Here is a 113,124-nt window from a genome sequence, read left to right as displayed (position 1 = left end):
TGGCCCAGTCGAAGAAGAACCATCCCCAGATGCGTCTGCGCGATACCCGTGCCATGCCGTCCCCCAAATGCCGCGCGGCGATAGAACAGCCCGGGCGGCGACCCGGCAAGGCCGGAACGTCGGAAATGCGGCAGGGTGGGCAATATTGCCCACCCTGCGTCACATCTGCGGCGGCCAGGGGCGGGCGTCCTCGGCTTCGAGCCAGAGGCGCACCCATTCCGGCAACTCGGGCGAGGTCGCCTCGTGGCCCATCGCGGCCATGATCCGGTCGGTGGTGACGATGCCGTTCCGGTCGGTCACCGCGCCGCGGTAGACCGCCTGGTTGGCGCACTCCCCGCCGGCCTTCCACATCGACTGTTCGATATAGAGGAAGCGGCGGTCCCAGCCGATCAGGCGCGACCGCATCTCCACCCGTTCCATCAGCCTCACCCGCCGCCGGTAGCGCACGCAGACGCCGGCCATCGTCAGCCCCCAGCGCTCGCGCTTCAGCACGTCTATGAGCCCCGAGCGCTGCGCCAGCGGCAGCCGCCCGAGATCGTAGAGCGTGAGCGTGCGCCCGTTGTTGAGCTCCTTCCAGAGATCGAGATCCCACGGCCAGCAGACGTGATGCGACACATGCGTCTCGCCGAGGGCGAGGCGCGGCTGGCTGCGCGCGCGCCAGAGTTCCTTGGTCATGCGGATGAACGGATACATGGGGCCTCCAGGTTTGCGCTTACGAGCCAACTCCGCGCCGCAACGTCAACCACGACCTCACGGCACTCTTGTGCCCGGGCGCGGGGATGCCTACCTGTAGGCGCGGTTATATGGAAGGAAAGACCGGCACATGATGGCAATCTACGGACCGCTGAAGCTGATCCTCGACGTGATCTTCTTCATCATGATCGTGCACATCATCATGAGCTGGCTCATCAGCTTCAACGTGCTGAACCTGCGGCAGCCGCTGGTGGCGCAGATCTGGTCGGGCCTCAACCGCCTGCTCGAGCCGATTTACACCCCGATCCGCCGCATCCTGCCCGACACGCACCCGCTGGACCTTGCGCCGCTGGTGGTGTTCATCATCGTGATTTCGCTGCGCGACTATATCCTGCCGACGCTTCTGTTCGGCTGACGGACGGGCTCCGCACCGGCACGAGATGTGGGTGAGATTCCGCCACGGGCGGACTTGTTCACCAATTCTTAGTATGAGACTGTGCGGAATAGAGCAGATCTAGCGATAATCCGCAGGAAATCCCATGCCCCGCGATCATGTGCCCGGTGAGGCGCTGCTGAGAGAGGTTTTCGGCTTCGACGCCTTCCGCCCCGGCCAGGGCGAGATCGTCGAGGCCGTGGCGCAGGGCGAGAATGTCCTCGCGATCATGCCCACCGGCGGCGGCAAGTCGCTGTGCTACCAGCTGCCGGCGCTGATGCGCGGCGGCGTGACGGTGGTGATCTCGCCGCTCATCGCACTCATGCGTGACCAGGTCCGCGCGCTGCGCGAAGCCGGGGTCGCGGCCGGGGCGCTGACCTCGGGCAACACCCAGGAAGAGACCGACGCGGTCTGGGACATGCTCTCGGAGGGCACGCTCAAGCTGCTCTACCTCGCGCCGGAACGGTTGGCCTCGGGCGGGGCGCAGCGGATGTTGAGCCAGGCGGGGGTCGGCCTCATCGCCGTCGACGAGGCGCATTGCGTCAGCCAGTGGGGGCATGATTTCCGCCCCGACTACCTGCGCATCGGCGAGCTGCGCCGCAGTCTCGGGGTGCCGCTTGCGGCCTTCACCGCCACCGCCGACCAGGAAACGCAGGACGAGATCGTCCAGCGCCTGTTCGACGGCGAGACGCCGCAGAGCTTCCTGCGCGGCTTCGACCGGCCGAACATCCATTTCGCCTTTCGTCCCAAGGACAGCCCGCGCGCGCAGATCCTGCGCTTCGCTGCCGCCCGCAAGGGCCGGTCGGGCATCGTCTACTGCGGCACCCGGGCCAAGACCGAGAGCCTTGCCCGCGCCCTGCGCGAGGACGGGCACAGCGCCTGTTTCTACCATGGCGGCATGGACCCGGACGACCGCCGCCACGTCGAGGAGCGCTTCGCCACCGAGGACGGGCTGATCGTGGTGGCCACCGTTGCCTTCGGGATGGGGGTCGACAAGCCCGACATCCGCTGGGTCGCCCACGCCGACCTGCCCAAGTCGATCGAGGCCTATTACCAGGAGATCGGCCGCGCCGGCCGCGACGGCGCGCCGGCCGAAACGCTCACGCTTTACGGCGCCGATGACATCCGCCTGCGCCGCGCCCAGATCGACGAGGGGATGGCGCCGCCCGAACGCCGCGCCGCCGACCACGGCCGGCTCAACGCGCTGCTCGGTCTTGCCGAGGCGCTGGGATGTCGGCGCCAGCAGCTCCTGCGCTACTTCGGCGAAGAGGCGGAGCCCTGCGGCAACTGCGATCTCTGCGACAGCCCGCCCGAGGTCTTCGACGGCACCGAGGCGGTGCGCAAGGCGCTGTCGGCGGCGCTGCGCACGGGCGAGAACTTCGGCATGGGCCACCTGATCGACATTCTCACCGGCAACGAGACCGACAAGGTGCGCCAGCGCGGCCACGACAGGTTGCCCACCTTCGGTGTCGGCCGCGACCTCAAGAAGGGCCAGTGGCAGGCGGTGTTCCGGCAAATGATGGGGCACGACCTCGTGCGGCCCGACCCCGAGCGCCACGGCGCGCTGGTGATGACCGACCGCGCGTTGCCGATCCTCAAGGGCGAGGACAGCATCCGCCTGCGCCGCGACGTGATCGACCGCGCCGCCGAGCGCCGCCCGGCGGTCAAGACGCTGGTCAACGAGGAAGACGCGCCGCTGATGTCCGCGCTCAAGGCCAAGCGCCGGGCGCTGGCCGAGACGGCCTCGCTGCCCGCCTACATGATCTTTCCCGACCGCACGCTGATCGAGATGGCCGAGACCCGTCCCGATAGCCTCGACGCCATGGCCCGCATCAGCGGTGTCGGAGCGAAGAAGCTCGAACGCTATGGCGCCGAGTTCCTTTCGGTCATCACCGGCGCCACCGAAGAGATGCACCCCTCGCGGCGCAGGCTCGCCGGGCGCGGCGCGGGCGATGTCTACGACCGGCTGATGGCGGTGCAGGCGGATCTTGCGCGGGGCGTTGACGGTACCGAGAAGCCGCTGTCCTGCTCGGCCTCGCAGCTTGCCAAGGTGGCACAGATCTCGCCCGACCGGCCACAGGATCTCGAGCGGCTGCTCGACGAGCGCCGTTTCGAGCGGTTCGGCCGCGCCTTTCTGGACGTTCTCGGACAGGCGGACTAGATCGGGCATGGGTGTTCGCACGGTCGAATGCCTGAGAGTTTTTCGGAGCGTGTGACAGGTGAACCGGGCCGGGGCCCGGGCGAAGGAGACGGGTGATGCTGGTAGTTGTTTCTCCGGCGAAGAAGCTGGACTGGACGGAACGCGACGTGACGATGACCGAGCCGCGTTTCAGCGAGGCGGCGCAGGAACTGGCCGGGGTGGCGCGCGCGCTCTCCGTCGACGACCTGAAGAAGCTCATGAAGATCTCCGACGACCTTGCGAAGCTCAACCGAGACCGCTTCCGCGACTTCGACGCCGATCCCGCGCAGGACGACCTGCGCCCCGCCGCGCTGGGCTTTGCCGGCGACACCTACCAGGGGCTCGAGGCGGCCTCGCTCGATGATGACGAGATGGCCTTTGCGCAGGACCACCTGCGCATCCTGTCGGGGCTTTACGGCGTGCTGCGGCCGCTCGACGGCATCCAGCCCTACCGGCTCGAGATGGGCTCGCGGCTGAAGACCGAACGCGGCAAGTCGCTCTACGACTACTGGGGGGACCGCATCGCCCGGGCGCTCAACGAAGACGCCGAGGCGACCGGGGCAAATGCGCTGGTGAACTGCGCGAGCCAGGAATATTTCGGCGCGGTCGATACCGACGCACTGAAGCTGCCGGTGATCACGCCGCAGTTCATGGAGGACAAGGGCGGCGCGCCGAAGATCGTGAGCTTCTACGCCAAGAAGGCGCGCGGCGCGATGGCCCGCTACATCGTGCAGCACCGGCTGACCGAGCCCGAGAGCCTGCGCGATTTCGACAGCGGCGGCTACGCGTGGTCCGAAGAGCTGTCGACGCCGGAAAAGCCGGTCTTCGTGCGCCCATACGGCAACTGATCGGCAGAGCGCGCGGGCGCCCATTTCCCGACCAGTGCCGCCAGTTCGGCCTTGCGCAGCGGCTTGGTGAGGTAATCGTCGAGCCCGGCCTCGAGGATGCCATCACGGTCGCTCGCCATGGCGTGCGCGGTGACCGCGATGATCGGGGTGCGGGGGCCGTCCGTCTCGAGCGCGCGGATGCGGCGGGTGGCTTCCTTGCCGTCCATCTTCGGCATCGAGATGTCCATGAACATCAGGTCGGGGCGTTTGCCCTGCCACGCCTCCACCGCTTCGATCCCGTCACGCGCGATGCGCAGCGCGAGCGGCTGCCCGAGCGTTTCGGCCATTTTCCGGAAGACCAGTTGATTGGTGCGGTTGTCCTCGGCCAGAAGCACGTCGAGCGGGGCATTGTCGGCGGCAACGTCTTCCGGACGGTGCGACGCGCATGAAGGTGCAGCCCGATGGCGGAAGGTTGCGGGGGTCGGGTGCGGGTCTGGCGGTGCCGAAGGCTCGGGGGAGGCCGCGGCCCCGATCGCCTCGACGAGCGCACGCCCCTGCACGGGCTTCTGCAGCACCGCGTGCAGGCTGGTGTCACCGGCTGCCGTCGCCGGCTGCGCCGCGAGAAGGATCACCGGCAGCCCCGGTTGCAGGCGCCGGAGCTGACCTGCGAGGTCGCGCCCCGACAGGCCGGGCAGTTCCTCTTCGGTGATGACGAGATCGGGCGGCTCGGCCATGCGGTCGAGCGCGTCGTCCGCTGTCTTGCAGAGCGTGACCCGAAGCCCGAGCCGGCCCAGGCGCCGCGCAAGGATTTCGCCGTTGAGGGGGTGGTCGTCGACCAGCAGGCAATGCGTCACCCCCTCGGGCAGCGCCGGTGTGGGCTCGATCGCGCCCCCGGCGGTGCCAAGCTGCACGCGCAGCCCGAAACAGGCGCCTTTTCCGGGGATCGAGTCGACCCAGATCTCGCCGCCCATAAGCCCCACGAGCCGCCGCGTGATGGCGAGGCCCAGGCCGGTGCCTTCGAAGGGGCGGTCGCGGTCGTCCTCGGCCTGATTGAACTCGCCGAAGATGTGCTCGACCTTCTCGGGGAAGATGCCGATCCCGGTATCCTCGACGGTGATGTGGATGGTGGCCGTGTCGTCGTCGCAGCGCCCGGTGACGCGCACCAGCACGTGCCCCTCGTTGGTGAACTTGACCGCGTTGCCCACGAGGTTGGTCAGGATCTGCCGCATCCGGCCCGGATCTCCGACCAGCGTCTGTGGCAGGAACAGGTCGTAGTCGACCAGCAGGTCGATCCCCTTTTCCCGTGCCGTGGGCTGGAGCAGCAGCAGGACCTCCTGCACGGCCCGTTCGAGATCGAAGGGCTCGGGCTTCAGCTCCAGCTTCCCGGCCTCGATCTTCGAATAGTCGAGGATGTCGTTGATGATCACCAGCAGCGCCTCGCCCGAGCTCCGGATGGTGTCGGCGTAGAGCCGTTGCTCCGCGTCGAGCGGCGTTTCGCGCAGCAGGTCCGCCATGCCCACGACCCCGTTCATCGGCGTGCGGATCTCGTGACTCATGTTGGCGAGGAAGGCCGATTTCGCCCGGCTGGCGCTTTCCGCCCGGCGCGTTGCCTCGACCAGCTCCTGCTGGGTGCGCTTGATGTCGGTAATGTCGATGCGCAGCCCGACCCGGCCACCATCCGACAGCCGACGCTCGTAGATGCGCAACCAGCGCCCGTCGTCGAGCTGCTGTTCGAGCTCCTGCGTGGCGTCGCGATGCGCGGCGAGCCGGTCGTCGAGCCAGGCCTCCTCACGGCCCGCGGCCTCGGGATACTGTCCCTGCGACAGCCCGTAGCGCAGGATGTCCTCGAAGCTGGCGCCGGGGCGGATCGCGGGCGCGCTTTTCTCGTAGATCCGGCGATAGGGCGCGTTGCACATCAGCAGCCGGTCGTCGGCGTCGTAGATGACGAAGCCGTCGGGCAGCTCTTCGACGGCGGACCACATGCGCATCAGGTCGGTGATGTTGACGCTGAGCGAGACGATGCCGCCGTCGGGCATGTGCCGGTCGTGCAGCTTGAGGAACTGCCCCGACCAGAGGCGGATCGTCTCGGGCGGGATCGGGTCCTGCTCCCACCGGGCGCGCATCCGGCCGTGCCAGTCGCGCGGGTCTTCGCCCTGCAAATCGACGATGCCTTCCTCGATCATCATGTCGAGCACATGCCCGTAGCTCGCGCCCGGCCCGATGGTGTCCAGATCCTCGAACACCGCGAGATAGGCGGGATTTGCGAGTTCCATCAGCCGGTCGGGGCTGAACATGGCGAAACCGTCGCGCATGGTCTGCAGCGCCTTCCACAGTTGCCCCTCGACCAGTTCGATCTTCTGGTGGGCAAGACCGAGCTGCGATTTCACCAGCTGGTTCTCCGAGCGTACGTGCGAGATCTCGGCCCGGGTCTCGTGAATCTCGCTGCTGAGCGCGCGGGCGTGCTTGTCGAGCTTGCGGTTGGCGGCGAAGAGCTCGGCCTGCTTGAGCTCGAGCAGACGTTCCGCCGCCAGCCGCGCGCGCCGCTCCTCGGCCAGCCGTGCCGTCAGGTTCATGCCCCATGTGCCTCCTTGGTCCGGCGCAGGATGCGGCGCGCTTGGTGAACATCGGATTAAGGACGACTTGGGGAATCGTTGCCTTGGCGTCGCCCCGGGGGCACCATGACCTGATTGCAGGGAGGAGTTTTCAGGATGCGCCGTATTCTCATGGCCCTGGCCGCCGCGTTGTGCCTCGTCACGCAGGCCGCCGCACAGGAGGCAATGCCCGACCGCAGGCTCGTGGTCACCCGCGACATGGATTTCTACGGCGGCGACCTGCAACCGCTCTTCGATACCACGCTCGAGGCCTGCGAGACGCTGTGCCTGAACGACCCGGACTGCGGTGCCTTCACCTTCAACAGCCGCTCGCGGGCCTGCTTCCCCAAGACCGGCGTCAGCGACCGCCAGCCCTACGATGGCGCGGTCTCGGCGGAGGTCGTCGCGGCGGACCCCGCCCGCGTGGCCGAAGCGCGGGCCCGGCTGTCGAACCTGGACTTTCTCGAAGAGACCGAGCTGCGGGCGGCGCACGACGAGGCCGCGGCACTGGGTGCCCGCCATGGGGGCGGCGAATGGTCGGTCGGCGCGCTTCTGGACGCCGCCCGCGCCGCCGAGGACCGGGGCGATACCGTCGATGCATTGCAATGGACGGGCGCGGCGCTGGCGCAGGACGATGGCGCGGATCTCTGGCTCGACTACGGGCGGCTGGCGCTGGCGTTGTCGCGGACGCGCGGCACCGTCGACCCGCAGGGCTATGCGCGTCGCGCGGTACTGGCGGCGGTAAATGGCTACCTGCGCGCCGGCCCCGCGCCGCAGCAGGCGACGGCGCTTCTCGACCTGTCCGAGGCGCTCGAAGCCACGGGGCAGGGGCGGCAGATGATCCCGGCGCTGCGGCTCGCCGACGAGATTGCGCCCCGGGCCGAGATCGACCGGGCCCTCGACGCGGCCGTCGCGAAATACGGCTTCCGGATCGTCGAGCATACCGTCGACGCGGACAGTGCCGCGCCGCGCATCTGCGCCGAGTTCTCCGAACCGCTGGCGCGGGCCGGGCAGGATTACGCGTCTTTCGTGCGGCTGCCGGACCCGAAGCTCGCGGTGACCTCGGACGAAAGCCGGCTCTGCGTCGCCGGCGTGGAGCACGGCGAGCGCTACACGCTGACCTTCCGCGCCGGGCTGCCCTCGGCCGATGGCGAGGCACTGGTGCGTGACGTCTCCGTCACCGCCTACGTGCGCGATCGAAGCCCGGCAGTGCGGTTTCCCGGGCGCGCCTACGTGCTACCCCGGACGGCGGATGCCGGCGTTCCGGTCGAGACGGTGAACCTCTCCGAGGTCGGGCTGAAGCTGCGCCGCGTGTCCGACCGCAACCTCATCCGCATCATGCAGGAGGGCTATTTCGGGCGGCCGCTCTCGGGCTGGCAGGACCGCCAGTTCGCCGGCGATCTTGCCGAGGAGGTCTGGACCGGCACGGCAGAGGTCGAGAACCGGCTCAACGCCGACGTGACCACGCGACTGCCCATGGGCGAGGTGGTGGCGGACCTGCCCGCCGGCATCTACGCGCTCACTGCCACGGTGCCGGGGGCCGATCCCTACGACGATCCGGGCGGCACCCAGTGGTTCGTGCTCTCCGACATCGGGCTGACGATGCTCGCGGGCAGCGACGGGCTCACGGTGTTTGCCCGCGGGCTGTCGGATGCGGTGCCGCTCGAGGGGCTCGAGGTGACGCTGCTGTCGCGCGCCAACCGGCCGCTCGGCACGCTCAGCACCGATGCGCAGGGCGTCGCGCGTTTCGGGGGCGGCCTCATGCGTGGCACCGGCGGCACCGCGCCGGCGCTCGTCACCGCGCGGCGCGGCGAGGCGGACATCGCCTTTCTGTCGCTGACCGATCCGGCCTTCGACCTGTCGGACCGCGGCGTCGCGGGCCGCGAGTCGGGCGGACCGCTCGATGCCTTCCTTGCCACCGACCGGGGGGCCTATCGCGCCGGCGAGACGATCCATGCCACGGCGCTGCTGCGCGACCGCAAGGTCGCGGCGGTGGAGGGCGTGCCGCTGACCGCCATCCTGACGCGCCCCGACGGGGTGGAGCACGCGCGGATCGTCTCCGGCGACGGCGTGGCCGGCGGGCGTGTCTTCACGCTTCCGCTCACGCCGTCGGTGCCGCGCGGCACGTGGAGACTGGCGCTCTACGCCGATCCCGAGGCCGAGGCGCTGGCCACGCGAACCGTGCTGGTCGAGGATTTCGTGCCCGAGCGCATCGACGTCACGCTTGCCTTGCCCGAGGGGCCGATCTCGCGCGCCACACCACCCCGGCTGGACATCGAGGCCCGCTACCTGTTCGGCGCCGTGGGGGCCGATCTGCCGGTCGAGGGCGAACTGACGCTCACGCCGCGCGACCGGCTCGAGGCGCTTCCGGGCTACCGGTTCGGACGGCATGACGAAGCGGCCAACCCGCAGACGCGCGCCTTACCGGCGGAACTGCGCACCGACGCCGAGGGGCGGGCGTCGCTGGTGCTGCCGCTACCCGAGGCAGCGGGCGGGCGTCCGCAGGAGGCGCGCGCGACGATCCGCGTGGCCGAAGGGTCGGGGCGTCCGGTGGAGCGTTCCATCACGCGCATGGTCGCCCCCGCCGGGCCGATGATCGGCATCCGGCCGGAGTTCGACGACACCCTGCCCGAAGGGGCCGAGGCGGGCTTCCTGTTGCAGACGGTGGGGTCCGACCTGTCGCCCGTGCCGATGGCGGTGGACTGGCACGTCAATCGCGTGACCACGCGCTACCAGTGGTACGAGCTCTACGGCAACTGGAACTGGGAGCCGGTCACCACGCGTGAGACCGTCGCCAGCGGCAGCGCCAAGCTGGGCGACGCGCCGCTGCGCGTGACTGCCGATGTCGACTGGGGCGCCTACGAGCTGGTCGTCGAGCGCAGCGACGGGGCCTACGTGACCTCCTCGGTGGGCTTCGATGCGGGTTGGTATGCGCCTGTTGGTGCGCAGGCCACGCCCGACACGCTGGAGCTCTCGCTCGACCGCGACGCCTACCGCCCCGGCGACACCGCCGAGCTGCGGCTGGTGCCGCGCTACGCGGGCAAGGCGCTGATCACGGTGCTGTCCGATCACATCATCTCCATGCGGGCGGTCGAGGTCGCGGAGGGCGAGACCACCGTTTCGCTGCCGGTGACCGAAGAGTGGGGCGCCGGCGCCTATGTCACCGCACAGGTGATCCGGCCGATGGAAGTCGCGGCCGGGCAGAACCCGGCGCGCAGCCTCGGGCTCGCCCATGCCGCCATCGACCCCGGCGCGCGGCAGTTGCAGGTCTCCTTCGATGCGCCGGAGCAAAGCGCGCCGCGCGGCCCGCTGAATGCCGCCGTCACGGTCGCGGGCGTGGCCGAGGGCGAGAACGCCCATGTCACCGTCGCCGCCGTCGACGTGGGCATCCTGAACCTCACCGGCTTCGACAGCCCCGATCCGTCGGCGCATTACTTCGGGCAGCGCCGGCTGGGCGTCGAGATCCGCGACGTCTACGGGCGGCTCATCGACGGCATGAACGGACGGATGGGGCGCTTGCGGTCGGGCGGCGATGCGGGATCCATGATGCGGATGCAGTCGCCGCCGCCGACCGAGGAACTGGTGGCCTTCTTCTCGGGCCCGGTGACAGTCGGGCCCGACGGGCGCGCCGAGGTTCGCTTCGAGATGCCCGATTTCAACGGCACGGTGCGGCTCATGGCCATCGCCTGGACCGACAGCGCCGTGGGGCAGGCGGAGACAGACGTGCTGGTGCGCGATCCCGTGGTGATCTCGGCCTCGATGCCGCGCTTCCTTGCGCCGGGCGACAGTACGCGGCTGCTGCTGGAACTGACCCATGCGAGCGGCGCAGGCGGCGCCATGCCGCTCGAGGTCTCGGCCGATGGTCTGACCCTTGGCGCCGCGCCCGCAGAGGTCACGCTTGCCGAGGGCGGCACCGCGCGGCTGAGCCTGCCGCTTACGGGCGACGAGGTCGGCGACCACGCGATCACCATCGCGCTCACCACGCCCGAGGGGCAGCGGCTCGAGAAGACGCTGACGCTGGGCATCCGGGCCAACGATCCGGCCGTGGGACGAACCCGTCGCTTCACGCTTGATCCGGGCCAGACCTTCACGCTCGACGGGGCGGCGCTGGCCGGGCTGCGGCGCGATGGCTCCGAGGTCATGGTCTCGGCCGGGCCGCTGGCGCGTTTCGACGTGCCGGGGATGCTGGCCTCGCTCGACCGCTATCCCTACGGCTGCACCGAGCAGGTAACCTCGCAGGCGCTGCCGCAGCTCTACATGAGCGCGCTGACCGAGCCGCTGGGGCTTGGCGGCAAGGGGCAGATCGACCGGCGCGTCGCGCAGGCGATCGAGCAGGTGCTAACCCGGCAGGCGGCGAACGGGGCCTTCGGGCTCTGGCAGGCGGGGTCGGGCGATTTCTGGCTCGACGCCTACGTCACCGATTTCCTGAGCCGCGCCCGGGCGGCGGGCCACGCGGTGCCCGGGCAGGCGATGACCGCCGCGCTCGACAACCTGCGCAACCGCATCGCCTATGCCCCCGACTTCGACGAGGGCGGCGAGGACATCGCCTATGCGCTCATGGTGCTTGCGCGCGAGGGCGAGGCGGCCATCGGCGACCTGCGCTATTACGCGGACCAGCGCGCCGATGCGATCGGGACGCCGCTGGCGCAGGCGCAGCTCGGCGCCGCGCTTGCAAGCTACGGCGACCAGACCCGCGCCGACCGGCTGTTCGCCAAGGCCGCGGCCCGGTTGGCGGCGACGCCGGTGCGTGACCCGTCGCGATGGCGGGCCGACTACGGATCGACCCTGCGCGATACCGCGGGCGTGCTGACGCTCGCCGTTGCCGCCCGCAGCGAGGCGTTGGACCGCGCGGCCCTTGTCTCGCGCATCGCCGATGCGTCGCGGCCGCTGTCTACGCAGGAGCAGGCCTGGGCGCTGCTGGCGGCGCATGCGCTGGTGCAGGACCCGACCGCCTCGGGCATCGCGGTCGACGGCACGCCGGTTGCGGGGCCGTTCCTGCGGCGCATCCCCGGCGACGCGCTCGATCCCACCGCGATCACCAACACCGGGGCGGGTCCGGTGCCGATCACCCTCACGGCGCTGGGCGTGCCCGAGAGCGGGACCGAGGCGGGCGGCTACGGCTACGCGCTGACGCGCGCCTACTTCACGATGGAGGGCGCGCCGGTCGCGGGCCCGGTGACGCAGGGCGACCGCATGGTCGCCGTGCTGACGATCCGTCCGGCCGAGGCCGGGGCGGCGCGGCTCATCGTCGACGATCCGCTGCCGGCGGGGCTCGAGATCGACAACCCGAGCCTGCTGCGGGCGGGGGATATCCGGGGTCTCGACTGGCTCGATCCGGCCGAGACCGAACATGCCGAGTTCCGCAGCGACCGCTTCCTTGCCGCGGTGAAGCAGTCTGGCGACGGGCCGATCCGTCTGGCCTATGTCGTGCGCGCGGTTTCGCCGGGGGCGTTCCATCACCCGGCAGCCCTTGTCGAAGACATGTATCGTCCCGAGTATCGTGCCACGACAGACTCCGGAAGAATGGTGATCGAATGACCGAGACAATCGCAACGATGCGCTGGCGGGCCCTCGACCGCGACGGCGAGGACAAGTGCCGGCTGGCGCATCTGAACGGCGGCTACATGCTGGTGGGCCACGCCCGGTTCCGTGACGGCGCGGGCTGGGCGGCGCTCGACTACGTGGTGCGCGTCGGCGCCGACTGGAAGACGCTCAGCGCCGATGTCACCGGCACCCATGGCGGCGAGGATGTCGCGATCAAGCTGGACCGCGATGGCGAGGGCTGGACATTGAACGGCACGCCGCAGCCGGATCTCGCGGGGTGCGATCATGTCGATTTCTCGTTCACGCCGGCCACCAACCTGATGCCGCTGCGCTGCCTGCCGGATGTCGGGCGGCTGACCACCCGCGCTGCCTGGCTGCGGCTGCCGGGGCCGGTCGTCTCGCCGCTCGACCAGAGCTACATCCGCGAACGCGGCCAGCTGGTGTCCTACAGCGCCGAGCAGACCGGCAGCGCCACCCAACTGGTGGTCGATGCCAACGGCTTCGTCACCCATTACCCCGGGCTGTGGGAGGCCGATGTCTAGGCTTCTCCTCCTCGTGCTCCTGCTCTGGAGCACGGCGCTGGGGCGTGACGCGGCGGACCGCTGGATCGACGCCACCACGTTGCCGGGGCTGGTGCAGGCCACGGCGACCGAGGTGCGCGACCGCGACGGCGCGCTTTTGCGGGCATACACGGTCGGTGACGGTATCTGGCGCATGAGCGTGACGCCCGACCGGGTCGATCCGCTGTTCCTGCGCATGCTGGTGGCCTACGAGGACCGTCGCTTCCACGCGCACGCCGGGGTCGACCCGGTGGCGACGCTGCGCGCGGCGGGGCAGGGGCTGCGGGCCGGGCGCATCGTGTCGGGGGCATCGACCCTGACGATGCAGGTGGCCCGGCTTCTCGAAGGGGGCGGCACCGGGGCCTGGGCCGGAAAGCTGCGGCAGATGCGGGTGGCTCTGGCGCTGGAGCGGCGGCTGTCGAAACCCGAGATCCTGCGGCTCTACCTCGAACGCGCGCCCTATGGCGGCAATCTCGAAGGGCTGCGCGCCGCGACGCTCGCGTGGTTCGGCAAGGAGCCCGCCCGGCTGACGCCTGCCGAGGCGGCGTTGCTCGTGGCCCTGCCGCAGGCGCCCGAGGCACGCCGCCCGGACCGCCACCCGCAGGCCGCCCGCGCGGCCCGCGACCGGGTGCTCGCCCGCATGGTGCGCGCCGGGGTGATGGCCGAGGACAGCGCGCAGGCGGCCCTGCGCGAGCCCGTGCCGCGCGTGCGGCGGGCGTTTCCCGCGCTTGCGCCGCATCTCGCCGACCGTGCGGCGGCGCTGGGACCGGACCGGCACGATCTCACGCTCGACCGGCAGATGCAGGAGGGGCTCGAGACGTTGGCGGCGGATTACATGTCAGGCCGCGATCCACGCCTGTCGCTGGCGCTGATCGTCGCCGACCACCAAACGGGGGAGGTGCTGGCGAGCATCGGCTCGCCCGCCTACGACGACACGCGCGGGCAGGGGTTCGTCGACATGACACAAGCGCTGCGCTCGCCCGGCTCGACGCTGAAGCCGCTGGTCTACGGGCTTGCCTTCGATCGTGGGCTGGCACACCCCGAGACGCTGATCTCCGACACGCCGGTGCAGTTCGGCTCCTATGCGCCGCAGAATTTCGACGGGCAGTTCAGGGGCGAGATCCGGGTGGCACGCGCGCTGCAGCTGTCGCTGAACATCCCCGTGGTCCGGCTGACCGAGGCGATGGGGCCGGCGCATCTCATGGCGGCGCTCGAGACAGCCGGTCTGCGGCCGCAGCTTCCCGGCGGGCAGGCCGGGCTCGCGGTGAGCCTTGGCGGGGTCGGGCTGACGCTCGAGGACATGGTGATGCTCTACGCGGGGCTCGCGAACGGCGGCGCGGTGCGCGAGCTGCGCTGGCAAAGGGGCACCGAACCGGGCGCGCCGGTGCGCATCATGGGCACGCGGGCCGCGTGGCAGGTGGGGCATGTGCTCGCGGGGCTTGCGCCGCCGCCAAGCGCAGGACCGCCGGGGCGGGTGGCCTACAAGACCGGCACCTCCTACGGCCATCGCGACGCCTGGGCGCTGGGCTTCGACGGGCGCTACGTGGCGGGCGTTTGGATCGGGCGGCCCGACGGCACACCGGTGCCGGGGGCCTTCGGCGGCGAGATCGCCGCGCCGCTGCTGTTCGAGGCGCTGGGCCGGGTGCGCGCCGAGCCGGTGCAGCTTCCGGCGCCGCCGCCCGATGCGCTGCTCGTCGGCAACGGCGCGTTGCCGCCGCATCTGCAACGGTTCGGGGACGGCCCGGCAGAGGCACCCGCCCTGCAGGTGACCTTTCCGCCGGACGGCGCCACGCTGGCCGCTGACGGGCAGGGCCTGCCGGTGAAGCTGCGGGGCGGCACGCCGCCCTACACGCTTCTTGCCGATGGCGCGGTGGTGGCGGTGCGGCAGCACCGGTCCGAGATGCTCGCCCCGGTGACGGGGCCGGGCTTCACCACACTGTCGGTGATCGACGCCGAGGGCCGGGCCGGCCGCGTCTCGGTCGAGCTGCGCTAGCAAGGCGGGTGCAAACCCACCCTACGGCGCCGCGCTTTCGCTCAGAGGGCCTCGAGCGCGAGGGCGATGCCCTGACCGCCGCCGATGCACATGGTCACCAGCGCCTTCGATCCGCCGGTGCGCTCGAGCTCGTAGAGCGCCTTGACCGCGAGGATCGCGCCGGTTGCGCCCACCGGGTGACCAAGCGCGATGGCGCCGCCGTTGGAGTTCACCTTGGCCGGGTCGAGCCCGAGCCCTGCGTTCACCGCCAGCGCCTGCGCCGCGAAGGCCTCGTTCGACTCGATGACGTCGAAGTCGCCGACGCTCAGGCCGGTGCGGGCCAGCAGCGCCTCGACCGCCGGGATCGGGCCGACGCCCATGACCTCGGGGCGGACACCCGCGTGGGCATAGCCGAGGATCCGGGCGCGCGGGGCAAGCCCCGCCGTCTCGGCGGCTCCGGCGCGTGCCAGCACCAGCGCCGCGGCGCCGTCGTTGATGCCGCTGGCGTTGCCCGCGGTGACCGTGCCGTCCTTCTGGAAGGCCGGGCGCAGGCCGGCGAGGCCCTCGGCGGTGGTCGGCTTCGGGTGCTCGTCGGTGTCGAAGACCTGGGTGCCGCGGCGCGAGGCGATCTCGACCGGCACGATCTGGTCGCGGAAATGCCCGGCCTCGATGGCGCGGGCGGCGCGGGCCTGGCTTTCGGCGGCAAAGGCATCCTGCGCCTCGCGCGTGATGCCGTGCTCGGCGGCAACGTTCTCGGCAGTGACGCCCATGTGACCGGTGCCGAAGGGGCAGCTGAGCGCGCCGACCATCATGTCGACAGTGCGGATGTCGCCCATCTTCTTGCCCCAGCGCTGGTCGGGCACGATGAAGGGCGCCCGCGACATGCATTCGGCGCCGCCGGCGAGCGCGAAATCGGCATCGCCCAGCATCAGCGATTGCGCCGCCGAGACGATGGCCTGCACGCCCGAGCCGCAGAGCCGGTTGACGTTCATCGCCGGGGTGCTGTCGGGCACGCCGGCCTGCATCGCGGCCACCCGGCTGAGATACATGTCGCGCGGCTCGGTGTTGATGATGTGGCCGAAGACCGCGTGGCCGATCCGCTCGCCCTCGACGCCCGCCCGCTCGAGCGCCGCCTTGGCGGCAATGGTGCCGAGTTCGATGGGCGGCATCGCGGCGAGCGCGCCCCCGAATGTGCCGATGGCGGTGCGGGCTCCGCTCAGGATCACGATGTCTTCGGGCATGCTGACCTCCGTCGTCTTGTGTCGCGCGCACCATGGCCGGCGGGGACCGGAATGTCAGCCGCAACGTCCCGTCACGCCTCCACGCGCCGGGTGTCGCGAGGGATGGCGTCAGGCCTCGGAGACCGGCGGCAGCGTCTCGTTCAGCAGGCGCACCTCGCGCTGCGGGAAGGGAATGTGGATGTCGTGTTCCTTGAACGCGTCCCAGAGCGCCAGGTAGACATTGCCCCGGATGTTGGTCAGCCCGCCCGAGGGATCGGTGATCCAGAACCGCAGGATGTAGTCGACCGAGCTGTCGCCGAAGCCGACGATATGGCACACCGGCGGCCGGTCGCTCAGCACGCGCGGCACGCTTCCGGCGGCGGCGATGGCGACGCGGCGGACCTCGTGGGGGTCGTTTTCGTAGGCGGTGCCGAAGTAGATGTCGAGCCGCACGAAGTCGTTTGAATGCGACCAGTTCACCACCTGCCCGGTGATGAGATCCTCGTTCGGGATGAGGAACTCCTTGCCGTCTCGCGTGGTGATCGAGACGTAGCGGGCCCCCAGCGCGTTGATCCAGCCGAAGGTCTCGCCGATCGAGATCACGTCGCCGGGCTTGATCGACTTGTCGAGCAGGATGATCACCCCGCTCACGAGGTTCGACACGACCTTCTGCAGGCCGAAGCCGAGACCCACGCCGATCGCGCCCGACAGCACCGCGAGCCCCGTCAGGTCCACGCCGACCAGCTTGAGGGCAAGGAAGAACGCGGCGCCGTAGAGCAGCACCTGCAGGAACTTCACCGCGAGCACCTGCATTGAGGGGCTCATGGTCTCGTTGCGGCGAATGCTCGCCGCGCCCGCACCGGCAAGGAACCGCGCCAGCGCCACCAGCGCCACCAGCAGCACGATGGCCTGCAGCAGCAGCCAGACCGACAGGTATGTGCCGCCCAGCTCGAACCCCATGCTCTCGAGCAGCCCGCGCGCCTGTTCGGTCAGTCCGACGATCGAGACGGTGACCCAGGCCCAGGCACCGTAGCGCACGAAGATCCGCAGCGTCGGGTTGCCGATGAGCCGCGTGACCAGCGCGATCACGAGCCATGCCGTGGCAAGCTGGGCAATGATCCCCAGAAGGTACGAGCGTGACGGCCAGGTGACCTGCCGCATGACCGCGACCACCAGCAGGATCAGCGCGACGAAGAAGATCATCCGCAGTCGCCGGTGTATCACGATGAGGATGCGCATCCGCCATGTCGGCCAGCCGTCGCGGGCTCGCATCCAGTCGCGCATCCGCGGTGCCAGCGCCATCTTGAGTAGATGCGCAAGCAGGAAGAGACCCAGCGCAATGCCGATCTGGTAGAAGTTCCACGGGCGCAGGAAAGTGGCCAGGAAACTCTCGGCCTGGGCCAGCAGCAACAGGACGGTGGCCTGAAGGGCCTCCAATGGGGTCTGCCCGACCTCGGTCGGGTTCATGTCGGCGGTGCCTCTGTCATGTCGGTCAGATTTGCACCGGCGACCGGGTGGGGCAAGCCCTCAGCGTTGCGCCGCCAGCACCGGGGCGGCGACCGGGCTGTCATCGGGCAGGGACAGGAGGGCGACCATCGCGAGGGCGGTGACAAGCGTCAGCAGCAGGGCGTTCATCGGGTCCATCATCGGTCTCTCCTCTTCCGGTTCCAACCTTACGCCGGGAGAGATGCTTTGGTTCCTCGCCGCATGGTTGCACGGCGCCTGCGCCGCCCGTGCCCTTTCTCTTGATCGGCGTCGGGAGTCCCTATATGTCCGCCCCATGACTCGGGTTCTTGACCTTGGCGACCGCGCGCGACTGCGTGAACGGTTCTACGGCGCCACCTTCTCGGTGCTCGCGCGGCTATAAGCCTGTCCATGCCCGCCCCGGCGCGGGACAATGACGCCTCGCGCCCAGCCAAAGCTTTCTCATTTCCGGAGAGGACCCCATGTCCGGCAAGACACTCTACGACAAGATCTGGGATGCCCACGTCGTCCAGCAGGACGAAGACGGCACCTGCCTTCTCTACATCGACCGTCACCTCGTGCACGAGGTCACCAGCCCGCAGGCCTTCGAGGGGCTGCGCATGACCGGCCGCAAGGTCCGCGCGCCGCAGCGCACCATTGCGGTGCCCGACCACAACGTGCCGACCACGCCCGACCGGACCAACGGCATCACCAACGAGGAAAGCCGCATCCAGGTCGATGCGCTCGACAGGAACGCCAAGGACTTCGGCGTGAACTATTATCCGGTGAGCGACGTCCGCCAGGGCATCGTGCACATCGTCGGCCCCGAGCAGGGCTGGACGCTGCCGGGCATGACCGTGGTCTGCGGTGACAGCCACACCGCGACCCACGGCGCCTTCGGCGCGCTGGCGCATGGCATCGGCACCTCCGAGGTCGAGCACGTTCTCGCCACGCAGACGCTGATCCAGTCGAAGTCGAAGAACATGAAGGTCGAGATCACCGGCCAGCTGCGTCCGGGCGTCACCGCCAAGGACATCACGCTGTCGGTCATCGGCCACACCGGCACAGGCGGCGGCACCGGCTACGTGATCGAATACTGCGGCGAGGCGATCCGCTCGCTGTCGATGGAAGGCCGGATGACCGTCTGCAACATGGCGATCGAAGGCGGCGCCCGCGCCGGCCTCATCGCGCCGGACGAGACCACCTTCGAATACGTCAAGGGCCGCCCCCACGCCCCGAAGGGCGCCCAGTTCGAGGCCGCGCTGGCCTGGTGGAAGACGCTCTACTCCGACGATGACGCGCATTGGGACAAGGTCGTCACCATCAAGGGCGAGGACATCGCACCCGTGGTGACCTGGGGCACCTCGCCCGAGGACGTGCTTCCGATCGATGCCTCCGTTCCCGCCCCCGAGGACTTCCAGGGCGGCAAGGTCGAGGCGGCGAAACGCGCGCTGCAGTACATGGGGCTCGAGGCCGGGCAGAAGCTCACCGACGTCAAGATCGACACGGTCTTCATCGGCTCCTGCACCAACGGCCGGATCGAGGACCTGCGCGCTGCGGCCGAGATCCTCAAGGGCAAGAAGGTCAAGGACGGCATGCGCGCCATGGTCGTGCCGGGCTCGGGCCTCGTCCGGGCGCAGGCCGAGGAAGAGGGCCTCGCGCAGATCTTCATCGACGCCGGTTTCGAATGGCGGATGGCAGGCTGCTCCATGTGCCTTGCCATGAACCCCGACCAGCTGGCCCCGGGCGAGCGCTGTGCGGCCACCTCGAACCGCAACTTCGAGGGCCGGCAGGGCAAGGGCGGACGCACGCATCTCATGTCGCCGGCCATGGCCGCGGCGGCGGCGCTCACCGGCCACCTGACCGACGTGCGCGAACTGATGGAAGACCCGGTGACGGCATAAGGCGTCGGGACCGGGCGCGGTCAGGCGGACCGGCTCACGAGGCCTTGCGAAGCTCGCTTTCGGACTTCAGCACCTCGTCGCCGTCCGCCTGCTCGATCCGGTAGGCCGGCGCCTCCTCCGAGGCGTCGCGCGTGACCTCGCTGCCCTTGATCTTCAGGGTGGTTTTGCGCGTGTACTTCTTGACGACCTTGCCGGTTCCGGTGCCGTTGCCCCAGTCCCATTCGACCTTCGTGCCTTCGCTGTAGGACATAGCTGATCTCCTGATATACTCGCGGCCAACGCGCGCTTCGCCGCCGCGGTTCCGCCCTCCGAAAGGACCAGACAGATGGAAAAATTCGAAAAACTCACCGGGGTCGCGGCACCGATGCCGCTGGTGAACATCGACACCGACATGATCATCCCCAAGCAGTTCCTGAAGACGATCAAGCGCTCCGGCCTCGGCGTGCACGCCTTCGACGAGATGCGCTACCTCGACGACGGCTCGGAAAACCCCGACTTCGTGCTCAACAAGCCCGCCTACCGCGAGGCCGAGATCCTCGTCACCGGCGACAACTTCGGCTGCGGCTCCTCGCGCGAGCACGCGCCCTGGGCGCTGGCGGATTTCGGCATCAAGGCGATCGTCTCGACCTCCTTCGCCGACATCTTCTACAACAACTGCTTCAAGAACGGCATGCTGCCCATCGCGCTGCCGCAGGAGGCCGTCGACGTGCTGATGAAGGACGCCGAGAAGGGCTCCAATGCGCGCATGACGATCGACCTCGAGAACCAGGTCGTGACCACGTCGGACGGCGAGGAATTCCGCTTCGAGATCGACCCCTTCCGCAAGCACTGCCTGCTCGAGGGGCTCGACGACATCGGCCTCACGATGGAGAAGGTCGGCGCGATCGACAGCTTCGAGTCCGAGGCCGCCCAGAGCCGTCCCTGGGTCTGAGCCGCCGCTCGGCCAACCGAAGGCAATCAAAGGCGGGGCCGTCGTGCCCCGCCTTTTTCACGCCGCCCTCCGTCTGTCCGAGAGCGCGCGACCGTGGCAGCCTCATGCCGGCCTCCGGCGGGGATATTTTATGCCAGAAGAAACCCGGGAGGCCGCGCCCGGCTTTTCTCCGGTTTCCCAAATACCCTCGGGGGAGTCTCCCGGAACGGGAGACGGGGGCAGAGCCCCCACCGGTCGGGCCGCCGAGAGGCGGCCCGAAACCGCTCAGGCCGTGCGCGACAGGTCCATCTCGGGAATGTCGCCGGCGATCACCAGCTCGGCGTCGGTATGTGCGACGACCTCCTCGACGCTCACGCCGGGGCCCGTCTCCAGCAGGTGCAGCCCGTCGGCGCGCGGCTCCATCACGGCAAGTTCGGTGACGATCAGGTCGACGCAACGCTGCGAGGTGAGGGGCAGGGTGCATTCGGGGACGATCTTCGACTGGCCCTTGGCGCTGTGGATCATCGCCACGATCACCTTCTTCGCGCCGGTCACGAGATCCATCGCGCCGCCCATGCCGGGCACGAACTTGCCGGGGATCATCCAGTTGGCCAGGTGCCCCTTCGCATCCACCTGCAGCCCGCCCAGCACCGTCAGGTCGAGGTGGCCGCCGCGGATCAGCCCGAAGGAAAACGCCGAGTCGATGATCGACGCCCCTGGCACCGCCGAGGTGAAGGTACCGCCGGCGTCGGTCAGGTGCCGGTCGGTCATGCCCTCGGGCGGGCGGTGGCCGAGGCCCACCACGCCGTTCTCGGACTGGAAGAACACGCCCATGCCCTCGTCGAGGTGTTCCGACACCAGCGTCGGAATGCCGATCCCGAGGTTCACGAGCGATTTCGGACGGATCTCGAGCGACACCCGCCGCGCGATGATCTCCTTCGGGTCCATCACGGAAAAATCCTTCATCACGCAGCCCTCTTGATAACATGGTCGACAAGCACGCCGGGGGTCTTGACCGCATCCGGCGGGATCACTCCCACTGGCACGATCTCCTCGGGTTCGGCGATGACCGTGGTCGCGGCCAGCGCCATGATCGGATTGAAGTTGGTCGCGGACAGCATGTAGGCGAGGTTGCCCACGTAGTCGCAGCTGCGCGCGGCGATCAGCGCGAAATCCGCATGAAGCGGCTTTTCGAGCAGGAAGGGCTTGCCATCGACCTCGACGATTTCCTTGCCCTCGGCCACCAGCGTGCCGATCCCGGTGGGCGTGAGGATGCCCCCGAGCCCCATGCCGGCGGCGCGGATGCGCTCGACGAAGGTGCCCTGCGGCACGAGCTCGACCTCGAGCTCGCCGGCACGCATCTTCTCCTGGACGTCGGGGTTCACACCGATATGGCTGCCGATGAACTTCTTCACGCAGCCCGCCTTGACCAGCGGGCCCACTCCTGTGTGCGGACGCGCGGCGTCGTTCACGATCATGGTCAGGTCCTTCTTGCCGGCGGCCGCGAGCGCGTGCACGAGCCCGTCCGGCGTCCCTACTCCCATGAAGCCCGACAGCATCACCCGAGCGCCGTCGGGGATCATGTCGACGGCGTCTTCCATCGATATGGCCATGTGCATTTGCGTATTCCTCCTGAGCCGGTCACTACGTCCCGTGCGTATCAAGATCCTTTTGTGCGGTCGGGCCATGCGCTAGGTCAAATGTCAGCGCAAAATTCGTCAAAGCGCGAAGACTGGCCATTTCAATATCTTGTGGCTCCCAGATCGAAACGCGCAAGGCTGCCCATGCAATGATGCAAAATGGCACCGTTTTACTCACGAAACTGCCGGACTTTCGGCGCCAGACTTAACAGAACCTTGCTGGGTGTAGCGAAAGTAGGCAGAATTTGGGCAATAATGAGGCAGTCCGCCACAATGGCGGGGTCGGGTTGAAACAGGCGCGCGGCATTGAACCGCGTGCGGCCGGACCGGAAGGGTAGCGATTTTGATAAAGCGGATGGGAAAGGCCGGGGTGCGAGCCGTTCTGATGGCATCGCTGATCGCGATGCCGGCGCTGCTCCTGCCGGGCAGCTCGGCGGGCACCACCCAGATCATCGCGCTTCTCGCCCTGCTCGCCGCGGCCCTGACCTTTGTTGAATACACCGGCGACTATCCCTCGATCGTCGAGTTTCGTGACGCGCCGCCCTATAACCGCCTGCGGTTCGCGGCGCTGTTCCTGACCGTGCTGCTTCTCACGCTGATCTGCCGGGGAGAGACGCACCCGACCGCAGCCAGCGACGCGCTGAACGCGGTGGGGATGCGGGTCGGCGGTCTGCTCGACTTTCCCTATTCGCCGGTGCGGTTGATGGTGCTGGGCGCGAACGCTGACATGACCGCCGCCCAGATCGACCGGATGCGGACCTTTGCCGGGCTGGCCTATCTCGTGTCGATCTCGGTCACCGCCTGTTTCATCCTGCTGGTGCGGCTGCTGAACTGGCCGGTCCGGCGCGGAGCGTTCAATTTCTGGGTGAACCTGCCGCTGTTCGATCCGACGGCGGGCGGAGATATCCTCTACCGGCTCAAGCGCGACGCCCATGTTAACATCGCCTTAGGGTTTCTTCTGTCATTCCTGATCCCGGCAGGTCTGCAAATTGCCTCGGCGGCGATCGATCCGGTTTCGCTTGGTGACGCGCAGACCCTGATCTGGACGATGAGCGCATGGGCCTTTCTTCCCGCAAGCCTGATCATGCGTGGCGTGGCGCTGATGCGCATCGCCGCGCTGATCGAGGAAAAGCGCCGCCGCGCCTACGCGCAGGCGAATCTGCAGGCGGCCTGACGCGGCGGCTCTCGCGGCTTCTGTGCCTGTGGCTGGTCGTTGCCGCGCCGGCCTCTGCCGAACGCCTCACGTTGGCCACCTGGAATGTCGACCTGTCCCGCGACGGGCCAGGCCTGCTGCTGCGCGACATCCGCGCCGGGAAAACCGATGCGGTCATCGCCGAGATCGCCGCCGCCGCGCCCGATGTGCTCGTGCTCACCGACATCGACTTCGACCACGGCGGTGCCGCGCTCGCGGCGCTGGACGAGCGGTTGCAGGCGGTCGGGACGGGCTATCCGCACCGGGTCGCGCGGCGGCCCAACGCCGGCTGGCCGACCGGGCGGGATCTTGACGGCGACGGGCTGCTTGGCGGCCCGCGCGACGCGCAGGGCTACGGCGAATTCTCGGGGCAGGGCGGCATGGCGGTGCTGTCGCGCCGGCCGGTCACGCTGGCGCGGGATTTCAGTGACCTGCTCTGGCGCGACAGCCCAGGGACCCGGCAGACGGAGGACGATCCGGCGCGCGACCTGCAGCGGCTGTCGTCCTCCGGGCACTGGATGCTGGAGGTCGAGACCGGCGGCGCGCCGCTGACGCTGCTGGCGTGGCATGCAACGCCCCCGGTCTTCGACGGCCCCGAGGATCGCAACGGCCGCCGTAACGCCGACGAGCTTGCGCTCTGGATGGCCGTGCTCGACGGCGCTTTCGGGCCGCCTCCGGCATGGCCGGTGCTGATCGGCGACGCCAACCTCGACCCCGAGCGGGGCGACGGGCTGGGCGCGGCGATGCGCGAGGTTCTCGCCGACGAGCGGCTTCAGGATCCGCTGCCGGGACAGGCGACGGTGACCTGGCCGCAGACCGGGCCGATGCGGGTCAGCTACATCCTTCCGGCTGCAGGCCTTCCGGTCGCTGCCGCCGATGTGCGAGACGCGATCTCCGGCGAGGCGCACCGCCTTGTCACGGTATCGCTCGACCTGCCCTGAGCGGCAGGCGCGGCCGCGATATCGCCGTGCTTTCTTGACCACGCGTCGGCCAGCGGCTAGGCGATGCAGGACTTTTCGAGGAGAGGACATTCCCATGAGCAACCCTTCGCTTCTCATCCTGCCGGGTGACGGCATCGGCCCCGAGGTGATGGCCGAGGTGCGCCGGATCATCGACTGGTTCGGCGACAAGCGCGGCCTGGCCTTCGATGTGAGCGAGGACCTCGTGGGGGGCGCGGCCTACGACAAGCATGGCACCCCGCTGCACGATGACACCATGGCCCGCGCGCAAGAGGTCGATGCCGTCCTGCTCGGTGCCGTGGGCGGCCCGAAATACGACGTTCTCGACTTCAGCGTGAAGCCCGAGCGCGGCCTGCTGCGCCTGCGCAAGGAGATGGACCTCTACGCCAACCTGCGCCCGGCGCAGTGTTTCGACGCGCTGGCCGACTTCTCGTCGCTGAAGCGCGACGTGGTGGCCGGGCTCGACATCATGATCGTGCGCGAACTGACCTCGGGCATCTACTTCGGCGAGCCGCGCGGCATCATCGAAGAGGGCAACGAGCGCGTCGGCATCAACACCCAGCGCTACACCGAGTCCGAGATCGACCGCGTGGCGCGCTCGGCCTTCGAACTGGCGATGAAACGCGGCAAGAAGCTCTGCTCGATGGAAAAGGCCAACGTGATGGAGTCGGGCATCCTCTGGCGCGAGGTCGTGACCGAGGTCGGCAAGGACTACCCCGAGGTCGAGCTCTCGCACATGTACGCAGATGCCGGCGCAATGCAGCTCTGCCGCTGGCCCAAGCAGTTCGACGTCATCGTGACCGACAACCTCTTCGGCGACCTGCTGTCCGACGCCGCCGCGATGCTGACCGGCTCGCTCGGGATGCTGCCCTCGGCCTCGCTGGGCGCCCCGATGGCCAATGGCCGCCCCAAGGCGCTCTACGAGCCGGTGCACGGCTCGGCGCCCGACATCGCGGGGCAGGGCAAGGCGAACCCCATCGCCTGCGTGCTGAGCTTCGCCATGGCGCTGCGCTACAGCTTCGACCAGGGCGCCGAGGCCGAGCGTCTCGAAGCGGCGGTGAACAAGGTGCTGGCCGACGGCGTGCGCACCGCCGACCTGCTCGGCGAGGAGGGCGTGCAGCCGGTCTCGACCTCGGGCATGGGCGACGCGATCCTCGGCGCGCTCGACGCGAGCCTCTAAGGCCCGGCGGGCGTCGTCTCCAGCCGGTCCGAGACCGGCGGTGCCGGCGCCTCGCTGAGCGCAAGCTCGCCGTAATGAACACAGCGCGCGGCGTTATGCGCCGCCCGCTCCAGCCAGCGCATCGCGTCGGTCACCTCGAAGACCTCCTGCACGCTGACAAGACCCACGTGCTCGCGCAGCAGCGCCGAGCGCCGCAGCCGGTGGGTCCGCCCTGAAATCAGCCGTTCCAGCCGCTCGAGCGCTGCAGCCTGGACCCCTCGGTCGGGGTCGGACGCGCGGCGCAGCGCCGCCCCGAAGGCCATTGCCGGGCGCCGCAGCCCGGGGTCGACGCGCAGCGGGCGCATCTGGTCCTCGCGGGTCATGCGATGGGCAAGGCGGGTCAGGTGGTCATACTGGTGCAGCAGCGCCGAGTAGCGGTTCATCGCGTCGGTCGCATCGGCGGGCACGCGAATGCGGGCAAGGTAGGCGTGCAGGTCGTCGAGGGCCGGTTCCAGCCGCAGCGCGTCCTCCGAGGGCAGGGGGCCGCCGCCGGGGCTCAGGCAGCGGCCCAGCGAGGCGAACATCGCGCGCATGATCCGCGCCGCACAGCCGCCTGCGCCATCCATCGCGGCGTTCGGGTCCGACAGCAGCGACCGGTCGAGCCCTTCGGTCAGCGCGGCCTCGCGCCCGGGCACGAGCTGCTCGATGAGCCGGGCGAAGGGCGCGGTGACCGGCAGCATGATGACCACGCCCAGGACGTTGAACAGCGTGTGGAAGCTCACCAGTGCCGCGGGTTCCCGTGGTCCGAAGACGGCCGCGAGCGGCGGCACGACGAGCCCGAGCAGCGCGAAGGCCACCGCACCGGTGACGACGTTGTAGGCCATGTGCGCGATGGCGGTGCGCCGCATGTCGCGCGAGCCGCCCACGGTGGCGAGAATCGCGGTGAAGGTGGTGCCCACGTCCATGCCGATCACCAGCGCCGCGCCCTGTCCCAACGTGATGGCGCCGGTGCCCAGCAGCACCAGTGTCGTCGCGACCCCGGCGCTCGAGGACTGGATCACCACGGTGATCGCGGCGCCGAGCAGCAGCAGCAGCCCCCGTCCTGCGAAGGTGTCTGCGGGCATGATCTCGGGCGAGAGCCAGCCCTCGAAGCCCGCGGCGCCCTCCTGCATCAGGTCAAGACCGATGAACACGAGGCAGAACCCGGCGAGCAGCCGGCCGATCCGCACCATGCGCCCGTGTGCCATGGTGGCGATCAGCGCCCCCAGCAACAGGCCGGGCAGGGCGATGGTGCCGAGTTTCAGCTTCAGACCCAGCAGCGCGACGATCCAGCCGGTCATCGTGGTGCCGATATTGGCGCCGTAGATCACACCGATCGCCTGCGGAAAGGTCATGAGCCCGGCACCCACGAAGCCGATCACGGTGACCATCGTGGCGCTCGAGGACTGGATGACCGCGGTGGTCGCGGCGCCGGTCAGTGCGCCGGAATATGGCGAGGTGGTGAAGCTCGACAGGAAGGCGCGCATCTGCCGACTCGCGAGCTGCCGCAGCGCGCCGGTCATGGACTGCATCCCGAAGAGGAACAGGCCGATGCCGCCGAGAATGGACAGGATATCCAGTTGCATGATGCGCTCTCCTGCCCGGAAACATGGCAGCGGCGAAGATGCGCCGCAAGCGCGTCGGCGCGCGCGCGTTGCGGCTTGTTGGCGCGTCGGAACGGTGCCAAGGTCGCAGCCGTTTTCCGGCAAAACATGCAGGCCAGACGGATATCACCCAGATGGGACAGAATGCCAAAGGCGCGCTTTTCGCGCTGCTCTCCTTTTCGCTCTTCGCCAGCCACGACGTCATCGTGAAGCTGCTCGGCGCAGATTATGCGCCGTTCCAGATCGTGTTCTTCTCGGTGCTGCTGAGCTTCCCGATCGTGAGCCTCATGCTGATCCGCGACACGACCCCCGGCCACCTGCGCCCGATCCACCCGTGGTGGACCGCGCTGCGCACGGTGGCGGCGGTGATCACCGGGCTCTGCGCCTTCTATGCCTTCTCGGTGTTGCCGCTGGCCCAGACCTACGCGATTCTCTTCGCCCAGCCGCTCGTCATCACGGTGCTGGCGATCCCGATCCTGGGCGAGCACGTTCGACTGCGGCGCTGGCTTGCGGTGCTGGTCGGGCTCGCCGGGGTGATGGTCGTCCTGCGCCCCGGCGCGACCGAGCTCACGCTGGGCCATGCGGCGGCGCTTGTCGCGGCCTGCACCGGGGCGCTGGCCTCGGTGGTGGTGCGCAAGATCGGCCACGAGGAACGCTCGGTCGTGCTGCTGCTCTACCCGATGATGGCCAACTTCGTGCTGATGGCCTGCGCGCTGCCCTTTGTCTACCGCCCCATGCCGATCGAGCACCTGGGCGGCGTCGGCGTCATGGCGGTGCTGGCGCTCTGCGGCTCGCTGGTGCTGATCCGGGCCTACAAGGCGGGCGAGGCGGTGATCGTGGCGCCGATGCAGTATTCGCAGCTGCTCTGGGCGACATTCTATGGCGCGGCGGTTTTCGGCGAATGGCCCGACGGGATGACCTTTGCGGGCGCGCTTCTCATCATCGGATCGGGGGTCTACATCGTCCTGCGCGAGGGGCGCAGCAGGGCCTCCGAGAACACGCCTGTCCTGCGCACCCGCACGCGGCTCGAGACCGGCACCAGCCTGCGCATCGGCCCGCTGCTGCGGTCGATGCGGCGGCGCGAGAAAACTCTGCAAAAGTAGGGCGGAGGCTCTTGCCAAAGCCCGCGGGCTGGGGTATTCGCCGCGCCACGGTCGGAGTGTAGCTCAGCCTGGTAGAGCACTGTCTTCGGGAGGCAGGGGCCGTGAGTTCGAATCTCGCCACTCCGACCAATGAACAAAGGCGCCCTCGGGCGCCTTTTTCGTGTTCAGGGCTTGCGGATGGGCCGATCTGCCTGCCCCGGCCGTCCCGTTGTCTTCATGGGTGACCGGAGCCGGCAGGAAGGGCACGACGGTCAGCCGTTGTAGTCTTCGTCCGAGACCTTCTCCATCCACGTGACGGGGGTGCCGTCGATGCTCTCCTGCACCGCGATGTGGCTCATCGCGGTCTCGGGCGAGGCGCCGTGCCAGTGCTTCTCGCCTGCGGGGAACCAGACGACATCGCCTTGCGAGATCTCCTCGATCGGGCCGCCCTCGCGCTGGACGCGGCCACGCCCGAAGGTGACGATCAGGGTCTGACCCGCCGGATGGGTGTGCCAGGCGGTGCGGGCACCGGGCTCGAAGGTGACATGCGCGCCGCTGGTGCGGCCGGGTTCCTCGGCCTGGAACATCGGGTCGATCCGCACGGTGCCGGTGAAATAGTCTTCCGGGCCGGGGTTCGAGGGCGTGGTGCCGGATTTGATGATCTTCATGGTTTGCGCCTTTCCCTGCGCGCTCAGCGCAGCTTGTTGAAACGGTAGGTGAGGGCCGGGCCGCCCGGCTGGACGTATGCCAGCTCAACGGTCGCCATGGCGAAAGGTTCGATGAACCGGGCGTTGCGCAATGGCCCGCAGGCGAGAGGCTCGAAGCCGATGTCGCGAATGAGGTCGCCGGCGAGGGCCCTTGCGTCCTCGTGGTCGGTGCAGGTCAGCACCTGCGGCGGCTGATCCTCGCCCTTCCGGCGGAACACCGGCTCGAAGCTCTCGGAGGGGTTGGCCGAGAAACAGCTGACCCAGCGGGCGCCGGGCCGCATGCGGGCCAGCTCCTCGGCGCCCGAGGACGTCGTGCTCACGACGAGCGACTCGTTCGCCTCGTCCAGTGGCACGCAGCAGGTCAGGACGGTGCGACTCGCGAGGTCGCCAGCCAGGTCCAGAACCTCGGCGGTGCGGGACCAGTGAACCGCCAGCATGAGCGCGTCGGCCCCTGCCACCGCTTCGGCCACGGTGCCGCTGGCGGCGCCGTGGCGCTCGGCCATGGCGGCGCGGCGCGCGTCATCTCGGGAATAGGCGAAGGTGACCTGATGTCCGCTGGCCGCCCACAGGCGTCCGAGCGTGCCGCCCATCAGCCCACTGCCCAGGATGCCGATCTTCATGTCGCGTTCTCCTTGCGTGTGCCCGGCGCAGCCAGTCCGCGCCGGGCGCTTTGTCCGTTTAGCCGCGCTCTTCGAAGACCTGCTTGGCCACCGGAAGCGCCGAGAAGACGCGCGGCCAGCCGGCGTAGAACGCGAGGTGCGACAGCATGGCGCCCGCTTCTTCCTGGGTCAGGCCGTTGTCCATCGCGCGGTTCAGGTGAAAGGTCATCTGCTCGGGCTGACCCGCCGCGATGAGGCCCGCGACGGTCACGAGGCTACGGTCGCGCGGCTCGAGCGCCGGGCGCAGCCAGAGGTCGAGGAAGAGAATTTCCTCGGTGGTGTCGACCACGCCCTGGCTGACATCGCCGTAGTTGCTTTGAACCGTTTCCTGGCGCGCGGCTTCGGCCTCCTCGTCCAGCGGCAGCAGCTCTGCATCCACTGCGGGAAGGTCCTCGACGGCGATCCCGCGCTCTTCGAAGATCGGGGCCATCGCCTCGGTGGCGGCGGTCGCGTTGCCCCAGCCGGTGTAGAAGGCCAGGTGGGTCACGGTCTCGGAGAGCTCCGACGGGGTTACGCCTGCATCCAGCGCGACTTCGGTGATGGCGGCCAGGTTGCCGGTCTCGTGCCGGGTCATGAGCGCCGCGAAGGTGACGAGTGCGCGATCCCGCATCGAGAGGTTCTCGCCGTTCCAGACCGAGCCGAAGAGGTCGTTGGTCGCGTAGGATTCGAGCGCGGGTGCAACGCGGGCGACGCTGTCGGGAAGCGTGCGCGCGACATCCTGCGCGAAGGCACCGGTGCTGGCGAGGACGAGGGCGGAAGAGGCGAAAAGGGTCTTCATCGTAATCTCCTTGGAGCTCTTGGTTGCCCTTCGCCATGTGGGGCAGACCGCGCAGCGCTCAATGCAGGTGAACCGCAATCCACTCATGACGGTCTTTCATCAATGAAGCCTATTCACGCAGAGCGTCCAGGACCACCTGGAAGGCCGACGAGGGCCTCTGGCGACTGGGGTAGTAGAGGTGGAACCCGGGGAAGTAGGGGCTGAAGTCCTCGAGGCAGGGGCGAAGCACGCCGTCCTTCAGCATCGGCTGGGCCAGCCGTTCCGGCACCAGCGCCAGGCCATGTCCGTCCTTTGCCGCCCGCATCACGGGGTTGATGGTGTTGAAGCAGGCCTGGCCCTGCACCTTGACCCTGATCTCGTTGCCGTCGGCGTCCTCGAACTCCCAGGCATAGAGTGCGCCGTGGGTCGACAGCCGCAGGTTGATGCAGCGGTGTTCGGACAGATCCTGCGGCACCTGCGGTGTGCCGGCCGTGTCGAGGTATTCGGGGGAGCCGACGCAGAGCATGCGTTCTTCCGGCCCGATGCGCATCGCGATCATGCCGTCGCTGACCTGCTCGCCGTAGCGCACGCCCGCATCACACTGGGATTCGGCAAGATCGGTGTAGCCGTAGTCCATGACCAGCTCGACGTTCACCGCGGGATGCGCCTTCAGCACCGGTGAGAGCTTGGGCCAGAGGATGGTCTCGATCGCGTATTCCACCGCGACGATGCGGACCGTCCCGGTCGGCTGATCGCGCGAGTCGTTAAGGGCCTGAAGCCGTGCCTCGATCTTGTCGAAACACGGGTTCAGGGTGGCCAGAAGGTCTTCGCCCTCCAGCGTGGGCGCCACGCTGCGCGTCGTCCGTGTCAGGAGCCGCAGGCCGAGGCGGCGTTCAAGCCCCTTGATCGTGTGGCTCAGCGCCGACTGCGACACGTTGAGGCGCGCGGCGGCTCGGGTGAAACTGCGCTCTTCCGCAACGGCGGCAAGCGCGATCAGGTCGTTGATATTCTCGCGTAACATGAGGAAGGCCTTGAGCTGGGGATCCAGGATCATTGGTCTTCCTCATGATATATGCGACGCGCTCATGAAATCTAGCGATTATCCAGAGCGATCACCCGTGTTTTACTCGGCGTATTCCTCGTCGGTGACGTGCTCGCCCCAGGTCACGGCCGAGCCGTCGACGTTCGCCTGGATCGCGTAGTGCGTGACCGAGGTCGAGTCGGTAGCGCCGTGCCAGTGTTCGATCTCCGGCGGGCACCAGACGACGTCGCCTGCCTGCATCACCTGTTTCGGCTCACCGCGTTCCTGCACCCAACCGGTGCCGTGCGTGACGACGAGCATCTGGCCCGCCGGGTGAGTGTGCCACGCCGACCGGGCGCCGGGCAGGAAGGTGACTTCCCCGGCGCTCACGTCGTTCATTTCCGGGGGGAAGACCGGGGCAACGTAGGCCGTGCCGGTGAAGCTATCGGAGCTGCCGACCTGACCGGCGCGATCTTCGGCCTGGGTCAGGGTCATGGATTGTGCGAAGGCCGCGGGGGCGGCGAGCGTGAGGCCGAGCGTAGCGGCAAGAAGGGATTTCATCTGTGGTCGTCTCCGTTTTCGGTGGCGGCCAGATGGCCGGGATCAGGCCGATTGCCTGTGACGATCAGGTAGGTCGCTTCGAAGGTGGGATAATGTGCCCGGATCAGATGCCATCCATGAGGAGGTCTCATCAGTGGCGTGTGCAAAGCCTCCTTCACTTCAGGCCGATTTTGTCCGATCCTTCGACTGAGCAGGGGGGCCATTCCGGCCGCCTGCGACGCCGGATGGAGATCACCATGCAAGCAGCCGCAATCCGTTCCCGCAGGGTGATCGCGGCGTGCGCGGTCGCACTGCTCGCTCTGCCGGGGCAAGCTTCGGAGCCGGACAAGGAGACCGACATGACACGTATCACTTTCATCGTGGGCGACGAGGAACTGGCGGCCAGGCTCGACGACACCCCGGCCGCGCGGGACTTCGCGTCGATGCTGCCGCTCACGATCACGCTGTCGGATTTTCACGGCATCGAAAAGGTGGGAGACCTCGGGCGCAAGCTGGACAGCGGCGGCATGCCCGGGAGCTACGAGCCGAAAGCCGGGGACATCACGCAGTATGCGCCATGGAAGAACCTGGCGATTTTCGTCGCGCCCTTTTCCGACTCGCGCGGGCTTGTGCGGCTGGGGGAATTCGAGGGTGACTTTTCGGCCCTGAAGCAGGCCGGGGAGATCGAGGTCAGGATCGAGGCCGTGGACTAGGCGGGGCGAACTCCCGGAAAGGCTGACCCGGCCCGTGCAGGGCCCGCGCTTCGGCTACTCGAAACAGTCGGCCCGTCCGTCCCTTGCGATGGTCGCCGCACCGTCGCGGATCTGCGAGGCCCGGCGGGTCACGAAGCCCGAGGGTTGCGAGGCAGAGCGGTCCTTGGGGTCGGGCAGGATGGCTGCGAGCCGCGCGGCCTGAGTGCCGCTCAGCGAGGCAGCTCCGGTGCCGAAGTAGTGGCGCGAGGCAGCCTCGATCCCGAAGACGCCCTCGTCGAACTCGGCGACATTCAGGTAGATCTCGAGAATGCGGCGCTTTGACCAGAAGGCCTCGACCAGCGGGGTCAGCGCGGCCTCGAGCGCCTTGCGCAGCCAGTTGCGTCCCTGCCAGAGGTAGACGTTCTTCACGACCTGCTGGCTGATCGTCGACGCACCGCGATTGCCGCCCTCGGCTATGGCGGCGCGAATCGCCCGCATGTCGAACCCCCAGTGCGTGCAGAAGTTCGCATCCTCGGCGGCCACGACCGACCGCAGCATGACCGGGGCAATGTCCTCGGCGGAGACCCAGGTCTGCTCGACGGGCGTTCCGAGACGCCGGCCCTCGGACAGCATCGTCCAGGTCGTCGGCGGGTTCACGGCCTTGTAGAGCAGCACGAGGCAGACGGCGACCACCACCAGAACGACGGCGAGGCGCAGCAGCAGTCGGGTCGCCCAGCGGAGGGGTTGGCGCGGAGCACGCGACGACTCGGCCTCGCGCGATTGCTTCGAGCGGGAGGCTTTCTTCTTCTGCGAAGCGGTCTTTTTCTCTGCGCGCGCCATCCTGCGAGATTTACATGCTGCCGCATCCCGGTGGAAGCGCGTTCCGCGCAACATCGCCCGATGCGAGGCCTTGGTGCATCGCGACGAAGGCGAGGGACAGGCCCACGCGGGAGGCGGTCACTCGATCAGGATGTGCGGAGGCTTGATCCCGGAGCGTTCCATCGCCTTCTCGGCCTTGCCCTGCATGTAGCGGGTCGTCTGCCGTGCGAGATATCCGAGAATATGCTTGTCGCGCTCTTCCCAGACGCGCGGCGCGGTGTCGGCCACGCTGAGCGCCGCGAAGGGCATGTCGAAGGGGCCGAACACGGGGAATCCCATGTAGGACCGCAAGCCGAAGGTCTCGACCGCGGGATGGTCGCGATACTTCGGGTCCGCCGCCGTGTCGTCGATGGACAGCGGCTCGCCATTCGCGATCACGTCCTTGCAGAGGCAAAGGTCGAGCGAACTCTCTTCGGTGCTGTCATAGGGTGCGCTGAGGCCGCGATGGGCGAGGAAGATCTGCCGATCATTGTGGGTCTCGACAACGCTGATCAAGGCCATCGGAACCCGAAGCAGCTGGACGGCGACATCCACTGTCGACTGAAGCGAATAGCGATCTTCAGAAGCCAGAAGCGCCAGATCGCTGAGGCGTATGATCTGCATCGAGTGTTTAGATCCTTGAAGATGATCCGGCGCCAACCCAGCCGAAGAAAACAATCTTAACTCACCCTAGAAAACACTACTTATAAGTGTGCGCCAATTCGTCAATACATGGAAGTGGTGAGAATGCATACCCGACCTTGCACTGATCACATTTCAGTGGCCGATCTTTGCCGTCTGCTCGAAATTCATGCGCGCATGTTTGCCGAAACGCCCAGCAAAGTCGCCCGTTAAAATGAAAAGCGCCCGGGGAGTGACCCGGGCGCCATAGTCTCGACCTGTCCTGCGCAGGTTATTCCGCGGGAACGGCCACCTCGTTCTCGATGCCGAGCGGATGCGGGATCTTGTCGAGCATTTCCTTGGGACAGATCTGCAGGAAGTTGCCCTTTTCGAGATCCCAGTGCTGCAGGATATCCTGCGCCTTGCGGCTCTTGGTCTCGGTCAGGTGGCGTTCCACGAGACCCTTGAGCTCTGCTTCCCACGCGTCCACCGTGACCGGGCAGGAGACGATGCTCTCCATGTTCAGCATGTCCGCCGCAAGACCCTCGGGGTCGTAGAGATACGCCATGCCGCCGGTCATGCCGGCACCGAAGTTGGCGCCGACGGGTCCGAGGATCACCGCGATGCCACCGGTCATGTATTCGCAGCCGTTCGAGCCGCAGCCCTCGACCACGACGCGCGCACCCGAGTTCCGCACCGCGAAGCGCTCGCCTGCGCGTCCGGCGGCGAAGAGGTAGCCGTCGGTCGCACCGTAGAGCACGGTGTTGCCGATGATCGTGTTGTCCTCGGCCCGGAGCGGCGACATCATCGGCGGCCGCACCACGATGGTGCCGCCCGACAGGCCCTTGCCGACGTAGTCGTTGGCATCGCCCGAGACCTCGAGCTTCAGGCCCGGTGCCGCGAAGGCGCCCAGCGACTGGCCGGCCGACCCCGTCAGCTTGACGTGCAGGTGATCCGGCTGCAGCGCGTTGCGCATCCCGAACTTCGACTCAATGTGCGACGAGGTCCGCGTGCCCACCGTGCGGTGCGTGTTCTGCACCGCGTAGGACAGCTGCATCTTCTCGCCATCCTCGAGGAAGCGGTGCGCGTCGCGGACGATCTCTGCGTCGAGCGTGTCGAGCACCGCGTTGCGCTCCTTGTAGCGGTCGTAGACGATGTCGTCTGCGCCATCCACGCGGATCAGCAGCGGGTTGAGGTCGAGATCGTCGAGATGCTCGGCCCCGCGCGACACCTGCCGGAGAAGGTCGGCACGGCCGATCACTTCGTTCAGGCTGCGCGCACCGATCGACGCGAGGATCTCGCGCACCTCGGTGGCGTAGAAGGTGATGAGGTTCACCACCTTGTCGGCGTTGCCGGTGAACTTGTCGCGCAGCTCGGGGTCCTGGGTGCAGACGCCCACCGGGCAGGTGTTCGACTGGCACTGGCGGACCATGATGCAGCCCATGGCGATCAGGGCGGCGGTGCCGATGCCGTACTCCTCGGCGCCCATCATCGCGGCCATGACGATGTCACGACCGGTGCGCAGGCCACCGTCGGTGCGCAGCGTCACGCGGTCGCGCAGCTTGTTCATCGCGAGCACCTGATGCGCCTCGGTGAGGCCCATCTCCCACGGCAGGCCGGCATACTTGATCGAGGTCGCAGGCGACGCCCCGGTGCCGCCGTTGTGGCCCGAGATCAGGATGACGTCGGCCTTGGCCTTCGCGACGCCGGCAGCGATCGTGCCGACACCCGAGGAGGCCACCAGCTTCACCGTCACCTTGCAGCGCGGGTTGATCTGCTTGAGATCGTAGATCAGCTGGGCAAGGTCCTCGATCGAGTAGATGTCGTGGTGCGGCGGCGGCGAGATCAGCGTCACGCCCTTGGTGGAATGGCGCAGGCGGGCGATCAGGTCGGTGACCTTCATGCCCGGAAGCTGGCCACCCTCGCCGGGCTTGGCACCCTGCGCGACCTTGATTTCAAGCTCTTCGCAGTGGTTGAGGTATTCCGCCGTGACGCCGAAACGCCCCGAGGCCACCTGCTTGATCTTCGCCGACGGGTTGTCGCCGTTGGGCTCGGGCACGAAGTGTGCCGGATCCTCGCCACCCTCGCCGCTGTCGGACTTGGCGCCGATGCGGTTCATCGCGACGTTCAGGGTCTTGTGCGCCTCGGGCGAGAGCGCACCAAGGGACATGCCCGGCGTCACGAAACGCTTGCGGATCGAGGTGATGCTCTCGACTTCCTCGATCGGGATCGGCTTGCCGATGGGCTTCACGTCCAGCAGGTCGCGCAGGTGGATCGGCGGGTTGGCCCGCATCGCCTTGGAGTAGGTCTTCCACAGCTCGTAGGAGGCCTTGTTGCAGGCGGCCTGCATGAGGTGCATCGTCTGCGCGCCCCATGCGTGGGTCTCGCCCGACTTGCGCATCTTGTAGAAGCCGCCGATCGGCAGCACGTCGCGCCCGCCCTTGAAGCCGAGGGCATGGATTTCCTCGGCCTTCTGCTGGATGCCATGCACCCCGATGCCGGAGATGCGCGACAGCATGCCGGGGAAATACTCGGCACACATGGCGCGGCTCAGGCCCACGGCCTCGAAGTTGAGTCCGCCACGGTAGGACGAGATCACCGAGATGCCCATCTTCGCCATGATCTTCAGCAGACCCTGGTCGATGGCCTCGCGGTAGCGCGCGACGTTCTCGGTCAGCGTGCCCTCGAGCAGGCCGCGCTCGATGCGGTCGGCGATGCTGTCCTCGGCAAGGTAGGGGTTCACGATGGTCGCACCCGAGGCGATCAGCACGGCGAAGTAATGCGGATCGACGCATTCCGCCGAGCGCACGCCGAGCGAGCAGAACGTCCGCAGGCCCTTCTTGGTGAGCCACGAATGCACCGCGCTCGTGGCGAGGATCATCGGCATCGCGACCTTGTCCTCGGACTGGTGCTGGTCGGTGAGCACGATGTGCCCGCCGCCCGAGCGCACGGCGTCCTCGGCCTCGGCACGGATGCGCGACAGCGCGTCACGCAGCGCGCCCTCGCCGGCTCCGGCGGGGAAGGTGCAGTCGATCTCGACCAGCCCGGCGTTGAAGTGACGGGTCAGCTCCTCGAACTGGGTGTTGCCGACGAACGGGCTGTCGAGCACGAGGATCTCGGTCTGCGCGCTCGACTCGTCGAGCACGTTCTTCAGGTTGCCGAACCGCGTCTTGAGGCTCATCACCCGGAATTCACGCAGGCTGTCGATCGGCGGGTTGGTCACCTGGCTGAAGTTCTGACGGAAGAAGTGCGACAGCGGACGGTATTTCTTCGACAGCACCGCCGAGGGGGTGTCGTCGCCCATCGACGCCAGCGATTCCTTACCGTCCTCGGCCATCGGCGACAGGATCTGCTCGAGCTCCTCGATGGAGTAGCCTGCCGCGATCTGGCGCTTGCGCAGGTCGCCGGCGGTGAACAGCGGCTTCTCGGTCACCTTGTCGAGATGCTCGTCGAGATCGGCGATCTTGCCGACCCATTCGCCGAACGGCTGCGAGGCGGCGAGCCGGTCCTTGATCTCCACGTCGTGGTAGAGCTTGCCCTCTTCCATGTCGACGGCGATCAGCTGGCCCGGGCCGAGCGCGCCCTTCTCGCGGACGGTGGATTCATCCACCGGCACCATGCCCGCCTCGGAGCCGGCGATCAGCAGGTCGTCGCCGGTGACGACGTAGCGCATCGGGCGCAGGCCGTTGCGGTCGAGACCACCACAGACCCAGCGGCCGTCGGTCATCGCAAGCGCGGCGGGGCCGTCCCACGGCTCCATCACCGAGTTCACGTAGGAATACATGTCGCGCCACGCCTGCGGCAGCTCGACCGCCTGCTTGGACCACGACTCGGGGATCAGCATGGTCTTGGCCATCGGCGCGTTGCGGCCGGCGCGGACCAGCACCTCGAACACCGCGTCGAGCGCGGCGGAGTCCGACGCGCCGTTGGCGATGATCGGCTTGATGTCCTCGGCCATGTCGCCAAAGGTCGAAGAGGCCATGCGGATCTCGTGGCTCTTCATCCAGTTGGTGTTGCCCTTGATGGTGTTGATCTCGCCGTTGTGGGCGAGCATCCGGAAGGGCTGGGCCAGCCACCACTGCGGGAAGGTGTTGGTCGAATAGCGCTGGTGGTAGATCGCGAAGGCGGACTCGAAGCGCTCGTCCTGCAGGTCGGGGTAGAACTCCGACACCTGCTCGGCCAGCATCATGCCCTTGTAGATGATCGAGCGGCAGCTGAGCGAGGCGATGTAGAGCTCGTTGATGCCCGCGGCCATCGCGGCCTTCTCGATGCGGCGACGGATGACGTAGAGCTCGCGCTCGAAGGTCTCTTCGTCCACGCCCTTGGCGTTCGAGATCAGGATCTGCTCGATCTCGGGGCGGGTCGCGTTGGCCTTCTCGCCAAGGCAGTCGACGCTCACCGGAACGTGGCGCCAGCCGTAGATGTAGTGGCCCATGCGCAGGACCTCGGTCTCGACGATGGTCCGGCAGGTTTCCTGCGCGCCGAAGTTGGTGCGGGGCAGGAAGACCTGGCCCACGGCCATCAGCTCGTCCTTGCGCGGCGCGTGGCCGGTGCGGTCGATCTGGTCGTAGAAGAACGCCACGGGGATCTGCACGTGAATGCCGGCGCCGTCGCCGGTCTTGCCGTCGGCGTCGACCGCGCCGCGGTGCCAGATCGCCTTGAGCGCGGTGATGCCGGATTCGACGACCTTGCGCGACGGCTTGCCGTCGATGGAGACCACGAGGCCGACACCGCAGGAAGAGTGTTCATGCTCCTCGCGGAACATGCCGTTGTCTTCCATCCACTTGCGCTTGGCGACTTCGGCCGCGGCCCAGTTCTCATCATACGTGGTCATGGCATTGCACCTCCATGCAGAGCCGCGCGTCGCGGCCGGGTTGTTCATGTCCGGCGCGGGGCCGGGGGAGTGGCAGGCAGCGGCTCAGGCGCCGTCGACGTGCACACCGTATTTCGTCAGGGTCTCTGCGCGGGTCATCCGCGCGTGGTCGCCCGCAAGCGCCCAGCAGTCGGGTTTCTCGTCCGAGAAGATCTCGCGCTCGAGCACCAGGCCATCGGCATCGTCCAGCAGGCCGATCGCGACCTCATACTCTCCGGCACCGTCCACGCCCTTGTCGTAACGATACCAGAGCGTCGCGCCGCAGGTGCCGCAGAATTCGCGGCTGGCCCAGTCGGACGACCGGAAGGCGCGGATATGCTCTGCGCCCTCGAGCACCATGTCGGCCACGGGCACCGTGGCCGCGAAGAGCGCCGAGCCGGTCCAGCGGCGGCACTGCTCGCAATGGCAGACGCCGAAGCCGCCGAGCGACTTCGCCGTGAAGCGCACCGCGCCGCACATGCATGCGCCTGTCCGTCCCGCCATGGCTCTCTGCCCTTTCCGGATTGCTCTGGCGTGGCGCCGCACCGGTCCGGTGCCGCGCCCCTGATGGTCATTCGAACGGGTGCGGACCGGCGTCTGCCGCCCGTCCGCGAGGCCGGCTCATTCCGCCGCGACGGCAGCCGGCTTGTTGAAGTCCTGCAGCACGTGCTCGGCACAGTCGCGGCCGTCACGGATCGCCCAGACCACGAGGCTGGCGCCGCGCACGATGTCGCCCACGGCGTAGACGCCGGGCAGGGCGGTGCGGCCGCTGGTGAACTCGGCCTTGACGGTGCCCCAGCGGGTCACCTCCAGCTCGGGTGCACCCCACAGCGTCGGCAGCTCTTCCGGCTCGAAGCCGAGCGCCTTTATGACGAGGTCGGCAGGCTCTTCGTAGTCCGAACCCTCGATGATCTCGGGCGACTGGCGGCCGGTGGCGTCGGGCAGGCCAAGACGCATCTTCTGCACCATCACGCCGGTGACCGGATCGCCCGAGAAGCCCTTGGGCGCGGTCAGCCATTCGAACTGCACGCCCTCTTCCTCGGCATTGGCGACCTCGCGCTGCGAGCCGGGCATGTTGGTGCGGTCACGGCGGTAGAGACATTTCACGCTCTCGGCGCCCTGGCGGATCGCGGTGCGGACGCAGTCCATCGCGGTATCGCCGCCGCCGATGACGACCACGCGCTTGCCGTTGGCGTTCAGCTCGCCGGACTCGTATTCCGGAACGCTGTCGCCGAAGTTGGCGGCGCGGTTCGAGGCGGTCAGGTAATCGATGGCGCGGACGATGCCCTTGGCACCGGAGCCGGGACCGCGCAGGTCACGCGACTTGTAGACGCCCGTGGCGATGATGACGGCATCATGCTGGTCGCGGATGTCCTCGAAGGACATGTCCTCGCCGACGTTGCAGTTGTAGACGAAGCGCACGCCGCCGTCCTCGAGCTGCTTCATGCGACGCATGACGACTTCCTTCTCGAGCTTGAAGCCCGGGATGCCGTAGGTCATCAGGCCGCCGCCGCGATCGTAGCGGTCGTAGACCGTCACCTGCACGCCGGCGCGGCGCAGAAGGTCGGCTGCGGCAAGACCGCCCGGGCCCGCACCGATGATGCCGACGCTCTCCTGCCGCTCCTGTGCGGGGGCGGCGGGCTTCACCCAGCCCTGCTCCCACGCGGTGTCGGTGATGTATTTCTCGACCGAGCCGATGGTCACGGTGCCGTGGCCCGACTGCTCGATCACGCAGTTGCCTTCGCACAGCCGGTCCTGCGGGCAGATGCGGCCGCAGATCTCGGGGAAGGTGTTCGTGGCCTGGCTGAGCTCGTAGGCCTCTTCCAGCCGTCCGGTCGCGGTCAGGCGCAGCCAGTCGGGGATGTTGTTGTGCAGGGGGCAGTGGCTCTGGCAGTAGGGCACGCCGCACTGGCTGCACCGCGCCGCCTGCTCCTCGGCCTTGGCGTCGGCGAACTCTGCATAGATCTCGTGGAAATCCTTGTTGCGGACGGACGCGTCACGCTTCTCGGGCATGGCCCGCTCGATCTTCACGAATTTGAGCATCGGCTGCTTCGCCATGTTCCTGGGTCTCCGAACAAGTCCTTGGGTTGGGCCTCAATAAACAAAGCCGATTTGAAAGAAAAGTCAGAAAGGCTGACCTACATTCGTATTATTTCCGCACGGAACGGGCCGGCGGAGTGATTTTTGCCTAAAATTAGGTATCGAACCGGACCTTTAGGGGGCTTTCTCCCTGTGAGGCATGGAGTTATAGAGTCGTGGAAACCCTAGTCGGAGGTCCGCGCCCATGCCAATGCTGCAACTCATTCTGCTGGCGCTGATACAGGGGATCACCGAATTTCTGCCCATATCTTCGTCGGGGCACCTGATTCTCCTGCCGAATCTCACCGGCATGGCGGACCAGGGTCAGGCCATCGACGTGGCGGTGCACGTGGGAACGCTGGCGGCAGTGGTGCTCTACTTCTGGGCGGACGTGCGGGTCGCGCTTGCCGGCACCGTCGATCTGGTCCGGGGGCGGTGTGACACGCCGGGCGCTCGGCTGGCGCTCGGTCTTGTCATCGCGACGATCCCGGTCGTCATCATCGGCCTGCTGCTGAAGATCAGCGGCATCGACGAGGCCTTGCGCTCGGTCGCGGTGATCGGCTGGACCATGCTCGGCTTCGGCATCGTGCTGTGGTGGGCCGACCAGAGGGGCGCGGTCGACAAGGACGAAAGCGACTGGGGGCCGATGGATGCGCTGAAGATGGGGCTTTGGCAGGCGGTCGCGCTGATCCCCGGCACCTCGCGCTCGGGTATCTGCATCACCGGCGCGCGCTTCATGGGCTATAACCGGCACGATGCCGCCAAGATCTCGATGCTGATGTCTATCCCGACGATCCTGGCCTCGGGCGTGCTGCTGGGGGCCGAGGTCGCCGCCGATGCGAACGCGCAGGTCGCCATCGACGGCATGATCGGGGCGGTCTTCGCCTTCGCGGCGGCGCTGCTGGCCCTGACGCTGATGATGCGGCTGCTGCGATCGGTGAGCTTCACACCTTACGTGATCTACCGCGTCGTGCTCGGCGCCGGCCTGCTGTGGTATGCCTACGCCTGACGCCTCGAAGGGGCTGGAAAGAGAATTGGCCCCGGAGTTAGGGGCTCCGGGGCCATGAGACACGCCAGGTCATTTTGCGGCCGGGAATCGGGCCGCCTGGGGACAGGTTGACCGGCATATCCACGCGACTGCGTCAGGCAGCGCCACATCGCGCAAGAGTGTCGCTAATTCAACGAGATGTGAGTTGGCAACGCGAGTTCCCGCGCTAAGGCGGATTCCCGCTGCAGGTTGAATCCCGTTCAGCGGTTTCCCGCCTAGGCTCCTGCCTGCCGTGAGGTCAGTCGGGAATCAGGCGCGGTGGTAGGGGCTTCCGGCGAGAATCGCCGCGGCACGATAGAGCTGCTCGCAGAGCATCACCCGCACGAGCATGTGCGGCCAGACCATCTGGCCAAAGGACAACGCCATGTCGGCCTCGGCACGCAGGGCCGGGTCGATCCCGTCGGCGCCACCGATGACAAAGGCCATGTCCTGCGCGCCGTCGTCGCGGAGCCGGGCCAGCCGGTCGGAGAAATCGGGAGAGGTCATCAGGGTGCCGCGCTCGTCGAGCACGCAGAGCCGGGCGCCCGAGGGCAGGGCACGGCGCAGCAGGTCGGCCTCGGCGCTCATGCCGCCGCCCTTGCGGTCGTCGACCTCCTGCACGCGCACCGGACCAAGACCGAGCGCGCGCCCGGTCCGTTCGAAGCGTTTCAGGTAATCGTCGACAAGATCGCGTTCGGGGCCGGCCCGAAGGCGGCCCACGACGCATAGGTGAATGCGCATGAAGGCGTCAGGACGCGGATTGCACGGCCTTGCCGAGCGGCAGCCACATCTTCTCGAGCTGGTAGAAGTCGCGCACCTCGGGGCGGAAGACGTGAACGATCACGTCGCCCGTGTCGACCAGCACCCAGTCGCCGGTATCCTGGCCCTCGGTCTTGGGCAGGATGCCAAGCGTGTGCTTGAGGTCTTCGGCGAGCTTCTCGGCGATCGAGACCACCTGGCGCGACGACCGGCCCGAGGCGATGACCATCTGGTCACAGACGGCTGTCTTGCCGCGCAGGTCGATCTGCACGACATCCTCTGCCTTGTTGTCGTCAAGGGATTTGAGGACAGCGGCGAGGATCTGCTCGCTCGTGACCTCGGAGTGGGGCAGGCCGTTCATGGGCACCCCCGGCTCAGCGGCACCGGCCGCGTTCGCAGTAAACGACAGGACATCGTCCTCCTTTTTTGCAAGCGCCAAAAGCCACCCCGGCGCTGGGCGTAGAAACAATATAGCAGCGGGGCGGTGAAATCTCAATGATAGCGGGCCCGCCGTCGCGCCATGACGCGACGGCGACTGCCCTATCGACGATTTTCAGAGCGGCGGCATGGGGCGCGGGCGGTCACGCGCCCCAGGGAATCCAGACCGTCTTGACCTCGGTCGCGGCCTCGAGGAATGCGCGGCCCTCGCCCTCGGGGCCCATCCAGTCACGGGCGCGGCCATCGTTCACCCAGGTCCGCTTGAGCGTGCCGGCGGCGCCGCGCTCGATGGTGGCGGACAGCTCGGCGCCCGAGAAGCTCCAGACTGCGTCCACATCCATGTGGCTCGCGAGCGTCGGGGCGAGTTCGGCATGCGGGCCGGCCAGGATGTTGACCACGCCGCCCGGCACGTCCGAGGTCTCGAGAACCTGGTAAAATGCGGTCGCCGCAAGCGGGAAGGGCTCGGAGGCCACCAGAACCACGCGGTTGCCCATGGCGATGGCGGGCGCCATGATCGAGACCAGCCCCAGCAGCGGCAGCTCGTCGGGGCAGAAGGCGCCGATGACGCCGCAGGGCTGGCGCATGGCCAGTGCCGCGCCGCGCATCGGCACGTTGGCGATGCGGCCGTCGAACTTGTCGGCCCAGGCGCCGTAGGTGAAGAGCCGGTTGACGGCGGCCTCGACCTCGGCGGCGCCCGAGCGTCCGCCGGTCAGCCGGTCGATGGATTGCGCGAACTCGCCGGCGCGCGCCGAGAGGTTCTCGCCGATGTAATAGAGCACCTGCGCGCGGTTGTGGGCGGTTGCGGCGGACCAGCCGGCGGCGCCGCGCGCGGCCTCGACCGCGTTGCGGATGTCCTTGCGGTTGGCGATGGGGGCCTGCCCGATCAGCTTGCCGCGCTTGTCGAAGACCTCGCGGGCGTGGCCGCCGTCGGGCCGGGCCTGCTTGCCGCCGATGTAGAGCTTCGCGGTCTGGTCGACCGGCTGCGGCTCGGCTTCGTCGCCGCCAAAGGGCGCGACGGGCTTCAGCGCCTTGGCCTTCTCGGTGCCGGCGGGGCGGGTGTAGGCCATCAGGCCCTCGGGGCCACCCTCGCGGCCAAAGCCGCTTTCACGCACGCCGCCGAACGGCGCGGCTGCGTCGAACATGTTGCTGCCGTTGATCCAGACGACGCCGGCGGCGAGCTTCGGCGCGATGTCGAGCGCGGTGTTGATGTTCTCGGACCAGACGCTCGCCGCGAGCCCGTAGCGGGTATCGTTGGCGAGCTGCACCGCTTCCGAGGGTGTGCGGAAGGTCGTCGAGACCAGCACCGGCCCGAAGATCTCGTCCTGCATGAGCGGCGCGGCGGGCGACAGCCCTGTGATGAGCGTCGGCGGGAAGTAGCAGCCGGAGGGGCAGGGCGCGGGCTGGAAGACCTCGCCCTCGGTGTTGGCGCCGACCATCGCGGCGATGCGGTCACGCTGCACCGGGTCCACGATGGCACCCACGTCGATGCATTTGTCGAGCGGGTTGCCGACGCGCAGCTTCTCCATCCGCGTGCGCAGCCGCGCGTGGAAGGTTTCGGCGATGCCCTCCTGCACCAGCAGCCGCGAACCGGCGCAGCAGACCTGCCCGCCGTTCAGCCAGATGGCGTCGACCAGCCCCTCGACCGCGCTGTCGATGTCGGCGTCCTCGAAGACGATGTAGGGCGACTTGCCGCCCAGCTCGAGCGTGAGCGCCTTGCCGCTGCCCGCGGTGGCCTCGCGGATCCTGCGTCCGACCTCGGTCGAGCCGGTAAAGGCGATCTTGTCGACATCGGCGGCCACGATCATCTCGCCGACCGCGCCGTCGCCGGTAACGATGTTCACCACGCCCTTCGGCAGTCCGGCCTGCCGGCAGATGTCGGCGAAGAGCAGCGCGGTGAGCGAGGTCCACTCGGCGGGCTTCAGAACCACGGTGTTGCCGGTGGCGAGCGCCGGGGCGATCTTCCATGCCAGCATCAGCAGCGGGAAGTTCCACGGCACGATCTGGCCGCAGACGCCAAGCGGCGCGCGGCCGGGAAGCTCGCTCTCCATGAGCTGCGCCCAGCCGGCGTGGTGGTAGAAGTGCCGCGCCGCGAGCGGCAGGTCGATGTCGCGGCTCTCCCGGATCGGCTTGCCGTTGTCGAGCGTCTCGAGCACCGCGAAGAGCCGCGCGTGCTTCTGCAAAAGCCGCGCCAGCGCGTAGAGGTGACGGGCGCGGCCGGGCCCGCCGAGCTTCGCCCAGCCGGGCTGCGCCTTGCGGGCCGCGGAGACGGCCGCGTCCACGTCATCCTGCGTGGCCTGCGTGAGTGTGGCGAGCACCTCGCCGGTGGCCGGGTTGCGGCTCTCGAAGCCAGCACCGGGGGCGGTGAATGTGCCGTCGATGAAATGGCCGAACCGGTCGCCCTGATCGACGAGCCAGGCAAGCGCCTCGGCGGCGCTTTCAGGGGCGGGGCCGTACTCCATGCTCTCGAAGATCTCTTTCACGCTCATGCTGGCTCTCCTTCGTCGCGGCGGCTCCAGTTAGACCCTGACGCGCCTCCGGGGAAAGCGAAAACCCGCGCCGGGGTGCGGCGCGGGCGGGCGTCGTCGCGTCAGCCACCGCCCAGCAGGTCGTTGATGATCTGCCGGATGATGTTGTCGCGTTCCTGTCGTTGCGGTTGCCGCTGCGGCTGTTGTTGCTGCTGCGGCTGCTGCTCGACCACCTGCGGCGCGGGCTCTGCCGGCGGCGTCGCGGGCAGGGGCCTCTGCTCGAGGCCCTCGCTCACGCGCACCATGGTCTCGCGCCAGATGTCGGCGGGCAGGCCGCCACCGGTCACGCCCGACAGCGGCGAGTTGTCGTCGTTGCCCATCCAGACGCCGACGACGTAATCCGCCGTGAAGCCGATGAACCAAGCGTCGCGCGCGTCGTTCGAGGTGCCGGTCTTGCCCGCGGCCTCGCGACCGTCGGGCAGCTGTGCCCGGCGCCCGGTGCCCTCCGAGACGACATGCTGCAGCATCCAGACGAGCTGGCCCGCGGCCTCCTGCTGGATCACCCGCTCCTGGATGCCGGTGTTCTGGGTCACAAGCGGTTCGTCCTCGCCCTTCACCCTGAGCTCGACCTGGCCGTAGGGCACCACGCGCGACCCGCCGTTGAGGAAGCCGGCATAGGCGGCAGTCATCTCCAGCAGCGTCGCCTCGGAGGTGCCGAGCGCCATGGCCGGCGTGTCGTAGAGGTCGGAGTGGATGCCGAAGCCCGTCGCGACCTTCTGGACGAGATCGCGGCCCACGTTCTCGGAGATCTTCACCGCCGGGATGTTCAGCGAGTTCGCGAGCGCCTGCGTCAGCGTCACGCGCCCCTTGTAGTTGCGGGTGTAGTTTTCGGGGCACCATTGGCCCGAGCCGGGGATGTTCATGCAGAACGGCTCGTCGACCACCGTGTCATAGGGCGAGTAGCCCAGTTCGAGCGCCGTGGCGTAGACGAAGGGCTTGAAGGACGAGCCCGTCTGCCGCTTGGCCTGCGTGGCCCGGTTGAACACGCCCGAGACTCCGGTCTTCTTGCCGCCCACCATGGCGCGCACCGCGCCATCCGACGACATGACGACGATCGCGGCTTCCACCACCGAACCGGGCTTCGTGACCTTTTCCGAGTAGACCTTGTTCATCGCCGCCTCGGCCGCGCGTTGCAGGCGCGGGTCGAGCGTGGTGCGCAGGACGAGGTCGTCCGAGGTGTTCTGGGTGAACGCGTTGTCCTCGAGCACCGACATTGCCCAGTCGGCGAAATAGCCGCCGGTCCTGCGTTCGGCCTCTTCCGAGAGCGTCGCCGGGTTGGCCTGCGCCTCTTCCTCCTGCGCGGCGGTCAGGTAGCCCTGTTCCCGCATCAGCCGCAGCACCGTCGAGGCGCGCGATTGCGAGCGTTCGAGGTTGTTCGTGGGCGACAGCGTCGACGGCGCGGTGAGCAGGCCGGCGAGCATGGCCGCCTGCTGCGGGTTCAGTTCTCCGGCATGCTTGCTGAAGTAGCGCTCGGCAGCGGCCTCGGCCCCGTAGGCGCCGGCCCCGAGATAGGCGCGGTTCAGGTAGATCGAGAGGATCTCGTCCTTGGTGTACTTGGCCTCCAATGCCATCGCGTAGAGCGCTTCGCGCCCCTTGCGGACAAGCGAGGTCTCGCGGCAGTCGGCCACGTATTCCGCTTCGCTCTTCCACTCGTCCGGATCGAAGGGCACGCCGAGACAGAGCAGCTTCGCGGTCTGCTGGGTGATCGTCGAGCCGCCGTGACCGGAGAGCGGCCCGCGCCCTTCGGCAAGGTTGATGCGAATGGCGCTGGCGATGCCGCGCGGCGAGACGCCGAAGTGCTGGTAGAAGCGCTTGTCCTCGGTGGCGAGCACCGCGTGCTTGAGGTGCGGGCTGACGCTGTCGGCGGTCACGGCGCCGCCGAACTGGTCGCCGCGCCACGCGAAGATGTCGCCGTCGCGATCGAGCAGGGTCACCGAGCCGCGGGCGCGGCCGTCGAGCAGTTCCTGCACCGGCGGCAGGGTCGTGTAGAAATAGCCCACCCCGAGCGCGAGCAGGAACACGGCGATGGCGGTCACCCGCCACACGACCCGCCAGATGAGGCCGAAGAACCAGCGGAAGATGCCGATGAAGAACCGCGCCACCGGATTGCGGCGCGGAGGAGGCGCCTTCCGGCGAGGGGGCTTGCCCCGGGTGGTCTTTTGTTTGGTCTTTCGGGGCTTCTGGGCGCTTTTTCCCGCGTAGCGGCGCTCCGCCACGAGCCGGCCCTTGCCACGGCCTGAATCACTCATTTCACTCTGCCCGGCGTTTTTCTCTTTCGGCGCAGATTAACGGCTTTGGCGCGGGATGTAGACCGCGAAACTGTTACGCAAATGACTTTTTGATTTGCATTAATATTAGGCGTTCAGACATTTTTGGATTATTTTTTGACCACCGATGGGGGCTCGCAGGCCAGTTGCAATAGCGCTCGCCTTTCATTGAGGCGCCATGAGCGTCTTCCTGCCCCTGCAGAACGCAGGCAGAGGTCTGCCAAATCGAAAGGGACCAAGGTGAAACTGATCATTGCGACGATCAAGCCGTTCAAGCTCGAGGAGGTGCGCGAGGCGCTCACCGGAATCGGCGTGCGCGGTATGATGGTGACCGAAATCAAGGGCTTCGGCTCTCAGTCCGGCCACACCGAAATCTATCGCGGCGCAGAATACGCGGTGAATTTCGTGCCCAAGATCAAGCTCGAGATCGTGGTTGCCTCGTCGATGGCCGACCAGGTTGTCGAGACGATCACCAAGACCGCTCAGACCGGCAAGATCGGCGACGGCAAGATCTTCGTGCTCGACGTGAGCCAGGCGGTGCGCGTGCGTACCGGTGAAACCGACGCGGACGCGATCTGATCGCGGTTTGATCGCAAGATTACTAAGGGACAACGGAACATGAAACTTCTCAACACACTTGCCCCGGCTGCCGCGCTGATCGCGCTGCCGACGCTGGGCCTGGCGCAGGATGACGGCCCGGCCCCGGGCGTGAACGCGTCGACCGACACCGTCTTCATCTTCAACTCGCTGCTCTTCCTCATCGGTGGCTTCCTCGTGATGTGGATGGCCGCGGGCTTCGCGATGCTCGAGGCCGGCCTCGTGCGCTCGAAGAACGTCGCGATGCAGTGCATGAAGAACGTCGTGCTGTTCTCGCTTGCCGCGATCTTCTATTACCTGATCGGCTACAACCTGATGTATCCGCTCGGCACCTGGGCGACCGAAGGCGTCATCTCCGGTGTGTGGGGCCCGGCCGTCCTCGAGGCCGTTGGCGTGACCGCCGATGCAGCCGACGATTACGGCTACGCCTCCACCGGTTCGGACTTCTTCTTCCAGCTGATGTTCTGTGCAACCACCGCTTCGATCGTGTCCGGCACGCTGGCCGAGCGCATCAAGCTGTGGCCCTTCCTGATCTTCACCATCGTCCTCACCGCCATCATCTACCCGCTGCAGGCGTCGTGGAAATGGGGCGGCGGCTTCCTGGACGCGGCTGGCTTCCTCGATTTCGCCGGCTCGACCGTCGTGCACTCCGTCGGTGGCTGGGCGGCCCTGACCGGCGCGCTGATCCTCGGTCCGCGTATCGGCAAGTTCCGCAACGGCACCGTGGTTCCGATCCCGGGCTCGAACCTGACCCTCGCCACGCTCGGCACGTTCATCCTGTGGCTCGGCTGGTTCGGCTTCAACGGCGCATCGCAGCTGGCCATGGGCACCGTGGGTGACGTCGCCGACGTGTCGCGCATCTTCGCCAACACCAACACCGCAGCTGCGGGTGGTGCGGTCGCAGCGCTCATCATGACCCAGATCATGTACAAGAAGCCCGACCTCACCATGGTGCTGAACGGCGCGCTGGCCGGCCTCGTGTCGATCACCGCGGAACCGCTGACCCCGACGCTCGGCGCGGCCACCATCATCGGTGCCATCGGCGGCATCATCGTGGTCTTCACCGTGCCGATGCTCGACAAGATCAAGATCGACGACGTCGTCGGTGCGATCCCGGTCCACCTGATCTGCGGCATCTGGGGCACCATCGCCGTGGTCTTCACCAACGGTGATGCGACCTTCGCCACGCAGCTCTACGGAATCGTCGTGGTCGGTATCTTCACCATCGTCGCCTCGGCGGTCGTCTGGTTCATCCTGAAGCTGGTCATGGGCATCCGCGTCAGCGAAGAGGAGGAAGTGGCCGGTCTCGACATGGGCGAGCTGGGCATGGAGGCCTACCCCGAATTCTCCAAAGGCTGATCTCCTCCTTCCTATCAGCCTTTCGTGACCAACTGCCCGGGCGTTCGCGCCCGGGTTTTTTTATGCGATCAGGTTCAATTTTCTGCGCCTCGCCAGTTTCGATATTCAAACAAAACAATGCGTTGCGGAATTTTTTCTCGGTAAGCGGGAACTTTCCGAAAGGCGCTCACCTTAGTTTTTCAAGAGGTGGGTTAAATTCATTGCGATTGCCAGGACCTCTTTGAACGAAATGATTTTGAGGGGGAGGTCTTCATGGCCACCACAACTTACGACGCGCGCGGCGCCGCCGCGACCGGCGACGAGGTGCGCACTCGTCCCGGGTGGGGCGTCCGCCTGCTTGGCTGGGTCTGCGTTCTTTTCGGGCTGGTCATCTGCGGTGGGGGCATCTGGCTCATCGCACTTGGCGGCAGCTGGTATTACGGGCTTGCCGGCGCGGGACTGATCGCCACCGGCATCCTGCTGAACCACGGGTCGATGACCGCCGTCTGGCTCTATCTTGTCGTCTGGGTCGGAACGCTGGTCTGGGCCTGGTGGGAGGTCGGCGCCGACTGGTGGGACCAGGTTCCGCGCATGGTCGCCCCGACGGTGATCCTCGTGCTGATCCTGATCTGCATCCCGAACCTGCGCCGCGTCCAGCGACACGCCGCCACCTGATACCCCTGACAGTCTGGCCCGACCGTCGGGCCGAGGAGACCTCATGAAACAGATTCAGACACGTGGCATTTCCGTGCTGGCCTTGAGCGCGGCGCTTGCCGTCTCGCCGCTCGCGCCCGCATTCGCCCAGGATACCGGCGGCAGCGATGCGCCGGCGGCCGAAGCACCCGATACCGGTGGCGCCGTGGACCCCGACGGTGTGACCGCCTCGCCGGAAGAACCGGTTATTTCGCCGGACGATTCCGAGTCCGAGGCTGCCGGCGACGCGCAGGAAGCTGCCACCGCTAGCGAGACGGAAGACGACGCTCCCGAGACGGCCAGCGAAGACCAGTCCTCCGACACCTCCGACCAGGCACAGAGCGATCCGGCCGCGTCGACGGACGGCAGCACGGAGGCCGAGGAGCGGGCTTCCGAGGAGGCCGCGCCGCAGGACGACACCGCCGAGGCCGAGCCCGACGCCGAGGAGGCGCAGCAGGAGGACCAGTTCGCGGCCGCACCCTATCCGGCCGCCGAGCCGCCGGAATCCGGCGCCGACTGGCCGTTCTGGGGCGGTAACGAGGACGCCTCGCGCTACTCGCCGCTGGACCAGATCACCCCCGAGAACGTCGCGAACCTCGAACGCGCCTGGGTCTTCGAGACCGGAGACCTGCCCAGCGGCGATTCCGAGGGCACCTATTCGCCCGAGAACACGCCGCTCAAGGTCGGGGATGACCTGCTGATGTGCTCGGCGATGAACATCCTCATCTCGGTCGACGCGAAGACCGGTGAGCAAAACTGGCGCTACGATCCCGAGGTGCCCGCCGAGGCCATCCCCTACGGTGCAAGCTGCCGCGGCGTCGCGATCTGGACCGACCCGGCCAAGGCCGATGACGAGGCCTGCAAGACGCGGGTGATCGAAGGCACGCTGGATGCGCGACTGATCGCGGTCGACACCGAGACCGGTGAACCCTGCGAGGATTTCGGAGAGGGCGGCAACGTCGATCTCTGGGAAGGTATCGGCGAAAAGGTCCCCGGCTGGTATGCCGTGACCGCGCCGCCGGCGATCGTGCGCGGCGTCGTCGTCACCGGCGCGCAGGTCAAGGACGGCCAGGCCGAGGACGCCCCGTCCGGCGTGATCCGCGGCTACGACGCCCGCTCGGGCGAAATGGTCTGGGCCTGGGATCTCGCGGCGCCCGAAGAGATGCGCGACGGCCCGCCCGAGGGCGAGACCTACACCCGCGGCACGCCCAACATGTGGACCACCGCCACGGCGGATGAAGAACTCGGGTACGTCTACCTGCCGCTCGGCAACTCCTCGGTCGACTACTACGGCTCCAACCGCTCCGAGGCCGAGAACGAGTTCGCCACCTCGCTGGTCGCCCTCGACGCCACCACGGGCGAGGAGGCCTGGCACTTCCAGACCGTCCGCAACGACGTCTGGGATTACGACCTCGGCAGCCAGGCGACGCTGCTCGACTACCAGGGAACGCCGGCGATCCTGCTCGCATCGAAGCAGGGCGACGTCTACATTCTCGACCGCGAGACCGGCGAGCCGCTGACCCCCGTGGGCGAGCTGACCGATCTCCCGCAGGGCGACATCGAGCCGGACTACATCGCCGACAGCCAGCCGATCTCCGAGTTCTTCGATATCCGCAAGCCTGAGCTCACCGAGCGGGACATGTGGGGCTTCACCCCGATCGACCAGCTGTGGTGCCGCATCCGGTTCCGGATGGCGAACTACGATGGGTACCTCACGCCCCCGTCCACCGATTGGTACATCCAGTATCCCGGCTACAACGGCGGCAACGACTGGGGCTCGGTGGCCGTGGATCCTCAGCGCAACCTGATGATCATGAACTACAACGATGTGCCCAACTACAACCGGCTGGTCCCGCGCGAGGAGACCGAGGGCTGGCAGGCCATCTACGAGGAAGGCAGCGGCGGCGGCGGCGCCGAGGGTGCCGGCGACCCCCAGCTGGGCTCGCCCTACGGCATCCAGGTGAACGCGGGCTGGCAGTCCGAGCTGACCGGCATGCCCTGCACCTCGCCGCAGTATGGCGGCATCACCGCCGTCGATCTCGAGACCGGTGAACAGGTGTGGGACACCCCGATCGGCACCGCCCGCCGGAACGGTCCCTTCGGCATCCCGTCGATGCTGCCCATCAAGATCGGCACGCCGAACAATGGCGGCCCGGTCATCACCGCGGGCGGCCTGATCTTCATCGGCGCGGCGACCGACAACCTGATCCGCGCGATCGACATGGAAACCGGCGAGACCCTCTGGTCCGACGCGCTCGGACAGGGCGGCCAGGCCAACCCGATCACCTACGAGGTGGACGGCGAGCAATATGTCGTCATCGGCCCGGGCGGGCACCACTTCATGCGCACCCCGGTCGGCGACAAGATGATCGCCTACAAGCTGCCGTCCGGCAACTGACCGGCGCTCCAGCTCGGAACGACGGGAAGGGGAGGGCACCACGCCTTCCCCTTCTTCTCTTTGAAAATACCGCGGGGGAGCCGAAGGCGGGGGCAGAGCCCCCATGCGCCCATGCGGCCTGGTGCGACAGCACGGGCGGAGCGTCTCCGATCAAGGCAAAGAAGGGCAGGCTTCAGCCCCGGGTGCGCACCCGCTCGTACCGCTGTCGCGCGATGTCCTCGTCGCGTTCGGCCTTGCGATCCGCCGACAGCGCCGCCTCGACGTAATCGAGATGCGCTTCCACGGCGGCCCGGGCGCCGGCGGGATCGCGCGCCTGCAGCGCATCGTTCACCGCCCGGTGCTGGTCGAGCAGCGCCTCGCGCGTGGTGCGCTGCTTGAACATGACCGAGCGGTTGTAGAACACGCCCTCGCGCAGCAACTGGTACATCGACCGCATCATGTGCAGCATGATGACGTTGTGGCTGGCCTCGATGATGGCAAGGTGGAAGTCCGCGTCGAGCCGGGCCTCTTCCGCCGGATTGCGCTTGCCGTGGGCCGCCTCCATCTGCGCGAAGAGCGCATCGATGACCTTGAGGTCTGTCTCGGTGCCGTGGATCGCGGCCCGCTCGGCGGCAAGCCCCTCCATGTCGCGGCGGAAGTCGAGATAGTCGAAGACGGCCTCGTCGTGCCGCGAGAAGAGCTGCACCAGCGTGTCGGAAAAGGCGGAGCCGAGCGCCTCGGTCACGAAGATCCCGGCCCCCGCGCGCGAGGTCAGCAGCCCGCGCGCCTGCATGTCGGCCACCGCCTCGCGCAGCGACGGGCGCGACACGCCCAGCCGCTCGGAAAGCTCGCGCTCGGCCGGAAGCCGTTCGCCGGGGCGCAGGATGCCGCGCAGGATGAGCTCCTCGATCTGCCGCACGACGGCAGAGGCAAGCTTTTCGGACTGAACGGGGCGGAAGGGCATGGCGATGATCCGGTGGGAATTGGTCAGATCATATGACCGCAGATTGCGCGAGAGCAAGTAGCGTGGGCAATATTGCCCACGCTACCAGCGGTTCAGCGCGTCCTCGTCTTCGTCCTTCGCGGCAACCCAGCTGTCGGAGCCGCCGGCGCTTTCCTTCTTCCAGAAGGGGGCACGGGACTTCAGGTAGTCCATCAGGAACTCGGCCGCCTCGAAGGCGTCCTTGCGGTGTGGCGCGGCGGTGGCGACCATCATGATGCGCTCGCCCGCGTCCATCCGGCCGTAGCGGTGGATCACCAGGACCTCGCCAAGCGACCAGCGCGCCTGCGCGTCGCGGGCGATCTTGTCGAGCGCCTTCTCGGTCATGCCGGGATAGTGCTCGATCTCCATGCCCTGAAGGTCGCCCGCCACGTCGCGCACCACGCCGGTGAAGGTCACCACGGCCCCCATGTCGGTGCGGGCGGCGGCGAAGCGCTCGGCCTCGGCGCCGAAGTCGAAGGGCGCCTCCTGCACGACGACCCGGATGGACGAGGCGTCGCTCATGTCAGCCCCCGGTCATCGGCGGGAAGAAGGCCACCTCGCGTGCGCCGGCAAGCGGGGCGTCGAACTCGGTGAGCTCCTGGTCCACGGCCACCCGCAGCGCCGAGAGGTCCGAGAACGCCATGGCATAGCGTTCTTCGCGCGCGGAAAGCTCGGCCACGAGTTCGGACACCGTGGTGGCCGAGGTCTCGACCTTTTCCTTCGGCAGGCCGATGCGCTCGCGGACCCAGGCGAAATAGAGAACGTCGATCATGCTTCCTCCTTCAGGAGCGGAAGCGCCTTCACGAAGTAGTCCCAGCCGGTGATGAGCGTCAGCGTCGCTGCGATCCAGAGCAGGGTAAGGCCGATGTACCCGGCCCAGAGCATGCCCTGTTCCTTCCAGATCAGACCGTGTGTATCGGCGACATCGCCGTTCAGGATGGCGCTCACGTTCTGCGGGTCGAGACCCTCGATGCTGACGGCCAGGTAGTGCTCGAAGACGCCCTGTGCGAAGAGCACGGCGATGGCGACCATCTGGAAAGTGGTCTTCCATTTGGCGAGCTTGGTGACCTTGAGCGTGCCGGCGACGTCGCCGAGATACTCGCGCAGCCCCGAGACGAAGACCTCGCGGAAGAGGATCATCGTGGCAGGCAGCACCAGCCACGGCGACATCGAGGAATAGCCCACGATGACCATGAGCGCGATCACCACCATCGCCTTGTCGGCAATGGGGTCGAGCATCGCGCCCATCTTGGATTCCAGCGCCCAGTTGCGGGCGATGTAGCCGTCGAACCAGTCGGTGACCGCGGCGCCCACGAAGAGCACAAGGGCGAACCAGTCGGCAAGCGGACGGGAGAAATAGAGGAACATCACCGCCAAGCCGGGAGCGGCGAGCAGGCGAAGGGCGGTGAGTGTATTCGGAAAGGTCCAGCGCATGAGGGTTAGTTAGCGCTCTTTGGGGGGCGAGGAAAGGGAGCGCGCGCGTCTCATCCGGTTCGACGCGCGAGACGGTCGAGAAACAGCGCCCGTGCGGGGGGCAGGGGGCGGTCGCGGAGGCCGTTGGCGATGCGGGTCTCGAGGAAGTGACCGGTGGTCCGCAGGCCGCCGAGGATTTCGCTGTCGGGGGCCGGACCCCGGCCCAGCAGCACCGGCGGCAGCGGCAGCAGCCGCGCCGCCCAGTCGCCCGCGCCCACCGCCGAGACCGCCCGGCCGGTGCGCGGCGAGACGAAATCGAGCGGCTCGTTGATGCCGGTCACCGCGCAGGCAGAGAGGTCGAGCCCGAAGCCCATGGCATCGAGCAGCGCCATCTCCCAGTTCAGGTAGGCGAGCGGCCAGACGTCGGCCTCCCCCATCAGGTCGAGAAGCTGCTCGGTCCGGGTGTAGAGCGCGGCGTGGGTCTCGCGCTCGGGCAGGCAGAACGACAGCAGCGAGACTACCGCGTTGAGCCCCGCGAGCGTCAGCCGGTCGGACATGGCGGTCGCGGCGCGCGAGCGCTGCGGCTCGACCGTCCATGCGCCCATGTGGTCCTCGAGCCGTGCCCGCCACGCCACGTCGAGCTGCGCGCCGGGTTGCAGCGAGGGCGCGATCTTCCGCGAGGCGCCGCCGCGCAGCACGCCCATGTGCCGCCCGTGCCCGGGGGTGAAGATCTCGAGGATGGCCGAGGTTTCGCCATGCCTGCGGGATGAGAGGAGTATGCCGGTGTCGCGCCAGTCCATGCGGCGACTATCGGACGGCTTGCCGGCCGCGGCAAGTTGCGACACGATCACGGACATGACAGCCCGCACGCGCCTCTTCGCCGCTCTCGTCGCGCTTCTGACCCTGGCGGCACTGGGGCTGCAGTTCGTCGTGACGGCGCAGGAGAATCCCACCTACACGCCGCCCGAGACGCTGTGGCGGCTGGCGCGCTACTTCACGATCCTGACCAATGCACTCGTCGCCGGCACCTTCCTGTGGATGGCGGTGCGGGGGCGCATGGCCGGGCCTGCATGGCTTGGCGGGCTGACGCTCTGGATTGCCATCGTCGGCGTGGTCTACCACCTGTTGCTCGCCAAACCGCTCGCCGGGCTCGACGCCATCGCGGATTTCGGGCTGCATACGCTGACCCCGGTGCTGGTGGTGCTGTTCTGGCTGCTCGCGGCACCGAAGCACGGCCTGCGCTTCCGCACCGCGCTGGCGTGGATGCTCTGGCCGCTGGCCTATGTCGGCTACGCGCTGCTGCGCGGCCAACTCGAGGGGATCTACCCGTATTTCTTCGTCGATCCGACCGAGATCGGCTGGATCGGCGTGGCGCGCTGGTCGGGGATCCTCTGCGTCGGGTTCGTGACCGCAGGCAGCATGCAGGTCGGCGTGGCGCGGCTGTTGCGATAGGCGAGGGCGGTCACGGCCAGAGGGAGCTTCCGGGCGGGCAGGTGCCTCAGTCGCGCAGCCCGTCCTCGTCGAGCAGATGGCGACCGTCCCGGTCCTCGACCTCGATCACCCAGAGGTCCGGGTCGAAGCCGCGCTGCTTGGCGATGGAGGCGTCGACTTCGGGTTCGGCACCCGAGGCGAGCTCGGTCCATTTCCGTTCGCCCGACATCAGGTCGAAGCCCCGTGTGAAAGCCTGCGCACGCCCGTCGAGCGTGGCGAGCTTCACCAGCACCGCGCCTGCGGTGTCGTCGCCATGTGCGACGACGTAGGCGGGAATGTTCGCGAAGGAGAGCCGCGCAAGGTAGGCATCGACCCAGAACCGCGTGGTGAGCCGGGCCATGGGCTCAGTTGCCGTCCTTGAAGTCGAGCCCCATCTCGGAATAGCGCTCGGCCTCTTCGAGCCAGTTCTCGCGCACCTTCACCTGCAGGAAGAGATGCACCTTGCGGCCGAGGAATTCCTCGATCTCGGCGCGGGCCGCCTGGCTCACCGCCTTGATCGTCTCGCCGCCCTTGCCGAGCACGATGCCCTTGTGACCGTCGCGGGTGACGTAGATCATCTGGTCGATGCGGGCCGAGCCGTCCTTGCGCTCTTCCCAGTTCTCGGTCTCGACCGTGAGCTGGTAGGGCAGTTCCTGATGCAGTCGCAGGGTCAGCTTCTCGCGCGTCATCTCGGCGGCGATCATCCGCATCGGCAGGTCGGCGATCTGGTCCTCGGGGTAAAGCCAGGGGCTTTCGGGCAGCTCGGCGGCCAGCCACTTGCGCAGGTCCTCGACACCATGGCCCTTCTCGGCAGAGATCATGAAGGTGTCGGCAAAGGCATAGCGCTCGTTCAGCTCGCGGGTGAGCGCCAGCAGTCTCGGCGCCTCGACCCGGTCGATCTTGTTGATCGCAAGCGCGACCTTCTTGCCCTTGGGCAGCTCCTGCAGACCCTCGAGAATCGCCTCGACGCCCTCGGTGATGCCGCGATGGGCCTCGACCAGCAGCACCGTCACGTCGGCATCGGCGGCCCCGCTCCATGCCGCGGCGACCATTGCCCGGTCGAGCCGGCGACGCGGCTTGAACAGGCCCGGCGTGTCGACGAAGACAAGCTGGCTGTCGCCCTCTGTGGCGACGCCGCGAATGCGGGCACGGGTGGTCTGCACCTTGTGGGTGACGATCGACACCTTCGCGCCCACCATGCGGTTGGTGAGGGTGGATTTGCCCGCGTTGGGCTCTCCGATGAGGGCGACGAATCCGGCGCGTGTGGTCATGGGGCGGTCCGCTGTTGAATGATCCGACAGCACATAGCGGTTTTTTGAACGAAGGGCCATAGAATGCGCGCGCCGTTGCGTGGACAACTTGGGCCTGCGCGGTGACGCTTCCGTGACACCCTGCTTGCAAACCGAACAGCCGGACGGACAATGCGACCTGCCCTCTCCATCGCCCTTGCTTTCGCTCCGGTCTGGCTGGCCGGCCCGTCGCTCGCGGAAACGCTCTACGTGCCGACCCTCGAGGTATTCCAGACCGACGGCGGCCTCCTGAGGGTGCCGATCGAAGGAGCGGAGAACGGGTTGCCGCTTGCCGCCTGCGAGGAGCGCGTGGCGCGCTGGACCGAGGAGAACGCCGAAAAGGTCGAGGCGGCGGTGGCCGATCTGCAGGCGAAGGGGCAGAGCGGCGCCGTCACCGCCGTCTGCGCGCTCAGGTAGCGGTTGCGCGGCGGTTGCTGCGCAGCAGGGTGAAAATGCCGGTGGCGACGATCAGCGCGCCACCGAGCAGGGTCCAGAGGTCTGGCCGCTCGCCGAAGAACACGAAGGCGAAGAGCAGGGCCACCAGGAGACGCGAATAGCGGAAGGGCGCCACGACCGAGACCTCGCCCGTGCGCATGGCGCGGGTGAGCGCCGTATAGGCCGAGACGCCCACCACTCCGGTCAGCAGCAGCCGGCCAAGCTCGCCCGCGAGCGGCAGGCGCGGCGGCGCGGGGTCGAAGGGCAGGAGCAGCAGGCCCGCCACGATGATCACCGCGAAGCCGAGAACGCCAAGCTGGTTCGTCGATACCGCGGGCGGGCTCGCACGGGTGAAGAGGTCGCGCATGGCGAACCCGATCATGCCCGCCACTGCCAGCAGCGCGTCGGGGCGGAACGCCTCGGGGGTCGGTCGCAGGATCATCAGCACGCCGGCGAAGCCCACGGCCATCGCGATCCAGCGCGCCGGCCCCACGCGCTCCTTCAGCAGTAGCGCCGCGCCGGCGGTGACCACCAGCGGCGCGGCCTGCAGGATCGAGGATGTGACCGACAGCGGCGTGTAGGCCAGCGACAGGGCGAAGAACAGCCGTCCGATGATCTCGAACATCGTGCGCAACATCAGCGAGGGCTGCAGGATCGCCGGATGCAGCACCGGCTCGCCCGCCCGCAGCGTCAGGAGGATGTAGATGGTGGTGCCGGTCAGGCCGAAGATCAGCGTCGCCTCGCCCGGCGGCAGGCCGGGTGCGACGGATTTGAAGAGCGCGTCCTCCACCGCGAAGAGCGTCATGGCGACGACCATGAACAGCGCTCCCAGCGCGTTGGCCGAGACCCGGGGCGCGCTGTCAGTCACCGCTGATCTTGTCGAGCAGCGCCGCCGCCGCCTGCTGCTCGGCCTTGCGTTTCGACCCCGCGGTCGCCTCGGCGGTCGCGCCGTTGTCGAGCCGGGCCTCGATGGTGAAGACCGGCGCGTGATCGGGGCCGGTGCGGGCGGTCTCGACGTATGCGGGGGGCGCCATGCCACGCGCCTGCGCCCATTCCTGAAGCGACGTCTTGGGGTCGCGGGCGTCGTCGTCGACCCGCGCGATGCGCTCGCCCCAGAGCCGCAGGATCATCTCTTTCGCCGCGTCGAAGCCGGCATCGAGGTAGACCGCGGCGATCACCGCTTCCATCGCGTCCCCGAGCAGCGCCAGCTTGCGGCGTCCGCCCGACATCATCTCGGAGCGGCCGAGCTTGAGCGCGGCGCCGACATCGACCTGGCGGGCGACCTCGGCGCAGGTCTCCTTGCGCACCAGCGCATTGTAGCGCGGCGCAAGCTGCCCCTCGCGGGCCTTGCGGTCCTCGGCAAGCAGGGCCTCGGACATGACGAGCCCCAGCACCCGGTCGCCGAGGAACTCGAGCCGCTGGTTGTCCTCGCGGCCCGGCGCCGACATCGACGAATGGGTCAGCGCCTGGCGCAGCAACTCGGGGCGGGTGAAGCGGTGCCCAAGGCGCGCCTCGAGCGCGGATATCTCTGCGGAGCGTCTCATCACTGCAGCTTGTGGAAGAAGCGGTCCGCGCGCCAGGTCCAGAAGTACAGCATCGAGCGGCCGGCCGAGGAGAAGATCACCCAGTTGGCCTTGCCGATGAAGTTCTCGTAGGGGACGAAACCGACGCCGCCCGCGGCATTCGGCACGCGGCTGTCGGACGAGTTGTCGCGGTTGTCGCCCATCATGAAGTAGTTGCCCTCGGGCACGGTGTAGACGCGGGTGTTGTCCGAGCCCTGCATCGCGATGTTGAGGATGTCGTGCACCTTGCCGTTGGGCAGCGTCTCGGACCAGCGCGATTTCTCGCAGGTGCCGCCGGTGCCCACCGGGCCGTTCTCGCAGCGCGGGCGCAGCTGCTGCGGGCCCTGCGGCTCGGCGGTCTCGGTGAAGGTGCCGTTGCGCTCAACCTCGACCGGCTCGTCGTTGATGTAGAGCAGACCGTTCGTCACCTGGATGCGGTCGCCGGGCAGGCCGATGACGCGCTTGATGTAGTCGGTGCCATGCACCGGGTGGCGGAAGACCGCGATGTCGCCGCGCTCGGGCTCGGAGCCGAAGAGCCGCTCGTTGTCGCCGCCGAGCCAGCCGCAGATGTCCTCGGCGTCGATGTCGATGCCGATCTGGGGCAGGCGGATCGAGGGGCAGGAGGCGTAGGAATAGCCGTAGCTCATCTTGTTGACGAACAGGAAGTCGCCGATCAGCAGCGTGTCCTTCATCGAGCCGGACGGGATCCAGAAGGGCTGGAAGAACAGCGTCCGGAAGACCCCCGCGATGAGCAGCGCGTAGACCACCGTCTTGACGGTTTCCATGATGCCGCCCGATTTTTCCTCTTTCGCCATGAACCCTGCCTTTGTGCCACCGTATCGCCCGGGCTTCATGGGCGCGAGACCCCTTGCTGTCAAGGCGATGGCCTGTCGCGCAGCCGCCCGCTTGCCGGGATCGTGAAACACCGGGACCTCGCGATTTCCCGCCGCCGGGCGCTCGAATGCGTCGCGGGGCGCGCTATGTCGCGCCGCAGGGCGCCGGTTTCGGCGTCATCCCGCGGCAGGATCGCGGAAATTCCGGGCCCGCGCGTTGTGACGCGGGCGAGGCGTTGCCATAAACGGGACAACGCAGAGGCGACTGACAGGAGGACACGCGTGACAGATCCGACCGCGACGGAAGCGACCGACCTTTTCATCATCGGTGGTGGCATCAACGGCTGCGGCATCGCGCGCGACGCGACGGGGCGGGGCTACTCGGTGGCCCTGGCCGAGATGGGCGACCTGGCCTCGGCCACGTCCTCGGCCTCGACGAAGCTGTTTCACGGTGGCCTGAGATACCTCGAGTACTTCGAGTTCCGGCTGGTGCGCGAGGCGCTCATCGAACGCGAGACGCTGCTGCGGGCGATGCCGCATATCTCGTGGCCCATGCGTTTCGTGCTGCCCTACCACCCGTCGATGCGCTTCGAGAGCGACACGCCGACCTCGAAGCTGCTGACCAGGGTGATGCCGTGGATGAAGGGGCGCCGCCCGAAGTGGCTGATCCGGCTGGGGCTGTTCATGTATGACAACCTTGGCGGTCGCCAGATCCTGCCCGGCACGTCCTCGGTGGACCTGCGCGGCGGCCCCGAGGGCGCGCCGCTCGACGACCGGTTCGAGCAGGCCTACGAGTATTCCGACTGCTGGGTGCAGGATTCGCGGCTGGTGGTGCTCAACGCCCGCGATGCCGAGGCCCGCGGCGCCCGCATCATGACGCGCACCAAGGTCCTGTCGGCGGAGCGCGAAACCAACCTCTGGCGCATCGAGGTCGAGGACACCGAGACCGGCGAACGCACGGTGCACCGCGCGCGCATGCTGGTGAACGCCGGCGGGCCGTGGGTGGGCGACATCATCCACCAGAAGGTGCACCTGAACGTGAAGGAGGGGGTCCGCCTCGTGCGCGGCTCGCACATCGTGGTCAAGCGGCTCTATGATCACGACAAGTGCTATTTCTTCCAGGGCACCGACGGGCGGATCATCTTCTCGATTCCCTACGAGGAGGATTTCACCCTCATCGGCACCACCGACGCCGAGCACCACGACCCCGACGCGCGGCCCGAGTGCACGCCCGAGGAAAAGCAGTATTTGATCGACTTCGCGAACCGCTACTTCAAGCGCAACATCACGCCGTCCGACGTGGTCTGGACCTACTCGGGCGTGCGGCCGCTCTACGATGACGGCGCGAGCAGCGCCACGGCCGCGACGCGGGATTACACGCTGAAGGTCGAGGGCGCGGGCGGTGCGCCGATGCTGAACGTCTTCGGCGGCAAGATCACCACCTATCGCCGGCTGGCCGAAAGCGCGCTTGCCAAGATCAACGACGCGCTCGGCCGTTCGGGCGAGGCATGGACCGCGGGCGTGCCGCTGCCCGGCGGCGCGTTCCCCGTCGACGGCGCCCCGGCGCTGGCGGAGAAGCTGCGCGAGGCGCATCCCTTCCTGTCCGAACGCTGGGCGCGGCGGCTGGTGCGCACCTACGGCACCGACGCCGAGGAGATCCTCGGCGACGCCACCACCGCCGAGGCGCTCGGCCCGGACTTCGGCGGCACGCTGACCGGCGCCGAGGTGAACTGGCTGATGACGCGCGAATATGCCCGCACGGCGCCCGACGTGCTCTGGCGCCGCACCAAGCTGGGGCTTCAGCTCGAAGAGCCGCAGGTGGCCGCCCTCGAGGACTACATGGCCGCCCGCCGTCGCGACGCGGCCCCAGCGCCCGCCAGCTGAGCACCACGTGACCGGGCATCGCCCCGGACCAGGCGCGGGCCGGCCCAGGGGACGGCGGCCCGCCATGAACGACCCCACGGGAGGAGAGACATGAGCTACATTCTCGCGATCGACCAGGGCACCACGTCCAGCCGGGCGATCCTGTTCGACAAGGATCTGAAGATCGATTCCGTCGCGCAGGAGGAATTCACCCAGCATTACCCCGACTCGGGCTGGGTCGAGCACGATTGCATGGACCTCTGGACCACGACCGCCGCGACCTGCCGGGGCGTGATGGAAAAGGCGGGCGTGCGCGCCGCCGATATCGCGGGCATCGGCATCACCAACCAGCGCGAAACCACGCTGGTCTGGGACCGCAAGACCGGAAAGCCGATCCACAACGCCATCGTCTGGCAGGACCGGCGCACCTCGGAGTTCTGCAAGAAGCTCAAGGCCGAGGGCCACGAGGAGACGGTCACCCGCAAGACCGGGCTGCTGCTCGATCCCTATTTCTCGGCCACCAAGGTCGCCTGGATCCTCGACAACGTCGAGGGCGCCCGCGCCCGGGCCGAGGCCGGAGAGCTGGCCTTCGGCACCGTTGACAGCTGGCTGATCTGGAACATGACGGCGGGCCACGTGCATGTGACCGACGCCACCAACGCCGCGCGGACGATGCTCTACGACATCCGGCACGGGCGCTGGTCCTCGACCATGTGCGAAATGCTGGGCATTCCGATGTCGATGCTGCCCGAGGTCAAGGACTGCGCCGCCGACTTCGGCATGGCCCGGTCCGACCTGTTCGGGGCCGAGATCCCGATCCTCGGGGTGGCGGGCGACCAGCAGGCGGCGACCATCGGGCAGGCGTGCTTCCGTCCGGGGATGCTGAAATCGACCTACGGCACCGGTTGCTTCGCGCTGCTGAACACCGGCGAAGAGCTGGTGACCTCGCAGAACCGGCTGCTCTCGACCATCGCCTACCAGCTCGACGGCAAGCGGACCTATGCGCTCGAAGGGTCGATCTTCATCGCCGGCGCGGTGATCCAGTGGCTGCGCGACGGGCTGAAGATCATCCGGTCGGCCAGCGAGAGTCAGCCCATGGCCGAAGCCGCCGACCCGACGCAGTCGCTGGTGCTTGTGCCCGCCTTCACCGGCCTCGGGGCGCCCTACTGGAACGCCGAGTGCCGGGGCGCGGTGTTCGGCCTTACCCGCAACAGCGGCCCCGAGGAATTCGCCCGTGCCGCGCTCGAAAGCGTGGGCTACCAGACCCGCGACCTGCTCGAGGCGATGCACGCGGACTGGTCCGGCGCCGAGGAGGCGGCGCTGAGGGTCGACGGCGGCATGAGCGCCTCGGATTTCGCGATGCAGTTCCTGGCCGACATCACCGGCGCCCCGGTCGACCGGCCGCGCGTGCTCGAGACCACGGCGATGGGCGCGGCGTGGCTCGCCGGCCAGCGGGCGGGGATCTATCCCGACATGGAGGGCTTCGGCGACCTGTGGGAGCTCGAGCGCAAGTTCGATCCGGCGATGGACGACACGAAGCGCGAGGAAAAATACGCCGCCTGGAAGCGGGCGGTCGAGGCCGCTCAGGCCTACTAGGCCGACCCGGCTTGACAATCGCCGCCCGCGGGCGCGAGTTGCGAAGGGCCGTGCCGCGGGGCGCGGCCCGATGCGTTTGAGAGGACAGGTGGAATGCAGACCGAGCATGGCGGCAAGACCGTATTCGGGGCCAGTCTCGGGATCCTGATGCTGGAAACGCGCTTTCCACGCATCCCGGGCGATATTGGCAACGCGCGCACATGGCCGTTCCCGGTGCAGTTTCGCATCGTGCGCAACGCCACCCCCGACAAGGTCGTGCGGCAGGACGCGCGGGTGCTCGTCGATCTCTTCATCGCGGCGGCGCAGGATCTCGTGGCGCATGGCTGCGATGGCATCACCACCAACTGCGGTTTCCTGTCGATCGTGCAGGACCAGATCGCCAGCGCGGTGCCGGTGCCGGTTGCGACCTCGTCGCTGATGCAGGTGCCGATGGTGCAGGCGATGCTGCCCACCGGCAAGCGGGTCGGCATCCTGACGATCTCGCCCGGCACGCTCACCGACGCGCATCTCTCGGCGGCCGGCGTCCCGCTCGACACGCCGGTGATGGGCACTTCGCCCGACGGCGAGTTTACCCGCAAGATCCTCGGCAACGCGTCCGAGATCGACTTCGCCGCCTGCCGCACCGAGATGCTGGCCGCCGGCCGTGCGCTGATCGAGGAGCACCCGGACGTCGGCGCCATCGTGCTCGAATGCACCAACATGACGCCCTACGCCGCCGACCTGCGGCGGGCGACCGGGCTGCCGGTGTTCTCGATCTACACCTTCCTGCAGTGGTTCCAGCAGTCGCTGATGCCCGACCGCTTCGCAGGCGGGGTCGACGACCCGCTGTTTTGAGGCGCGCGGTGGGTTGAAAACCCACCCTAGGCTGGCGCGCCGATCAGCGCTGGCGCTCAGTCGGGTACGTAGAGTTCCGAGTAGGCAAGCCGGACAAGCGCGCGGGTTTCCTCGCTACGGCGTTCGATGTGACCGCGCAGCGCCGCGACGGCGGCCTCGGTGTCGCGCGCCCGGACCGCCTCGGCGATGCGCCGGTGGGCGCCGAGATCCTCGCCGCCGCCGGGCGACAGGCGAAGCTGCCGCAGGTTGACGAGGCGCACGTAGCGAATGCGCTCGTAGACATTGCGCAGCATCCGGCACAGTTCGGCGTTGCCCGACAGCCCCGCGAGCTGCATGTGAAAGGCCTCGTCCATGCGGAGCAGCTCGGGCAGGTCGGTGCAGGCGGCGTACCGCGCTTCGGTGGCGTCGAGATGGTTGCAGAGCGCCGCGATGGCGTCGTCCTCGGCCGTCTCGATCCCGCGCCGCAGCGCCTCGGTCTCAAGCGCTGCGCGAACCTGGTAGAGGTCCTGCACCTGTTCCGGCGACAGCGTGCGGCAGAAGAAGCCCTGTCCGCTGACCACCGTCAGGAAGCCTTCGGCCACCAGCCGGTTCAGCGCCTCGCGCAGCGGCGTGCGGCTGACCGACAGCCGCCGCGTGAGCGCGGTTTCGTTCAGCCGGGCTCCGGGTTTGAAGTCGAAGCCGATCGCCATGTCGCGCAGCGTCTCGTAGGCGCGGTCGGCGCTGCTTTTGCCCTCTGTCATCGTCCCTCCGCCCATTCCCCTCCGGTGCCGGGCTTGCGCCGCGCGGCAAATCGGTGTTCGGTGCTGTATACAGCTTCGAATGCGATTCCGGAAGGAGACACCGATGGCCGCCACCCGCGAGCTCGGAAGCAACGAGATGAGCGGCGCCGAGGCGATGGTGCGCGCGCTCGAGGCCCATGGCGTCACCCATATCTTCGGGCTCTGCGGCGACACCACGCTGCCGTTCTACGACGCGATGCTGCGGCTCGATCACGGCATCACCCACGTGCTCACCCGCGACGAACGCTCGGCCTGCTACATGGCCGACGGCTTCAGCCGCGTGACCGGGCGCGTCGGCGTCTGCGAGGGGCCGTCCGGGGGCGGGGCGACCTACATACTGCCGGGGCTGATCGAGGCGAATGAATCCTCCTACGCGGTGCTCGCCATCACCACCGACATCTCGGTCGCCTCATACGGGAAATACCCGCTGACACAGGTCGACCAGGAGGCGCTGATGCGCCCGCTCACCAAGTGGAATACCGTGATCAGCCGCGCCGACCACATCCCGCGCATGGTGCGGCAGGCCTTCCGCGCCATGACGACCGGGCGCTCGGGGGCGGCGCACCTCGGGCTGCCCTACGACATCCAGTATGACCCGGTGCCCTCCGACGACATCTGGGCCGACCCGAAGCACGGCAGCTACCCGGCCTACCGCGCGGCCCCCGAGCCCGGCGCGGCCGAGGCGGCGGTCGCGGCGATCCTGTCGGCGGAGCGGCCGCTGGTGGTCTGCGGCGGCGGCGTGGTCATCGCCGACGCGATGGACGAGCTTGCGCGCTTTGCCGAGCGGCTCGACCTGGCGGTCGCGACCTCGATCTCGGGGCAGGGGGCGCTGGCCGACACGCATCCGCTGAGCCTCGGGGTGGTCGGCTCGAACGGCGGCACCGACGAGACCTGGGAGATGATGGAGGCCGCCGATCTCGTGGTCTTCATGGGCTGCCGCGCGGGTTCGACCACCACGGCGCGCTGGGAGCAGCCGAAGCCGGGCCAGCGCATCGTGCACATCGACAGCGACCCGATGGTGATCGGCGCCAACTACCCGACCGAGGTCGGCGTCGTCGCGGACCTTCAGCTGGCGCTTGCCGGGATGAACGCGGCGCTCGATGGACAGGACGGTCTGCCGGCCTTCGGCGGCGCGGCGGCGGTGGCCGACATCAAGGCGCGCAAGTTCGCCCGCTTCGATGCGCTCGCCAAGGCAGGCGAGGCGCCGATCCGGCCCGAGCAGGTCATCGACACGCTCAACCGCCTGCTGCCCGATGACGCCACGGTGGTCTCGGACCCGGGCACCTCCTGTCCCTACTGGAGCGCTTACGGCCAGCAGTCCCGGCCCGGGCGCCGCTTCATCACCAACCGCGCCCACGGAGCGCTGGGTTATGCGTTGAGCGCGGCGCTCGGGGCATGGTTCGGGCGGCCCGACGGCAAGGTGGTCGGGCTGATGGGCGACGGCTCCTTCGCCTTTGCCTGCGGCGAGCTCGAGACGGTGGCGCGAGTCGGTGCGCCGGTGACCTACGTGGTGTTCTCGAACGCCTCGTTCGGCTGGATCAAGGCCAGCCAGCGCGACGACTGCGACCGGCGCTACTACAACGTCGACTTCAACCGCACCGACCAGGCCGCGGTGGCGGCGGGCTTCGGCCTGAAGACATGGTCGGTGTCCGACCCCGCCGAGCTGGAGCCGGCGCTGGCCGAAGCACTGGCGCACGACGGGCCGACCCTGGTCGACGTGCGCTGCCAGCCACTCGAGGAAGCCGCCGCCCCGGTGCGGCGCTGGATGGGATAAGACAGATGAGCGACCACAGGATCGAGCAACTCCGGGTGCACCGGATCAACATCCCCGGCAAGGCGGTGCATTCCCACGGCATCGGCGACGTCGCGGGCATCCACACGGTGATTCTCGAGCTGATCACCGATACCGGGCTCACGGGCTGGGGAGAGGCGGCGACCTGGCCCGCCTTCACCGGCACCGCCGAGGCGGCGCTTGCCGCGCTGCATGTCTACCTGCGGCCGCACATCGTCGGCGCCGACCCGGTGCAGGTCGAGCCGCTGATGAAGACCGCCGAGACCGCCGTCGTCGGCCACCCCGAGGCCAAGGCCGCGCTCGAGATGGCCCTGCTGGATCTGGCGGGCAAGATCTCGGGCCTGTCGGTGAGCGAGCTGGTGGGCGGCCGGATGCGCGAGGACATGGGCCTGAGCTTTTCCGTCGCCAACCCGGATTTCGGCAAGGATCTCGAGGACGTGGCCGAGATGTGGGCCGACGGTGTGCGGATCTTCAAGATCAAGACGGGCTTTCGCGGGCATGACTTCGACCTGATGCGGCTGGAGCGGCTGCGCGCCGATTACGGCGCCGAGGCCGACCTGCGCATCGACTACAACCAGGGGCTCACCGCCTTTGACGCGGTGCGTCATATCCGCGATCTCGAGGCGTTCCGTCCGACCTTTGTCGAGCAGCCGGTGAAGATGCACGAGCGCGAGACGCTGGCGCATATCGCCCATGTGATCGACACGCCGATCATGGCGGACGAGTCGGTCTTCGGCGTGCGCGAGGCGCTCTACGGTGTGCAAATTCGCATGGCCGACATCTTCTCGCTGAAGGTGTTCAAGGCCGGCGGCATCCGCCGCGCGCTCGAGGTGGCGGCCATCGCCCGTGCCGCCGGGATCGAGGTCTACGGCGGCTGCATGTTCGAGACCGGGCTTGCGCATGCGGCGGGGGCACATCTCATGGCGGCACTGCCCGAGCTGCGGCTCGACTGCGAGTTCTACATGTCGCGCTACTATGCCGCCGAAGACATCCTCACCGCGCCCTTTCCGGTCGAGGCGGGGCGCGTGCATGTTCCGAAGGGGCCGGGTCTTGGCGTCGAGGTCGATCCCGCGCAGCTTGCGAAATACGCGGTGGAGCCGGCGCTCGGCTGAGCGGGCTCAGCCCATCAGCGCCCGGCGCAGCAGGTTCAGCCCGGCAATGAGCAGCACCCAGAGGGTGATCTTGCGGAACATCGCCTGGTCAATGCGGTCGTGCACCTTGAGCCCGATCCACATGCCCGCCAGCGCGGGGGCCAGCAGCAGCGCCGAGAACTGCACCGTCTGGGCGTTCAGCACGCCCGACACAACATGCGCTCCGGTCAGCGCCACGGCGCCCAGCCCGTAGGCGACGCCCTGGATGCGGATCTGCTCGCGCTTCTCGGTGTCGATGGCGGTGAGATAGGCCACCAGCGGCGGCCCCCAGACCCCGGACATGCCGCCGAGGAACCCCGCGACCGAGCCGACCGCAGCTTCGAGCCCGCGGTTTGCGCCGCCTGCCAGGTGCGGCCGCCAGCCGGCGATCTGCATCACGCAGAACAGCGCCACCGGCCCGCCGATCAGCGCCAGCATCACCGGCACCGAGAGCACGGTGACAAGCTGCGACGACAGGAGCAGGAACGCCAGGCCGATGCCGAGGAACACCCGGAAGCGGCGCACCGAGTGCAGCGCCGCGCGCGGGCCCTGCCGCAGTGCCTGGATGGCGTTGGTCGCGAGGGTCGGCAGGATGAGCCCGGCAAGCGCGATCTCGGGCGGCAGGAAGCTGCTGAGCCCCGAGATCAGGATCATCGGCATCGCGAATCCGACCATTCCCTTGATCAGGCCTGCCAGGATCGCGATACTGCAGGCAAGTGCCAGCCCGGCCGGCGACACGAGGGAAAAGATCACGTCCATTTCCCGCGCTTATCACGGCTTTCAACCCCCTGCATCAAGGAATTAGCGGGTAACAATAGAACCTATAGGTGCTATAATATGTATTTTTCTTGCGCTGCACCTGCAAAGTGGTTATTTGCGTGTGGACCCAGGAAAAGGAAATGATTCATGGCACATGACGGAGCGGACGTGACGCTTGGCCAGGGCATCCTGCTCGACGACCTGATGAGCCTCACCGGGGCGGCGATCGCGCCGGCGGAAGAGGTCCTCGAAAAGGCGAAACAGGCGGTGCGCGCAACGGTCGTGGAAGATGGCCGCGTTTCCGGAAAGCTGATCGAGGCGAACCAGTTCGCCGCCCACGGGCTGGCGTGGCTCGCGACCTATGTCGAGAGCCTGCGGCAGATGCAGTACTGGGCCGACAAGCTCACGGGCGAGGGCAGCTTCACCGAGGTCGAGCAGCTGATCCACCAGATCGCCTTCGGTGAATACCTCAGCCAGATCGCCGGCGGCATCCAGATGAACCAGGGCGAGATGGTGCGCCTGTCCGATCTGGGTCTCGACGCAGGCGCGCTCTCGGCGTTCCGTACCGACGCGGTCGAGACGCTGATGGCGCGCGGCAACACGCAGGGCGCCCGCACGCGTCTTGTCGAGCTGATGCAGGAACGCTCTGCCGAGATTACCGTTGGCAAGACCGGTCTCGACGACGAGCTCGAGATGATCCGCGAGCAGTTCCGCCGCTATGCCGTCGACAAGGTCGAACCCAACGCCCACGAATGGCACCTCAAGGACGAGCTGATCCCGATGGAGATCATCGAGGAGCTGGCCGAGATGGGCGTCTTCGGTCTCACCATCCCCGAGCAGTATGGCGGCCTGGGGCTCAGCAAGGCGTCGATGTGCGTGGTCTCCGAGGAGCTGTCGCGCGGCTATATCGGCGTGGGTTCGCTGGGCACGCGCTCCGAAATCGCGGCCGAGCTGATCCTCGCCGGCGGCACCGACGCGCAGAAGGAGAAGTGGCTTCCGGCGCTGGCCTCGGGCGAGAAGCTGCCCACCGCGGTCTTTACCGAGCCCAACACCGGGTCCGACCTCGGCAGCCTGCGCACCCGCGCAGTCAAGGACGACAACGGCGACTACACCGTCACCGGCAACAAGACCTGGATCACCCACGCCGCGCGGACGCACGTGATGACGCTGCTGGCGCGGACCGACCCGTCGAGCGACAACTACAAGGGTCTGTCGATGTTCCTGGCGGAAAAGACGCCCGGCGATGATGCCAATCCGTTCCCGACCGAGGGCATGACCGGCGGCGAGATCGAGGTGCTCGGCTATCGCGGCATGAAGGAGTACGAGCTCGGCTTCGACGGCTTCAAGGTCAAGGGCGAGAACCTGCTCGGCGGCGAGGAAGGCAAGGGCTTCAAGCAGCTCATGGAGACCTTCGAGAGCGCCCGCATCCAGACCGCCGCCCGCGCCATCGGCGTCGCCCAGTCGGCGCTCGACGTGGGCATGAAATACGCCGAGGACCGCAAGCAGTTCGGCAAGTCGCTGATCGACTTCCCTCGCGTCTCCGGCAAGCTCGCCATGATGGCGGTCGAGATCATGGTGGCGCGTCAGCTCACCTATTTCTCCGCCCGCGAGAAGGACGAGGGCATCCGCTGCGATCTCGAGGCCGGCATGGCCAAGCTGCTCGGTGCCCGCGTCGCCTGGGCGAATGCCGACAACGCGCTGCAGATCCACGGCGGCAACGGCTTCGCGCTGGAATACACGGTAAGCCGCATCCTCTGCGACGCCCGCATCCTCAACATCTTCGAGGGTGCCGCCGAAATCCAGGCGCAGGTCATCGCAAGACGGCTCCTCGGCTGACGATGTCGCAGACCCTCCGGCGGGGGTCTGCCTCGGCGGCACGCCGAAGTCCGGCAGCAAGTGATGGCACGCTGCCCCCCGCCTGGGAAGGATGCCTGCCTCACCAGCCATGAAAAGCGCCCTCCGGGGCGCTTTCTGCGTTTTGTCCGATCGGTGGGGAGAAGAATTTTCGTCGGAAAATTCTTTCCATGGGGCGGAGAGATTTTTCGACGAAAATTCTTCGCAGGTCGCTCTGCGGGGCCCACGGGCAGCGACATTGCGGGTCCACCGCACCTCCTGATCTCGATCAATGCCGCGATGCGGCGGGCGTGGTCTAAGATATTCGAAATTTCGAATGGAGGGCCAGATGGGCTACAAGGAAACGCTGTCCGACATGAAACCGCAGGTCAAGGCGTTCAACGCCGCGATCGGCGAGACCGCGCAGGGCTTCGGGGCCATCGCGAAGAGCCTCAAGGGCGATAGCGCGCTGACGCACAAGCAGAAGGAGCTCGTAGCGCTCGGAATCGCCGTGGCGATCCGCTGCGAGCCCTGCATCCTCTTCCACACCGAGGCGCTCGTTCGGATGGGCACCACCCGCGAGGAGATCGCCGAGACCCTGGCGGTCTGCGTCGAGATGGGCGGTGGCCCGGGTGTCATGTACGGCACCAAGGCGCTGGCCGCCTACGACGAGATGGCGGCTGTCTGACGCCTGCCATGCCACGAAAGGACAAAGGATGACACGTATTCTCAAGGCCACGGTCGTCGCGGTCTTCACCCTCGCGGGCATGGCCGCGGCCCAGGAACCGGGTGCGCATTTCATCGAGAGCTGGGATCTGGACGGCGACGGCCGGGTGACGCTGGCCGAAGCGCAAGAGCGTCGGGGCGATGTGTTCTACACCTTCGATGCCGACGAGAACGGCACACTCGATGCCGAGGAATACGCCGTCTTCGACGAGGCGCGCGCCAACGACATGGCAGGCCAGCCCGGCGCAGGGCGGGGCGCGATGTCGGTCGTTGCCGAGGGAATGACGCTCGACGCGAACGACGGCGACGGTGACGGGGCGGTGACCGAGGCCGAGTTCCTCGGCGCCAAGCAGGGCTGGATTGCCATGATCGACCAGACCGGCGACGGCGCGGTCACGGCGGAGGATTTCGCCATGCTCCAGAAGGGGCAGCCCGCGAACTGAGCCAGGGCAAACAGGCGCAGGAAAGAGAAAAGGCGGCCCCTTCGCGGGGCCGCCTTTTCTGACGTCCAGTGCCGGATGCCGGCGCGGTGTCAGCCGCGCAGGGTGCCGCCGGTGGCCTTGCCGACCTTCTCGACGATCTTCGCGGCAACGGCCTCGATGTCCTTTTCCTTCAGCGTGGTCTCGCTGGGCTGCAGGCGCACGGTGATGGCCAGCGATTTCTTGCCCTCGCCGAGCGAACCGCCGATGAACTCGTCGAAGACCCGGACCTCCTCGATCAGCGCCTTGTCGGCGCCCGCGGCGGCGTTCACGAGGTCCAGCGCAGCGACATCGGCGTCGACCACGAAGGCGAAATCGCGTTCGACCGCCTGCAGGTCCGCGAGCTTCAGCGCCGGGCGGCCCGAGCCCGACTTGCGCGGCAGCGGGATTTCCTGCGGGTAGAGCACGAAGGCCACCGCCGGGCCCTTCACGCCCAGCTCGGCAAGCACCTTGGGGTGGATCTCGCCGAAGACGCCCAGCACCTTCTTGGGGCCAAGGCACAGCTTGCCATGACGGCCCGGGTGCCACCATTCCTCGGCGCCGCGCAGGATCTGCATCTTGGCAGGCGCGCCCATCGCCGAGAGCACCGCCTCGGCGTCGGCCTTGGCGTCATAGATGTCGACGGGGCGCGAGGCGCCGTGCACGTCCTTGGGGCCGGTGCGGCCGACGAGAAGGCCGGTCACCTGCGTGTGCTGTTCCATCGGCTCGCCGCCGTGGAAGGCCGCGCCGACCTCGAAGAGGGCCACGTCGGCGAAGCCGCGCGCCTGGTTGCGGGCGGCGGCCTGCAGCAGGCCCGGCAGCAGCTGCGGCCGCATGTGGCTCATCTCGGAGCTGATGGGGTTGGCCAGCATCGTCGCGTCGTCACCGCCGCCGAAGAGCTCGGCCGCCGCCTTGTCGATGAAGCTGTAGGTCACGCACTCGTTGTAGCCGAGCTCGGCCACGGTGCGGCGGGCGACCTGCTCGCGCTTCTGCATCGGCGACAGGATCGGCGCCGGCACACCGGACTGCGGGCGCGGCATCGGCTGGCCCTGCAGCTTGGTGAGCGATGCGACGCGTGCGACCTCTTCCACGAGATCGGCCTCGCCCATCACGTCGGGGCGCCAGGTCGGCACCTGCGCCATGTCACCGTCGAGCGTGAAGCCGAGCGCGGTCAGCGTCGCGCGCTGCTCTTCCGCCGGGATCTCCATGCCGACGAGCGAGATCACCCGGTCGGTGTCGAGCTTGTAGGCGCGCGACACGTCCGGCACCTCGCCTGCGACGATCACCTCGGAGGCCTCGCCGCCGGCAATGTCGAGGATCATCTGCGTTGCCGCCTCGATCCCCGGCGCCGCCGAGGCCGGGTCGATGCCCCGTTCGAAGCGGTAGCGGGCGTCGGAGTTGATCTTGAGGCCACGGCCCGTGTAGGCGGTGCGGATCGGATCGAAATAGGCCGCCTCGACGAAGACGTTCACGGTCTCGTCCGACACGCCGGTCGGCTCGCCGCCCATCACGCCGCCAAGGCTCTCGGGGCCGCTGTCGTCGGAGATGAGGATCATCCCCGGCTCCATGGTGTAGGTCCGCTCGTCGAGGGCCTCGAGCGTTTCGCCGCCCGCGGCCGCGTGCACCCGCAGGCCGCCCGACACCTTGTCGGCGTCGAAGACGTGCAGCGGGCGGTTGCGGTCGAAGGTGAAATAGTTGGTCACGTCCACGAGGAACGAGATCGGGCGCAGGCCGATGGCCTTGAGCCGGTCCTGCAGCCATTGCGGCGAGGGGCCGTTCTTCACGCCGCGGATCACCCGGCCGCAGAACACCGGGCAGCCCTCTTTCGCGCTGTCCTCGATGGTCACCGAGACGGGGCAGGGGAAGGCACCGGGCACGGTCACCTCCGCAAGCGGCTTCAGCGTGCCGAGCCCGCGCGCCGCGAGATCGCGGGCGATGCCGTGCACGCCAAGCGCATCGGGGCGGTTCGGGGTGATCGCGATCTCGATCACCGGATCGACCTTGGCCGGGTCGTTCTCGGCCAGCCAATCGGTGAAGCGCTGGCCGATCTCGCCCGAGGGCAGCTCGATGATGCCGTTGTGCTCGTCGGAAAGCTCCATCTCGCGCTCGGAGCACATCATGCCGAAGCTCTCGATGCCGCGGATCTTGCCGACCTGGATGGTGGTGTCGATGCCGGGGACATAGGTGCCGGGCTTGGCCACCACGACGGTGATGCCCTCGCGCGCGTTCGGTGCGCCGCAGATGATCTGGCTCGGGCCCTCGTCGGTCTCGACGGTGCAGACCCTGAGCTTGTCGGCGTCCGGGTGCTTCTCGGCGGCCGTTACCTTGCCGATGGTAAAGGCGGAAAGACGGTCGGCGGGGTTCTCGACCCCTTCGACTTCGAGTCCGAGATCGGTGAGGGCCTCGGTGATCTCGTCGACCGTGGCCGTGGTGTCGAGGTGCTCTTTCAGCCAGGAAAGCGTGAATTTCATCGCGGTGCCGCCCGGGGTTGGTTGTCCGTGTCCGCAGCGCCTTACCCCATCGCGGCGCAGGGGGAAAGGGGCGCGGCCAAATGCCCGGCGCGCAGGCCAGAGCGCGTTTGCCATCGCGGTGTTTTCCCCTAGGCTAATAGCCACGGCCAACAGCCAAGACACGCAACGGCCGACAGCCACCAACCGCAGCAGACCGGGGATCTCGCCCGAATGACAGCCGAGCCGGATCTCGACACCCTGCTGGCGCAGAGCCGCCGCCGCGCGCGGCTTGGCCTGTGGCGGCGCAACACCTCGGACTGGGTGCTGTTTCTCGCGGGGGCGGGGCTGATCCTCTGGGGCGTCTTCGCCGGGGCGCAGGCGATGCGCTACAACTGGCAGTGGTATCGCATTCCGGACTACTTCTGGCGCGAAATCGACGGCGAGATCATCTGGGGCCCCTTCGTGCGCGGCCTGTTGGTCACGCTCGAGATCACGCTCTGGGGCGCGCTGCTGGCCTTTGCCATCGGGCTCGCGGTGGCGCTTCTGCGGCTGTCGCGCAGCTGGGCCGGGCACGCGCTGGCCACGGCCTATCTCGAGCTCATCCGCAACACGCCGCTGCTGGTGCAGATGTATCTCTTCTACTTCGTGCTGTCGCCGATCCTCGGGATCGACCGCTTCTGGACCGGGGTGCTGGCGCTCGCGGTTTTCGAGGCGAGCTTCATCTCGGAAATCCTGCGCTCGGGCATCCTGTCGGTGCCGCCAGCGCAGTGGGAGGCAGCCTCGTCGCTGGGGATGCGCGGCTACGCGACCTACCGCAAGGTGGTGCTGCCGCAGGCGGTGCCGCTGATGCTGCCGCCGCTGACCTCTTCGCTGGTGAACCTCGTGAAGAGCTCGGCCATCGTCTCGACCATCGCGATCTTCGACCTCACCAACGAGGGCCGCACGGTGATCGCCGACACCTTCATGACATTCGAGGTGTGGCTGACCGTGGCGGCGATCTACCTTGTGCTCACCATCAGCCTTTCCGCCGTGGCAAGCTGGCTGGAACGCCGCGCCCGGCGCCACACCGATCCATGATTTCAGGACACGACAACAGGGAGTTTCCCACATGAGCCTTTTCCGCACCCTTGCCCTCGCCGCGACCGCGGCGGTCGGGATCGCCTCGGCGGTGCCGGCGCAGGACACCCAGCAGGGGCTGTCGCAGGACAGCGTGATCGAGAGCATCAAGCGCGAGGGCGTGCTCAAGGTCGGCATGTCGACCTTCGTCCCCTGGGCGATGCGTGACAAGAACGGCGATCTCATCGGCTTCGAGATCGACGTCGCGAAGCAGCTTGCCGAGGACATGGGCGTCGAGGCCGAATTCGTGCCGACCGCCTGGGACGGCATCATCCCGGCGCTGCTGGCCGGCAAGTTCGACGTCATCATCGGCGGCATGTCGATCACACCACAGCGCAACCTGACGGTGAACTTCACCACGCCCTACGCGCGCTCGTCGCTGGGCGTGATGGCGAATATCGAGACCGCGCAGGACATCGAATGGCCCGAGGGCTTCGACTCGACCGACGTGACCTTCGCCTGCCGCCGCGGCGGGTCGCCCTGCGACTACATCCGCGACACCTTTCCCAAGGCGACCGTCCGCCTCTTCGATGACCAGAACCAGGTGATCCAGGAGGTGCTGAACGGCAACGCCGACGTGATGATGTCGTCGCAGCCGCTGCCGGCCTTCATCATCTACGACAACCCCGAAACGGTCTACGCGCCCACCGACGAGCTGATCGAGGCGTCGTCCGAGGCCTTTGCCGTGCGCAAGGGCGATCCGGACGCGCTGAACTTCTTCGACAACTGGATCCTGCTGCGCAGCAACGACGGCTGGCTCGAAGAGCGTCACGACTACTGGTTCGGCGGCCGCCCCTGGGCGGACCAGGTCCCGGAATAAGGAGCTGACGGGGCGGCCGCGCGCCGCCCCGCGCACGCATGTATCCCGATCCCGACCGCAAACGCCGCTTCGGCCTCATCGACTTCCTGCTCATCGCGATGGTGCTGGGCGGGGTGGCATACGTCTGGCACCGCGTGTCCGACGTGCTCGCCTACAAGTGGAACTGGTCCTACCTGCCGGGGGTGCTCTTCCGGCAGACCGAGGGCGGCTGGTACGAGCCCAACCTGCTGCTCGAGGGCTTCCTGACGACGATCCGGCTATCGCTCTGGGCGATGCTGATCGCGAGCCTGCTGGGCGTGGTTCTGGGGGTGATGGCGAGCCGGCGGCGCCTGCTGCCAAGGCTCACCACGACCGCATACGTCGGGCTCATCCGCAACATCCCGCCGCTGGTGTTCGTCTTCGTCTTCTACTTCTTCGTAAGCTCGCAGGTGATCCCGGCGCTCGGAGTCGACTCGTGGGCGCGCGACCTGTCGCCGGGGATGGAGCGGGTGGTGGGCGTGCTCGCCGGGCCGCCGAACCTGCTCGAGAACTTCCTTGCCGGGGTGCTGAGCCTCGCGATGTTCGAGGCCGCCTACATCGCCGTCATCGTCCGGGCCGGCATCGAGGCGGTGCCCGAGGCGCAGGTCGAGGCGGCGCGCAGCCTCGGGCTTTCGGGCCTCCAGACCTTTCGGCTGGTGGTGCTGCCGCAGGCATTTCGCAAGGTGACGCCGCCGCTTGCCAACCAGTTCATAATGCTGGTCAAGGACAGCTCGATCGTGTCGCTGATCTCGGTGCAGGAGCTGACGTTCACCGGCACGGAAATCGCCGTCTCGTCTCAGCGCCGCTTCGAGACCTACATCGTCGTCGCGGTGCTGTATTTCCTGCTGTGCTTCGGGCTGTCGCGGCTCTTTGCTCGGCTCGAGCGGCGCCAGCAGCGCAGCGGCCCGGGCTGAGCTCCAGCCCGGACCGCCGACGTGGTCAGCGCGGCTCGAAGTAATCGAGCGGGATCTTCAGGTAGCTGCGACCGTTATCCTCGGCCGGCGACTTGCGCCCACCGCGCGTGTTGATCTGCAGCGCTGCGAGCATCTGCGTCGGCAGCGGCAGCGTGCCGTCGCGCTTGTCACGCACCGCGCGGTATTCCTCTTCCGACGGGTCGTCCTTGAGGTGGATGTTCGACGCCTTGTGCTCGCCCACGGTGGCGCAGCAGGCCGCGTCGCGGCCATCGGGCGCGTAGTCGTGGCCCACGAACAGGCGGGTCTCGTCGGGCAGCGCGAGGATCGTCTGCAGCGTCTGGTAGAGTTCCTTGGACGAGCCGCCGGGGAAGTCGGCGCGCGAGGTGCCGCTGTCGGGCATCATGAAGGTATCGTGGACGAAGGCCGCGTCGCCCGCGACATAGGTGATCGAGGCAAGCGTGTGGCCCGGCGAGAAGATCACCTTGACCGGGATCTCGCCGACCGTGAACTCGTCGCCGTCGGCCCAGAGCTTGTCCCATGCCGCGCCGGTCGTGTCGAAGTCGTCGCCGAAGTTGTAGATTCCCTTCCACAGCTTCTGCACCTCGGTCACCTTCTCGCCGATGGACTGCGGGGCGCCCAGCTTCTCCTTGAGGTAGGCCGCCGCGGAAAGGTGATCGGCATGGGGGTGGGTGTCGAGGATCCAGACGATCTCGATGCCGGTCTGCGCGATGTAGTCGAGGATCGCGTCGGCGCTTTCGTGGGTGATCGCGGCGGCCTGTGGATCGAAGTCGAGCACCGGGTCGACGACCGCCCCCTTCATGGTGGCGGGATCGTGAAAGACGTATTGCCAGCTTCCGGTTGTCTCGTCCCAGAAGCCTTTGACTGTTGGGCTGTGGGTCATCTCTGTCCTCTCCGTGTCTTCGCGGCCGGCCGTGAGCGCCGGCGTCTCAAGTATGATATCTTCCGAATAAGAGATATGTTCCGCGGAGGGCGAAATTCCAGCCCGCGGGGGCGCGCGAAAAGAGCGCAGGCGGGGAGGGGATGCGCAATGAAAAGGCGCCGGACCGTGGTCACGATCCGGCGCCTGTCTCATGTCACGCGGGCCTCAGTCTCAGGTCGAGGCGTCGGCCTTCTGCGCGTGTTCGCGCACCTGTTTGCGGGCGAACACCCGGTAGACCACCGTGAAGAACAGCGGCACGAAGAGCACGCCCAGCACGGTGCCGGTGATCGTCCCGCCCAGCACCGCCGAGCCGACCGCGGTGCGGCCGCCGGCGCCGGCGCCGGTCGAGAGCACCAGCGGCACCACGCCCAGCGTGAAGGCGAGCGAGGTCATGATGATCGGCCGGAAGCGCTGCTTGGCCGCTTCCTTGGTCGCGGTGAACAGATCCTCGCCGGCATCGAAGCGCTCTCGTGCGAATTCCACGATGAGGATGGCGTTCTTGCCCGTCAGGCCGATGACCGTCAGCAGGCCGACCTGGAAGAACACGCCGTTCTCGAAGCCGAACCAGTAGGCCGCGCCCATGGTGCCCAGCACGCCGATCGGCATGGCGAGCATCACCGAGAAGGGGATGGTCCAGCTCTCGTAGAGCGCCGCGAGGCAGAGGAAGATCGCCGCCAGCGACAGCGCGTAGAGAAGCGGTGCCTGGCCGCCCGAGGAGCGCTCTTCCAGCGACAGGCCGGTCCAGGCGATCGTGTAACCGGGCGGAAGCTGCGACACGATGCGTTCCATCTCGGCCATCGCCTCGCCGGTGGTCACGCCGGGCGCGGGCGAGCCCTGGATCTGCATCGACGGGACGCCGTTGTAACGGTTGAGCCCCTGCGCGCCGTAGGTCCAGCTTTCCGAGGTGAAGTTGGCGAAGGGCACGAGGTCGCCGTTGGCGTTGCGCACCCGCCACTTCTGCAGATCGGAGGGCGTTGCCCGGCTATCCGGCGCGCCCTGCACGTAGACGCGCTTGATGCGACCGTTGTCGACGAAGTCGTTCACGTATTGCCCGGCCCAGGCGATCGACAGCACGTTGCCGACGTTCGTGGGCGTGACGCCCACGGCCCCGGCCGCACGCCAGTCGATGTCGAGCTCGAACTGTGCCGCATCCTCGAGCCCCGAGGGCCGCACCGAGGCGATCATGTCGCTCTGCGAGGCCATCCCGAGCAGCTGGTTGCGCGCGTTCAGGAGCTGTTCGTGCGTCTGCCCGCCCTGCGCCTGCAGGAAGAAGTCGAAGCCCGAGACGTTGCCCAGTTCGATGACCGAGGGTGGCACGATCGGGAAGACCTGCGCGTCCTGGATGGCCATGAAGGCGGGGAAGGCGCGGTTCGCCACCGCCTGCACGCTCAGGTTCGGATCCTGGCGTTCCTCCCAGTCCTTCAGTCGCACGAAGGCGATGCCCATGTTCTGGCCCTGCCCCGCGAAGGAGAAGCCGACGACGCCGAAGACCGACTCGACCGCCTCGCTCTCGTTCTCGAGGAAGTGCGCCTGCACCTGCTCGAGCACGTCCTGCGTGCGTTCGGCCGTGGCGCCGGTGGGCGCCTGGATGATGGTCATCAGGATGCCCTGGTCCTCGGCCGGCAGGAAGCCGGTGGGCGTGTTGTCGAAGAGCCAGACCATGCCGCCCGCGAGCGCGAGATAGACGACGAGCATCCGCAGCGGACGCTTGATGATGGCACCGACGGTGCCGCCGTAGCCATTGGTGGTCTTCTCGAAGCCCCGGTTGAACCAGCCGAACAGGCCGCGCTTGGTGTGTTCGGCATCCTTGGCCTTGAGCAGCGTTGCACAAAGCGCGGGTGTCAGGGTCAGGGCGACCAGCACCGATAGTGCCATGGCCGAGACGATGGTGATCGAGAACTGCCGGTAGATCACCCCGGTGGAGCCGGGGAAGAAGGCCATCGGCACGAACACCGCCGAGAGCACCAGCGCGATGCCGACAAGGGCACCGGTGATCTGGCCCATCGACTTGCGGGTCGCCTCGCGCGGGCCGAGACCCTCTTCCTCCATGATCCGCTCGACGTTTTCCACCACCACGATGGCGTCGTCGACGAGCAGGCCGATGGCCAGCACCATGGCGAGCATGGTCAGCGTGTTGATGGTGAAGCCGGCGGCGGCAAGAATGCCGAAGGTGCCGAGGATGACGACCGGCACGGCCAGCGTCGGGATCAGCGTCGCACGGATGTTCTGAAGGAACAGGAACATGACGCAGAACACGAGGATGATCGCCTCGAACAGGGTCTTCTGCACCTCGTGGATCGAGATCTCGATGAACGGGGTGGTGTCATAGGGAATGACGTAGTCGACCCCTTCGGGGAAGAACTCCTGGTATTCCTCGAGCCGCTCCTTGACCCGCTCGGCGGTGTCGAGCGCGTTGGCGCCCGAGGCAAGGTTCAGGGCCATGCCCGACGACGGCTGGCCGTTGTAGCGGGCGATGGTCGAGTAGTTCTCGGCGCCGATCTCGACTTCGGCCACGTCCTGCAGCAGCACGAGGCCACCGTCGGTTTCCGACCGCAGCACGATGTTGCGGAAGTCTTCGGGGGTCGAGAGCAGCGACTGCGCGGTGATCGTGGCGTTGAGCTGCTGGCCCTCGGGGGCGGGCAGGGTGCCGAAGGCGCCGGCCGAGATCTGCGCGTTCTGCGCCGAGACCGCGCTCACCACGTCCGAGGGGGTCATCTCGAACGCCGAGAGCTTCGAGGGGTCGAGCCAGATCCGCATGGCGTATTGCGCACCGAAGACCTGCGCGCCGCCCACGCCCTCGATGCGGGCGAACTCGTCGACCATGTTCGAGTTCAGGAAGTCCGAAAGGTCCGCCTGGTCGAGGTTGCCGTCCTGCGAGATGAGGCCGATCACCATGAAGAAGGAGGACGAGGCCTTCTCCACGGTCACGCCCTGTCTTTGCACGGACTCCGGCAGGAGCGCGGTCGCCTGGCTGAGCTTGTTCTGAACCTGGACCTGCGCGACGTCCGGGTCGGTGCCGGATTCGAACGTCAGCGTGATGCTGGCGGTCCCGGCCGAGGTGGACGACGACGACATGTAGCGCATCCCGTCGAGCCCGGTCATCTGCTGTTCGATGATCTGGGTCACGGTATTGGCGACGGTCTGGGCCGAGGCACCGGGGTATTGCGCGCTGATCCGCACCGAGGGCGGCGCGATCTGCGGGTATTGCGCGATCGGAAGCGTGAGGATCGACAGGACGCCGATCCCCATGATGAGGATCGAGATCACCCACGCAAAGACCGGGCGGTCGATGAAGAAACGGGCCATTGGGGACTCCTGGCGCCAGGGGCGCGGCTAATCTGCGGCTTAGTCTGCGGCGGTCTCGGCGTCGGCTGCGGGCTCTGCGCCTTCGGTGTCGCCGGTTGCGTCACCTTCGGCTGCGGGGGCCTCTGCACCGGCACCTTCGGCCGGGGGCGCGGAGGCCTCCCCGCCTTCGGCCTGCCGCTCCTGCGGGGTCACGGTCATGTCGGCGGACACCTTCTGGAGCCCGGCCACGATGACGCGATCCCCGGCAGACAGCCCGTCGGTCACGACCCAGTCCGAGCCCCGGTCGCGCTGGATGGTGAGCTGGCGCGGCTCCACGACGTTCTCTGCATTGACCACCATCGCCATGGGCCGGCCGCGGCGGTCGCGGGTCACGCCTTCCTGCGGGACCAGAACGGCACCTTCGACCTTGCCCTGCGGCATCTCGACCTGAACGTACATGCCCGGCAGGAGGAAATCGTCGGGGTTCGGGAACTCGAGCCGCAGCACGACCACGCCGGTCTGCTCGTTCACGTGCGGTTCGGCGGCGGCAAGGCGGCCGGTATGGTTGTATGTCGATCCGTCGGCCAGCTTGAGCGAGACGATCTGGCCTTCTTCCTCGGCCGCGTCCTGCCCGGAGCGCCGCCATTGCAGCAGTTCCGAGGCCGATTGCGTCACGTCCACGTAAACCGGGTCGAGCTGACGGATCACGGTGAGCGGCGTGGTCTGACCGGCGGTCACCAGCGCGCCCTGGGTCGCGTCGCTGAGACCGGCGGCGCCGGAGATCGGCGCCCGCACGACGGTCCGCTCGAGGTCGATTTCGGCCGACATCAGGTTGGCTTCCGCCACCTTGACCGAGGCCTCGGCCACGTCGCGCGCGGCGAGCGCGTCGTCGAGGTTCTGCTGGCTGGTCACGTTGCGGTCGCGCAGCTCCTGCTGGCGGGTGGCCTCGCGCCGGGCGGAGGCAAGCTGGGCCTGTGCCTGCGCGAGCGAGGCTTCGGCAGCGGCCTTGGCGGCTTCGTAGGTGGCGGCGTCGATCTGGTAGAGCGCGTCGCCCATCGCCACTTCGGAGCCTTCCTCGAACAGCCGCTCGGTGATGATTCCGTTCACCTGCGGACGGACCTCGGCCACGCCGGAGGCGGCGACCCGGCCGGGCAGGGTCGCGGTCAGCGTCACGTCGGACGATTCGAGCGTCACCACCGTGACGGCCTGGGGCGGCCGTTCGCCGCCCTGTTGCTGGGCCATGGCGGGCAGCGCCGCAGAAGCGGCCAGCCCGGCAACGGCGAGCGCGCGGCGGAGGCCGCGGAAAAATCCGTTGAGCATATCGTCACTCCGAAAAAAGGCAGTTTACCGCCGGTGCGCGGAACAGTCTTGAATGCCGATAAGGAAACCGCGTAGTTTTGTAAAGTGCGCGGTGACCCGGAGGGCGGAGTTTCAGTCCGGGCCGTGACGAAGGAGGCAGGATTTGAGGCAGTGCTCATCGAATGGTTGCGACAAGACCCCGCGCAGGCGGGGGCGTCCGGTCCAGATCGATCAGGAAACGCGCGAGTGCATGGTGCTCGATGCGGTTTCGGAACTGCTCAAGGGCTGCCGGCTCGAAGATGTCAGCATGTCCGCCATCGCGCGCCAGGCGGGCATGTCGAAGCGCACGCTCTACACGATCTTTTCCAGCCGCGAGGAACTGCTCGGCGCCACCTTCGCGCGGATCGGCCAGGCGCTGTTCCGTCCGCTCGACGAGGCCGAGCGCAGCCTGCCGCTGGTCGAACGGTTGCGCACGCTGCTCACCGTGGGCCAGGTCCCGATCTTCGAGAACGCGCCGCTGGAAGTGTTGCGCGCGGTCGTCTCCGAGGCGCCGATCTATCCGCGCATTGCCGAGCAACTCGACGCCGAGGGGCGCGGGGCGCTCATCCGCTACATCAGCCAGGAGCTCGATGCCGGCGTCGCGGAGGGGGAGGTGAGCCTGCACGGCATGGCGGCGATCGAGGCGGCCGAACTGCTGGTCGACATGGTGATGGGGGACACGCTGCATCGCCTGCTCACGCCCGAGACCCCCTGTGGCGGCCCGAGGGAGCACGAGGTGCGGCGGGACCGCGCGCTCACGATCTTTCTCGGCGGGCTTCGGCCGCGCTGAGCTTCCCGGACGACGCCGGGCGGGCTAGGCTGTCGCGATCGCCATTTCGATCCGGACCATTTGCATGATGCTTTCCCACGACGCTCTTCCGCCCCGCCAGGCGCAGCCCATGGCGCGGCTGGCCGGGGTGCTCTACCTCGCCATTATCCTGCTGGGGCTCACGAGCGAGCTTGCCCTTCGCGGCGCGCTGCTCGTCCCCGGTGACGCCGCGGCCACCGCCGAACGCATCCTCGCGGCGCCGGGCCTGCTGCGTGCCAGCCTTGCCGCCGACACGCTGATGGCGCTCGCCGACGTGGCGCTCGCGGTGCTGCTCTACCTCCTGCTGCGCCCGGTGAACGGGGGCGTCGCGCTCGCGGCTATGGTGTTCCGGCTGGTGCAGGCAGCGCTCATCGCGATGTCGCTGCTGTTCCAGCAGGCGGCACTGCTGACGCTCGACGCCGGGGGCGATCCGGCGCTGGCGCTGGGCGCGATGGAGATGCACGGCCACGGCTACGATCTGGGGCTGGTCTTCTTCGGCGTGAACAGCCTTCTGACCGGCTGGCTGCTCTGGCGGTCGGGCTGGGTGCCGCGGGCGCTTGCGGGGCTGCTGGCACTGGCCGGGCTGGTCTACCTGTCGGGCAGCTTCCTGCTGTTCCTGGCACCGGCGCAGGCGGCCGCCTTCCAGATGGCCTATGTGATTCCCGTCGTTGCCGAGACCGGCTTCTGCCTGTGGTTGCTGATCCGCGGCCTCGGCCCGCGCCGGCGGTAGCGCGGATCCGCGCCACGAGGGCGTGTCGGACATGGCGCGTCACGAGAAAGGACGCTCCGGTATCTTGCCAATTTCGTGCTGCGCTCGCAAAGTCGCCGCATGCAAATCTACCTGCCCATCGCCGAGGTTTCGGTCAACGTCTTCCTCCTGTTCGGACTTGGCGGGATGGTGGGTATCCTCTCGGGGATGTTCGGCGTGGGCGGCGGGTTCCTGATCACGCCGCTGCTGTTCTTCCTGGGCATCCCGCCGGCGGTCGCGGTGGCGACCGGGGCGAACCAGATCGTCGCGAGCTCGGTGTCGGGGGTGCTGGCGCATCTCAAGCGCCGGACGGTCGACCTGCGCATGGGCACGGTGTTGCTGGCGGGTGGCCTGATCGGCGCCGGCCTTGGCGTCTGGGTGTTCAACCTGCTCAAGGAGATCGGCCAGGTCGATCTGCTGGTGCGGCTCTGCTACGTGGTCTTCCTCGGGGTCATCGGTTCGCTGATGTTCGTCGAAAGCCTGAACGCGCTGCGCCGCTCGTCCAAGGGGGGCAAGCCGAAGCGGCGCCACCACGGCTGGGTGCACGGGCTGCCGTTCAAGATGCGGTTCCGCACCTCCGGGCTCTACATCTCGTCGATCCCGCCGCTGCTGGTGGGGCTGTCGGTGGGGGTGCTCTCGGCGATCATGGGCGTCGGAGGCGGCTTCATCATGGTGCCGGCGATGATCTACATCCTCGGGATGCCGACCAAGGTGGTCGTGGGCACCTCGTTGTTCCAGATCATCTTCGTGACCGCCTTCACCACGATGCTGCACGCGGTCACCAACTACACGGTCGACATCCTGCTCGCGCTGGTCCTGCTCATTGGCGGCGTCATCGGCGCGCAGATCGGCACCGCGGTCGGCACCCGCATGAACGCCGAGCAGCTGCGTATCGCGCTCGCGTCGCTGGTGCTGCTGGTCTGCGGCAAGCTGGCGCTGGACCTGTTCCTGACGCCGGGCGATCTCTACCAGCTGGGGGCGCAATGATCCGGGGTCTGCTCGCCCTGCTGATGCTCGTCGCGCTGCCTGCCCGGGCGGAAGAGGTCGTGATGGGCCTGAGCCACGACCGGGTGTCGATCAACACCAGTTTCGACGGCTCCGAGATCCTCATTTTCGGCGCCATCAAGCGCGAAACCACGATCAGCCAGGACCCGCCCCTGCAGGTCATCGTGACTTTGTCGGGGCCGGTGGCGCCCAGCACCGTCTGGCGGAAGGAGCGGCGGTTCGGCATCTGGATGAACACCGACGCGGTCGAGATCGACGAGGCGCCCTCGTTCTACGCCGTCGCGACCTCGGCCCCGTGGGAGAACGTCATCTCGGACGTCGAGGACCTGCGCCACGAGGTCTCGATCCCGCGCGCCATCCGTTCGGTCGGCGCGCCCATGAACATCACCGACTCGCAGAGCTTCACCGACGCGCTGATCCGCCTGCGCGAGAAGCAGGGGCTCTACCAGCGGCGCTTCGATAGCGTCGAACTGCGCGAGTCCACCCTGTTCGATACCTCCATCTCCATGCCCGCGAACATCGTCGAAGGCCGCTACCTCGTCAGGGTCCTGCTGACGCGCGGCGGCAAGGTGATCTCGCAGCACGTCTCCGAGATGGAGGTCGGCAAGGTCGGCATCGAGCGCTGGCTTTTCAACCTGTCCCGAAACCAGCCGCTACTCTACGGGCTTCTCTCGCTGGTGATCGCCATCGCCGCGGGCTGGGGCGCGTCGGCGGCCTTCAGAGCACTGAAATCCGGATGACACGAAACGCACCTTCCCCCCGCTCCGCCTATCCCGTCTTCCTGCCCGTGCAGACGCGCTGGGACGACAACGACCAGTACGGTCATATCAACAACGTCACCTACCTGTCTTACATCGACACGGTGATCACGCTCTGGCAGATCGAGCAGGGCATGGACCTAGGCGGCGATGCGGGGATGCGCTTCCTCGTGGTCGAGAGCGGCTGCACCTACCACGCCGAAGCCCGCTTCCCGGACACGCTGCACGCCGGCATCCGTGTCGGCAAGCTTGGCAACAGCTCGGCCCGCTTCGAGGTCGGCCTGTTCCGCAACGACGATGAAACCGCCTGCGTCGAGGGCTTCTTCGTGCATGTCGCCGTCGATGCCGAGACCCGGCCGATGCGCATTCCCGAGCCAGAGCGCAGCAAGATCGAGGCGATCCTGGCGTCCTGACCGTCGTGCCGCGACGCGACCGGGGCGTTGACGCCGCCGGCGCAGGCCGCAAGGCTGAACCCCGAGAGGAGAGCGCCCATGTTGCCCGTCGATCCAGACCGTTTCCTGCAGGACCTTCACGCGCTGCGCCGCTTCGGCGCGGCGGGCACCGGAAAGGGCGTGTCGCGCCCGGGCTACTCCGAGCCCGACATCGCCGCGCGCGACTGGCTGGCAGGGCGGATGCGCGACGCGGGCCTCGCGCCCCGGTTCGACCCCGTGGGCTCGCTCTTCGGGCTGGCCGAGGGGCGATCGCTGCTGCTCGGCTCGCATTCCGACAGCCAGCCCGAGGGTGGCTGGCTCGACGGCGCGCTGGGCGTGATCGCGGGGCTCGAGGTGGCCCGTGCCGCGCGCGAGGCCGGCGGCCCGCCGATCTCGGTCGTCTCCTTCGAGGACGAGGAGGGGCGCTTCGGCGTCACCACCGGCAGTTCGGTCTGGGCCGGAAACCAGACGCTCGAGGGGGCCGACGCGCTGCACGACCCAAGCGGCCTGAGCTTTGCCGAGGCACGCGCCCGCTTCGGCGACCGGCGCGGCGATTTCGTCGATCCCGCGCAGTTCAGCGGCTACATCGAGATGCACATCGAGCAGGGGCCGCTGCTCGACGCCACGGGCGAGGCGCTGGGCGTGGTCGAGGCCATCGTCGGCATTCGCGACATGCATGTGACCTTCACCGGCCAGCAGAACCACGCCGGCACCACGCCGATGCACCTGCGCCGAGATGCCTTCCAGGCGCTCTCGGCCTTCAACGCCGCGCTCTCCGAGCGCTTCGCCAACGTCGTGACGCCGCAGACGGTCTGGACGATCGGCCATGTCGCGCTGCATCCGAACGCGCCGTCGATCGTGCCGGGCCGCGTGCGCTTCTCGATGCAGTGGCGCGACGGCGATGCGGACCGGCTCGACCGGATGGAGCAGATCATCCGCGACACCGCCGCCGACATCGCCGCCAGCCACTGGATGGATCTCGCCTACGGCCCGATGCTCGGGCTCGACCCGGTGACGATGGACAGGGGGCTGCGCGGGGCGCTTGAACAGGCCGCGCAGGCCGAGGCCCCGGGCCGCTGGCGCGTGATGCCCTCGGGCGCGCTGCATGACGCCACCAACGTGGCGCGGCTGATGCCGGTGGCGATGCTCTTCGTGCCCTCCATCGGCGGCATAAGCCATGATTTCGCCGAGGACACCGCCGAGGCCGATCTCGTCACCGGTTTGCGCGCACTGGCGCGTGCGGCGGCATCCGTAGCAGGCTGAGGCGGGAACCGCCGGGTTTCCATTGCGTTTCGATGCAAGACTGCCAGAGGATGTCAGCCATGACAGACCCCCATCCCATCGATGCCACCGACGCGCAGCTCGCGGTGCTGCAGAGACTGCTGAGCTCGACGACGGAAACCCACGCCTGGTTCGACGAGATCGCGGAGCGCGCGGAGCCCGGCTTTCGGCATGTCGCGGTGAAGTTCCGCGGACTTCACGTGGAACAGCGTGACCGGATCGCTGCGATCATCACCGCGGTCGGCGGCACGCCGGAGGCCTCGGGCGGTCTCCGCGCCTCGATCAACCGCAGCTCGGTGTCGCTGCGCGCGCTTTTCGAAGAGATCGACGGCGACATGATGCGCAGCGTCGAGGATGCCGAGGCCGAGCTTCTCGCCGAGTTCGACGCTGCCCTCAGCGCCCTCGGCCCCTCGCGCTACCGCGAGGAGCTGGAGCAGATGAAGGGCGAGCTGGTCGCACTTCTGTCGGAAGAGCTGGAGACGTAGGGGGAGGGTCTCACACCCACTCCACATCGCCGAGGAAAATGTAGCCGGCGCCGTAGATGGTCTTGATCAGGCGCGGGGACTTCGGGTCCTCGCGCAGCTTGGTGCGCAGGCGCGAGATGCGGACGTCCATGGCGCGGTCGAAGCTTTCGCCGGCGGCGCCGCCGAGGGTTTCCTGCATCTGTGCGCGGGTGATCAGCCGCTTCGGGCTTTCCAGGAACAAGCGCAGCACCTCGCCCTCGGCCTGGCTGAAGGGGGTCTCGGCGCCGCTCTCGTCCTCGAGGGCGAAGCGGTCGAAATGCGCGGTCCAGCCGGCGAAGCGGGCGGTGTTGCCGCGTTGCGGAGCGCTGCGGGGGCCGCGCAGTCGGGCGCGGATGCGGGCCACGACCTCGGCCGGGTCGAACGGCTTGATGATGTAGTCGTCGGCGCCCAGCTCGAGCCCGGTCACGCGGTCCTGCACCTGCGCGCGGCCCGAGATGATGATGACCGTGGCCCCCTGTTCCAGCGCCAGCCGGTGCACCAGCGTCAGCCCGTCGCGGTCGGGCAGGCCGAGGTCGACGAGGCAGACATCGGGGGTCGCGCGGTTCAGCGCGGCCTCGAACTCGGTGGCGCGGGCAAAGGTCAGGGTGCGAAATCCGGCCTCGGTCAGCGTCTCGGACAGCATCGCCCGGATCGCCGGTTCGTCGTCGAGGATGAATACCAGCGGCGCGGTCATGCGGCACTCCGGCGATGGCCGAGGAAGGCCGCGAGTTGCGCGGCGGTGAACGGCTTGGCGATGAGCGGCGCGCGGCGGCGGCCCTCGGCGTGCAGGGGGTGGTCGGGGGGCAGCGAGGTCATAAGGTGCACCGGAAGATCGGGCAGCAGGTCCGGCAGCACGGTGCCGGGTCGCTCGCCCTCGAGCGTGATGTCGGAGAGCACCAGAGCCACGTCGAGCCCCTCGGCCAGCGCGCAGGCCTCGTCGACCGAGGCGGCCTCGGCGACCGTATGGCCGAGCCCGGTGAGCATCTCGCGCACCTGCGCCCGCAGGTCGGCGTTATCCTCGACCAGAAGCACGAGGCCGGTCTGCGACAGCGCCTCGGCGCGGCGCAGCGGCAGGCGCAGGGTGACGCGGGCGCCGGGGGCGCCGTTGGCGAGCTTCACCTCGCCGCCGGCGAGTTTCACCATGTCGTAGACCATGGCGAGCCCCAGCCCCGTGCCCTCGCCGCCCTTGGTGGTGAAGAACGGGTCGAGCCCGTGGCGCAGCGCCTCCTCGCTGAAGCCGGGACCGGTGTCGGAAACCGAAAGCTCGAGCCAGGTGTCCTTGACCGTGCGCAGGGCGACGCTGATGCGGCCGGTCTCGCCGCAGGCGTCGGCCGCGTTCAGCACGAGGTTCAGGGTCGCGTCCAGCAACATGCCGGGATCGAGCAGGAAGTCGCCCTCGGCGCGGGCGTCGATATGCAGGCCGACACCCGCGGGCAGGGAGGGGGACGCCAGCGTCTCCAGTTCCCCGAGGAAGCGCGCGAGCGCCACCGGCTCGGGCCGCCATGCCCGGTGCGTGGTGATGTCGGCGATACGGTTGAGCAGGTCGCCGCCGCGCCGGGCCGCCTGCAGGGTGGCGGTAATCAGCGCCTCGGCCTCGGGGGCGTCGACCATGCGCGCGAGCTTCGACTGCATCCCGAGGATGATGGTGAGCAGGTTCGCGAAGTCATGCGCCATCCCCGAGGTGAGTTGCACCGCAAGCTCGCGGCGGCGGGTCTGTTGCAGCGCGGCACGGGCCTGCGTCTCCTCGGTGACGTCGTGGCTGAGGATGTAGACGCCGGGCTCGACCGGGTCGGGGGTGAAGACCGCCCGGATGCGGCGCGACGAGCCGTCGTCGGTGAACTCGAAGATGCTCTGCTCGCCGCCGAGCGCCCGTTCGAGATGCGGCTTCACCTTGTCGTAGGCCGGTCCCAGCGCCTCCGAGATGTGCCGCCCGAGGATGTCCGAAGGTCGCCCCGGCATCACCGACGACAGCCGCCGGTTGGAAAAGGTGTAGTGGCCGCTGGCATCCACGCGGGCAAGGTGGGCCGGCATCATCTCGGTGGTCAGGCGGGTGCGGGCCTCGATCTCGGTCAGTTCACGCCGGGCTTCCTTGAGCGCGGCGTTGGACGAGGCGAGCTCGCGGTTGGCGGCCGAGACCTCCTCGGAGCGCTTGAGCACCTCTTCCGAGAGCAGCTCGGAGCGGGTGCGCAGAAGCTGTTCCTGCTGCTTCATGGCGGTGATGTCGGTGTAGACCGTGACCCAGCCACCCTGCGGCAGCGGCGCGCCCTCGACGCTGATGGTGCGGCCGTTGGCGCGGGTGCGCTCCATGTAATGCGGCTCGAAGGCGCGGGCCTGCTCGACGCGGGTGGCGATGAAGCTCTCGGGATCGTCGACCTCGCCGTATTCGCCGCAGGCGACGAGATGCCGGATGGTCTCCTCGAAGCTGGCGCCGATGGTGGTGAGCCGCTCGGGCAGGGTGAACATCTCGGCGAAGCGCCGGTTGCAGACCGCCAGCCGCAGATCGCTGTCGTAGATCGACAAGGCCTGCTGGATCAGGTTCAGCCCGGCCTGTGTCAGCGCATCCCTGTTCATCATGTCCCCTCCGACAGCATGGCTAGCACCGCCGGACCCGGCTGAAAAGCGGCGCCGCTACGTCTCGTGGTCGAGAAAACGCTCGAAGGCGGCGAGGGTCACCGGCGAGACGTGGTGCTCGATCCCCTCGGGGTCGAGCTCGGCGGTCTCGGCGGGCACGCCGACCGCGCACTGCTGTATGTCTCGATGCGCCGCGACGTCATGGGCGCCTTCGCGATCCCGCCGCTGCACAGGGTGCTGGCCGTGCTGGGGGCGGGCTGCGTGCTCGGTCTGAACGGCGTGCTGCTGGCGGACACCTTCGGACTGCCGATCCCGTTCCTGAAGCAGGTGCCGGATGCCCCGGCGGGCGGGCTGTTACAATTCGTAAGAATTGGGAAAACATCACGAAAACATTGACCGTCAGCCTTTCCGTGATCCTAATGGGATCGGAATCGCATCGCCGGCCCCGCGCCGGCACCGGGGAAGAGGAGCCCCGGGCGATCTAGGGAGGATGACGCTTGGCATACATGTCCGAGGGCGCGGAAGGACTGCGCTCGATTCCGGCGCTGTTGCACAGGAACGCCACGCAGTTCGCGCGGCGCCCGGCCTATCGCGAGAAAGAATTCGGCATCTGGCAGAGCTGGACCTGGGCCGAGGCCGAGGCCGAGATCGAGGCCTTCGCGCTGGGGCTTCTGAACCTCGGCGTGGCGCAAGGGGACCACGTCGCGGTGATCGGCCGCAACCGCCCGACGCTTTACTGGTCGATGGTGGCGGCGCAGATGTGCGGTGCGGTGCCGGTGCCGCTCTACCAGGACGCGGCCGCCGAAGAGATGGAATACGCGCTGAAGCACTGCGGTGCGCGGTTCGTCATCGCCGCCGACCAGGAACAGGTCGACAAGGTCATCGATATCCAGGACGACCTGCACCAGTTCGAGCACATGATCTACGTCGATCCGCGCGGCATGCGGAAATACGACCACCGCCGGCTGCACGAGTATTCGCATGTTCAGGAGCAGGGTCGCGCCGCCCGCGACGAGTTCATCGGCGAGCTGACGCAACGCCGCGAGGCGCTGGGCTACGACGACAAGTGCGTCATGCTCTACACATCGGGCACCACCGGCAAGCCCAAGGGCGTGGTTCTGTCGAACCGCAACATCATCGAGACGGCGAAGCATTCGTCCGAGTTCGACAGGCTCGGCCCCGGCGAGGAGGTGCTTGCCTACCTGCCGATGGCATGGGTAGGCGATTTCATCTTCTCGATCGGCCAGGCCTACTGGACCGGCTTCTGCGTGAACTGCCCCGAGAGCGCCGAGACGATGATGACGGACCTGCGCGAGATCGCGCCGTCCTACTACTTCGCGCCGCCCCGGGTGTTCGAGACCCAGCTGACCCAGATCATGATCCGCATGGAGGACGCGAGTCCGCTGAAGCGCCGGCTCTTCCATCACTTCATGGAGCATGCCCGACGGGTCGGTCCGCGCATTCTCGACGGCAAGCCCGTCGGGGTCATGGACCGGATGAAATACGCGCTGGGGTCGGTGCTCGTCTACGGGCCGCTCAAGAACACGCTGGGCTTTTCGAACGTGCGGGTGGGCTACACGGCGGGCGAGGCCATCGGCCCCGAGATCTTCGATTTCTACCGGGCGCTGGGGATCAACCTCAAGCAGCTCTACGGCCAGACCGAGGCCTCGGTCTTCATCACCCAGCAGCCCGACAACGAGGTGCGGCCCGATACCGTCGGCGTGCCGAGCCCGGGCGTCGAGATCCGCATCGCCGAGAACGGCGAGGTGTTCTACCGCTCGCCCGGGGTCTTCGTGGAATACTACAAGAACGCCGAGAGCACGGCCGACACCAAGGACCCCGAGGGCTGGGTCGCGACCGGTGACGCGGGCTTCTTCGAGGAAGACACCGGCCACCTGCGGATCATCGACCGCGCCAAGGACGTGGGCAAGATGGCCGACGGCTCGCTGTTCGCGCCCAAATACGTCGAGAACAAGCTGAAGTTCTACCCCGACATCCTCGAGGCTGTGGTCTTCGGGACCGGGCGCGACCGCTGCTGCGCCTTCATCAACATCGACCTGACGGCGGTAGGCAACTGGGCGGAGCGCAACAACATCGCCTATGCCTCCTACCAGGAGCTGGCGGGGCACCCGAAGGTGCTCGAGACCATCCGCAGCCACGTCGAGGAAACCAACCGCTCGGTGGCCGAGGACCCGATGCTCTCGGGATGCCAGGTGCACCGGTTCCTCGTGCTGCACAAGGAACTCGACGCCGACGATGGCGAGCTGACACGGACCCGCAAGGTGCGGCGCAAGATCATCGCCGAGAAGTTCCACGACCTCGTGGACGCGCTCTACGACGGCTCGACGAGCATCTACACCGAAACGGAAGTGACCTACGAGGACGGTCGCAAGGGCCGGATCAAGGCCACGCTCACCATCATGGACGCGGAGACGGTGCCGGTGGCCCCGCCCGCGATGGCGGCGGAATGACCGGGATGGCGCGTGACGCTCGCCCGGGGCGCGCGCCGCGCGCCGGGCATCGCCCCACCCGCCATCCCGCGGGCCGCGGCGCAGTCCGGGGAGGCCGGGCATGATGGACGGGACGGCACAGGTATTCGGGGAACAACAGGAAAGGCAGGGCGCCGTGAAGGACACCGAGGGCTACGTCACCGAAGACGGCCGGCAGATCGGCGGCACGCTGATGGAGCTGCGCAACATCACCCTGCGCTTCGGCGGCGTCGTGGCGATCAAGGACATCTCCTTCGACATCCGCGAGGGCGAGATCCGCGCGATCATCGGGCCGAACGGGGCGGGCAAGTCCTCGATGCTGAACATCATCTCGGGGTTCTACACGCCGTCCGAGGGCGAGTTGTGGTACAAGGGCTCGAAGCGCCCGCCGATGAAGCCCTACGAGGTCGCCCGCATGGGCGTGGCGCGGACCTTCCAGAACATCGCGCTCTTCGAGGGGATGTCGGTGCTCGACAACGTGATGACCGGGCGGCTCACCAAGATGCACGCGGGCATCGCCAGCCAGGCGCTCTGGTGGGGCAAGGCCCGCGACGAGGAGATCGCCAACCGCGAGGTGGTCGAGAAGGTCATCGACTTCCTCGAGATCCAGGCGATCCGCAAGACGCCCGTCGGACGTTTGCCCTACGGTCTGAAGAAGCGGGTCGAACTGGCCCGTGCGCTGGCGGCCGAGCCGTCGATCCTGCTGCTCGACGAGCCGATGGCGGGGATGAACGTCGAGGAGAAGGAGGACATGAGCCGCTTCATCCTCGACGTGAACGACGAGTTCGGCACCACCATCTGCCTGATCGAGCACGACATGGGCGTGGTCATGGACCTGAGCGACCGGGTGGTCGTCATGGACTACGGCAAGAAGATCGGCGACGGCCCGCCCGACGAGGTGCGCCGCAACCAGGACGTGATCGACGCCTATCTCGGCGTGGCGCATTGAGGAGAGGGACATGCTGAACGACATCTTCATCAAGCCGTTCGTGGACATGGCCACGGCCCCCGACTTCCTGCTGCAGGTGCTGTGGGAGGGGCTGGTTTCCGGCATTCTCTACGCGCTGATCGCGCTCGGGTTCGTGCTTATCTTCCGGTCGAGCCGGATCTTCAACTTCGCGCAGGGCATCATGGTGGTCTTCGCCGCGCTGACCCTCGTCGGCCTGCACGCCATGGGGGTGCCGGCGTGGATCTGCGTGATCCTGACGCTGGGCGTCATGTTCGTGCTCGCGGTCACCATCGAGCGGGTGGTGCTGCGGCCGCTGGTGGGCCAGCCCGACATCATCCTCTTCATGGCGACGATCGGCATCACGCTGTTCCTCATCGGCTTCGGCGAGATCATCTTCGGCGGCGAGAACAAGGTGATGATCACCGAGGAGCTGGGCATCCCGACGGACTCGGTGGTGCTGGAGCCCTGGGGCGGTCTGCTGATCCTCGAGCAGAAGGACATCACGGCGGTGGTCGTGGCGGCCCTGCTGGTGGTGGCGCTGCTGGCCTTCCTCAACAAGACGCGCATGGGCCGGGCGATCCGGGCGCTGGGCGACGACCACCAGGCGGCGCTGTCGGTGGGCATCTCGCTGCAGCAAATCTGGGTGCTGGTCTGGTTCATCGCCGGGATCATCGCGCTGGTCACGGGCATAGCCTGGGGCGCGCGGGCCGGCGTGAGTTTCGCGCTCGAGGTCATCGCCTACAAGGCGTTGCCGGTGCTGATGCTGGGTGGACTCGAATCGATCACCGGCGCCATCGTGGGTGGCCTTCTGATCGGGATGCTCGAGAAGCTGTTCGAGATCTACTGGGGCCAGCCGCTGCTCGGCGGCAACACAGAGACGTGGTTCGCCTTCGTCCTCGCGCTGATCGTGCTGCTCTTCCGTCCGCAAGGCCTGTTCGGAGAGCGCATCATCGAAAGGGTTTAGCGCCGCTCCGGGCAATCCCGGCAAACCCTCCGGGGGAGGGTTTGAGGCGCTAAAGGGCGGAGCCCCGGGCAGGCGCCGCTCCGTGAAGAGCCCCTGCATGGGGCGGAGCAAGACGACAAGGGCAGGGGACGCTGGACCCGCCCGGAGACAGGAGAAGGCCCCGCGTGGGCCCCCGACGAAGACCCGGCGCGCCCGCGGGGACGGGTGCAACGGGAAGGGACGCGGCCCGGGACGGGCCCCGTCCGGCAAGGACCGGGCCGCCACGGTGACAGGCGGAGCGGGTGGCCGCGCAGGAGGAGACGCGGGGCCGCCGACCAAGGGAGAAGAGAAGAGATGGCAAAGCTGATCGCGATCCTGAATGTCATCGCCTGGGCCGGGTTCTGGGCCTTCGGCTATCTCGCGCTGACCGCCGACACGGCGGCGGGCGGGCAGCTGGTCACGGCCCTGATCCTCGCGGCGCTGGGTGCGGCGCTGGGGCTCTGGGCCTGGCTCTGGCTGGTGCGGCATTCCGAGGTGACGGGCTACGCGCAGGCCCCGAAACGTGCCTACCCCGACGAGGATCTGCGGCTGCACGAAGGCAGCCTCTGACACCGCTTCTCGCGGCTTCGAAACGACAGATTTCGCGGCGGATCTTCCGACCGCACCGGGGCCCCGCGCCCTGAGAGACAGGAAAGAGGACAGGGATGCTCTATCGCACGGCCGGACAATTCAAGACGACTTACAAGGCGGACCAGGCGCTGTTCCCGGTGCGGCAGGACGCGGTTCTGCTTGCCGTCATCCTCGCGCTCGTCTGGGTGATCTTCCCGCTGGTGGCGAGCGAGTTCACCTTCCAGACGCTGCTGATCCCGATCCTGATCTACTCGCTGGCGGCCCTCGGGCTGAACCTGCTCACCGGCTACGCGGGGCAGCTGTCGCTGGGCACGGCGGCCTTCATGGGGGTCGGCGCCTACGCCTGCTACAAGCTGGTGACGCTGATGCCCTGGCTGAACCCGGTGGTGGCGATCCTGTTCTCGGGAGTGTTCAGCGCCGGCGTCGGCGTCGCCTTCGGCATTCCCAGCCTGCGGATCAAGGGCTTCTACCTCGCCATCGCGACGCTGGCGGCGCAGTTCTTCCTCGTGTGGCTGTTCGAGAAATGGGCCTGGCTCTACAACTACAACGCTTCCGGTGCGATCCAGGTGCCCAACCTCGAGATGTTCGGCGTCTACGTGGCCGGCCCGCAGGCCTCGTCGATCGTGCAATACTACGTGGTGCTTGCGGTGGTGACGCTGCTGACGGTGGTCTGCATCAACCTCACGCGCGGCAACCTCGGGCGGACGTGGAAGGCCACCCGCGACATGGACATCGCGGCCGAGCTCATCGGCATCAACCTGATGCGCTCGAAGCTCACGGCCTTTGCCATCTCGTCCTACGTGGTCGGCGTGGCCGGGGCGCTCTTCGTCTTCATGTGGCGCGGCGCGGCCGAGCCCAACCTCTTCGACATCCCGCTGAGCTTCCGCATCCTGTTCATCGCGATCATCGGGGGGCTCGGCTCGATCATGGGCAACTATCTCGGCGCGATCCTGATCGTCGGCCTGCCGGTGGTGCTCAACACGTTGCCCGAGATGCTGGGTCTGCCGATCAGCCCGGCGACCGTCGAGCACCTGAACGTGATGATCGTCGGCGCGCTCATCCTCTTCTTCCTGATCATCGAGCCGCACGGGCTCGCGCGGCTCTGGGCGCTGATCCGGGAGAAGCTCATCATATGGCCGTTCCCGCACTGAGGCGGGCACCGGCGACACGTCATCGGACATCAAGGGAGGAGACACGATGATCCATTTCAAGAGGCTCGCCACGGCGGTGGCGCTCGGGGCCCTCGCAGCGGGCGGTGCGCTCGCGCAGGAGATCTCGGCCCCGAACCTCAGCTACCGGACCGGGCCCTTCGCGGCCACGGGCATCCCGGTGATGAACGGGCAGATCGACTATTTCACCATGCTCAACGAGCGCGACGGCGGCATCGGCGGGGTCAAGGTGAACTTCTACGAGTGCGAGACCGGCTACAACACCGAGAAGGGTGTCGAGTGCTACGAGAAGACCAAGAGCGACGCCATCGTGACGCAGCCCTGGTCGACCGGCATCACCCTGCAGGTCCTGCCCAAGTCGAACGTCGACGAGATTCCGATCCTGGCGCCCGGCTACGGCTTCTCGGCGATGGCGGACGGCTCGGTGTTCAAGTGGGCCTTCAACCTGCCGTCGTCCTACTGGGACGCGGCGTCGATGATCCTCAAGGGCCTCGGCGGTGACGACATGAGCGGCCTCGAGGGCAAGAAGATCGCCTTCCTGCACCTCGACCACCCGTTCGGCAAGGAGCCGCTGCCCTACCTCGAGAAGAAGGCCGAGGACGTGGGCTTCGAGCTGGTGCCGATCCCGGTCGGTCTCAAGGAGATGCAGAACCAGTCGGCGCAATGGCTGCAGATCCGCCGCGAGCGGCCCGACTACGTCGTCATGTGGGGCTGGGGCGCGATGAACGTCGGCGCGCTGACCGAGGCGGTCAAGACGCGCTACCCGATGGACCAGTTCGTCGGCGTCTGGTGGTCGGGCCACAGCGATGACCTTCAGGTCGTCGGCGAGGACGGCAAGGGCTACCGCTCGATCAGCTTCAACGCGCCGGTCGAGAACGCGCCGGTGATGGACGACATCAAGGAGTTTGTCGTCGACACCGGCAAGACCCAGTCCGACGAGGAGCAGCGCAGCGAGGTGTTTTACCAGCGCGGTCTGGTGATGTCGGCGGCGCTGGCCGAGGCAATCGCCGCGGCACAGACGCATTTCGAGACCGACGTGATCGACGCATCGCAGCTGCGCTGGGGGCTCGAGAACATCGAGATGACCGAGGAGCGCATCGCCGAGCTGGGCATGACCGGCATGGTGCCGCCGTTTTCGACCTCCTGCTCGGACCACACCGGTCACTCCGGCGGCTGGCTGCTGGAATGGGACGGCGAGAAGTTCGTCAAGGCGAGCGATCACCTGATGGCCGACGCCGAGGACATCGAACCGCTCGAGAAGCAGAAGGCGCAGGAATACGCCGAGGCCAACGCGCCGTGGCCGACGCAGGACTGCGAGATGTGATCTGACCCCTCCGGCGGCGGCGGATCCCGTCGCCGCCGGACCCTTCGACTGGATTTGGAGAGAGACGACCATGCTGGACGCCGGTGACACCCGCGAGACCCTGCTCGAGGTCAACAATATCGAGGTCATCTACAACCACGTGATCCTCGTGCTGAAGGGCGTGTCGCTGTCGGTGCCGCAGGGCGGGATCACGGCGCTGCTCGGCGGCAACGGCGCGGGCAAGACGACGACGCTCAAGGCGATCTCGAACCTGCTGCACTCCGAGCGCGGCGAGGTCACCAAGGGCTCGATCGTCTATCGCGGCGAGCGGGTGCAGGACCTCGACCCGGCGGCGCTGGTGAAGAAGGGCGTCATCCAGGTGATGGAAGGCCGCCATTGCTTCGAGCACCTCACCATCGAGGAAAACCTGATGACCGGTGCCTTCACCCGGCGTGACGGCAAGGGTGCGGTCGAGGCCGACCTGCAGATGGTCTACGACTACTTCCCGCGGCTCAAGGAGCGGCGCAAGAGCCAGGCCGGCTATACCTCGGGTGGCGAACAGCAGATGTGCGCCATCGGACGAGCGCTGATGTCGCGCCCCGAGACCATCCTGCTGGACGAGCCCTCGATGGGTCTCGCACCGCAGCTCGTGGAGCAGATCTTCGAGATCGTGAAGGCGGTGAACGAGGGCGAGGGCGTGTCCTTCCTGCTGGCCGAGCAGAACACCAACGTGGCGCTGCGCTTCGCCCATTACGGCTATATCCTCGAGAACGGGCGCGTGGTGATGGACGGCCCCGCCGCCGACCTGCGCGAGAACCCGGACGTCAAGGAATTCTACCTCGGCATGTCGGACGAGGGCCGCAAGTCGTTCCGCGACGTGCGCTCCTATCGACGCCGCAAGCGCTGGCTGGCATGACGGGAGCACATGCGATGCTTTCTCGCCCTGCCCATTCCCGAACCGCTCGTGCCGCCGCTTCTCGACGCGCAGGAGACCGTGCCGGTCGGCCGACCCGTGCCGGAGGAGAACCTGCATGTCACGCTGGCCTTCCTCGACGAGCAGCCGGATTTCGTGCTGGCGGAGCTCGACGCGGCGCTCTCGGCGCGGCGGCTCAGGTCCTGCGCGCTGGCGCTCGACGGGCTGTCGAGCTTCGGCGGCCGGCGGGTGAAGCTGCTGGCGGCACAGGTGGTGCCCGAGCCGGCGCTGGTCGCCCTGCGCGACGAGGTGCTGCGCGCGGTGCGGGCGGCGGGCATCGACCTGCCCCGCGAGCGGTTCCGGCCGCACGTCACGCTCATCCGCTTCGGCAAGGGCCTGCGCCCCGAGGACCGCTCGCGCTTCGAGGCGGGCGTGGCGCGGGTGGTGAGCCTGACCTCGCGTCCGGAGCCGGTCACCTCTCTGCGGCTGGTGGGCTCGACGCTGACGGCCGAGGGGCCGCTTTACGAAACGCTGGCGGACTACCCGCTGGAGGCATGATCCGGGACAGGACAGGGAGGCTCGGATGAGCAGCTATTTCGACGATCTGGAAACCCGCAGCGCTGACACCCGCGCGGCGGCACTGGCCGAGGCGCTGCCGGTGCAGATCGCCCGCGCGCAGAAACTGCCGGGCTATGCCGGCGCGCTCGCGGACATCGACCCGGCCGAGGTGACCGACCTCGCGGCGCTGGCGAAACTGCCGGTGCTGCGCAAGTCGGCGCTGGTCGAGGCGCAGGGCCCCGAGGCGCCCTTCGGCGGCTATGCCGCGCGCCCGGCGCATGGCTTCGCGCATGTGTTCCAGTCGCCGGGACCGATCTACGAGCCGGGCGGCATCGAGCCGAACTGGTGGCGGCTGGGCCGCTTCCTGCACGCCTGCGGCGTCGGCCCCGGCGACATCGTGCAGAACTGCTTCGGCTACCACCTGACCCCCGCCGGCATGATCTTCGAGAACGGCGCCCGGGCCGTGGGGGCGGCGGTGCTGCCTGCCGGCACCGGCCAGACCGAGTTGCAGGCGCGGGCGGCGCATGACCTCGGCGTCACTGCCTACGCGGGCACGCCCGACTACCTGAAGGTGATCCTCGAGAAGGCCGACGAGATGGGGCTGGCGCTCAAGATCACCCGGGCGGCGGTCTCGGGCGGGGCACTGTTCCCGTCGCTGCGCGAGTATTACGCCGACCGCTGGATCACCTGCCGGCAGTGCTATGCCACCGCCGATCTCGGGATGGTCGCCTACGAGAGCGACGCGATGGAAGGGATGATCGTCGACGAGCAGGTCATCGTCGAGATCGTCACCCCAGGCACCGGCGACCCGGTCGCTCCCGGTGAGGTGGGCGAGATCGTGGTGACCACGCTCAACCCCGATTACCCGCTGATCCGCTTCGCCACCGGCGACATGTCGGCGGTGATGGCGGGCGAAAGCCCCTGCGGCCGCACCAACATGCGGATCAAGGGCTGGATGGGCCGCGCCGACCAGACCACCAAGATCAAGGGCATGTTCGTGCGCCCCGAGCAGGTCGCGGCACTGGTGGCGAAACACCCCGAGATCGACCGCGCCCGCGTCATCGCCAGCCGCGAGGGCGAGATGGACGTGATGACGGTGCGCATCGAGACCGAGGCGGACAGCCCGGAGACCTATGCCGGCACCGTGGCCGACGTGCTGAAGCTCAAGGGCAAGGTGGAGCTGGTGAAGCCCGGCGGGTTGCCGCGCGACGGCGTGGTGATCGAGGACACGCGCAGCTACGACTGAGCCCGCGGTCCAGGGCGGTTCAGAGCAGCTCGAGCACCCGTTCCGGGGGCCGCCCGATCACGGCGCGGTCACCGGCAAACAGCACCGGCCGCTCGATCAGCTTCGGCTGCTCGGCCATGGCGCGCAGCAGCGTTTCGTCGTCGGCATCCCGGCTCAGCCCCATCTCGCGAAAGGCTGCTTCCTTGGGGCGCATCATCTCGATGGCGGACAGACCGAGCACGGCCTGTGCCGACGTCAGTTCGTCGAGAGACGGCGCATCCTCGAGATAGCGGCGGATCTGCACATCGGCGCCGCGCGCCTCGAGCAGGGCCAGCGCCTCGCGTGACTTCGAGCAGCGCGGGTTGTGCCAGAGGATCACAGCCAGTCCTCGCGTCCGGAGCCCACGGCGTCGGCCACGCTGGCGAAGCCGTCGCGCGCGAGCAGCGCATCGAGGTCGTGCAGGATCTCGGCAACGAGGCTCAGGCCGCCATAGACCAGCGCCGTGTAGAGCTGCACCGCCGAGGCCCCCGCCCGGATCTTGGCATAGGCCTGTTCGCCCGAGCCGACCCCGCCGACCCCGATCAGCGGCAGACGGCCCTCGGTGAGCTGCGACAGCCGCGCCAGCACCCTTGTGGCGCGCTCGAACAGCGGCTGGCCCGACAGCCCGCCGGTCTCGTCCCGGAACCGCGAGGCGAGCCCGTCGCGCGACAGCGTGGTGTTGGTGGCGATCACCCCGGCGACGCCCGAACTCAGCGCCACCTCGGCCACGTCCTCGAGGCCCTGCGCATCGAGATCCGGCGCGATCTTGAGGAATACCGGCACCGGGCGCTCGAGCCCGTCGCGTGCCTCCATGACCCCGGCAAGCAGCGCCGAAAGCGCCTCCTTGCCCTGCAGGTCGCGCAGCTTCTCGGTGTTGGGCGAGCTCACGTTGACCGTGGCGAAATCGAGATCGGCGCCGCAGCGGGTGAGCACCGTGGCGAAATCGGCGGCGCGGTCGGCGCTGTCCTTGTTGGCGCCGAGGTTCAGGCCCAGCACCATGCCCTCGGGGCGGTGCATGAGCCGTCCGGCGATGGCCTCCATGCCGTCGTTGTTGAACCCGAACCGGTTGATCGCGGCACGGTCCTCGGTCAGTCGGAAGAGCCGCGGCTTCGGATTGCCGGGCTGCGGTCGCGGCGTGGCGGCGCCGACCTCGACGAAGCCGAAGCCCGCGCGGGCGAGCCCCGGGAGCGCCTCGGCGTTCTTGTCGAAGCCCGCCGCCAGCCCCAGCGGGTTCGGAAGGTCGAGCCCCGCAACGGTGCAGCGCAGCCGGTCCGAGGTGATCCGCCCGGGGGAGGGCGCCAGCCCCGACTGCAGGGCCTTCAGCGCCAGCCCATGCGCGGCTTCCGGGTCCATCCGTCGCAGGAGCGCGAGGCCCGCCCGCTCGACCAGGCTCATGTCATGTCATCCGGGAAGACGTGTCCGCCGAGCCCCATCTGCAGCGGCCGCGACCAGCGCACGTCCGACAGGCGCAGCGGCCCGTAGAGATGCGGGAACAGTGCACCCCCGCGCGAGGGCTCCCATTTCAGCGCCTCGCCAAGCTCGTCGGCTTCGAGCGCCAGAAGGTAGAGCCCTTCCTCGCCGGCGAAATGCTTGGCGGCGGTCTCGCGCACCTGCTCGAGAGTCGAGAAGTGCACGTAGCCGTCGGCCTCGTCGATCGGCGCGCCGGCGGTCTCGCCGTCGCGCTTCAGGGCGGTCCATTCCCCGGACCTCAGGATCTTGTAGATCAGCATGTCTCACCAGATGCCGGGGAACGCGCGCCCGGTCAATCCCCGTCGCGCCGAAGGCGCGCTAACCAGGTGCGGTCGAAGGCGCGCCCCCGTGGCTCGCGAAAGGAGTGCGCGCGGCCTGCGGTCGGAATGAGCGACACGGTGCCGCGCCCGCTCCCGGGCGTTACGTCAAGTGAAGCAAGGCTTTGACAGGTTCCCGCCCCCGTTGCACCATTCCGCGACAAAACGCCCACAGAGAGGTTTCACCATGTCCTTCCGTCTCCTGACGAGTGCCGCGGCGCTTGCGCTCAGCGCCGGCGTCGCCAGCGCCGAGTATTCGCTGACAATCCTCCACACCAACGACTTCCACGCCCGCTTCGAGCCGATCAGCAAGTACGATTCGACCTGCGGCGCCGAGGCGAATGCCGAGGGCGAGTGCTTTGGCGGCTCGGCGCGGCTGGTGACGGCGATCGACGAGGCCAAGTCGCGCAGCGATAACTGGCTGCTGGTCGACGGCGGCGACCAGTTCCAGGGCACGCTGTTCTACACCTACTACAAGGGCAAGCTTGCCGCCGAGATGATGAACAAGATGGGTTACGACGCGATGACGGTCGGCAACCACGAGTTCGACGACGGCCCCGAGGTCCTGAAGGGCTTCACCGAGGCGGTCGAGTTCCCGGTGCTGATGTCGAACGCCGACCTCTCGGGCGAGCCGCTGATCTCGGACGCGATCATGAAGTCCACCGTGATCGAGAAGAACGGCGAGAAGATCGGCCTGATCGGGCTGACGCCGCAGAACACCGACGAGCTGTCCTCGCCCGGGCCGAACGTGGTCTTCACCGACCCGGTCGATGCGGTGCAGGGCGAGGTCGACAAGCTGACCGGCGAGGGCGTGAACAAGATCGTCGTGCTGTCGCACTCGGGCTACGGCGTCGACCAGCGGGTGGCCGAGAACACCACCGGAGTGGACGTGATCGTGGGCGGTCACACCAACACGCTGCTGGGTGACATGGACGATGCCGAGGGCCCCTATCCGACCATGGTGGGTGAGACCGCCATCGTATCGGCCTATGCCTACGGCAAGTTCCTGGGCGAGCTGAACGTGACCTTCGACGATGAGGGCACGGTGATCGAGGCCAGCGGCGCGCCGATCATCATGGACGCGGGCGTGACCGAGGACGAGGACACCGTCTCGCGCATCTCGGAGGCGGCGCAGCCGCTGGACGAGATCCGCAACGAGGTGGTGGCCGAGGCCGCGGCGCCCATCGAGGGCGACCGCGGGGTCTGCCGGCACGAGGAATGCGCCATGGGCAACCTCGTGGCCGAGGCGATGCTCGACCGGGTCCGCGACCAGGGCATCCAGGTCGCGCTGAACAACAGCGGCGGGCTGCGCGCCTCGATCGACGAAGGCGAGATCACCATGGGCGAGGTGCTGACGGTGCTGCCCTTCCAGAACACGCTCTCGACCTTCGAGGTGACGGGCGAAACGCTTAAGGCGGCGCTCGAGAACGGCATGGGCCAGTTCGACGATCCCGAGGACGACGGCCGCTTCCCGCAGGTTGCCGGCCTCAAGTTCGTCATCTCGCCGGATGCGCCCACGGGCGAGCGGGTCTCGGAGATCATGGTCGAAATGGACGGCGAGTGGCAGCCGCTCGACCCCGAGGCGACCTACGGCATGGTGTCGAACAACTTCGTGCGCAACGGCGGCGACGGCTACCGGATGTTCGTGGACGCCGCGAACGCCTATGACTTCGGGCCCGACCTGGCGGACGTGACGGCGGAATACCTGGCGGACAATTCGCCCTACGAGCCCTATACCGACGGCCGCATCACCTTTTCCGAGTGATCCTGTCCCACGACCACCGCCCGGGCGCGCCGGCCTGACCACGCGCCCGGGGCTTCTTCTGGCCTCAAATATTCCCGGGGGAGTCGCGCAAGCGACGGGGGCAGCGCCCCCACGCGCGGGCCCGGGGCCCGCGCCAGGCCGGGCCTCGGGCCGTCCCTCTGGAAAATCGCGGCCGCCCGCGGCATGCTGTCTCCGACCCAGCCGGAGGACGCCATGAACGGGCGCTGCACCTGCGGAGCGATCCGCTTCCACCTGACCGACACGCCGCTCATCATCCACTGCTGCCACTGCACCTGGTGCCAGCGCGAGACCGGCTCGGCCTTCGCGCTCAACGCGATGATCGAGACCCGTTGCGTGGCGCTCGACGCGGGCCGCCCGCACGATGTCACGCTGCCCTCGGCCAGCGGCAAGGGGCAGATCGTGGCGCGCTGCCCGACCTGCGAGGTGGCGCTCTGGTCGCATTACGCCGGCGGCGGGCGCGCCTTCGCCTTCGTGCGCATCGGCACGCTCGACCGCGCCGCCGAGCTCACCCCCGACGTCTTCATCTACACCGACACCGCGCCGCCCTGGATCACCTTCCCCGAGGGCGCCCGCGTGTTCCCGGAGTACTACCGCCGCTCGACCACCTGGCGCCCCGAGGCGCTCGCCCGCCGCGAGGCCGAGCTCGCGCGCCAGGCCCGGCAGCACGAGCAGCAGCAACAGCAGCAACAGGAGGCGCCGGAGCGATGGACCACCCTCTGATCGACCTCATCAACGCCCGCATCCGCAAGGCCGAGGAAGAGGGCGCCTTCGAGAACCTGCCGGGCGCCGGCAAGCCGCTGCCGCCCTCCGACGACCCGGAGAACGTGGTGCTGAACCGCATCCTCAAGGACAACGGCGCGGTGCCCGAGGCGGTCTCGCTCATGCGCGAGATGGCCCGCCTGCGCGAGGAACTGCGTGAGACCGCCGACCGCAGCGAACGGCGGCGGATGATGACCGAGCTCTCGATGCTCGAGGCCCGGCTCGACCGCGCCCGCAGGGACCGCTGAGGCTTGGACATCCCCCGCGCCGCGTGCGACTGTCGCGCCGGTCGAGAACGGGCAGGGGGTGCAGGCCATGGTCACCGTGAAAGAGCAGTACGAAGCCTATCCGTATCCCGAGCGCGATCCGCAGGACGAGAAGAGCCGGCTCATCACCGGCTCGCCGTCGCACCCGCTCGAGATGGACCACTTCCTGTGGAAGGGGCAGCGCGACTGGTCGCGTCCGCTGCGCGCGCTGGTGGCGGGCGGCGGCACCGGTGACGGGCTCATCCAGCTGGCCACGGTGATGGCGCAGGCGGGGCGTCCTGCCGAGATCACCTATCTCGACCTTTCCACCGCCGCGCGCGAGATCGCCGAGGCCCGCGCCGCCGCACGCGGGCTCACCTCGATCACCTTCCGCACCGGCAGCCTGCTCGAGGCGGCGACGCTCGGCCCTTTCGACTACATCGACTGCTGCGGGGTGCTGCATCACCTGCCGGACCCGGCCGAGGGTTTCCGGGCACTGCGGGCGGCGCTCGCGCCCGGTGGCGGCATGGGGTTCATGGTCTACGCGCCCTACGGCCGCTCGGGGGTCTATCCGCTGCAGGAGGCCTTCGGCGCGCTTTTCGAGGGGATCGCGCCCGAGGAGCGGCTGGCACGGGCCAAGCGGCTTGTGGCCGACCTGCCCGAGGGGCACCCGTTCGCCGCCAACGTCAACCTCGGGGACCACCACGAAAGCGACGCGGGGTTCTACGACCTGCTCCTGCACGGGCAGGACCGCGCCTTCTCGGTGCCCGAACTGCTGGGAACGCTCGAGCAGACCGGCTGGGCGCTTGCCAGCTTCACCACGCCGGCGATCTACGACCTGGCGCGCATCACCGAGCCGCCGCAGGCCATGCCCGCCGCCGACCGCATGGCCGTGGCCGAGAAGCTGCGCGGGACGATCCGCATGCACGTGGCCTACGCGGTCGCGGACGGCAGCGGCCCGACGGTCGCGCGCGGCACCAACCGGCAGCTCGTGCCGCACCTGCGCGGCGTGAAGCGGCAGGCGCTGGCCCGCGCGGTGGCGCAGGGCCGGTCGCTGCCGTTGCGCATCGGGCGGCTCGACGCCGAGCTGACGCTCCCGCGCGAGGCGGCGGCGGTGCTCGCCGGGATCGACGGCCGTCGCACGCTCGACGAGATCGCCACCGGCGCACGGATGGACCCGCTGACCTTCGGGCGGCTCTGGGCGCGGGTCGAGGCCGAGCTCGCCGACTGGGGTCTGCTGCTCTATTCCGGCCTCCTCAGGAGACGCGCCGGCGCGCCCCGAAGCTGACTTCGCGGCACGTCCACCCCTTCCGGGCCGCGGGACGTTGCGTCGCGAGGCGGCTGCCGTTACGTCGGGAACTCTTGCGCCTCGGGCGCGTCCTTCTCAGACTGGCACACGGGGAGACGACCCCCGGGAGCGCCATGCGAGCAAGTGTTCAGGCGCAGGAATCCCGGGCGATCAGGGAGGAGCGACGACCATGACTTTCGCGTCCGTGGGCGACCGGAATGCCATCGAGGCCGAAATGCCGTGGGAGGCACGCGATGTGCCCCCCACGCTCTACGGGCAGCTGTGCCGGACGGCCGAGGCCTTTCCCGACCGCCCGGCAGTCAGCTACCAGCTGCTCTCGGGGCCGCGCGACCGGGCCGAGACGCTCACGTGGTCCGAGCTCAAGGACCGCACGACTCAGGCGGCGAACCTGTTCCGCAGTCTGGGCATCGGCGAGACCGACACCATCGCCTACGTGCTGCCGAACGCCAACGAGACGATCTGCACCCTGCTGGGCGGTGCCGTGGCGGGGATCGTGAACCCGATCAACCCGCTGCTCGAGCCCGAGCAGATCGCTGCCATCCTGCGCGAGACCGGCGCCAAGGTTGTGGTAACGCTGAAACCCTTCCCGAAGACCGACGTGGCCCAGAAGGTGGCCGAGGCCTGCCGTCATGCGCCGGGCGTGAACTACGTGCTCGAGGTGGACCTAAACCGCTATCTGAGCCCGCCGAAATCCTGGATCGTGCCCTTCCTGCGGCCGAAGGTGACGGCGAACCCGCATGCGGATGTGCTCTGCTTCGCGCGCGAGATGCGCAAGCAGCCCACGACCCTCACCTTCGAGGACAGCCGCGGCGACCGCGTGGCGGCCTACTTCCACACCGGCGGCACCACGGGCATGCCGAAGGTGGCGCAGCACCGATACTCGGGGATGATCTACAACGGCTGGCTCGGGCACCAGCTGCTGTTCACCGAGCGCGACACCATCATGTGCCCGCTGCCGCTGTTCCACGTCTTCGCGGTGCATGTCATCCTGATGTCGGCGCTCTGCTCCGGGGCGCATGTGGTCTTTCCGACCCCCGCCGGCTATCGCGGGGAGGGGGTGTTCGACAATTTCTGGAAGCTTTGCGAGCGCTGGAAGATCAGCTTCGTCATCACCGTGCCCACCGCCGTCTCGGCGCTGATGCAGCGCAAGGTCGACGCCGACATCTCGTCGGTGAAATATGCCTTCTCGGGCTCCGCACCGATGCCGCTGGAGCTGTTCCGGCGCTTCGAGAGCGCCTGCGGCGTCACCATCTGCGAGGGCTACGGGCTGACCGAGGCGACCTGCCTCGTGTCCGTGAACCCGCCCGAGGGCGAGAAGAAGGTCGGCTCGATCGGCATTCCCTTTCCCTATTCTCACGTCAAGATCGTCAAGCAGACCGCCGATGGCCCGCGCGAATGCGACACCGACGAGGTCGGCGAGATCTGCGTTGCCAACCCCGGCGTCTATGCCGGCTCGACCTACACCGAGGTCGACAAGAACCATGACCTGTTCCACGAGGGTATCTACCTGCGCACCGGCGATCTCGGTCGGATGGACCCCGACGGCTACCTCTGGATCACCGGGCGGGCGAAGGATCTCATCATCCGCGGCGGCCACAACATCGACCCCGCCGAGATCGAGGACGCCCTGCTGGCGCATCCGGCCGTGGCCTTTGCAGGGGCGATCGGCCAGCCCGACGCCCACGCCGGCGAACTGCCCTGCGCCTTCGTCGAGCTGGTCGAGGGAGCGGAGGTCACGGAAGAGGCGCTGATGGCCCATGCCAAGGTGCATATCCACGAGCGCGCGGCCTATCCCAAGCACCTGACCATCCTGCCCGAGCTGCCCAAGACCGCCGTCGGCAAGGTCTTCAAGCCGGCGCTGCGGATGCAGGCGATCGAGCGGGTCTACAACGCCGCGCTCGAGGCCGCGGAGCTGCCGGCGCGGGTCGTCTCGGTGATCGATGATCGGCGCCGGGGTCTTGTGGCACAAGTCGAGCGCAACGGCGCCGACGAGGACGCCGTGTGTCACTGTCTCGGGGCCTTCACCCGTCCGTGGGAATGGGCCGCCAGCGAGAATGCCGGAGGCTAGGGACAGTGTCTTGATGTCAGGGGTGAAGCGGGGTTTCGACCCGCTGGGTATCGGGACAGGGCGTGAACCGACACGCCCGACCGCGCCTCCTCAGGCTTCGTTCTGCGCGCAGAAGATCTCGTAGAGCAGGCCGATCACGCGCGACGTATCGCCGTCGGAAAGGCTGTAGTAGATCGTCTTGCCGTCGCGGCGGGTGCTGACGAGCCCCTCTTCACGCAGGCGGGCGAGCATCTGGCTGACAGCCGCTTGCCGGGTGCCGAGCAGGGTTTCGAGTTCGCCGACCGACTTCTCGCCCGATCCCAGGTGGCACAGGATCATCAGTCGGCCCTCGTGAGCGAGAGTCTTGAGGTAAGCGGCAGCGTTGCGCGCATTCGCGGCCATTTCCTCGGGTGGAGCAATCATCATATCGTCGTTCACTGGTCAGGGCCTTCTTGAATTGGATGCCTCATATAGCACCTTCCGAGAGATTTGCGACATCTTGCCACTCGTTTGCGGCGCGCAAGATCATTCACAATAACGCGCATTACGGGAGCTTGGTTCCCGCAGCGTTCAGCTTCGCTCCGATCTCACCGCCTTTGCAAAGCGGCGCGCCTCGTCCGGCGCGTCGCCGGTGCCCCCGGGCGTGCTGCGCAGGCCCGTGGCAAGCGCTTGCGCGCGGCTCAGCGCCGCGTTGGCACAGAGCAGGAGCTGCGGCAGGGCCAGCCGTTCCGCAAGTCGTGCGACCTGCGGCTCCGGGCTGGCGTTCACCACCGTCAGCAGCGCCGCGGCCTGGGGCCTGAGCGCCTCCAGCGCGGCGGCCGGAGGCGTGGCGGTGGCGTCCGGACGGGCCAGTGCGGCAAGCGCGGTGACGAGCCGCGCAGACCAGCCGGCAATGTCGCGCAGCGGGGCGCGGTCGTCCCGCCAGCCGCGTCCCGGATCGGTGAGGTTGAGCGCCTCGGCCAGCGCCGCGCGCAGGCGTTCGTCGGCATCGGAGAGCGCCACCGGCAGCGCCCGCTGCCGCAGAAGCGCAAGTTCGTCGCGCAGGGCCAGAAGCGGCCAACCCGCGCGGGCCGCGCGGGTGGCGGAATCGGGGGCGTGCCCGCCGCCGGCCACCGCGCCGAGATCGTCGAGAAGCGTCGTGAGGCCCGCGTCGGCCTGCGCCAGCACCTGCCGCATCCGCAGCATCAGGGCGCTGTCCTCGATGTCATCGGGCGCGGTCTCGTGGCAGAGGTAGGGCACGTACTCGGGCGCCTGCATCAGCGCGCCGAAGGAGGCCACCACCGAAGGCACCGGGGTTCCGTCCCGCGCGGTGTCATCGGCCAGCCCGCCCGGGTCGATCTGCAGTTCGAGCGAGGCGCGGTGGATCGCCTTGCCGGCAGTTTCGGGAATGAGGCCTGATGCGCCCTGCACCTTGGCCAGTGCGCCGAGCACGATCATCATCGCGCGCACCTCGGCACTGTCGGTGAACAGCTTCGCGGCCTCACCGGTGGCAAAAAGCTTGTGCAGGTAGGCGCTGTCGAACGGGGTGGCGGTCATCGCGGGCTCCTGTGACGTGGCGCGGCCCGTATAGCGCAGGGGCCGCGCCGGACGCCAGCCCGTCAGCCCGCCGCAATATCTCCGAGCAGGTCTGCGAGCGCCTCGGGCGCAGAGAAGAAGGGCGAGTGCGACCAGGGCCGCTCGTGGACGTCGCCGGGGGGCAGGGCAGAGGCCATCCGGCGCTGGTCTTCGGGTGGAATGGCGTGATCCTCCGTGCAGAGGATGTAGCTGCGGGGCACCTCGGCGATGTCGCCGCCGAGCGAGACAGGGGTGGCCTGCGCCACGACGGGTTCGGGGGTGAGCCGGTCGAGCGCCCGTGCCACGGTGTCCGGTGGGCAGCCGTTGTAGAAGAGCTCCGGCGCCAGCTCCGGCGCGAAGGTGAAGCTGTCGCGGTCGGCGCCACGGCGGATCGCGGCGCGCAGCGGCTGCGTGGCCTGCGCCTGCACCAGCGAGCCGACGCTGGCGCCGTCCCCGGGCAGGTAGGCGCAGAGATAGACCAGCCGCGCCACGCGGTCCGGGGCGCGGTCGGCGGCGGCGGTGGCGGGAACGCCCGCCATGGAATGCGCGACGACGATGGCCGGCTCGCTCAGCGCTGCGAGGATCGCCGCGACATATCTGTCGAGCGTCGCCTCGGCGGGCGGCGTGGAATCGTCGCCATGGGCGGGCAGGTCGATGGCGGTGGCCTCGTGGCCCCGCGCGACGAGCGCCGCGCGCAGGGCGTCCCAGCACCAGGCGCCGTGGCTCGCGCCGTGGATCAGCAGGAACCGCGCCATCAGCCAGCGTGCCCCTGCGCCGTGAGGAAGTCGGTCAGCAACGCCGCGTAGGCGTCCGGGGTCTCGATGCAGGGCAGGTGGCCTGCGCCGCGGATCAGCTCGAAGCGCGCGCCGGGGATCAGCTCGGTCGTCTCGCGCACGAGATCGGGCGGGGTCGAGCCGTCGGCGCTGCCTGCGATGCCCATGGCCGCCAGCCGCAATCCCGATGTCGGCGTCATGAAGTCGGTGCCCGCGATGGCGTGGCAACAGCCGACATAGCCGGTCCGGTCGGAGCGCTCGAGCATGTGGCGCCAGCCGGTGATCTCGGGCGTGTCGTGGAATGGCGGCGAGAACCAGCGTTGCAGCGTGCCCTCGGCCAGCGCCGCCGTGCCGCCCTCGGTCACCGTCGCGATGCGGTCGGCCCAGATGTCGCGGGTGCCGATCTTGCAGGCGGTGTTCGACAGCACCAGCGCCCGCACGAGATCGAGCCGCTTGGCCGCGAGCCCCTGCGCGATCATGCCGCCGAGCGACAGCCCGACCACGACCGCGTCGCGCATGTCCACGTGCTCCATGAGCCGTTCGAGGTCGCGCACGAGCGAGCCCATCGAATAGGGGCCCTCGGGCGCATCCGACAGCCCGTGTCCGCGCGTGTCGTAGCGCAGGATCCGCAGGGAGCCCGGAAGCCGGGCCACGACCTTGTCCCATATCCGGAAGTCGCTGCCGAGCGCGTTCGAGAAGACCAGCGGCGCGCCGTCTTCCGGCCCGTCGAGGCGGTAGTGCAGGCGGATGTCGCCAAGGTCGGCCATCTGCATCGCGGTCGCTCCGTTCGTTCGTGTCTTGCAGGTCGTCCCGACCGTAACGCCGCGCGCGGCAGGACGGAAGCCGAACCGAAAAAGACCCCGGCGGCCACAAGGGACGCCGGGGTCTCGATGTTCAGGGCGGCGCCATCGCCGCCGGGGCAGGACGGATCAGGCGATCTCGACCAGCTCGATGTTGAAGGTCAGGTCCTTGCCCGCCAGCGGGTGGTTGGCATCGAGGGTCACCTGCTCTTCGGTCACGTCGGCCACGACGACCTGCACGGTCTGGCCGGTCGGCGTCTGCACCTGCAGCTGGGTGCCGAGGTCGAGCGGAATGTGGTCCGGAATCTCGGTGCGCGGCACGTGCTG

General features: G+C 68.2%; 102 protein-coding genes and 1 tRNA gene (2 of these 103 only partly in view). 54 read left to right on the top strand and 49 right to left on the bottom strand.

The features are described from left to right. A protein-coding gene (locus D6860_RS05900; protein ID WP_076622551.1) for an MFS transporter crosses the window boundary here: on the bottom strand, positions 1–55 show its 5' end (the start). The gene continues 1,292 nt to the left of window position 1, outside the view; 55 of the gene's 1,347 nt are visible here — the first part of the coding sequence; the start codon lies at positions 53–55; the stop codon falls past the left edge of the window. A gap of 104 nt (positions 56–159) precedes the next feature. Beyond that, positions 160–693: an acyl-CoA thioesterase gene (locus D6860_RS05895; protein WP_076622550.1), complete on the bottom strand. Its 534-nt coding sequence runs from the start codon at positions 691–693 to the stop codon at positions 160–162. Positions 694–823: 130 nt separating this feature from the next. On the opposite strand from D6860_RS05895, the gene D6860_RS05890 reads away from it, so the two are divergent. From D6860_RS05890 to yaaA, 3 genes are all read left to right on the top strand, one after another. Next, on the top strand, positions 824–1,108 hold the full coding sequence (locus tag D6860_RS05890; protein ID WP_017469852.1) for a YggT family protein: 285 nt from the start codon (positions 824–826) through the stop codon (positions 1,106–1,108). 124 nt (positions 1,109–1,232) lie between these two features. After that, complete coding sequence (gene recQ, locus D6860_RS05885; protein WP_076622549.1) at positions 1,233–3,287, top strand: DNA helicase RecQ; 2,055 nt, start codon at positions 1,233–1,235, stop codon at positions 3,285–3,287. 95 nt (positions 3,288–3,382) lie between these two features. Continuing rightward, positions 3,383–4,153 (top strand): peroxide stress protein YaaA, encoded by a 771-nt coding sequence (gene yaaA / locus D6860_RS05880; protein ID WP_076622548.1) that lies wholly within the window; start codon positions 3,383–3,385, stop codon positions 4,151–4,153. Here yaaA and D6860_RS05875 read toward each other — a convergent pair. Continuing rightward, positions 4,087–6,705 carry a hybrid sensor histidine kinase/response regulator gene (locus D6860_RS05875; RefSeq protein ID WP_076622547.1) on the bottom strand — a complete coding sequence of 873 codons (2,619 nt, stop codon included), beginning with the start codon at positions 6,703–6,705 and terminating at the stop codon, positions 4,087–4,089. The genes yaaA and D6860_RS05875 overlap by 67 nt on opposite strands. A 135-nt stretch (positions 6,706–6,840) precedes the next feature. Here D6860_RS05875 and D6860_RS05870 point away from each other — a divergent pair, with 135 nt between their 5' ends. Genes D6860_RS05870 through pbpC form a run of 3 tightly spaced genes read left to right on the top strand, consistent with a single transcriptional unit; the run spans position 6,841 to position 14,820 of the window. Beyond that, positions 6,841–12,261 (top strand): alpha-2-macroglobulin family protein, encoded by a 5,421-nt coding sequence (locus tag D6860_RS05870; protein ID WP_076622546.1) that lies wholly within the window; start codon positions 6,841–6,843, stop codon positions 12,259–12,261. Continuing rightward, entirely contained in the window at positions 12,258–12,809 is a 552-nt protein-coding gene (locus D6860_RS05865; RefSeq protein ID WP_017468732.1) for a putative glycolipid-binding domain-containing protein, read from the top strand. Before D6860_RS05870 ends, D6860_RS05865 begins: the two co-directional genes overlap by 4 nt. Next, the gene (gene pbpC, locus D6860_RS05860; protein ID WP_076622545.1) at positions 12,802–14,820 is read left to right on the top strand and encodes a penicillin-binding protein 1C; all 2,019 of its coding nucleotides are present in this window, start codon (positions 12,802–12,804) and stop codon (positions 14,818–14,820) included. Before D6860_RS05865 ends, pbpC begins: the two co-directional genes overlap by 8 nt. Before the next feature lie 41 nt (positions 14,821–14,861). Here pbpC and D6860_RS05855 read toward each other — a convergent pair whose 3' ends face one another. Both D6860_RS05855 and D6860_RS05850 read right to left on the bottom strand, forming a co-directional pair. After that, complete coding sequence (locus tag D6860_RS05855; protein WP_076622544.1) at positions 14,862–16,040, bottom strand: acetyl-CoA C-acyltransferase family protein; 1,179 nt, start codon at positions 16,038–16,040, stop codon at positions 14,862–14,864. A 108-nt stretch (positions 16,041–16,148) separates the two neighbouring features. Next, the gene (locus tag D6860_RS05850) at positions 16,149–17,486 is read right to left on the bottom strand and encodes a mechanosensitive ion channel family protein (protein WP_076622543.1); all 1,338 of its coding nucleotides are present in this window, start codon (positions 17,484–17,486) and stop codon (positions 16,149–16,151) included. Positions 17,487–17,965: 479 nt separating this feature from the next. Here D6860_RS05850 and leuC point away from each other — a divergent pair, with 479 nt between their 5' ends. Then, positions 17,966–19,387 carry a 3-isopropylmalate dehydratase large subunit gene (gene leuC, locus D6860_RS05840; RefSeq protein WP_076622542.1) on the top strand — a complete coding sequence of 474 codons (1,422 nt, stop codon included), beginning with the start codon at positions 17,966–17,968 and terminating at the stop codon, positions 19,385–19,387. A 34-nt stretch (positions 19,388–19,421) separates the two neighbouring features. On the opposite strand, the gene D6860_RS05835 is transcribed toward leuC, so the two are convergent. Continuing rightward, complete coding sequence (locus D6860_RS05835; RefSeq protein WP_017469584.1) at positions 19,422–19,637, bottom strand: hypervirulence associated TUDOR domain-containing protein; 216 nt, start codon at positions 19,635–19,637, stop codon at positions 19,422–19,424. 75 nt (positions 19,638–19,712) lie between these two features. Between D6860_RS05835 and leuD the strand changes: the two genes are divergently transcribed. Then, positions 19,713–20,318 carry a 3-isopropylmalate dehydratase small subunit gene (gene leuD / locus D6860_RS05830; protein ID WP_076622541.1) on the top strand — a complete coding sequence of 202 codons (606 nt, stop codon included), beginning with the start codon at positions 19,713–19,715 and terminating at the stop codon, positions 20,316–20,318. Positions 20,319–20,582: 264 nt separating this feature from the next. Here the strand turns inward: leuD and D6860_RS05825 are convergent, their stop codons facing one another. Continuing rightward, positions 20,583–21,263, bottom strand: coding sequence for a 3-oxoacid CoA-transferase subunit B (locus D6860_RS05825; RefSeq protein WP_017469500.1), 681 nt, complete (start codon positions 21,261–21,263; stop codon positions 20,583–20,585). Continuing rightward, on the bottom strand, positions 21,263–21,916 hold the full coding sequence (locus D6860_RS05820; protein ID WP_076622540.1) for a CoA transferase subunit A: 654 nt from the start codon (positions 21,914–21,916) through the stop codon (positions 21,263–21,265). The genes D6860_RS05825 and D6860_RS05820 overlap by 1 nt, the downstream gene beginning before the upstream one ends. Before the next feature lie 406 nt (positions 21,917–22,322). Between D6860_RS05820 and D6860_RS05815 the strand changes: the two genes are divergently transcribed. The 3 genes from D6860_RS05815 to leuB all read left to right on the top strand — a co-directional run bounded on the left by D6860_RS05815 (position 22,323) and on the right by leuB (position 25,268). After that, positions 22,323–23,111, top strand: coding sequence for a hypothetical protein (locus D6860_RS05815; protein WP_229743256.1), 789 nt, complete (start codon positions 22,323–22,325; stop codon positions 23,109–23,111). Between the two features lie 71 nt (positions 23,112–23,182). Next, the gene (locus tag D6860_RS05810) at positions 23,183–24,070 is read left to right on the top strand and encodes an endonuclease/exonuclease/phosphatase family protein (protein WP_229743255.1); all 888 of its coding nucleotides are present in this window, start codon (positions 23,183–23,185) and stop codon (positions 24,068–24,070) included. A gap of 94 nt (positions 24,071–24,164) precedes the next feature. Continuing rightward, on the top strand, positions 24,165–25,268 hold the full coding sequence (leuB, locus tag D6860_RS05805) for a 3-isopropylmalate dehydrogenase (RefSeq protein WP_076622538.1): 1,104 nt from the start codon (positions 24,165–24,167) through the stop codon (positions 25,266–25,268). On the opposite strand, the gene D6860_RS05800 is transcribed toward leuB, so the two are convergent. Beyond that, positions 25,265–26,872, bottom strand: coding sequence for a Na/Pi cotransporter family protein (locus D6860_RS05800; RefSeq protein WP_076622537.1), 1,608 nt, complete (start codon positions 26,870–26,872; stop codon positions 25,265–25,267). The two genes, leuB and D6860_RS05800, sit on opposite strands and share 4 nt — an antisense overlap. Positions 26,873–27,024: 152 nt before the next feature. Here D6860_RS05800 and D6860_RS05795 point away from each other — a divergent pair, with 152 nt between their 5' ends. Both D6860_RS05795 and D6860_RS05790 read left to right on the top strand, forming a co-directional pair. After that, complete coding sequence (locus D6860_RS05795; protein ID WP_076622536.1) at positions 27,025–27,993, top strand: DMT family transporter; 969 nt, start codon at positions 27,025–27,027, stop codon at positions 27,991–27,993. Between the two features lie 52 nt (positions 27,994–28,045). Next, positions 28,046–28,122: transfer RNA gene (locus tag D6860_RS05790), tRNA-Pro, on the top strand. Positions 28,123–28,244: 122 nt separating this feature from the next. Here D6860_RS05790 and D6860_RS05785 read toward each other — a convergent pair. The 5 genes from D6860_RS05785 to D6860_RS05765 all read right to left on the bottom strand — a co-directional run bounded on the left by D6860_RS05785 (position 28,245) and on the right by D6860_RS05765 (position 31,677). After that, positions 28,245–28,640: a (R)-mandelonitrile lyase gene (locus tag D6860_RS05785; protein WP_076622535.1), complete on the bottom strand. Its 396-nt coding sequence runs from the start codon at positions 28,638–28,640 to the stop codon at positions 28,245–28,247. 23 nt (positions 28,641–28,663) lie between these two features. After that, positions 28,664–29,299 carry an NADPH-dependent F420 reductase gene (locus D6860_RS05780; protein WP_076622534.1) on the bottom strand — a complete coding sequence of 212 codons (636 nt, stop codon included), beginning with the start codon at positions 29,297–29,299 and terminating at the stop codon, positions 28,664–28,666. Between the two features lie 58 nt (positions 29,300–29,357). Further along, positions 29,358–30,116, bottom strand: a complete 759-nt coding sequence (locus D6860_RS05775) for a carboxymuconolactone decarboxylase family protein (protein WP_076622533.1) — start codon at positions 30,114–30,116, stop codon at positions 29,358–29,360. Positions 30,117–30,225: 109 nt separating this feature from the next. Next, entirely contained in the window at positions 30,226–31,149 is a 924-nt protein-coding gene (locus D6860_RS05770) for a LysR family transcriptional regulator (protein WP_308420241.1), read from the bottom strand. A gap of 69 nt (positions 31,150–31,218) precedes the next feature. After that, entirely contained in the window at positions 31,219–31,677 is a 459-nt protein-coding gene (locus tag D6860_RS05765) for a (R)-mandelonitrile lyase (RefSeq protein WP_017467301.1), read from the bottom strand. A gap of 338 nt (positions 31,678–32,015) precedes the next feature. On the opposite strand from D6860_RS05765, the gene D6860_RS05760 reads away from it, so the two are divergent. Next, the gene (locus D6860_RS05760; protein WP_076625259.1) at positions 32,016–32,369 is read left to right on the top strand and encodes a cyclophilin-like fold protein; all 354 of its coding nucleotides are present in this window, start codon (positions 32,016–32,018) and stop codon (positions 32,367–32,369) included. 54 nt (positions 32,370–32,423) lie between these two features. Here the strand turns inward: D6860_RS05760 and mtgA are convergent, their stop codons facing one another. The 5 genes from mtgA to D6860_RS05735 all read right to left on the bottom strand — a co-directional run bounded on the left by mtgA (position 32,424) and on the right by D6860_RS05735 (position 40,737). Further along, on the bottom strand, positions 32,424–33,188 hold the full coding sequence (mtgA, locus tag D6860_RS05755; RefSeq protein WP_017467299.1) for a monofunctional biosynthetic peptidoglycan transglycosylase: 765 nt from the start codon (positions 33,186–33,188) through the stop codon (positions 32,424–32,426). Positions 33,189–33,305: 117 nt separating this feature from the next. Then, entirely contained in the window at positions 33,306–33,830 is a 525-nt protein-coding gene (locus D6860_RS05750; protein WP_076622532.1) for a GAF domain-containing protein, read from the bottom strand. Positions 33,831–34,119: 289 nt separating this feature from the next. Beyond that, positions 34,120–38,661 carry a glutamate synthase large subunit gene (gene gltB / locus D6860_RS05745; RefSeq protein ID WP_076622531.1) on the bottom strand — a complete coding sequence of 1,514 codons (4,542 nt, stop codon included), beginning with the start codon at positions 38,659–38,661 and terminating at the stop codon, positions 34,120–34,122. 84 nt (positions 38,662–38,745) lie between these two features. Continuing rightward, on the bottom strand, positions 38,746–39,159 hold the full coding sequence (locus tag D6860_RS05740) for a GFA family protein (RefSeq protein ID WP_017467022.1): 414 nt from the start codon (positions 39,157–39,159) through the stop codon (positions 38,746–38,748). Positions 39,160–39,300: 141 nt separating this feature from the next. Beyond that, a complete protein-coding gene (locus D6860_RS05735; protein WP_017467023.1) occupies positions 39,301–40,737 on the bottom strand; it encodes an NAD(P)-dependent oxidoreductase in 1,437 nt (478 codons plus the stop codon). Positions 40,738–40,963: 226 nt separating this feature from the next. Between D6860_RS05735 and D6860_RS05730 the strand changes: the two genes are divergently transcribed. Further along, complete coding sequence (locus D6860_RS05730) at positions 40,964–41,767, top strand: undecaprenyl-diphosphate phosphatase (RefSeq protein ID WP_076622529.1); 804 nt, start codon at positions 40,964–40,966, stop codon at positions 41,765–41,767. A gap of 288 nt (positions 41,768–42,055) precedes the next feature. Here the strand turns inward: D6860_RS05730 and rlmH are convergent, their stop codons facing one another. From rlmH to D6860_RS05710, 4 genes are all read right to left on the bottom strand, one after another. Continuing rightward, positions 42,056–42,526: a 23S rRNA (pseudouridine(1915)-N(3))-methyltransferase RlmH gene (rlmH, locus tag D6860_RS05725; protein ID WP_017468882.1), complete on the bottom strand. Its 471-nt coding sequence runs from the start codon at positions 42,524–42,526 to the stop codon at positions 42,056–42,058. A 7-nt stretch (positions 42,527–42,533) separates the two neighbouring features. Continuing rightward, on the bottom strand, positions 42,534–42,905 hold the full coding sequence (rsfS, locus tag D6860_RS05720; RefSeq protein ID WP_017468881.1) for a ribosome silencing factor: 372 nt from the start codon (positions 42,903–42,905) through the stop codon (positions 42,534–42,536). A gap of 220 nt (positions 42,906–43,125) precedes the next feature. Then, positions 43,126–45,468, bottom strand: coding sequence for an aldehyde dehydrogenase family protein (locus D6860_RS05715; protein ID WP_076622528.1), 2,343 nt, complete (start codon positions 45,466–45,468; stop codon positions 43,126–43,128). 101 nt (positions 45,469–45,569) lie between these two features. Next, a complete protein-coding gene (locus D6860_RS05710) occupies positions 45,570–47,756 on the bottom strand; it encodes a transglycosylase domain-containing protein (RefSeq protein WP_076622527.1) in 2,187 nt (728 codons plus the stop codon). Positions 47,757–48,014: 258 nt separating this feature from the next. Between D6860_RS05710 and D6860_RS05705 the strand changes: the two genes are divergently transcribed. From D6860_RS05705 to D6860_RS05690, 4 genes are all read left to right on the top strand, one after another. After that, positions 48,015–48,353, top strand: coding sequence for a P-II family nitrogen regulator (locus D6860_RS05705; protein ID WP_017467241.1), 339 nt, complete (start codon positions 48,015–48,017; stop codon positions 48,351–48,353). Between the two features lie 39 nt (positions 48,354–48,392). Next, complete coding sequence (locus D6860_RS05700) at positions 48,393–49,730, top strand: ammonium transporter (protein WP_017467242.1); 1,338 nt, start codon at positions 48,393–48,395, stop codon at positions 49,728–49,730. A 252-nt stretch (positions 49,731–49,982) separates the two neighbouring features. Then, positions 49,983–50,384: a hypothetical protein gene (locus D6860_RS05695; protein WP_017467243.1), complete on the top strand. Its 402-nt coding sequence runs from the start codon at positions 49,983–49,985 to the stop codon at positions 50,382–50,384. Between the two features lie 43 nt (positions 50,385–50,427). Next, a complete protein-coding gene (locus D6860_RS05690; protein ID WP_076622526.1) occupies positions 50,428–52,800 on the top strand; it encodes a pyrroloquinoline quinone-dependent dehydrogenase in 2,373 nt (790 codons plus the stop codon). A gap of 172 nt (positions 52,801–52,972) precedes the next feature. On the opposite strand, the gene D6860_RS05685 is transcribed toward D6860_RS05690, so the two are convergent. The 5 genes from D6860_RS05685 to recO all read right to left on the bottom strand — a co-directional run bounded on the left by D6860_RS05685 (position 52,973) and on the right by recO (position 55,974). After that, positions 52,973–53,743, bottom strand: coding sequence for a FadR/GntR family transcriptional regulator (locus D6860_RS05685; protein WP_076622525.1), 771 nt, complete (start codon positions 53,741–53,743; stop codon positions 52,973–52,975). 81 nt (positions 53,744–53,824) lie between these two features. Beyond that, a complete protein-coding gene (locus D6860_RS05680; RefSeq protein ID WP_076622524.1) occupies positions 53,825–54,283 on the bottom strand; it encodes a molybdenum cofactor biosynthesis protein MoaE in 459 nt (152 codons plus the stop codon). A gap of 1 nt (position 54,284) precedes the next feature. Beyond that, complete coding sequence (gene moaD / locus D6860_RS05675; RefSeq protein WP_017470082.1) at positions 54,285–54,533, bottom strand: molybdopterin converting factor subunit 1; 249 nt, start codon at positions 54,531–54,533, stop codon at positions 54,285–54,287. Beyond that, positions 54,530–55,195, bottom strand: coding sequence for a CDP-diacylglycerol--glycerol-3-phosphate 3-phosphatidyltransferase (pgsA, locus tag D6860_RS05670; protein WP_076622523.1), 666 nt, complete (start codon positions 55,193–55,195; stop codon positions 54,530–54,532). Before pgsA ends, moaD begins: the two co-directional genes overlap by 4 nt. Positions 55,196–55,245: 50 nt before the next feature. Next, positions 55,246–55,974 carry a DNA repair protein RecO gene (recO, locus tag D6860_RS05665; protein ID WP_076625257.1) on the bottom strand — a complete coding sequence of 243 codons (729 nt, stop codon included), beginning with the start codon at positions 55,972–55,974 and terminating at the stop codon, positions 55,246–55,248. Positions 55,975–56,029: 55 nt separating this feature from the next. Here recO and D6860_RS05660 point away from each other — a divergent pair, with 55 nt between their 5' ends. Next, a complete protein-coding gene (locus D6860_RS05660) occupies positions 56,030–56,626 on the top strand; it encodes a Pr6Pr family membrane protein (protein WP_017468713.1) in 597 nt (198 codons plus the stop codon). 46 nt (positions 56,627–56,672) lie between these two features. Here D6860_RS05660 and D6860_RS05655 read toward each other — a convergent pair whose 3' ends face one another. Together D6860_RS05655 and era are read right to left on the bottom strand one after the other, a co-directional pair. Continuing rightward, positions 56,673–57,005, bottom strand: coding sequence for a DUF1491 family protein (locus tag D6860_RS05655; protein WP_017468714.1), 333 nt, complete (start codon positions 57,003–57,005; stop codon positions 56,673–56,675). A gap of 4 nt (positions 57,006–57,009) precedes the next feature. Next, positions 57,010–57,915 (bottom strand): GTPase Era, encoded by a 906-nt coding sequence (era, locus tag D6860_RS05650; protein ID WP_076622522.1) that lies wholly within the window; start codon positions 57,913–57,915, stop codon positions 57,010–57,012. A 150-nt stretch (positions 57,916–58,065) separates the two neighbouring features. On the opposite strand from era, the gene D6860_RS05645 reads away from it, so the two are divergent. Further along, on the top strand, positions 58,066–58,350 hold the full coding sequence (locus D6860_RS05645; RefSeq protein ID WP_076622521.1) for a hypothetical protein: 285 nt from the start codon (positions 58,066–58,068) through the stop codon (positions 58,348–58,350). Here D6860_RS05645 and D6860_RS05640 read toward each other — a convergent pair. Genes D6860_RS05640 through lepB form a run of 3 tightly spaced genes read right to left on the bottom strand, consistent with a single transcriptional unit; the run spans position 58,343 to position 60,745 of the window. Beyond that, positions 58,343–59,236: a DMT family transporter gene (locus D6860_RS05640; protein WP_017468755.1), complete on the bottom strand. Its 894-nt coding sequence runs from the start codon at positions 59,234–59,236 to the stop codon at positions 58,343–58,345. The two genes, D6860_RS05645 and D6860_RS05640, sit on opposite strands and share 8 nt — an antisense overlap. Continuing rightward, positions 59,229–59,912 (bottom strand): ribonuclease III, encoded by a 684-nt coding sequence (rnc, locus tag D6860_RS05635; RefSeq protein WP_076622520.1) that lies wholly within the window; start codon positions 59,910–59,912, stop codon positions 59,229–59,231. The genes D6860_RS05640 and rnc overlap by 8 nt, the downstream gene beginning before the upstream one ends. Next, a complete protein-coding gene (gene lepB, locus D6860_RS05630; protein WP_076622519.1) occupies positions 59,912–60,745 on the bottom strand; it encodes a signal peptidase I in 834 nt (277 codons plus the stop codon). Before lepB ends, rnc begins: the two co-directional genes overlap by 1 nt. Positions 60,746–61,045: 300 nt before the next feature. Between lepB and glpD the strand changes: the two genes are divergently transcribed. The 3 genes from glpD (at position 61,046) to D6860_RS05615 (ending at position 65,056) form a co-directional block, all read left to right on the top strand. Next, positions 61,046–62,647: a glycerol-3-phosphate dehydrogenase gene (gene glpD, locus D6860_RS05625; protein WP_076622518.1), complete on the top strand. Its 1,602-nt coding sequence runs from the start codon at positions 61,046–61,048 to the stop codon at positions 62,645–62,647. A 90-nt stretch (positions 62,648–62,737) separates the two neighbouring features. Further along, positions 62,738–64,222 carry a glycerol kinase GlpK gene (gene glpK / locus D6860_RS05620; RefSeq protein WP_076622517.1) on the top strand — a complete coding sequence of 495 codons (1,485 nt, stop codon included), beginning with the start codon at positions 62,738–62,740 and terminating at the stop codon, positions 64,220–64,222. A gap of 93 nt (positions 64,223–64,315) precedes the next feature. Beyond that, positions 64,316–65,056, top strand: coding sequence for an aspartate/glutamate racemase family protein (locus tag D6860_RS05615; protein WP_076622516.1), 741 nt, complete (start codon positions 64,316–64,318; stop codon positions 65,054–65,056). Positions 65,057–65,112: 56 nt separating this feature from the next. Here D6860_RS05615 and D6860_RS05610 read toward each other — a convergent pair whose 3' ends face one another. After that, positions 65,113–65,796, bottom strand: coding sequence for a GntR family transcriptional regulator (locus D6860_RS05610; protein ID WP_076625255.1), 684 nt, complete (start codon positions 65,794–65,796; stop codon positions 65,113–65,115). A gap of 103 nt (positions 65,797–65,899) precedes the next feature. Between D6860_RS05610 and D6860_RS05605 the strand changes: the two genes are divergently transcribed. Next, positions 65,900–67,609, top strand: coding sequence for a thiamine pyrophosphate-binding protein (locus tag D6860_RS05605; protein ID WP_076622515.1), 1,710 nt, complete (start codon positions 65,900–65,902; stop codon positions 67,607–67,609). A 5-nt stretch (positions 67,610–67,614) separates the two neighbouring features. Beyond that, positions 67,615–68,739, top strand: a complete 1,125-nt coding sequence (locus D6860_RS05600; protein ID WP_076622514.1) for an enolase C-terminal domain-like protein — start codon at positions 67,615–67,617, stop codon at positions 68,737–68,739. Positions 68,740–68,745: 6 nt separating this feature from the next. Here the strand turns inward: D6860_RS05600 and D6860_RS05595 are convergent, their stop codons facing one another. Continuing rightward, the gene (locus D6860_RS05595; protein WP_076622513.1) at positions 68,746–69,516 is read right to left on the bottom strand and encodes a sulfite exporter TauE/SafE family protein; all 771 of its coding nucleotides are present in this window, start codon (positions 69,514–69,516) and stop codon (positions 68,746–68,748) included. A 147-nt stretch (positions 69,517–69,663) separates the two neighbouring features. Between D6860_RS05595 and D6860_RS05590 the strand changes: the two genes are divergently transcribed. The 3 genes from D6860_RS05590 to D6860_RS05580 all read left to right on the top strand — a co-directional run bounded on the left by D6860_RS05590 (position 69,664) and on the right by D6860_RS05580 (position 72,518). Then, the gene (locus D6860_RS05590) at positions 69,664–71,352 is read left to right on the top strand and encodes an acyl-CoA dehydrogenase family protein (protein ID WP_017467565.1); all 1,689 of its coding nucleotides are present in this window, start codon (positions 69,664–69,666) and stop codon (positions 71,350–71,352) included. A gap of 346 nt (positions 71,353–71,698) precedes the next feature. Continuing rightward, positions 71,699–72,037, top strand: a complete 339-nt coding sequence (locus D6860_RS05585; protein ID WP_076622512.1) for a carboxymuconolactone decarboxylase family protein — start codon at positions 71,699–71,701, stop codon at positions 72,035–72,037. A 28-nt stretch (positions 72,038–72,065) separates the two neighbouring features. Next, positions 72,066–72,518 (top strand): EF-hand domain-containing protein, encoded by a 453-nt coding sequence (locus D6860_RS05580; protein ID WP_076622511.1) that lies wholly within the window; start codon positions 72,066–72,068, stop codon positions 72,516–72,518. 89 nt (positions 72,519–72,607) lie between these two features. Here D6860_RS05580 and pheT read toward each other — a convergent pair whose 3' ends face one another. Then, on the bottom strand, positions 72,608–75,004 hold the full coding sequence (gene pheT, locus D6860_RS05575; protein ID WP_076622510.1) for a phenylalanine--tRNA ligase subunit beta: 2,397 nt from the start codon (positions 75,002–75,004) through the stop codon (positions 72,608–72,610). Between the two features lie 210 nt (positions 75,005–75,214). Between pheT and D6860_RS05570 the strand changes: the two genes are divergently transcribed. From D6860_RS05570 to D6860_RS05560, 3 genes are read left to right on the top strand one after another with little or no spacing between them, the layout of a single operon-like run. Then, positions 75,215–76,060: an amino acid ABC transporter permease gene (locus D6860_RS05570; RefSeq protein ID WP_083697747.1), complete on the top strand. Its 846-nt coding sequence runs from the start codon at positions 75,215–75,217 to the stop codon at positions 76,058–76,060. 31 nt (positions 76,061–76,091) lie between these two features. Further along, positions 76,092–76,919 carry a transporter substrate-binding domain-containing protein gene (locus tag D6860_RS05565; RefSeq protein WP_076622509.1) on the top strand — a complete coding sequence of 276 codons (828 nt, stop codon included), beginning with the start codon at positions 76,092–76,094 and terminating at the stop codon, positions 76,917–76,919. Positions 76,920–76,957: 38 nt separating this feature from the next. Continuing rightward, complete coding sequence (locus tag D6860_RS05560) at positions 76,958–77,851, top strand: amino acid ABC transporter permease (protein WP_076622508.1); 894 nt, start codon at positions 76,958–76,960, stop codon at positions 77,849–77,851. 25 nt (positions 77,852–77,876) lie between these two features. On the opposite strand, the gene D6860_RS05555 is transcribed toward D6860_RS05560, so the two are convergent. The 3 genes from D6860_RS05555 to D6860_RS05545 all read right to left on the bottom strand — a co-directional run bounded on the left by D6860_RS05555 (position 77,877) and on the right by D6860_RS05545 (position 83,396). Then, positions 77,877–78,752, bottom strand: a complete 876-nt coding sequence (locus D6860_RS05555) for an MBL fold metallo-hydrolase (protein WP_017468968.1) — start codon at positions 78,750–78,752, stop codon at positions 77,877–77,879. A 210-nt stretch (positions 78,753–78,962) separates the two neighbouring features. Further along, complete coding sequence (locus D6860_RS05550; protein WP_076622507.1) at positions 78,963–82,097, bottom strand: efflux RND transporter permease subunit; 3,135 nt, start codon at positions 82,095–82,097, stop codon at positions 78,963–78,965. 39 nt (positions 82,098–82,136) lie between these two features. Next, positions 82,137–83,396 (bottom strand): efflux RND transporter periplasmic adaptor subunit, encoded by a 1,260-nt coding sequence (locus D6860_RS05545; protein ID WP_076622506.1) that lies wholly within the window; start codon positions 83,394–83,396, stop codon positions 82,137–82,139. A gap of 229 nt (positions 83,397–83,625) precedes the next feature. On the opposite strand from D6860_RS05545, the gene D6860_RS05540 reads away from it, so the two are divergent. The 7 genes from D6860_RS05540 (at position 83,626) to D6860_RS05510 (ending at position 88,930) form a co-directional block, all read left to right on the top strand. Continuing rightward, positions 83,626–84,204: a TetR/AcrR family transcriptional regulator gene (locus D6860_RS05540; protein ID WP_083697746.1), complete on the top strand. Its 579-nt coding sequence runs from the start codon at positions 83,626–83,628 to the stop codon at positions 84,202–84,204. A 64-nt stretch (positions 84,205–84,268) separates the two neighbouring features. Continuing rightward, positions 84,269–84,952 (top strand): DUF4386 domain-containing protein, encoded by a 684-nt coding sequence (locus D6860_RS05535; protein WP_229743254.1) that lies wholly within the window; start codon positions 84,269–84,271, stop codon positions 84,950–84,952. A gap of 99 nt (positions 84,953–85,051) precedes the next feature. Further along, positions 85,052–85,957: a sulfite exporter TauE/SafE family protein gene (locus D6860_RS05530; RefSeq protein ID WP_076625252.1), complete on the top strand. Its 906-nt coding sequence runs from the start codon at positions 85,052–85,054 to the stop codon at positions 85,955–85,957. Continuing rightward, positions 85,954–86,715, top strand: coding sequence for a TIGR02186 family protein (locus D6860_RS05525; RefSeq protein WP_076622504.1), 762 nt, complete (start codon positions 85,954–85,956; stop codon positions 86,713–86,715). Before D6860_RS05530 ends, D6860_RS05525 begins: the two co-directional genes overlap by 4 nt. Then, positions 86,712–87,146, top strand: a complete 435-nt coding sequence (locus tag D6860_RS05520; RefSeq protein WP_076622503.1) for an acyl-CoA thioesterase — start codon at positions 86,712–86,714, stop codon at positions 87,144–87,146. Before D6860_RS05525 ends, D6860_RS05520 begins: the two co-directional genes overlap by 4 nt. Positions 87,147–87,224: 78 nt before the next feature. Further along, on the top strand, positions 87,225–88,427 hold the full coding sequence (locus D6860_RS05515) for a Zn-dependent hydrolase (RefSeq protein ID WP_076622502.1): 1,203 nt from the start codon (positions 87,225–87,227) through the stop codon (positions 88,425–88,427). A gap of 59 nt (positions 88,428–88,486) precedes the next feature. Further along, positions 88,487–88,930, top strand: a complete 444-nt coding sequence (locus D6860_RS05510) for a DUF2383 domain-containing protein (RefSeq protein WP_076622501.1) — start codon at positions 88,487–88,489, stop codon at positions 88,928–88,930. 10 nt (positions 88,931–88,940) lie between these two features. Here the strand turns inward: D6860_RS05510 and D6860_RS05505 are convergent, their stop codons facing one another. After that, positions 88,941–89,642, bottom strand: a complete 702-nt coding sequence (locus D6860_RS05505) for a response regulator transcription factor (protein ID WP_076622500.1) — start codon at positions 89,640–89,642, stop codon at positions 88,941–88,943. Beyond that, positions 89,639–91,519 (bottom strand): hybrid sensor histidine kinase/response regulator, encoded by a 1,881-nt coding sequence (locus D6860_RS05500; protein ID WP_076625251.1) that lies wholly within the window; start codon positions 91,517–91,519, stop codon positions 89,639–89,641. The genes D6860_RS05505 and D6860_RS05500 overlap by 4 nt, the downstream gene beginning before the upstream one ends. Positions 91,520–91,585: 66 nt before the next feature. Here D6860_RS05500 and D6860_RS25965 point away from each other — a divergent pair, with 66 nt between their 5' ends. From D6860_RS25965 to D6860_RS05445, 10 genes are all read left to right on the top strand, one after another. After that, positions 91,586–91,915, top strand: a complete 330-nt coding sequence (locus tag D6860_RS25965) for a hypothetical protein (RefSeq protein WP_371683186.1) — start codon at positions 91,586–91,588, stop codon at positions 91,913–91,915. 110 nt (positions 91,916–92,025) lie between these two features. Then, positions 92,026–93,990 (top strand): AMP-binding protein, encoded by a 1,965-nt coding sequence (locus D6860_RS05485; protein WP_076622499.1) that lies wholly within the window; start codon positions 92,026–92,028, stop codon positions 93,988–93,990. 211 nt (positions 93,991–94,201) lie between these two features. Continuing rightward, positions 94,202–94,957, top strand: coding sequence for an ABC transporter ATP-binding protein (locus D6860_RS05480; RefSeq protein ID WP_076625250.1), 756 nt, complete (start codon positions 94,202–94,204; stop codon positions 94,955–94,957). Positions 94,958–94,967: 10 nt separating this feature from the next. Further along, positions 94,968–95,921 (top strand): branched-chain amino acid ABC transporter permease, encoded by a 954-nt coding sequence (locus D6860_RS05475; protein ID WP_017467926.1) that lies wholly within the window; start codon positions 94,968–94,970, stop codon positions 95,919–95,921. Positions 95,922–96,254: 333 nt separating this feature from the next. Next, the gene (locus D6860_RS05470) at positions 96,255–96,509 is read left to right on the top strand and encodes a hypothetical protein (protein ID WP_017467927.1); all 255 of its coding nucleotides are present in this window, start codon (positions 96,255–96,257) and stop codon (positions 96,507–96,509) included. A 95-nt stretch (positions 96,510–96,604) separates the two neighbouring features. Then, entirely contained in the window at positions 96,605–97,681 is a 1,077-nt protein-coding gene (locus tag D6860_RS05465; RefSeq protein ID WP_076622498.1) for a branched-chain amino acid ABC transporter permease, read from the top strand. 46 nt (positions 97,682–97,727) lie between these two features. Next, a complete protein-coding gene (locus tag D6860_RS05460; protein ID WP_076622497.1) occupies positions 97,728–99,023 on the top strand; it encodes an ABC transporter substrate-binding protein in 1,296 nt (431 codons plus the stop codon). Between the two features lie 70 nt (positions 99,024–99,093). After that, positions 99,094–99,918, top strand: a complete 825-nt coding sequence (locus tag D6860_RS05455; protein ID WP_076622496.1) for an ABC transporter ATP-binding protein — start codon at positions 99,094–99,096, stop codon at positions 99,916–99,918. 9 nt (positions 99,919–99,927) lie between these two features. Continuing rightward, on the top strand, positions 99,928–100,473 hold the full coding sequence (gene thpR / locus D6860_RS05450; RefSeq protein WP_076622495.1) for an RNA 2',3'-cyclic phosphodiesterase: 546 nt from the start codon (positions 99,928–99,930) through the stop codon (positions 100,471–100,473). Positions 100,474–100,498: 25 nt separating this feature from the next. After that, positions 100,499–101,719, top strand: a complete 1,221-nt coding sequence (locus D6860_RS05445) for a phenylacetate--CoA ligase family protein (protein ID WP_076622494.1) — start codon at positions 100,499–100,501, stop codon at positions 101,717–101,719. A gap of 19 nt (positions 101,720–101,738) precedes the next feature. Here the strand turns inward: D6860_RS05445 and arsC are convergent, their stop codons facing one another. Genes arsC through D6860_RS05430 form a run of 3 tightly spaced genes read right to left on the bottom strand, consistent with a single transcriptional unit; the run spans position 101,739 to position 103,467 of the window. Next, complete coding sequence (arsC, locus tag D6860_RS05440; RefSeq protein ID WP_076622493.1) at positions 101,739–102,077, bottom strand: arsenate reductase (glutaredoxin); 339 nt, start codon at positions 102,075–102,077, stop codon at positions 101,739–101,741. Further along, positions 102,074–103,132 carry a quinone-dependent dihydroorotate dehydrogenase gene (locus D6860_RS05435; RefSeq protein WP_076622492.1) on the bottom strand — a complete coding sequence of 353 codons (1,059 nt, stop codon included), beginning with the start codon at positions 103,130–103,132 and terminating at the stop codon, positions 102,074–102,076. Before D6860_RS05435 ends, arsC begins: the two co-directional genes overlap by 4 nt. After that, positions 103,129–103,467 (bottom strand): DUF952 domain-containing protein, encoded by a 339-nt coding sequence (locus D6860_RS05430; RefSeq protein ID WP_017469172.1) that lies wholly within the window; start codon positions 103,465–103,467, stop codon positions 103,129–103,131. The genes D6860_RS05435 and D6860_RS05430 overlap by 4 nt, the downstream gene beginning before the upstream one ends. A gap of 244 nt (positions 103,468–103,711) precedes the next feature. Between D6860_RS05430 and D6860_RS05425 the strand changes: the two genes are divergently transcribed. From D6860_RS05425 to D6860_RS05405, 5 genes are all read left to right on the top strand, one after another. Next, entirely contained in the window at positions 103,712–105,289 is a 1,578-nt protein-coding gene (locus D6860_RS05425; RefSeq protein WP_076622491.1) for a bifunctional metallophosphatase/5'-nucleotidase, read from the top strand. Between the two features lie 213 nt (positions 105,290–105,502). Next, complete coding sequence (locus tag D6860_RS05420; RefSeq protein WP_076622490.1) at positions 105,503–106,030, top strand: GFA family protein; 528 nt, start codon at positions 105,503–105,505, stop codon at positions 106,028–106,030. Further along, positions 106,015–106,317, top strand: a complete 303-nt coding sequence (locus D6860_RS05415; protein ID WP_076622489.1) for a DnaJ family domain-containing protein — start codon at positions 106,015–106,017, stop codon at positions 106,315–106,317. The genes D6860_RS05420 and D6860_RS05415 overlap by 16 nt, the downstream gene beginning before the upstream one ends. 67 nt (positions 106,318–106,384) lie before the next feature. Beyond that, positions 106,385–107,602, top strand: a complete 1,218-nt coding sequence (locus D6860_RS05410; RefSeq protein WP_076622488.1) for a class I SAM-dependent methyltransferase — start codon at positions 106,385–106,387, stop codon at positions 107,600–107,602. A 190-nt stretch (positions 107,603–107,792) separates the two neighbouring features. Continuing rightward, positions 107,793–109,691 carry an acyl-CoA synthetase gene (locus D6860_RS05405; RefSeq protein WP_076622487.1) on the top strand — a complete coding sequence of 633 codons (1,899 nt, stop codon included), beginning with the start codon at positions 107,793–107,795 and terminating at the stop codon, positions 109,689–109,691. Positions 109,692–109,781: 90 nt separating this feature from the next. Here the strand turns inward: D6860_RS05405 and D6860_RS05400 are convergent, their stop codons facing one another. The 5 genes from D6860_RS05400 to D6860_RS05380 all read right to left on the bottom strand — a co-directional run. Continuing rightward, a complete protein-coding gene (locus D6860_RS05400; RefSeq protein ID WP_254681404.1) occupies positions 109,782–110,096 on the bottom strand; it encodes an ArsR/SmtB family transcription factor in 315 nt (104 codons plus the stop codon). 144 nt (positions 110,097–110,240) lie between these two features. Continuing rightward, complete coding sequence (locus D6860_RS05395; protein ID WP_076622485.1) at positions 110,241–111,206, bottom strand: lyase family protein; 966 nt, start codon at positions 111,204–111,206, stop codon at positions 110,241–110,243. Between the two features lie 62 nt (positions 111,207–111,268). Continuing rightward, a complete protein-coding gene (locus tag D6860_RS05390) occupies positions 111,269–111,979 on the bottom strand; it encodes an alpha/beta fold hydrolase (protein WP_076622484.1) in 711 nt (236 codons plus the stop codon). Next, positions 111,979–112,770: a 3-oxoadipate enol-lactonase gene (gene pcaD / locus D6860_RS05385; RefSeq protein WP_076622483.1), complete on the bottom strand. Its 792-nt coding sequence runs from the start codon at positions 112,768–112,770 to the stop codon at positions 111,979–111,981. The genes D6860_RS05390 and pcaD overlap by 1 nt, the downstream gene beginning before the upstream one ends. A gap of 156 nt (positions 112,771–112,926) precedes the next feature. After that, positions 112,927–113,124: the 3' portion of an FKBP-type peptidyl-prolyl cis-trans isomerase gene (locus D6860_RS05380; protein ID WP_017468439.1), read on the bottom strand. The gene runs 231 nt beyond the window's last position; only the last 198 of its 429 coding nucleotides appear in the window; its start codon lies off the right edge, out of view; the stop codon is at positions 112,927–112,929.

Source organism: Salipiger sp. D13, assembly GCF_003703915.1.
Classification (GTDB): domain Bacteria; phylum Pseudomonadota; class Alphaproteobacteria; order Rhodobacterales; family Rhodobacteraceae; genus Salipiger; species Salipiger profundus.
The sequence above is the reverse complement of the archived record's forward strand: the minus strand, read 5'-3'. Positions and strand labels throughout refer to the sequence as shown.

Bases quoted from the DNA above. Each gene is read 5' to 3' on its own strand.
- D6860_RS05895 (WP_076622550.1), bottom strand. From the start codon at position 693: ATGTATCCGTTCATCCGCATGACCAAGGAACTCTGGCGCGCGCGCAGC.
- D6860_RS05890 (WP_017469852.1), top strand. From the start codon at position 824: ATGATGGCAATCTACGGACCGCTGAAGCTGATCCTCGACGTGATCTTC.
- recQ (WP_076622549.1), top strand. From the start codon at position 1,233: ATGCCCCGCGATCATGTGCCCGGTGAGGCGCTGCTGAGAGAGGTTTTC.
- yaaA (WP_076622548.1), top strand. From the start codon at position 3,383: ATGCTGGTAGTTGTTTCTCCGGCGAAGAAGCTGGACTGGACGGAACGC.
- D6860_RS05875 (WP_076622547.1), bottom strand. From the start codon at position 6,705: ATGAACCTGACGGCACGGCTGGCCGAGGAGCGGCGCGCGCGGCTGGCG.
- D6860_RS05870 (WP_076622546.1), top strand. From the start codon at position 6,841: ATGCGCCGTATTCTCATGGCCCTGGCCGCCGCGTTGTGCCTCGTCACG.
- D6860_RS05865 (WP_017468732.1), top strand. From the start codon at position 12,258: ATGACCGAGACAATCGCAACGATGCGCTGGCGGGCCCTCGACCGCGAC.
- pbpC (WP_076622545.1), top strand. From the start codon at position 12,802: ATGTCTAGGCTTCTCCTCCTCGTGCTCCTGCTCTGGAGCACGGCGCTG.
- D6860_RS05855 (WP_076622544.1), bottom strand. From the start codon at position 16,040: ATGCCCGAAGACATCGTGATCCTGAGCGGAGCCCGCACCGCCATCGGC.
- D6860_RS05850 (WP_076622543.1), bottom strand. From the start codon at position 17,486: ATGAACCCGACCGAGGTCGGGCAGACCCCATTGGAGGCCCTTCAGGCC.
- leuC (WP_076622542.1), top strand. From the start codon at position 17,966: ATGTCCGGCAAGACACTCTACGACAAGATCTGGGATGCCCACGTCGTC.
- D6860_RS05835 (WP_017469584.1), bottom strand. From the start codon at position 19,637: ATGTCCTACAGCGAAGGCACGAAGGTCGAATGGGACTGGGGCAACGGC.
- leuD (WP_076622541.1), top strand. From the start codon at position 19,713: ATGGAAAAATTCGAAAAACTCACCGGGGTCGCGGCACCGATGCCGCTG.
- D6860_RS05825 (WP_017469500.1), bottom strand. From the start codon at position 21,263: ATGAAGGATTTTTCCGTGATGGACCCGAAGGAGATCATCGCGCGGCGG.
- D6860_RS05820 (WP_076622540.1), bottom strand. From the start codon at position 21,916: ATGCACATGGCCATATCGATGGAAGACGCCGTCGACATGATCCCCGAC.
- D6860_RS05815 (WP_229743256.1), top strand. From the start codon at position 22,323: ATGGCATCGCTGATCGCGATGCCGGCGCTGCTCCTGCCGGGCAGCTCG.
- leuB (WP_076622538.1), top strand. From the start codon at position 24,165: ATGAGCAACCCTTCGCTTCTCATCCTGCCGGGTGACGGCATCGGCCCC.
- D6860_RS05800 (WP_076622537.1), bottom strand. From the start codon at position 26,872: ATGCAACTGGATATCCTGTCCATTCTCGGCGGCATCGGCCTGTTCCTC.
- D6860_RS05795 (WP_076622536.1), top strand. From the start codon at position 27,025: ATGGGACAGAATGCCAAAGGCGCGCTTTTCGCGCTGCTCTCCTTTTCG.
- D6860_RS05785 (WP_076622535.1), bottom strand. From the start codon at position 28,640: ATGAAGATCATCAAATCCGGCACCACGCCCTCGAACCCCGGCCCGGAA.
- D6860_RS05780 (WP_076622534.1), bottom strand. From the start codon at position 29,299: ATGAAGATCGGCATCCTGGGCAGTGGGCTGATGGGCGGCACGCTCGGA.
- D6860_RS05775 (WP_076622533.1), bottom strand. From the start codon at position 30,116: ATGAAGACCCTTTTCGCCTCTTCCGCCCTCGTCCTCGCCAGCACCGGT.
- D6860_RS05770 (WP_308420241.1), bottom strand. From the start codon at position 31,149: ATGATCCTGGATCCCCAGCTCAAGGCCTTCCTCATGTTACGCGAGAAT.
- D6860_RS05765 (WP_017467301.1), bottom strand. From the start codon at position 31,677: ATGAAATCCCTTCTTGCCGCTACGCTCGGCCTCACGCTCGCCGCCCCC.
- D6860_RS05760 (WP_076625259.1), top strand. From the start codon at position 32,016: ATGACACGTATCACTTTCATCGTGGGCGACGAGGAACTGGCGGCCAGG.
- mtgA (WP_017467299.1), bottom strand. From the start codon at position 33,188: ATGGCGCGCGCAGAGAAAAAGACCGCTTCGCAGAAGAAGAAAGCCTCC.
- D6860_RS05750 (WP_076622532.1), bottom strand. From the start codon at position 33,830: ATGCAGATCATACGCCTCAGCGATCTGGCGCTTCTGGCTTCTGAAGAT.
- gltB (WP_076622531.1), bottom strand. From the start codon at position 38,661: ATGACCACGTATGATGAGAACTGGGCCGCGGCCGAAGTCGCCAAGCGC.
- D6860_RS05740 (WP_017467022.1), bottom strand. From the start codon at position 39,159: ATGTGCGGCGCGGTGCGCTTCACGGCGAAGTCGCTCGGCGGCTTCGGC.
- D6860_RS05735 (WP_017467023.1), bottom strand. From the start codon at position 40,737: ATGGCGAAGCAGCCGATGCTCAAATTCGTGAAGATCGAGCGGGCCATG.
- D6860_RS05730 (WP_076622529.1), top strand. From the start codon at position 40,964: ATGCCAATGCTGCAACTCATTCTGCTGGCGCTGATACAGGGGATCACC.
- rlmH (WP_017468882.1), bottom strand. From the start codon at position 42,526: ATGCGCATTCACCTATGCGTCGTGGGCCGCCTTCGGGCCGGCCCCGAA.
- rsfS (WP_017468881.1), bottom strand. From the start codon at position 42,905: ATGAACGGCCTGCCCCACTCCGAGGTCACGAGCGAGCAGATCCTCGCC.
- D6860_RS05715 (WP_076622528.1), bottom strand. From the start codon at position 45,468: ATGAGCGTGAAAGAGATCTTCGAGAGCATGGAGTACGGCCCCGCCCCT.
- D6860_RS05710 (WP_076622527.1), bottom strand. From the start codon at position 47,756: ATGAGTGATTCAGGCCGTGGCAAGGGCCGGCTCGTGGCGGAGCGCCGC.
- D6860_RS05700 (WP_017467242.1), top strand. From the start codon at position 48,393: ATGAAACTTCTCAACACACTTGCCCCGGCTGCCGCGCTGATCGCGCTG.
- D6860_RS05695 (WP_017467243.1), top strand. From the start codon at position 49,983: ATGGCCACCACAACTTACGACGCGCGCGGCGCCGCCGCGACCGGCGAC.
- D6860_RS05690 (WP_076622526.1), top strand. From the start codon at position 50,428: ATGAAACAGATTCAGACACGTGGCATTTCCGTGCTGGCCTTGAGCGCG.
- D6860_RS05685 (WP_076622525.1), bottom strand. From the start codon at position 53,743: ATGCCCTTCCGCCCCGTTCAGTCCGAAAAGCTTGCCTCTGCCGTCGTG.
- D6860_RS05680 (WP_076622524.1), bottom strand. From the start codon at position 54,283: ATGAGCGACGCCTCGTCCATCCGGGTCGTCGTGCAGGAGGCGCCCTTC.
- moaD (WP_017470082.1), bottom strand. From the start codon at position 54,533: ATGATCGACGTTCTCTATTTCGCCTGGGTCCGCGAGCGCATCGGCCTG.
- pgsA (WP_076622523.1), bottom strand. From the start codon at position 55,195: ATGCGCTGGACCTTTCCGAATACACTCACCGCCCTTCGCCTGCTCGCC.
- recO (WP_076625257.1), bottom strand. From the start codon at position 55,974: ATGGACTGGCGCGACACCGGCATACTCCTCTCATCCCGCAGGCATGGC.
- D6860_RS05660 (WP_017468713.1), top strand. From the start codon at position 56,030: ATGACAGCCCGCACGCGCCTCTTCGCCGCTCTCGTCGCGCTTCTGACC.
- D6860_RS05655 (WP_017468714.1), bottom strand. From the start codon at position 57,005: ATGGCCCGGCTCACCACGCGGTTCTGGGTCGATGCCTACCTTGCGCGG.
- era (WP_076622522.1), bottom strand. From the start codon at position 57,915: ATGACCACACGCGCCGGATTCGTCGCCCTCATCGGAGAGCCCAACGCG.
- D6860_RS05645 (WP_076622521.1), top strand. From the start codon at position 58,066: ATGCGACCTGCCCTCTCCATCGCCCTTGCTTTCGCTCCGGTCTGGCTG.
- rnc (WP_076622520.1), bottom strand. From the start codon at position 59,912: ATGAGACGCTCCGCAGAGATATCCGCGCTCGAGGCGCGCCTTGGGCAC.
- lepB (WP_076622519.1), bottom strand. From the start codon at position 60,745: ATGGCGAAAGAGGAAAAATCGGGCGGCATCATGGAAACCGTCAAGACG.
- glpK (WP_076622517.1), top strand. From the start codon at position 62,738: ATGAGCTACATTCTCGCGATCGACCAGGGCACCACGTCCAGCCGGGCG.
- D6860_RS05615 (WP_076622516.1), top strand. From the start codon at position 64,316: ATGCAGACCGAGCATGGCGGCAAGACCGTATTCGGGGCCAGTCTCGGG.
- D6860_RS05610 (WP_076625255.1), bottom strand. From the start codon at position 65,796: ATGACAGAGGGCAAAAGCAGCGCCGACCGCGCCTACGAGACGCTGCGC.
- D6860_RS05605 (WP_076622515.1), top strand. From the start codon at position 65,900: ATGGCCGCCACCCGCGAGCTCGGAAGCAACGAGATGAGCGGCGCCGAG.
- D6860_RS05600 (WP_076622514.1), top strand. From the start codon at position 67,615: ATGAGCGACCACAGGATCGAGCAACTCCGGGTGCACCGGATCAACATC.
- D6860_RS05595 (WP_076622513.1), bottom strand. From the start codon at position 69,516: ATGGACGTGATCTTTTCCCTCGTGTCGCCGGCCGGGCTGGCACTTGCC.
- D6860_RS05590 (WP_017467565.1), top strand. From the start codon at position 69,664: ATGGCACATGACGGAGCGGACGTGACGCTTGGCCAGGGCATCCTGCTC.
- D6860_RS05585 (WP_076622512.1), top strand. From the start codon at position 71,699: ATGGGCTACAAGGAAACGCTGTCCGACATGAAACCGCAGGTCAAGGCG.
- D6860_RS05580 (WP_076622511.1), top strand. From the start codon at position 72,066: ATGACACGTATTCTCAAGGCCACGGTCGTCGCGGTCTTCACCCTCGCG.
- pheT (WP_076622510.1), bottom strand. From the start codon at position 75,004: ATGAAATTCACGCTTTCCTGGCTGAAAGAGCACCTCGACACCACGGCC.
- D6860_RS05570 (WP_083697747.1), top strand. From the start codon at position 75,215: ATGACAGCCGAGCCGGATCTCGACACCCTGCTGGCGCAGAGCCGCCGC.
- D6860_RS05565 (WP_076622509.1), top strand. From the start codon at position 76,092: ATGAGCCTTTTCCGCACCCTTGCCCTCGCCGCGACCGCGGCGGTCGGG.
- D6860_RS05560 (WP_076622508.1), top strand. From the start codon at position 76,958: ATGTATCCCGATCCCGACCGCAAACGCCGCTTCGGCCTCATCGACTTC.
- D6860_RS05555 (WP_017468968.1), bottom strand. From the start codon at position 78,752: ATGACCCACAGCCCAACAGTCAAAGGCTTCTGGGACGAGACAACCGGA.
- D6860_RS05550 (WP_076622507.1), bottom strand. From the start codon at position 82,097: ATGGCCCGTTTCTTCATCGACCGCCCGGTCTTTGCGTGGGTGATCTCG.
- D6860_RS05545 (WP_076622506.1), bottom strand. From the start codon at position 83,396: ATGCTCAACGGATTTTTCCGCGGCCTCCGCCGCGCGCTCGCCGTTGCC.
- D6860_RS05540 (WP_083697746.1), top strand. From the start codon at position 83,626: ATGGTGCTCGATGCGGTTTCGGAACTGCTCAAGGGCTGCCGGCTCGAA.
- D6860_RS05535 (WP_229743254.1), top strand. From the start codon at position 84,269: ATGATGCTTTCCCACGACGCTCTTCCGCCCCGCCAGGCGCAGCCCATG.
- D6860_RS05530 (WP_076625252.1), top strand. From the start codon at position 85,052: ATGCAAATCTACCTGCCCATCGCCGAGGTTTCGGTCAACGTCTTCCTC.
- D6860_RS05525 (WP_076622504.1), top strand. From the start codon at position 85,954: ATGATCCGGGGTCTGCTCGCCCTGCTGATGCTCGTCGCGCTGCCTGCC.
- D6860_RS05520 (WP_076622503.1), top strand. From the start codon at position 86,712: ATGACACGAAACGCACCTTCCCCCCGCTCCGCCTATCCCGTCTTCCTG.
- D6860_RS05515 (WP_076622502.1), top strand. From the start codon at position 87,225: ATGTTGCCCGTCGATCCAGACCGTTTCCTGCAGGACCTTCACGCGCTG.
- D6860_RS05510 (WP_076622501.1), top strand. From the start codon at position 88,487: ATGACAGACCCCCATCCCATCGATGCCACCGACGCGCAGCTCGCGGTG.
- D6860_RS05505 (WP_076622500.1), bottom strand. From the start codon at position 89,642: ATGACCGCGCCGCTGGTATTCATCCTCGACGACGAACCGGCGATCCGG.
- D6860_RS05500 (WP_076625251.1), bottom strand. From the start codon at position 91,519: ATGAACAGGGATGCGCTGACACAGGCCGGGCTGAACCTGATCCAGCAG.
- D6860_RS05485 (WP_076622499.1), top strand. From the start codon at position 92,026: ATGTCCGAGGGCGCGGAAGGACTGCGCTCGATTCCGGCGCTGTTGCAC.
- D6860_RS05480 (WP_076625250.1), top strand. From the start codon at position 94,202: ATGGAGCTGCGCAACATCACCCTGCGCTTCGGCGGCGTCGTGGCGATC.
- D6860_RS05475 (WP_017467926.1), top strand. From the start codon at position 94,968: ATGCTGAACGACATCTTCATCAAGCCGTTCGTGGACATGGCCACGGCC.
- D6860_RS05470 (WP_017467927.1), top strand. From the start codon at position 96,255: ATGGCAAAGCTGATCGCGATCCTGAATGTCATCGCCTGGGCCGGGTTC.
- D6860_RS05465 (WP_076622498.1), top strand. From the start codon at position 96,605: ATGCTCTATCGCACGGCCGGACAATTCAAGACGACTTACAAGGCGGAC.
- D6860_RS05460 (WP_076622497.1), top strand. From the start codon at position 97,728: ATGATCCATTTCAAGAGGCTCGCCACGGCGGTGGCGCTCGGGGCCCTC.
- D6860_RS05455 (WP_076622496.1), top strand. From the start codon at position 99,094: ATGCTGGACGCCGGTGACACCCGCGAGACCCTGCTCGAGGTCAACAAT.
- thpR (WP_076622495.1), top strand. From the start codon at position 99,928: ATGCGATGCTTTCTCGCCCTGCCCATTCCCGAACCGCTCGTGCCGCCG.
- D6860_RS05445 (WP_076622494.1), top strand. From the start codon at position 100,499: ATGAGCAGCTATTTCGACGATCTGGAAACCCGCAGCGCTGACACCCGC.
- D6860_RS05435 (WP_076622492.1), bottom strand. From the start codon at position 103,132: ATGAGCCTGGTCGAGCGGGCGGGCCTCGCGCTCCTGCGACGGATGGAC.
- D6860_RS05430 (WP_017469172.1), bottom strand. From the start codon at position 103,467: ATGCTGATCTACAAGATCCTGAGGTCCGGGGAATGGACCGCCCTGAAG.
- D6860_RS05425 (WP_076622491.1), top strand. From the start codon at position 103,712: ATGTCCTTCCGTCTCCTGACGAGTGCCGCGGCGCTTGCGCTCAGCGCC.
- D6860_RS05420 (WP_076622490.1), top strand. From the start codon at position 105,503: ATGAACGGGCGCTGCACCTGCGGAGCGATCCGCTTCCACCTGACCGAC.
- D6860_RS05415 (WP_076622489.1), top strand. From the start codon at position 106,015: ATGGACCACCCTCTGATCGACCTCATCAACGCCCGCATCCGCAAGGCC.
- D6860_RS05410 (WP_076622488.1), top strand. From the start codon at position 106,385: ATGGTCACCGTGAAAGAGCAGTACGAAGCCTATCCGTATCCCGAGCGC.
- D6860_RS05405 (WP_076622487.1), top strand. From the start codon at position 107,793: ATGACTTTCGCGTCCGTGGGCGACCGGAATGCCATCGAGGCCGAAATG.
- D6860_RS05400 (WP_254681404.1), bottom strand. From the start codon at position 110,096: ATGATGATTGCTCCACCCGAGGAAATGGCCGCGAATGCGCGCAACGCT.
- D6860_RS05395 (WP_076622485.1), bottom strand. From the start codon at position 111,206: ATGACCGCCACCCCGTTCGACAGCGCCTACCTGCACAAGCTTTTTGCC.
- D6860_RS05390 (WP_076622484.1), bottom strand. From the start codon at position 111,979: ATGGCGCGGTTCCTGCTGATCCACGGCGCGAGCCACGGCGCCTGGTGC.
- pcaD (WP_076622483.1), bottom strand. From the start codon at position 112,770: ATGCAGATGGCCGACCTTGGCGACATCCGCCTGCACTACCGCCTCGAC.